General features: G+C 60.4%; 72 protein-coding genes, 5 tRNA genes and 1 pseudogene (2 of these 78 running past the window's edge). 52 read left to right on the forward strand and 26 right to left on the reverse strand.

The features are described 5' to 3' along the window. From AC3Y64_RS09620 to inhA, 3 genes are all read right to left on the reverse strand, one after another. Positions 1-785: the 5' portion of a CPBP family intramembrane glutamic endopeptidase gene (locus AC3Y64_RS09620; protein WP_489987236.1), read on the reverse strand. The gene continues 7 nt to the left of window position 1, outside the view; the window shows 785 of its 792 coding nt (coding positions 1-785); its start codon is at positions 783-785; its stop codon lies beyond the left edge, outside the window. 37 nt (positions 786-822) lie between these two features. Then, a protein-coding gene (locus AC3Y64_RS09625) for an IS3 family transposase (RefSeq protein WP_489984471.1) occupies positions 823-2,006 on the reverse strand; the annotation gives its coding sequence in 2 pieces (ribosomal slippage) (positions 823-1,742 and positions 1,742-2,006; 1,185 coding nt in all). A 269-nt stretch (positions 2,007-2,275) separates the two neighbouring features. Further along, on the reverse strand, positions 2,276-2,962 hold the full coding sequence (gene inhA, locus AC3Y64_RS09630; RefSeq protein WP_489987237.1) for an isonitrile hydratase: 687 nt from the start codon (positions 2,960-2,962) through the stop codon (positions 2,276-2,278). Positions 2,963-3,051: 89 nt separating this feature from the next. Here inhA and AC3Y64_RS09635 point away from each other — a divergent pair, with 89 nt between their 5' ends. Further along, positions 3,052-4,035 (forward strand): GlxA family transcriptional regulator, encoded by a 984-nt coding sequence (locus tag AC3Y64_RS09635; protein WP_489987238.1) that lies wholly within the window; start codon positions 3,052-3,054, stop codon positions 4,033-4,035. A 24-nt stretch (positions 4,036-4,059) separates the two neighbouring features. Here the strand turns inward: AC3Y64_RS09635 and AC3Y64_RS09640 are convergent, their stop codons facing one another. From AC3Y64_RS09640 to AC3Y64_RS09660, 5 genes are all read right to left on the reverse strand, one after another. Further along, the gene (locus tag AC3Y64_RS09640) at positions 4,060-4,578 is read right to left on the reverse strand and encodes a hypothetical protein (RefSeq protein WP_489987239.1); all 519 of its coding nucleotides are present in this window, start codon (positions 4,576-4,578) and stop codon (positions 4,060-4,062) included. A gap of 77 nt (positions 4,579-4,655) precedes the next feature. Further along, complete coding sequence (locus tag AC3Y64_RS09645; RefSeq protein WP_489987240.1) at positions 4,656-5,045, reverse strand: hypothetical protein; 390 nt, start codon at positions 5,043-5,045, stop codon at positions 4,656-4,658. Positions 5,046-5,298: 253 nt separating this feature from the next. Then, positions 5,299-7,125, reverse strand: coding sequence for a glycoside hydrolase family 15 protein (locus tag AC3Y64_RS09650; RefSeq protein ID WP_489987241.1), 1,827 nt, complete (start codon positions 7,123-7,125; stop codon positions 5,299-5,301). After that, positions 7,118-7,918 carry a glucose 1-dehydrogenase gene (locus tag AC3Y64_RS09655; RefSeq protein ID WP_489987242.1) on the reverse strand — a complete coding sequence of 267 codons (801 nt, stop codon included), beginning with the start codon at positions 7,916-7,918 and terminating at the stop codon, positions 7,118-7,120. Before AC3Y64_RS09655 ends, AC3Y64_RS09650 begins: the two co-directional genes overlap by 8 nt. 90 nt (positions 7,919-8,008) lie before the next feature. Further along, complete coding sequence (locus tag AC3Y64_RS09660) at positions 8,009-9,556, reverse strand: family 2 encapsulin nanocompartment cargo protein terpene cyclase (protein ID WP_489987243.1); 1,548 nt, start codon at positions 9,554-9,556, stop codon at positions 8,009-8,011. 331 nt (positions 9,557-9,887) lie between these two features. Between AC3Y64_RS09660 and AC3Y64_RS09665 the strand changes: the two genes are divergently transcribed. From AC3Y64_RS09665 to AC3Y64_RS09695, 7 genes are all read left to right on the forward strand, one after another. After that, positions 9,888-11,060, forward strand: a complete 1,173-nt coding sequence (locus AC3Y64_RS09665) for an MFS transporter (protein ID WP_489987244.1) — start codon at positions 9,888-9,890, stop codon at positions 11,058-11,060. Positions 11,061-11,132: 72 nt separating this feature from the next. After that, complete coding sequence (locus tag AC3Y64_RS09670) at positions 11,133-11,873, forward strand: thioesterase II family protein (RefSeq protein ID WP_489987245.1); 741 nt, start codon at positions 11,133-11,135, stop codon at positions 11,871-11,873. Between the two features lie 37 nt (positions 11,874-11,910). Further along, positions 11,911-12,894 (forward strand): TauD/TfdA family dioxygenase, encoded by a 984-nt coding sequence (locus AC3Y64_RS09675; protein WP_489987246.1) that lies wholly within the window; start codon positions 11,911-11,913, stop codon positions 12,892-12,894. A gap of 187 nt (positions 12,895-13,081) precedes the next feature. Continuing rightward, a complete protein-coding gene (locus tag AC3Y64_RS09680) occupies positions 13,082-16,483 on the forward strand; it encodes an amino acid adenylation domain-containing protein (protein WP_489987247.1) in 3,402 nt (1,133 codons plus the stop codon). Beyond that, positions 16,480-24,306 carry an amino acid adenylation domain-containing protein gene (locus AC3Y64_RS09685; RefSeq protein WP_489987248.1) on the forward strand — a complete coding sequence of 2,609 codons (7,827 nt, stop codon included), beginning with the start codon at positions 16,480-16,482 and terminating at the stop codon, positions 24,304-24,306. The genes AC3Y64_RS09680 and AC3Y64_RS09685 overlap by 4 nt, the downstream gene beginning before the upstream one ends. 13 nt (positions 24,307-24,319) lie before the next feature. Then, complete coding sequence (locus tag AC3Y64_RS09690; protein WP_489987249.1) at positions 24,320-36,640, forward strand: non-ribosomal peptide synthase/polyketide synthase; 12,321 nt, start codon at positions 24,320-24,322, stop codon at positions 36,638-36,640. A gap of 75 nt (positions 36,641-36,715) precedes the next feature. After that, positions 36,716-37,672, forward strand: a complete 957-nt coding sequence (locus AC3Y64_RS09695; protein WP_489987250.1) for an alpha/beta hydrolase — start codon at positions 36,716-36,718, stop codon at positions 37,670-37,672. Positions 37,673-38,747: 1,075 nt separating this feature from the next. Here the strand turns inward: AC3Y64_RS09695 and AC3Y64_RS09700 are convergent. The 5 genes from AC3Y64_RS09700 to pvdM all read right to left on the reverse strand — a co-directional run bounded on the left by AC3Y64_RS09700 (position 38,748) and on the right by pvdM (position 46,680). Continuing rightward, positions 38,748-41,228: a TonB-dependent siderophore receptor gene (locus AC3Y64_RS09700; RefSeq protein WP_489987251.1), complete on the reverse strand. Its 2,481-nt coding sequence runs from the start codon at positions 41,226-41,228 to the stop codon at positions 38,748-38,750. A gap of 114 nt (positions 41,229-41,342) precedes the next feature. Further along, the gene (locus AC3Y64_RS09705) at positions 41,343-42,992 is read right to left on the reverse strand and encodes a cyclic peptide export ABC transporter (protein WP_489987252.1); all 1,650 of its coding nucleotides are present in this window, start codon (positions 42,990-42,992) and stop codon (positions 41,343-41,345) included. Positions 42,993-43,101: 109 nt separating this feature from the next. Next, a complete protein-coding gene (gene pvdO, locus AC3Y64_RS09710; protein WP_489987253.1) occupies positions 43,102-43,989 on the reverse strand; it encodes a dihydropyoverdine dehydrogenase in 888 nt (295 codons plus the stop codon). Positions 43,990-44,026: 37 nt separating this feature from the next. After that, complete coding sequence (pvdN, locus tag AC3Y64_RS09715) at positions 44,027-45,313, reverse strand: pyoverdine-tailoring periplasmic protein PvdN (protein ID WP_489987254.1); 1,287 nt, start codon at positions 45,311-45,313, stop codon at positions 44,027-44,029. Beyond that, positions 45,310-46,680 carry a pyoverdine-tailoring dipeptidase-like protein PvdM gene (gene pvdM, locus AC3Y64_RS09720; protein ID WP_489987255.1) on the reverse strand — a complete coding sequence of 457 codons (1,371 nt, stop codon included), beginning with the start codon at positions 46,678-46,680 and terminating at the stop codon, positions 45,310-45,312. Before pvdM ends, pvdN begins: the two co-directional genes overlap by 4 nt. Before the next feature lie 207 nt (positions 46,681-46,887). Here pvdM and pvdP point away from each other — a divergent pair, with 207 nt between their 5' ends. After that, positions 46,888-48,513: a pyoverdine maturation tyrosinase PvdP gene (gene pvdP / locus AC3Y64_RS09725; RefSeq protein WP_489987256.1), complete on the forward strand. Its 1,626-nt coding sequence runs from the start codon at positions 46,888-46,890 to the stop codon at positions 48,511-48,513. 180 nt (positions 48,514-48,693) lie between these two features. On the opposite strand, the gene AC3Y64_RS09730 is transcribed toward pvdP, so the two are convergent. Genes AC3Y64_RS09730 through AC3Y64_RS09740 form a run of 3 tightly spaced genes read right to left on the reverse strand, consistent with a single transcriptional unit; the run spans position 48,694 to position 53,233 of the window. After that, the gene (locus tag AC3Y64_RS09730) at positions 48,694-50,088 is read right to left on the reverse strand and encodes an efflux transporter outer membrane subunit (RefSeq protein WP_489987257.1); all 1,395 of its coding nucleotides are present in this window, start codon (positions 50,086-50,088) and stop codon (positions 48,694-48,696) included. 7 nt (positions 50,089-50,095) lie between these two features. Then, positions 50,096-52,069 (reverse strand): MacB family efflux pump subunit, encoded by a 1,974-nt coding sequence (locus tag AC3Y64_RS09735; RefSeq protein ID WP_489987258.1) that lies wholly within the window; start codon positions 52,067-52,069, stop codon positions 50,096-50,098. After that, the gene (locus tag AC3Y64_RS09740; protein ID WP_489987259.1) at positions 52,070-53,233 is read right to left on the reverse strand and encodes an efflux RND transporter periplasmic adaptor subunit; all 1,164 of its coding nucleotides are present in this window, start codon (positions 53,231-53,233) and stop codon (positions 52,070-52,072) included. A gap of 321 nt (positions 53,234-53,554) precedes the next feature. Between AC3Y64_RS09740 and AC3Y64_RS09745 the strand changes: the two genes are divergently transcribed. The 19 genes from AC3Y64_RS09745 to AC3Y64_RS09835 all read left to right on the forward strand — a co-directional run bounded on the left by AC3Y64_RS09745 (position 53,555) and on the right by AC3Y64_RS09835 (position 80,567). Continuing rightward, positions 53,555-54,037, forward strand: coding sequence for a sigma-70 family RNA polymerase sigma factor (locus AC3Y64_RS09745; protein ID WP_042704912.1), 483 nt, complete (start codon positions 53,555-53,557; stop codon positions 54,035-54,037). 131 nt (positions 54,038-54,168) lie between these two features. Next, entirely contained in the window at positions 54,169-55,503 is a 1,335-nt protein-coding gene (locus AC3Y64_RS09750) for a lysine N(6)-hydroxylase/L-ornithine N(5)-oxygenase family protein (protein ID WP_489987260.1), read from the forward strand. Between the two features lie 659 nt (positions 55,504-56,162). Beyond that, positions 56,163-58,862, forward strand: coding sequence for a magnesium-translocating P-type ATPase (mgtA, locus tag AC3Y64_RS09755; protein ID WP_489987261.1), 2,700 nt, complete (start codon positions 56,163-56,165; stop codon positions 58,860-58,862). 139 nt (positions 58,863-59,001) lie between these two features. Continuing rightward, entirely contained in the window at positions 59,002-59,718 is a 717-nt protein-coding gene (locus AC3Y64_RS09760) for an MgtC/SapB family protein (RefSeq protein ID WP_489987262.1), read from the forward strand. A gap of 307 nt (positions 59,719-60,025) precedes the next feature. Then, positions 60,026-60,559, forward strand: a complete 534-nt coding sequence (locus AC3Y64_RS09765; RefSeq protein WP_489987263.1) for a fimbrial protein — start codon at positions 60,026-60,028, stop codon at positions 60,557-60,559. 147 nt (positions 60,560-60,706) lie between these two features. After that, complete coding sequence (locus AC3Y64_RS09770; protein WP_489987264.1) at positions 60,707-63,088, forward strand: fimbria/pilus outer membrane usher protein; 2,382 nt, start codon at positions 60,707-60,709, stop codon at positions 63,086-63,088. A gap of 29 nt (positions 63,089-63,117) precedes the next feature. Then, positions 63,118-63,852, forward strand: a complete 735-nt coding sequence (locus AC3Y64_RS09775) for a fimbrial biogenesis chaperone (protein WP_489987265.1) — start codon at positions 63,118-63,120, stop codon at positions 63,850-63,852. After that, positions 63,849-64,871 carry a fimbrial protein gene (locus AC3Y64_RS09780; RefSeq protein ID WP_489987266.1) on the forward strand — a complete coding sequence of 341 codons (1,023 nt, stop codon included), beginning with the start codon at positions 63,849-63,851 and terminating at the stop codon, positions 64,869-64,871. The genes AC3Y64_RS09775 and AC3Y64_RS09780 overlap by 4 nt, the downstream gene beginning before the upstream one ends. Before the next feature lie 113 nt (positions 64,872-64,984). Next, entirely contained in the window at positions 64,985-66,172 is a 1,188-nt protein-coding gene (locus AC3Y64_RS09785) for an EAL domain-containing response regulator (protein ID WP_489987267.1), read from the forward strand. A gap of 154 nt (positions 66,173-66,326) precedes the next feature. Then, a complete protein-coding gene (locus AC3Y64_RS09790) occupies positions 66,327-66,953 on the forward strand; it encodes a response regulator transcription factor (RefSeq protein WP_283437058.1) in 627 nt (208 codons plus the stop codon). Then, complete coding sequence (locus AC3Y64_RS09795) at positions 66,954-70,589, forward strand: transporter substrate-binding domain-containing protein (protein ID WP_489987268.1); 3,636 nt, start codon at positions 66,954-66,956, stop codon at positions 70,587-70,589. It begins immediately after the preceding gene. Between the two features lie 128 nt (positions 70,590-70,717). Further along, positions 70,718-71,131, forward strand: coding sequence for a DUF4398 domain-containing protein (locus AC3Y64_RS09800; RefSeq protein ID WP_489987269.1), 414 nt, complete (start codon positions 70,718-70,720; stop codon positions 71,129-71,131). A gap of 10 nt (positions 71,132-71,141) precedes the next feature. After that, the gene (locus tag AC3Y64_RS09805; RefSeq protein ID WP_489987270.1) at positions 71,142-71,915 is read left to right on the forward strand and encodes an OmpA family protein; all 774 of its coding nucleotides are present in this window, start codon (positions 71,142-71,144) and stop codon (positions 71,913-71,915) included. Positions 71,916-72,067: 152 nt separating this feature from the next. After that, positions 72,068-74,203 carry an autotransporter outer membrane beta-barrel domain-containing protein gene (locus AC3Y64_RS09810; RefSeq protein ID WP_489987271.1) on the forward strand — a complete coding sequence of 712 codons (2,136 nt, stop codon included), beginning with the start codon at positions 72,068-72,070 and terminating at the stop codon, positions 74,201-74,203. A gap of 141 nt (positions 74,204-74,344) precedes the next feature. Continuing rightward, on the forward strand, positions 74,345-74,755 hold the full coding sequence (locus AC3Y64_RS09815; RefSeq protein WP_489987272.1) for a hypothetical protein: 411 nt from the start codon (positions 74,345-74,347) through the stop codon (positions 74,753-74,755). Between the two features lie 101 nt (positions 74,756-74,856). Continuing rightward, on the forward strand, positions 74,857-76,065 hold the full coding sequence (locus AC3Y64_RS09820; protein WP_489987273.1) for an EAL domain-containing response regulator: 1,209 nt from the start codon (positions 74,857-74,859) through the stop codon (positions 76,063-76,065). 89 nt (positions 76,066-76,154) lie between these two features. Beyond that, positions 76,155-76,577 carry a chemotaxis protein CheY gene (locus AC3Y64_RS09825; RefSeq protein WP_489987274.1) on the forward strand — a complete coding sequence of 141 codons (423 nt, stop codon included), beginning with the start codon at positions 76,155-76,157 and terminating at the stop codon, positions 76,575-76,577. Positions 76,578-76,711: 134 nt separating this feature from the next. After that, entirely contained in the window at positions 76,712-77,338 is a 627-nt protein-coding gene (locus AC3Y64_RS09830; RefSeq protein WP_489987275.1) for a response regulator, read from the forward strand. A gap of 10 nt (positions 77,339-77,348) precedes the next feature. Next, positions 77,349-80,567, forward strand: coding sequence for a transporter substrate-binding domain-containing protein (locus tag AC3Y64_RS09835; RefSeq protein ID WP_489987276.1), 3,219 nt, complete (start codon positions 77,349-77,351; stop codon positions 80,565-80,567). A gap of 4 nt (positions 80,568-80,571) precedes the next feature. Here the strand turns inward: AC3Y64_RS09835 and dkgB are convergent, their stop codons facing one another. Next, positions 80,572-81,375 (reverse strand): 2,5-didehydrogluconate reductase DkgB, encoded by an 804-nt coding sequence (dkgB, locus tag AC3Y64_RS09840; protein WP_489987277.1) that lies wholly within the window; start codon positions 81,373-81,375, stop codon positions 80,572-80,574. A gap of 370 nt (positions 81,376-81,745) precedes the next feature. On the opposite strand from dkgB, the gene AC3Y64_RS09845 reads away from it, so the two are divergent. Further along, complete coding sequence (locus tag AC3Y64_RS09845; RefSeq protein WP_489987278.1) at positions 81,746-82,612, forward strand: pirin family protein; 867 nt, start codon at positions 81,746-81,748, stop codon at positions 82,610-82,612. 162 nt (positions 82,613-82,774) lie between these two features. After that, complete coding sequence (locus tag AC3Y64_RS09850; RefSeq protein WP_489987279.1) at positions 82,775-84,217, forward strand: mechanosensitive ion channel domain-containing protein; 1,443 nt, start codon at positions 82,775-82,777, stop codon at positions 84,215-84,217. A 3-nt stretch (positions 84,218-84,220) separates the two neighbouring features. On the opposite strand, the pseudogene AC3Y64_RS09855 reads toward AC3Y64_RS09850, so the two are convergent. Next, a pseudogene (locus tag AC3Y64_RS09855) lies at positions 84,221-84,346 on the reverse strand (GNAT family N-acetyltransferase); the annotation flags it as partial. Positions 84,347-84,413: 67 nt separating this feature from the next. On the opposite strand from AC3Y64_RS09855, the gene AC3Y64_RS09860 reads away from it, so the two are divergent. Both AC3Y64_RS09860 and AC3Y64_RS09865 read left to right on the forward strand, forming a co-directional pair. Beyond that, positions 84,414-85,208, forward strand: coding sequence for an exodeoxyribonuclease III (locus tag AC3Y64_RS09860; RefSeq protein WP_489987280.1), 795 nt, complete (start codon positions 84,414-84,416; stop codon positions 85,206-85,208). A 101-nt stretch (positions 85,209-85,309) separates the two neighbouring features. Continuing rightward, positions 85,310-86,137 carry an arylamine N-acetyltransferase family protein gene (locus AC3Y64_RS09865; protein ID WP_489987281.1) on the forward strand — a complete coding sequence of 276 codons (828 nt, stop codon included), beginning with the start codon at positions 85,310-85,312 and terminating at the stop codon, positions 86,135-86,137. 2 nt (positions 86,138-86,139) lie between these two features. On the opposite strand, the gene AC3Y64_RS09870 is transcribed toward AC3Y64_RS09865, so the two are convergent. Then, positions 86,140-86,463, reverse strand: coding sequence for a BrnA antitoxin family protein (locus AC3Y64_RS09870; protein WP_489987282.1), 324 nt, complete (start codon positions 86,461-86,463; stop codon positions 86,140-86,142). 292 nt (positions 86,464-86,755) lie between these two features. On the opposite strand from AC3Y64_RS09870, the gene AC3Y64_RS09875 reads away from it, so the two are divergent. After that, a complete protein-coding gene (locus AC3Y64_RS09875; protein ID WP_489987283.1) occupies positions 86,756-88,279 on the forward strand; it encodes a nucleobase:cation symporter-2 family protein in 1,524 nt (507 codons plus the stop codon). Between the two features lie 235 nt (positions 88,280-88,514). Here AC3Y64_RS09875 and AC3Y64_RS09880 read toward each other — a convergent pair. Continuing rightward, positions 88,515-88,590: transfer RNA gene (locus AC3Y64_RS09880), tRNA-Asn, on the reverse strand. A gap of 221 nt (positions 88,591-88,811) precedes the next feature. Between AC3Y64_RS09880 and AC3Y64_RS09885 the strand changes: the two genes are divergently transcribed. Next, a complete protein-coding gene (locus AC3Y64_RS09885) occupies positions 88,812-89,042 on the forward strand; it encodes a hypothetical protein (RefSeq protein ID WP_095188340.1) in 231 nt (76 codons plus the stop codon). On the opposite strand, the gene AC3Y64_RS09890 is transcribed toward AC3Y64_RS09885, so the two are convergent. Both AC3Y64_RS09890 and AC3Y64_RS09895 read right to left on the reverse strand, forming a co-directional pair. Then, positions 89,039-89,239, reverse strand: a complete 201-nt coding sequence (locus AC3Y64_RS09890; RefSeq protein WP_489987284.1) for a hypothetical protein — start codon at positions 89,237-89,239, stop codon at positions 89,039-89,041. The genes AC3Y64_RS09885 and AC3Y64_RS09890 overlap by 4 nt on opposite strands. Before the next feature lie 159 nt (positions 89,240-89,398). After that, a complete protein-coding gene (locus AC3Y64_RS09895; RefSeq protein ID WP_489987285.1) occupies positions 89,399-90,595 on the reverse strand; it encodes an amino acid aminotransferase in 1,197 nt (398 codons plus the stop codon). A 337-nt stretch (positions 90,596-90,932) separates the two neighbouring features. Here AC3Y64_RS09895 and uvrB point away from each other — a divergent pair, with 337 nt between their 5' ends. After that, positions 90,933-92,948 carry an excinuclease ABC subunit UvrB gene (uvrB, locus tag AC3Y64_RS09900; RefSeq protein WP_489987286.1) on the forward strand — a complete coding sequence of 672 codons (2,016 nt, stop codon included), beginning with the start codon at positions 90,933-90,935 and terminating at the stop codon, positions 92,946-92,948. 139 nt (positions 92,949-93,087) lie between these two features. On the opposite strand, the gene AC3Y64_RS09905 is transcribed toward uvrB, so the two are convergent. Both AC3Y64_RS09905 and AC3Y64_RS09910 read right to left on the reverse strand, forming a co-directional pair. Continuing rightward, entirely contained in the window at positions 93,088-94,638 is a 1,551-nt protein-coding gene (locus tag AC3Y64_RS09905; protein ID WP_158954619.1) for an MDR family MFS transporter, read from the reverse strand. Further along, complete coding sequence (locus tag AC3Y64_RS09910; RefSeq protein WP_489987287.1) at positions 94,628-95,677, reverse strand: HlyD family secretion protein; 1,050 nt, start codon at positions 95,675-95,677, stop codon at positions 94,628-94,630. Before AC3Y64_RS09910 ends, AC3Y64_RS09905 begins: the two co-directional genes overlap by 11 nt. 228 nt (positions 95,678-95,905) lie before the next feature. Here AC3Y64_RS09910 and gltX point away from each other — a divergent pair, with 228 nt between their 5' ends. The 10 genes from gltX (at position 95,906) to AC3Y64_RS09960 (ending at position 101,863) form a co-directional block, all read left to right on the forward strand. Next, a complete protein-coding gene (gene gltX / locus AC3Y64_RS09915; RefSeq protein WP_489987288.1) occupies positions 95,906-97,387 on the forward strand; it encodes a glutamate--tRNA ligase in 1,482 nt (493 codons plus the stop codon). 201 nt (positions 97,388-97,588) lie between these two features. After that, positions 97,589-97,664, forward strand: a tRNA-Ala gene (locus AC3Y64_RS09920). 79 nt (positions 97,665-97,743) lie between these two features. Next, positions 97,744-97,819, forward strand: a tRNA-Glu gene (locus AC3Y64_RS09925). Between the two features lie 53 nt (positions 97,820-97,872). Then, positions 97,873-97,948, forward strand: a tRNA-Ala gene (locus tag AC3Y64_RS09930). A gap of 79 nt (positions 97,949-98,027) precedes the next feature. After that, a tRNA-Glu gene (locus AC3Y64_RS09935) sits at positions 98,028-98,103 on the forward strand. 182 nt (positions 98,104-98,285) lie between these two features. Further along, on the forward strand, positions 98,286-98,825 hold the full coding sequence (locus AC3Y64_RS09940; protein WP_007913421.1) for a TetR/AcrR family transcriptional regulator: 540 nt from the start codon (positions 98,286-98,288) through the stop codon (positions 98,823-98,825). 30 nt (positions 98,826-98,855) lie between these two features. Then, complete coding sequence (locus tag AC3Y64_RS09945) at positions 98,856-99,689, forward strand: alpha/beta fold hydrolase (protein ID WP_489987289.1); 834 nt, start codon at positions 98,856-98,858, stop codon at positions 99,687-99,689. A 46-nt stretch (positions 99,690-99,735) separates the two neighbouring features. After that, entirely contained in the window at positions 99,736-100,173 is a 438-nt protein-coding gene (locus tag AC3Y64_RS09950; RefSeq protein WP_489987290.1) for an acyl-CoA thioesterase, read from the forward strand. Between the two features lie 165 nt (positions 100,174-100,338). Then, on the forward strand, positions 100,339-101,298 hold the full coding sequence (locus AC3Y64_RS09955; protein ID WP_160057139.1) for a tRNA dihydrouridine synthase: 960 nt from the start codon (positions 100,339-100,341) through the stop codon (positions 101,296-101,298). Between the two features lie 121 nt (positions 101,299-101,419). Beyond that, the gene (locus tag AC3Y64_RS09960) at positions 101,420-101,863 is read left to right on the forward strand and encodes an Hsp20 family protein (protein ID WP_064389121.1); all 444 of its coding nucleotides are present in this window, start codon (positions 101,420-101,422) and stop codon (positions 101,861-101,863) included. A gap of 46 nt (positions 101,864-101,909) precedes the next feature. Here AC3Y64_RS09960 and AC3Y64_RS09965 read toward each other — a convergent pair whose 3' ends face one another. Both AC3Y64_RS09965 and AC3Y64_RS09970 read right to left on the reverse strand, forming a co-directional pair. Continuing rightward, a complete protein-coding gene (locus AC3Y64_RS09965; RefSeq protein ID WP_489987291.1) occupies positions 101,910-105,188 on the reverse strand; it encodes a sensor domain-containing protein in 3,279 nt (1,092 codons plus the stop codon). 74 nt (positions 105,189-105,262) lie between these two features. Next, positions 105,263-106,147: a LysR family transcriptional regulator gene (locus tag AC3Y64_RS09970; RefSeq protein ID WP_489987292.1), complete on the reverse strand. Its 885-nt coding sequence runs from the start codon at positions 106,145-106,147 to the stop codon at positions 105,263-105,265. Between the two features lie 140 nt (positions 106,148-106,287). On the opposite strand from AC3Y64_RS09970, the gene leuC reads away from it, so the two are divergent. The 7 genes from leuC to AC3Y64_RS10005 form a co-directional block, all read left to right on the forward strand. Continuing rightward, positions 106,288-107,706: a 3-isopropylmalate dehydratase large subunit gene (leuC, locus tag AC3Y64_RS09975; protein WP_489987293.1), complete on the forward strand. Its 1,419-nt coding sequence runs from the start codon at positions 106,288-106,290 to the stop codon at positions 107,704-107,706. Positions 107,707-107,716: 10 nt separating this feature from the next. After that, positions 107,717-108,361, forward strand: coding sequence for a 3-isopropylmalate dehydratase small subunit (gene leuD, locus AC3Y64_RS09980; RefSeq protein WP_007913445.1), 645 nt, complete (start codon positions 107,717-107,719; stop codon positions 108,359-108,361). A 134-nt stretch (positions 108,362-108,495) separates the two neighbouring features. Next, a complete protein-coding gene (locus AC3Y64_RS09985; RefSeq protein ID WP_489987294.1) occupies positions 108,496-109,263 on the forward strand; it encodes a class I SAM-dependent methyltransferase in 768 nt (255 codons plus the stop codon). Positions 109,264-109,317: 54 nt separating this feature from the next. Beyond that, positions 109,318-110,400 (forward strand): 3-isopropylmalate dehydrogenase, encoded by a 1,083-nt coding sequence (gene leuB / locus AC3Y64_RS09990; RefSeq protein ID WP_159812952.1) that lies wholly within the window; start codon positions 109,318-109,320, stop codon positions 110,398-110,400. Between the two features lie 66 nt (positions 110,401-110,466). Continuing rightward, the gene (gene asd / locus AC3Y64_RS09995) at positions 110,467-111,579 is read left to right on the forward strand and encodes an aspartate-semialdehyde dehydrogenase (RefSeq protein ID WP_007913448.1); all 1,113 of its coding nucleotides are present in this window, start codon (positions 110,467-110,469) and stop codon (positions 111,577-111,579) included. 274 nt (positions 111,580-111,853) lie between these two features. After that, positions 111,854-112,864, forward strand: a complete 1,011-nt coding sequence (locus AC3Y64_RS10000; protein ID WP_489987295.1) for an aspartate-semialdehyde dehydrogenase — start codon at positions 111,854-111,856, stop codon at positions 112,862-112,864. Positions 112,865-113,072: 208 nt separating this feature from the next. Continuing rightward, a protein-coding gene (locus AC3Y64_RS10005) for a motility hub landmark protein FimV (protein ID WP_489987296.1) crosses the window boundary here: on the forward strand, positions 113,073-115,343 show its 5' portion. Its footprint extends 384 nt past the window's final position; 2,271 of the gene's 2,655 nt are visible here — the first part of the coding sequence; its start codon is at positions 113,073-113,075; its stop codon lies beyond the right edge, outside the window.

Genomic DNA, 115,343 nt, shown 5'->3' on the forward strand with positions numbered 1-115,343 from the left:
GCGAGCATCGGATAGGTGAACAAGCCGAAATGCAGCAGATTGAGGCCAAAATGCGTGGCGATGGCCGCGCCGAGTCCGCCAAAACGATAGGCCAGACCATAGCCGACACCCGCCAGCCCCGCCAGCAACACCCACGTCCAGCCCGCGCCGGCGTGCACCAGACCGAAGATCAGGGAAGCGAGCAGCAGGGCGAGATTGTCGCCGTAGGGCAAGTGCTGCAAACGACGACTGAGGCCGCCCTGTATATAGCCGCGAAATAGCGCTTCCTCGACCAGCGTCACCAGCAGCAGGTTGTTCAGCACCCACAGCCACGCCTGATCCGGCCATTTTGGCGCCCAGGTGATCACCCCGAGCAACAGGGCGCCGCCAAGGGCGAGGATCGCGCTCAACGTCAGGGCGAGGGCGCTGGCGTAGACCGTCAGCCGCATCGAACGCCAAGCGACGATCCACGGGCAGACCAGCAACAGCCAGAAGCCAATCAGCGGTTTGTCGAGGTTCAGGTACATCGCGAAGGGCACGGCATCGTCAGTGAACCGTTGCGGATCAATCGCCCGACCGTTGGCGAAACCCGGCAGCCAATGCAGCGCCAACGCCACAGCCAGGACGATGAACAAGCCATGACCGAGGAACCGCGCCACCGGTACTTTTTGCAGATGCACAGCAAAACCGGCGAACGCCAGCAGGCCAATGGAGATCAGCGCCAGCCAGCCGAGTTGGCCGTAGCTCAGTGCCAAGCCGTAGCCGAGGCTGAGAAGTGCCAGATAGAGCCACGGCAACGCCTTCATCGAAAGTCCCTGTGCAAATTTTGTGGAAGTGCAGTGGTCAACTAATTCCGGACACCTCGATAGGTGGTTTTGACGCCATCGCCCGCTCATAGACGGTCGGTGGCAGATATCCCAGTTTCGAGTGAAGCCGTTCGTTGTTGTAATACCCAACGATGTACTCGGTGATGTCGCGGATCGCTTCGGTATGATTGGCATAGTCACGTCGCCATACCCGCTCCATTTTCAAGCTCAGGAAGAAGCGTTCCATCACCGCATTGTCCCAGCAATTACCTTTACGGCTCATGCTCTGCTGCATGTCGTTTCTTGCCAGTAAATCTCTGTAAGTTGCACTCGCGTATTGGCTGCCACGATCCGAGTGGGCAATCAGGCCTGGCGGCGGTTGGCGCTGTGCGATGGCCAGTTGCATCGCAGTGCACACCAGCTCTGCCGGCATGTTCGGAGCCATCGACCAGCCCACGATCTTGCGTGAAAACAAGTCCAACACCACGGCCAGATACAGCCAGCCACTGCGGGTGCGGATGTAGGTGATGTCTGCCACCCAAGCCTTGTTTGGCGCCGCCGGATCAAATTTTCGGCTCAGTACATTTTCGGCAATCGGCAGATCATGATTGCTATCGGTCGTGTGCACAAACTTGCGCTTCCAAGCCGAACGTAGCCCATTGGCACGCATCAAACGGCGGATTTTATACAGTCCAACAGACAGGCCTTTGCCGCGCAAAGCGTCGCGCAAGGGCCGGCTGCCGTAGCAGCCACCACTCTCGGCAAAAGACGCCTTGAGTTGCACAACGACAGGACAACTCTGCCGGACGGGCGCATCAGCACGCTTTTGCGACTCATAGAAGCCCGAGCGACTGATGCTCAGTAACCGACAGACATGTGTCACTGAATAGGCCTTCTGTTGCAGCTGCCGAACCAGTCGATACCTTACTTCAGCTCGCGGGCAAAGAAGGCCGTAGCCTTTTTTAAGATGTCGTTATCCATCTTGAGCTGGCGATTTTCCTGTTCCAATTGCCGGATGCGCTGTTGCTCTGCCGTCAATGGCTTGCCGATTCCGGCCTGCCCCAGTTGCTCTGCCTCGTACTGTTGAACCCAGCGTCGAACGGCTGTCTCACCAATGTTCAGATCTTGGCAAACCTGCATAACGGTTAGCCCCTGATCCTTGATCATCTTCACGACTTGCAGCTTGAAGCTGTCGTCGAATGCTCTGCGTTTTTTGGTCATGAATAACTCCTCGATAGATGTATTTTCCACCTATCGGGGTGTCCGGGGAAATTAGACCACTGCAAAGGGCTTTCTACACGGGTGGGGGCGGGGGGACAAGTGGAGGGGAGGGAGGAAACGGGGGCATCACACAAACCTGTGACCAACCTCGTTACCTGTGGGAGCTGGCTTGCCAGCGATGAGGCCTGTTCAGCCGACATCTTCATCGACTGTTCTACCGCTATCGCTGGCAAGCCAGCTCCCACAGGGTTTTATGGGTGACTGAGGAATCAGCGCAGATTCAGTTTTGCCGCAGCTCGCTCGGTAATTTCCGTGCGCAGCTTTAGCGAGGGCGCTGCACGCAAACGAGCTTCATCGACAATCGCGCTCGGCGCGGTGTCCGGGTTACCCGAATCAAACGGCGGTGCCGGGGCATATTCCAATTGCAACTGGATCAGTTGCGCCGCGTCGGCACCCACCAACTCTTCAGCCAGCACCAAAGCAAAATCAATCCCCGCCGTGATCCCGCCACCGGTAAACAGGTTGCCGTCACGCACCACCCGATCCTTCACCGCAATCGCGCCCAGCGTCGGCAGCAGATCGTGATAAGCCCAATGCGTGGTCGCGCGTTTACCTTGCAGCAGACCCGCCGCACCCAACACCAGCGAACCGGTGCACACTGATGTTACATACCGCGCCTGGGCCGCCTGGCGTTTGATGAACGCCAGCGTCTGCGCATCTTCCATCAATGGCCCAACGCCACCGCCACCCGGCACGCAGATCACGTCCAGGTCCGGGCAATCCTCGAACGTCGTGGACGGTTTCAGCAGCAGGCCAGTGCTGGCGGTGACCGGCATCAGATCCTTCCAGATCAGATGCACTTGCACGCCCGGCAGCGAGGCGAGCACGTCGTAAGGCCCGGTCAGGTCGAGTTGCTGAACCTGTGGAAACAACAGAAAACCGATCTGCAGCGTCATCGTTCTTGCTCCATGAAAAGGGGTGGACGGCTTTACTGTAGGCGCGTAGGTTCTGGCGCATACGCCAATAACCCCACGAATTACGCCAAATGCCCAAAGCCATCCACGTACTCGCGTTCGCCAACATGCAAATCCTCGACGTCACCGGGCCGTTGCAGGTGTTCGCCTCGGCCAATGACCTCGCCCGCCAGCGCGGCTTGCCGATCCCTTACGCACCGAGTGTGATCGCCAGCGGTGGCGGGGCGGTGATGTCGTCGGCAGGCTTGGCGGTGTTGGCCGAGCCTTTGCCGCACGCGGCCAGCGATACGTTGATCATTGCCGGTGGCTGGGGCATTTATCCCGCTGCCGACGACGTGCCGCTGGTGGATTGGGTGCGCGACCATGCCGCGAAATGTCGGCGCGTCGCGTCAGTGTGTACGGGTGCGTTTTTGCTGGCGGCCAGTGGCTGGCTCGATGGCCGCCGCGTCGTCACCCACTGGACCCGCTGCGAACAACTGGCGCAACAGCATCCGAATCTCCGGGTCGAGGCCAATCCGATCTTCATCAATGACGGCCCGGTGTGGACCTCGGCAGGCGTTACTGCCGGTATTGATCTGGCATTGGCGATGGTTGAGGAAGATCTCGGTAGCGACATTGCGTTGGACGTCGCCCGGCACTTGGTGGTGTTCCTCAAGCGCCCGGGCGGTCAGTCGCAGTTCAGCGTGACCTTGTCGCTGCAAAATCAGGGCAATCGTTTTGATGAGTTGCACGCCTGGATCGCCGAACACCTGACCTGCGATCTGGGTATCCCGACCCTCGCCGAACAGGCCGGAATGAGCGAACGCAGTTTCGTCCGCCATTACCGCGCCGACACCGGCCAGACCCCGGCGCGGGCGATTGAGCTGATCCGGGTGGAAACGGCGCGGCGCTTGCTCAGTGATACCGGTCTGCCGGTCAAACGCATCGCCGCCAATTGCGGGTTTGGCAGTGAAGAGACGCTGCGGCGCAGTTTCCTGCGGGCGATTGGCGTCACGCCACAGGCGTATCGGGAGCGGTTTTCGGTCGGCGCTGCAATAGATTCAGCATTGCACTGAAGGTTTGCCTGAAACTGCTCTCGTTCAAATCGCGGTTTGTGAGTTGGTCGAATAGCGATATTTGAAACGATCGCCATAAATCGACTTGATCACCAACTCATAATCCACACGTTTTCGGGCGTGGGCCTGTAGAAGCAGCTTGTTCAGCGCGCAGGTCGTCGGCGCTTTCGGGTTGGCTTCGATAAGCCGTTCTTCGCTTCCCACTTGAAAAGCATCGTTCGGGCGTGGACCGCCAATCAGAAAACACATCGGGTCAAGACCGAGCGTCGTGACAGCGGAGAAAAATTTACCGTAGGGATGATCCGCTACCGCTTTTCCATCCACATACACCTCAAGACTCTCCACAAAGGCATTACCCATGCCGTTGTTGAAGGCGTAGATGCCCCATTGGTCTTTGTTGTCGTTGTTGGAGAAGTACGAGGTGATGCGCGGCTCAACTGAAACATGGTTGTGTTTGATTTGCGCCTGAGCCTGCCAAATGGTCGCACCCAGTGCCAGCAAAGCAACGGCCAGTGCGAGTTTGTCTACGTTGGTTGAAGTCACGCCATGATCCGAAAATTGATGAGTGAGGTTTCGGGGCACGAAGTCTTTCAGCGCCCGCTAAGTAAAATTTATGCTGATCAGACTTCAGCTTCCGCCACCTGATTGAAATACTTCGTCCGATCCGGGGTAAACGTCACCACCATCTTCGTCCGCGAACAGGTCAGCGAACGCTCTTCGCTCAGATCAATATCCAGATTCTCGCCACGCAAGCCTTGCCACTGCGCCAGGTATTTCAACGAGCCGTACTTTTCGTTTTTCTTCAGGCTGCGGCTCACGCCACCTTTCCAGCCGAGCACCGGCAGTTCGTCGGCGAGGCAGCGTTGGGCGAGGTCGGGGAAACGTATGGCGCGCTGGCGGCCGACTTCCCAGCATTTGATCAGGCCTTTGTCGGCGTTTTCCCAGAGTTGGGCGCGGGTCAGGCCGGTGCGAAGGGGGGAGTCGATGCTGCGCTGGATGTGCTGGGGCATTCTGGTTCCTTGAATTCGGGTTTTGTTGGACAGCTCCGCTGTGCCCGTTGGCGAGGATGGTAGGGGTGGTTGTAACTGCTGGCAACAAGGTATTTCAGGGTGTAAGTGCAAGTTGCAGGGGGAGACTTGCTGCACAAATGTTGAGCGTTTGTAAGCCATTGCCGCGCAGACGGGGCCTTCGCGCCATCAGGCGTAGGCGAGAGTCTGGTTATGCGCGGCAACTACGGAAATTTCCCACAACTTTTGATGACAATTACGGCTGCCACTCACTCTTTTCCCCACTCAAGCGCCGATCCAGAAAGCTCGCCGCGCTGATCAACGCCAGATGCGTCAGTGCTTGCGGCGTATTGCCCAAGTGCCGGCCATGGCTGTCGAACTCCTCGGCGTAGAGGCCCAGCGGATTGGCGTAGCGCAGCAATTGCTCGAATTCCAAGTGCGCTTTTTCCACTTGGCCGGCGCGGGCCAGGCATTCGACGTACCAGAACGAGCACGCGGCAAACGCGCCTTCGGTGCCGGCGAGGCCGTCGATATTGGCATCATCATTGCGATAGCGATAAACCATGCCATCGCGCACCAGATGTTTTTCAATCGCTTTAAGCGTCGACAGCCAACGTGAGTCCTTGGCGCTGACGAAGCGCACCAGCGGCATCAGCAGCATCGAGCCATCGAGCGCCGTGCCACCCTTGTACTGGACGAAATGCCCGCGCTCTTCATCCCAGAAGTTGTCCCAGATGTCGGCGTAGATCGCCTGCCGGGTCTGGTCCCATTGCGCGAACGGGGCGGGCAGCGAACGCTTGGAGGCCAAACGAATGGCCCGGTCCAGCGCCACCCAGCACATCAGCCGTGAATGCAGAAAATGATGCTGCTCACCGCGCATTTCCCAAATGCCTACGTCCTTGGTCTGCCACGTCTCACAGACTTGGTCGACGACTTCGCGCACGTGTTTCCAGCCTTCGTGGGAAATCGCGTCGCCGTATTTGTTGACCAGATACACCGCGTCCATCAGCTCGCCGAAGATGTCGAGCTGGACTTGATCGTAAGCGCCGTTGCCGATGCGCACCGGTTGCGCACCACCGTGACCGGACAGGTGGGTCAACTCGGTTTCCGGCAATTCCTGCTGTCCGTCGATGGCGTACAGAATGTTCAGCTTCATCGGCTTGCCGCAGCAATCGCTGACCCGTCCGCGCAGCCAGCCCATGTAGGCGTTGGCTTCGCCGACAAAGCCCAGGCGCATGAAGGCATACACGGTGAATGAGGCATCGCGGATCCATGTATAGCGATAGTCCCAATTGCGTCCGCCGCCAGGCGTTTCCGGCAGGCCGAAGGTGGCGGCAGCGAGAATGGCGCCGTGTTTGCGCGACGTCAGCAGTTTCAACGCAAGGGCCGAGCGGTTGACCATTTCGCGCCAGCGTCCGCGATAGATCGACTGGCCGACCCAGTCGCGCCAGAACTTCAATGTGCGTTCCATGCACAGCTGCGCGGCGCCTTCCTCGAAGCGTGGATCGTCTTCGCCGCCGAGCATGAACGCGGCGGTCTGATCCTGTTTCAAGGTAAACGAAGCCACCGCCGCCTCGGCTTCAATGTTCAAAGCCTGATCCGAGCTCAGACGCATCGAAGGCTGGCCATCGGCACTGAAAATCACCGCTTGCCGGTCCATCCGCGCGCGGGTGTCGGCGCGGGCGTAGTCATGGCGCACGGCGCAACGGACATGGAAGGTTGCCTCGCCACTGACCACGCGAACCCGGCGCATCAGTAGCGGCAAGTCGTCTTCGTTATCGGCCACGGGCAGCAGATCAGTGATTTCGACCACCGCGCGTTCGCTCAGCCAACGGGTTTGCAGGACATTGGTGTCGGGCAGATAGATTTGCTCGCGGCGGGCATCGGGCAAGTCCGGCGCCAACTGGAAAATCCCCGCTTCGGGTGTGTCCAGCAGCGAACAGAAAATCGACGGACTGTCGAATTCCGGCCAGCAGAAAAAATCGACGCTGCCGTGATCGTTGATCAATGCCGCACTGCGCATGTCGCCGATGATGCCGTGGGCATCGATCGGGCTTTGTCGTTCCAGGTGATGCTCAGCCATTGCCGCGAAACTCCGGATAGAGGCTCATGCCGCCGTCGATGAACAGGGTGGTGCCGACGATGTAGTCGGAGGCGTCGGAAGCAAGGAAAACCACTGCATTGGCGACGTCTTCGACATCGCCGATGCGGCCATAGGGAATCAGTTTGAGCAGGGCCTGTTCTGCATCGCCGGTGGTCGCCGCGGTATTGATCGGCGTGCGAATCGCCCCCGGCGCAATGCCGTTAATGCGAATGCGTTGATGGCTGACTTCCTGCGCGAGGGTCTGCATCAACTGGTCGACACCGCCCTTGGACGCTGCGTAATTGACATGCCCGGCCCAGGGAATGCGCTGGTGCACCGAACTCATGTGAATGATCTTGCCCGCCGCACGGGACACGCCTTCGCGAACGCCTTGGCGATTGAAGATGCGCAGGGCGGCACGGGCGCAGAGGAACTGGCCGGTGAGGTTGACACCGATTACTGCGTTCCAGTCGTCCAGAGTCATGTCCACAGCGGCGGCGTCTTTTTGCATGCCCGAGTTGGCCACCAGAATATCCAGCGAACCGAAGGCGTCGAGGGTTTCGGCGAACAGTCGTTCAACGTCGTCTTCCTTCGACACATCGGCACCGATGGCCAGCGCTTGGCCACCGTCGGCAATGATCTGTCGGGCCAGTGCTTCGGCAGGTTCGGCCTGACGGTTGTAGTTGACGACCACCGCCGCACCGGCAGCGGCGAGGGCTTTGGCGGCCGCGTGGCCGATGCCGGAGCTGGCGCCGGTGATCAGGGCTACTTGTCCGGTGAGGGAGATCTGCATGTCAAATCGCGCCTTGGGTCGGAGAGCGTATTCAGCTGACTGACGGGCGGCGGCGAGAGTTCATCTGCGATCATGAAAAGATCGACAGTTTCAGACCTGATAGCGGCCACTGGTGCGATGCCATTCGACATTGCCGGCCAGCCAGCTCTTGATTCCTCGCAAATAGCGTTTAAGCCGCGGCGATGCGCCCGGCAAGACGGCCAGCTCTGCGGCTTCATACAGATGCATGATTTCGTCGTGGATGGCAGCGCTTTGCGCCATTGCCTGTTGCGGTGAACATTGCTGCTCGCGCGCCAGCAGCAACGGTAAATTGAAATCACCAATCCCGGCCTGTTGTTCCTTGCGGGCCGAAAACAAGTCATTGGCAATAATCGTGGCGCTGGCGGCCAGCGTCGTGATTCGCCGCACTTCGGGTGCGCTGTAAACATTGGCGGGCAGCTCATAGCCTCCAACGATGTCGATCAACGACAGGCATGGCAAGAAACTGTTGGCTTGGCGGTGCGCCAAATACTCCCAGACGGGCGGCATCAGATGCTCGACGCGCCAATTTGCTTCTGCCGTCATGCTGACAAACATCGCGCAGATTTCATGGCGTACCCGTGCGGTTTGCGCTGGTGTGGCGAGTTCCGTGACCCTCCGCATGTAGTGACTGAGTCCGACCAATACCGGGTCACTATCGAGGACACGGTCAAGCAGGGGTTGGAAGGGGCTGGTCAGGTGCACCGGCTCCAGCGCCGCGAGAGCCACCGTCAACCGACGGCCGATCACCCGGGGATCGGAACCGGTTCTTTCGTCGTCGCAATAGTAATCGTCGAGGGCAAACAGAGCGCCCATGCATTGGGCCTGAAGCAGCAAGCGTAGAGGATCATCCGTGTCCGAATGGCAAAGCATGGCGAAGCGACCGAAGCCCATGGCGCGGACTTTGTCGAGTTGGCCCGGAAATATCCCGACCTTCTCGATCCATGGCATAAGCAGATCATCCACTGCCCCGGCCAGCGCCCCGTCGACCCGAAAAGGCGCCGGGCAGTACAGCGGCGGGACGGCCCAGGGTGATCCGGTCTTTGCACCAGAAGGGCTTGGCGTTGATCGTGCCGCTGACGCTTCGCGGACGGACTCGAACCACTGCCGGACACCCACTATTGCGAACTGCTCAAACATCCGGCGAAACCAGATCGTGAACATGTCGGGCAGGTGTTCGATCCGTTCGGCGATCTCCTCCAGCGTCAGCCACTCCCAGCTTTCGGCTTCATCAGGATTGGCCACCGGATCGGTCTGACTGATACCGGCAAACACATGATCGAATTCATGCTCGATCAGTTGATCGGACACTTGCTCGTGGTAGAGCATCGAGGCGACTTTGTGCAGCTTGCAGGACATGCCCATTTCTTCCTGCAATCGACGGTTGGCAGCGACTGCCGTCCGTTCGCCCGCGCGAGGATGCCCGCAGCAGGTGTTGGTCCATAGCCCGCCGGAATGATATTTGCCCAACGCGCGTTGCTGCATCAGTAGCCGGCCCTGCGGATCGAACAGCAGAATGGAAAACGCCCGATGGCGCAGGCCCTGGTGATGCACTTGCATCTTTGCGGCCACGCCGGTCTGGCGATCCTTGGGTGAGACGAGAATGAGCTGTTCTTCCATAGCAGGGCTCCCGAGTATGTTCGCTGCCAGATAGTGCCCATGCACGTTGCCTGTTCGTCAGGAGCGCTGCGCAGTTGAGCGACGGATCAATGAAAACTTGTGTGGCGAAAAAAGGCACCTGTCAGATCTGACAGGTGTGGCTGGTTTTCGACAAATGGTCATTGTGATTCGAGAGGTTGGCGGCAATTTCGGCTGTATCAGGCATCGGTCGTCAGCGCATGCGTCGAACCGCAGGCTGGTAGTCGCGCACCTTCACATTCCACCAACAATTGTGCGCTTTGCGCCCTGCGAGCCTTGTGGCAACTTGGCGGCCCTTGATGAGGCAGCACCCATGGCAAACCCCTACCGCGAATTATTCACAGCCCCCGGCGCGCGCAATTTTGTCCTGGCCGGGATGATCGCGCGCATGCCGATTTCGATGACCGGGATCGGCGTGATCACCATGCTTTCGCAGTTAAAGGGGGGCTACGCGCTGGCGGGAGCTGTGGCGGCGACGTTCGCGCTGGCGACGGCGTTTTGTGCGCCGCAGGTGTCGCGATTGGTCGATCGCTTTGGGCAGGGAAAAATTCTCCCGGTGTCGGCGCTGATCGGCGGCGGGTCGCTATTGATGTTGCTGCTGTGCACGCGGTTGCAGGCGCCGAACTGGACACTGTTTATCTTCGCCGCGCTGGCCGGGTGCATGCCGAGCATGTCGGCGATGGTGCGTGCCCGCTGGACCGAGATCTATCGCGGCCAGCCGCAATTGCAGACGGCCTATGCGCTGGAGTCAGTGCTGGATGAAGTGTGCTTTATCGTCGGCCCGCCCTTGTCGGTGGGGTTGTGCGTGGCGGTGTTTCCCGAGGCGGGACCGCTGGCGGCGTTGTTGGCGCTGGCGGTTGGCGTGACGGCGTTTGTGGCGCAACGCAGCACCGAACCGGCGGTGCATCCGCACTCGTCCGAAGATCAGGGCTCGATCATTGGTTCGACGGACGTTCAGCTACTGCTGGCGCTGATGATTGCCATGGGCATTATTGTCGGTGTGATCGATGTAGTCAGCGTCGCGTTTGCCCAACAACAGGGTCAGCCGGCGGCCGCCAGTATCGTGCTGTCGGTCTATGCCATCGGTTCGTGTCTGGCGGGCATCGCTTTCGGGGCGATGCGTTCGAAACTGCCATTGCCGCAGTTGTTCCTGTACGGCGGGGTGGCGACGGCGGTGACGACGTTGCCGCTGTTGCTGGCGAGCAATATCTTGGGATTGTCGATGGCGGTGTTTATCGCCGGTCTGTTCTTCGCGCCAACGTTGATCGTGGCGATGGCGCTGATCGAGCGTATCGTGCCGCCGGCCAAGTTGACTGAAGGCCTGACTTGGCTGGTGACGGGATTAAGTATTGGCGTGGCGATTGGTGCTGCCGGTTCCGGCTGGCTGGTGGATGCCTTCGGCGCACGCAGCGGCTTTTGGCTGGCGATAGCTGCCGGGGCGGTTGTCCTCGCGTCGGCCGTGCAGAGTTTCCGTCACCTGAAGTGATCGGCCATCCGACTAATTCGTGCGTCACCTCATCCGTTCTCTTTTACAGATAACCCTATTGAGGTAAACGCGGTGACAAAGCTGACACTGCTGTGCCTGCCCTATTCGGGCGCCAGCGCCATGGTCTATAGCCGCTGGCGGCGCCAACTGCCGTCGTGGCTGCACCTGCAACCGGTGGAGCTGCCCGGGCGCGGTGCCCGTTTCGACGAACCCCTGCAAATCGACATGCGTGCGCTGGCCCGGCAGTTGGCCCGCGAGCACAAGCCCGGCTTGCAGGCGCCATATGCGCTGTTCGGGCACAGCCTCGGTGCGCTGCTGGCGTGCGAGCTGGCACATGCCTTTCGTGAACTCGGTGCGCCGGAGCCGGTGGCATTGTTCGCCTCAGGCACGGCCGCGCCGACGATGCGCAGTGACTACGATCGCGGCTTTGCCGACGCGCGCAGCGATGAGGAATTGATCGATCAATTGCGCACTTTTCAGGGCACCAGCGAAGAAGTGCTGGCCAACAAAGAGCTGATGAGCCTGACCCTGCCGGTGCTGCGCGCCGACTTCATGATGTGCGGGCGTTTCACGCCGGCGCAACGGCCTTTGCTCAATTGCCCGGTGCATGTGCTGGGCGGCAAGGAAGACCGCGCGACCACCGAGCAACTGATCGGCTGGAGCAAGGAAACCCTGGGCAGTTTTTCCGTGGACATGATGACCGGTGGGCATTTCTTCATCCATGAACACGAGGCCCGGGTCATTCGCACGATCAAGACCCATCTGGAAGTCCATCACCGCCGTCATGCGCAGGCAGCGGCGCCGGCCTTTTAGCGCGGTTCACCTATCGAGTGATTACAGGAGGCCAGTCATGGCTGTTGCTGTGGAATTTTCCGTTCGGCCACTGCTGCCGCAACGGGGGCGCTTGCCGTTGTTGGTAGAAGCGTCTGATGCGGATACCGACTTGCTGGCGGTGTTCGATGAATTGAAAGCGCTGGTGGACGAACACTTACTGCGCGACGGCGGGGTGCTGTTCCGTGGCTTCCGTCTGAACGGTGCCGAACAGTTCCGTCAGTTCGCGGCCAGTTTTGGCCACCCGCTGTTGAACTATGAGTTCGGCTCGACGCCGCGCACCAACGTGACGCAAGGCGTGTACACCTCCACCGAATACCCGGCGCACCAGAGCATTCCGCTGCACAACGAGCAGGCCTACTCCCGCGACTGGCCGATGAAAATCTGGTTCTACAGCATGATCGCCGCGAAGTCCGGTGGCGAGACGCCGATTGCCGACAGTCGTGAAGTCTATCGGCGTATTCCGGCGGCGATTCGCGAGCGCTTTGTCAGCAAAGGGCTGATGTATGTGCGCAACTTCGGCAATGGTCTGGATGTGGCTTGGGAAGACGTATTCAACACTGAAGACCGCGAAGTCGTCGAGGCCTACTGCAAGGCCCACGGCATTGTCTGCGAATGGAAGGACGACGGTGAGTTGCGCACCCGTCAGACCTGTCAGGCGGTGGCGGTCCATCCGGTGACCGGTGACAACGTCTGGTTCAATCAGGCGCACCTGTTCCACATTTCCAACCTGCAAGCGGAAGTGCGTGAAAGCCTGCTCGATATCGTCGACGAAGAAGATTTGCCGCGTAACGTCTATTACGGCGATGGCTCGGCGATTGAGGACGAGGTGCTGGCGCAAATTCGCGCGGTGCTCGATGAGTGCGCGATCAGCTTCCCCTGGCAGGAGGGCGATGTGCTGATGCTCGACAACATGCTCTCGGCGCATGCGCGTTCGCCGTTCGAAGGTCCGCGTAAAGTGATTGTCGCCATGGCTGAAGGGCATTCACAGGGTCCGCTCTGAGCGATCCCCTCGCGCAATGGTAAAACTGCCGAAGCCGGTCTTGTGCCGGCTTCGGCATTTGTGCGCCTGCTGGCGTGACCGTCGAGCCGCTGTTGCGCCAGTGCGCTAAATCATTGCGTTTGTCATTCGTTCTTGTTGATACGACCGGGTCTCCTGGTCACGCCGCTGATCAGCAAGGACCCCATGCATGAATGCCGCAGACGCCCAGAAACTAGCCCGTCGCTTTATCGAACTGCCACAGGACAAACGCCGTTTGTTCCTCGCCGGCATGGCCCGTGAGGGCATCGATTTTGCGCAGCTTCCCATGACTGCCTGTGTCGGTGTCGCCGAGCGAGACGGGCTTTCGTATGCCCAGCAGCGGATGTGGTTTCTGTGGCAACTGGACCCGCACAGCGCTGCTTACAACTTGCCGATGGCGGTACGTCTTTCGGGAGACTTGCAAGCGCAGGCGCTGGAGCAGGCGTTCAGTCAGTTGGCCGCGCGGCACGAGTGCTTGCGCACGACCTTTGGTCAGGAAGGTGAGCGCGCGTTTCAGCGTGTCGCTGAACCTCAGCCATTGAAACTGGCGATCACCGATCTCAGTGCAGTGCCCGAAGCCCAACGCTGGCCGCTGGCGCAACAGCACATGATGGCTGAGGCCGGTCAGGCCTTCGATCTCGAGAACGGCCCGCTGTTCAGCCTGCGCCTGTTGCGTCTGGCCGAGCAGGAGCACGTGTTGCTGCTCACTCTGCATCACATCATCGCCGATGGTTGGTCGATGAACATTCTCATCGATGAGTTCATGCGCACCTACGACGCACTGGTGGCGGGGCGCGAGCCGTCGTTGCCGGCACTCACCGTGCACTACCGCGATTACGCGCTGTGGCAACGCAGTTGGCTGGAGGCCGGTGAGCGCGAACGTCAGCTGGATTACTGGCGTACGCAATTGGGCGACGAGCATCCGGTGCTTGAGCTGCCGACCGATCGTGCCTATCCGGCGCAATCCAGTCATCAGGGCGCCCGTCTGGAAACGGTGATCGACGCAGCGCTGCGCCAGGACCTTAAAAATCTTGCGCAACGTCAGGGCGTGACACTGTTTGTGGTGTTGCTGGCCGCGTTCAAAACGTTGTTGCACCGCTACAGCGGCCAGACTGACATTCGCGTTGGCGGGCTGATCGCCAACCGCACCCGCAGCGAAACGGAGGGGCTGATCGGCTTCTTCGTCAATACGCAGATCCTGCGCAGCGAAGTCACCGCGCAAACACGCTTTGCCGATTTGTTGCAACGTTTGCGCGAGGCTGCACTCGGCGCGCAGGTTCATCAGGATCTGCCGTTCGACGCCTTGATTGAGGCCCTGCAGCCGGCGCGCAGCCAAAGCCACAACCCCTTGTTCCAGGTGATGTTCAACCACCAGCCGCTGGTGACCGATTTGCAGCAGGTGCAGCTGGCGTCGGGTTTGCAGGTGGGTTATTTGACGCAAGAGCAATTGTCCGGCAGCGGTCGCCAGCATGCCGCCACCAGCGACCTGATGCTCGACACCCGCGAGGAGGGCGAGCAGTTGTTCGCGGCGTTCACCTACGCCACCGATATTTTTGATGCAGCGACCATCGCCGCGATGGCCGGGCATTGGCGCAACATCCTCGCGTCCGTGTGCCGTGATCCGCAGCAAGTCGTCGGTGAAGTCGAGCTGCTGGCCGAGACCGAACGCGCACAACTCATTCAAGTCACCGAGGCAGAACCGGTTTTCGCCAGTGTGCAGACCCTGTTCGAAGCGCGGGTGGCGCGCACGCCGCAGGCAGCAGCGGTGATTCTGGCGACCGAGCCGTCGCCGTCATTCACCTACGCCGAGTTGAACACCCGCAGCAATCGCCTGGCCCATCAGTTGCGCGCTCGCGGTGTCGGCCCTGATGTGCTGGTAGGTGTGGCGCTGGGGCGCTCGCTGGAACTGGCAGTGGCATTGCTGGCGGTGCTCAAGGCCGGTGGCGCTTACGTGCCGCTGGATCCGCAAACACCGGCCGAACGTTTGCGCCACGTGCTCGATGACAGCGACCTGAAACTGTTACTGACTGATCGCGAAAGCCTCGCCAGCCTGCCAGAACTGGGTGGCGTTGATTGCCTGTGCCTGGAGCAACTGGCCGAGAGTGATCGCGCCGACAATCTGTCGGTAACGGTCGAAGCGCAAAACCTCGCCTACGTGATCTACACCTCAGGCTCGACCGGCCGCCCGAAAGGCGTCGCGGTCAGTCACGGCGCGTTGAGCGAGTTCATCGCCCGCGCCATCGATTACAGCGACCTGCGCGAAGGCGACCGCGTTTTGCAATTCGCCACCAGCAGCTTCGACGGCTTCGTCGAGCAGTTTTTCCCGCCGCTGTGCCATGGCGCCGCAGTCGTCCTGCGCGATGCGCGGTTGTGGGACAGCGCGGCGTTGTATCAAGTGATTGTCGATCACGGCATCACCCTCGCCGACTTGCCTGCCGCTTATTGGTATTGGCTGGTGCAGGAATATGCCGCCAACCCACCGAGCGGTTTCGGTGCGCTGCGGCAGATTCACGTCGGCGGCGAAGCGATGGCGGTGGACGGTTTGCGTCTGTGGCAACAGGCCGGTCTGGGCCATGTGCGACTGCTAAATACCTATGGGCCGACCGAAGCCACGGTGGTGTCGACCATTCACGACTGCACGGCGCTGACGGCGGACGCCGTGTCGTGGCGCGGCATCCCGATCGGCCACGGTCTCGACGCACGTCGCCTGTACGTGCTGGACGATGATTTGAATCTGCTGCCGCAAGGCGCGGTGGGCGAGTTGTACATCGGCGGGCCGGGCCTGGCGCGTGGATATCACCGTCAGCCGATCCTCAGCGCCGAGCGCTTTATCGCTGACCCGTTCGCCGACGGCCAGCGCCTGTATCGCACCGGCGACCGCGCGCGACTGCGACCTGACGGAGCCGTGGAGTACATCGGCCGGGTCGATCATCAAGTGAAGATTCGCGGTTTCCGCATCGAGCTGGGCGAAATCGAATCGCGCCTGCAGCAATGTCCCGGCATCCGCGAGGCGGTGGTGCTGGCGGTACCCCTGAGCGGTGGCTTGCAACTGGTAGCCTACGTGGTCACCGATCCGGCCGTGCTCCAAAGCGCGGCGACGCAAGCGGCGTTCCGTCAGCAAATCCGCGCGGCGCTGCAAGCCAATCTGCCGGACTACATGGTGCCGGGCCATCTGCTGTTGCTGGCGAACCTGCCGCTGACACCGAGCGGCAAGCTCGATCGCAAGGCCTTGCCAGCGCCGGATCCGGCGCAGTTGCAGGGCGATTATCGCGCCCCGCAATCGGACGCCGAGCGGTGTCTGGCGCAGATCTGGGCGGATGTCCTGCAGGTTTCGCAGGTCGGTCTGGACGATCACTTTTTTGAATTGGGCGGCCACTCGCTGTTGGCCGCGCAAGTGATCGCCCGGGTGAAAAGTCAGCAAGGCGTGGTGCTGCCGCTGCGCAGCCTGTTCGAGAAACCGCTGCTGGCTGATCTGGCCGCCGTGCTGGCGCAACTGGCTGACGGTGCAACGAACGACGACTGGTCCGACATGGATCAGTTCATGAATGCTTTGGAAGGAGAAGAAGTATGAGCGGCACCATGGCGGAGCGCATCGCGAAAAGGTTCGTCGGTTTGCCGCTGGAGCAGCGTCGGCTGTTTCTGGCCAAGCTGCGCGAAGACGGCAAGGACTTCAGCCTGTTGCCGCTGCCGGTCAGTCGTCACGATATCGCGCCGATTCCGTTGTCGTTCGCTCAGCAGCGCCTGCTGTTTCTCTGGCAACTCGAACCGCAAAGCGCCGCCTACAACATGGCCGCCGGCCTGCGCCTGAACGGGCGTCTGGACGAAGCCTCGCTGCAGCGCTCCTTCGATCATCTGGTGGCGCGCCATGAGGTCCTGCGCACGGTGTTCCAGACTGACGGTGATCAGCCGTATCAAGTAATCCTTGAGCAGCAACCACTGGCTGTGGAACGCATTGACCTGACCGGCCTGCCACCGTCAGAGCGCGAGCAGGTATTGGCGCAACAGGTGCAGACCGTTACCGCACGGCCATTCGATTTGCGCCACGGGCCGCTGCTGCGCGCCAGTCTGTTTGCATTGGCCGACGAAGAGTTTGTATTGGTGGTGAGCATGCACCACATCGTCTCTGACGGCTGGTCGATGGACGTGATGGTCAAGGAGTTCGTCCAGTGTTATCAGGCGTTCAGCCTCGAACGCGAACCGCAATTGCCAGCGCTGACGCTGCAATACGCCGACTACGCGATCTGGCAGCGCCGCTGGCTGGAGGCAGGCGAGGGCGAGCGGCAACTCGATTACTGGCGCCAGCAACTGGGTGAAGAGCATCCGCTGCTGGAAGTGGCGCCGGACTTTGCCCGACCGCTGACGCAAAGCTTCGAAGGCCAGACCCTGAGTTTTGACTTCGGTGCGCCGCTGTCCCTGCAACTGAACGCCTTTGCCCGTAGCCAGGGCATCAGTCTGTTCATGCTGGTGCTGGCCGGATTCTCGCTGTTCCTGTCGCGGCAGGCCGGACAGCGCGATATTCGTGTTGGCGTGCCGAATGCCAACCGTGGCCGTGCTGAAGTCGAAGGGCTGATCGGCTTTTTCGTCAACACCCAAGTGCTGCGGTGCGAGGTAGATGAGCGCGGCAGTTTCGAGGATCTGCTGGCGCGGGTGCGTGAAGCCTCGTTCGGTGCGCAGGCGCATCAAGAGCTGCCGTTCGAGCAACTGGTGGACGAGTTGGTGGCCGAACGGACCCTGGGCCACAACCCGCTGTTCCAGGCCAAGTTCAACCAGAACGTCGGCATGCAGAAGCAGCGTTCGATGGCCCTGCCTGGGCTGACCGTTGCCGAGTATCCGCTGGACAAGGACGGGACCCACTTCGATCTGGCGCTGGACATCACCGATGACGGCACGCTGATTCACGGCCAGATGACTTATGCCAGTGATCTCTATCGTGCGGCGACGGTCGAGGCTTTCGTACCGGCCTTGCTCGGTCTGTTCAGCGCGTTGTTGAAAGCGCCGCAAGCGCCACTGCATAGCGTTGCACCGATCTCGCCAGCGCCACTCCCGGCCCCCGCCGAACCGGCGTTGTCGGTGTTGCAGCACTGGGATCGTGAGGTCGCCCGCCAGCCTGAAGTACTGGCCGCGCGCGACCTGAATCAGGCCTTGAGTTATCAGGTGCTGGACCAGGCGGCTAATCGTCTGGCTCAACATTTGCGCGCCCAAGGCGTGCGCGCCGGCCAGCCGGTGGCGGTGCTGATGGAGCGTTCGCTGGACTGGCTGACTTCGGTGTTGGCGATCTTCAAGGCTGGCGCGGTGTACATGCCGCTGGACGTCAAGGCCCCGGACGCACGTTTGCAGCAGATGCTCGGTGCTGCGAAAGCACGGGTTCTGTTGTGCGCCGAAGGCGATGCGCGTGTGTCCGGGCTGGCGGTCGACGGTTGTCAGGGCATCGCGTTTGCACCGCAGCAGTGGCAGTCAATGCCGGACACTTGCCCAGCAGTGACGTTGTGCGAGCAATCACCGGCGTATGTGATTCACACCTCCGGTTCCACCGGGCAACCGAAAGGCGTACTGGTCAGCCACGGCGCGCTGGGCAGTTATGTGCGCGGTGTGCTGGAGCGACTGGCGCCGACAGCGGACGCCAGCATGGCGCTGGTCTCGACCATCGCCGCAGACCTTGGTTTTACCGTGCTGTTCGGCGCTCTGTGTTCCGGGAGACTGCTGCATGTCTTGCCGGAAGAGCTGGGCTTCGATCCGGACCGGTTTGCCGAGTACATGGCCGCGCATCAAGTGGGCATGCTGAAAATCGTCCCGGGCCATCTGGCGGCGCTGTTGCAGGCCGCGCGGCCGGCCGACGTGCTGCCAGAACACGCGCTGATCGTCGGCGGTGAGGCGTGCTCGCTGGCCCTGGTCGAGCGCGTGCGTCAGCTCAAACCAGGCTGTCGCCTCATCAACCACTATGGGCCGAGTGAAACCACGGTGGGCGTGTTGGCCCATGAAGTCGGTGATCTGACGCTCACGCGCAGCGTACCGGTCGGTAGCGCGCTGGCCGGCGCTCACGTTTACGTGCTCGACGATGTGCTGAACAACGTCGCCGATCAGGTGGCTGGCGAGTTGTACATCGGGGGTGACAGCGTGGCGCTGGGCTATCTGAACCAGCCGGGGCTGACCGCCGAGCGCTTCCTCCCGGACCCATTCGGCGCGCCGGGTGCGCGGGTGTATCGCAGCGGTGACCGCGTACGCCGCAATCGTCAGCAAACGGTGGAGTTCATCGGCCGCGCCGACGATCAGGTCAAGGTGCGCGGTTATCGCGTGGAGCCGGCGGAAGTCGCGCGGGTGCTGCTGGGCCTTGAGGGTGTCAGCGAAGCGGCGGTGCTGGCGCTGGCGCTGGATGACGACCCGACCCGGCTGCAACTGGTCGCGTGGTGTGTGCCAGTGGCAGGTCGGACATTGCAAGCGCAGGCGTTGCGCGAGCAGTTGCAGGCGTGCCTGCCGGACTACATGGTGCCGGCGCAGATTGTCCTGCTCGAGCAATTGCCACTGACCGCCAATGGCAAACTCGACAAGCGTGCCTTGCCGGTGCCGGGCGTGGTCACTCAACACTTCGTCGCGCCAGTGGGTGAAGTCGAAGAAAAACTCGCGGCGATCTGGGCCGACGTGCTCAAGCTTGAGCGTGTGGGCAGCACCGATAACTTCTTTGAACTGGGCGGCGACTCGATCCTCAGCCTGCAAATCATCGCTCGGGCCAAACGCCAGGGCATCAAGCTGAGCCCTAAGCAACTGTTCGAAAAACAGACCGTCGGCCAACTGGCCGCGGTGGCCAAGCTGATCGAAGCCAAACCCGTCGCCGCTGCGGTACCGGGGGCTCGCGGACCGTTGCCATTGTTGCCGATTCAGGCACGGTTCTTCGATACCGCGATTGCCCAGCGTCAGCACTGGAACCAGTCGGTGATGTTGCAGCCGACCACGCCGCTCGACGCCGCGCATCTGCGGGCAGCACTGGCGGCGCTGATCGAACAGCACGAAGCGCTGGCCCTGAATTTCCAGGCGTCCGGCGACGTGTGGCAGGTAATGCCGCAGACCCAGCGTGATCCAGAGCTGTTGTGGGTGCGTGAGCTGGACAGTCTGGACGCTTTGCCGGCGCTCGCCGATGCAGCCCAGCGCAGTCTCGATCTGCAACAAGGGCGCCTGGTGCGGGCGCTGCTGGTGAGCCTGCCGAACGCTGAGCAACGTCTGTTGCTGGTCATTCATCACCTGGTGGTCGACGGGGTGTCGTGGCGCATTCTGCTCGAAGATCTGCAGCACGCTTACACCGCGCTGGCGGCGGGTACGTCGCTGGTGTTGCCGGGCAAAAGCAGCTCGCTGCACAGCTGGGCCGAGCAACTGCACCGTTACGGGCAAAGCGCAGCGCTGGCCGCTGAAAGCGCCTACTGGCGGCAAACCCTGGAGGCGGTCGACGCGCAATTGCCACGCGACTTCCCGCAGGACACCCAGACCCGCGAACAGGCGGCCCGCGCCAGTTCGCGTTTGAATCAGGCGCTGACCCACAAGCTGCTCAAAGTGGCGCCGGCGGCGTATCGCACGCAGATCAACGACCTGCTGCTGACGGCTCTGGCGCGGGTGTTGTGTGACTGGAGCGAACAGCCTTCGGTATTGATCCAGCTCGAAGGTCACGGCCGTGAGGACCTGTTCGACGACATCGATCTGAGCCGCACCCTGGGCTGGTTCAGCAGCCTGTTCCCGGTGCGTCTGACGCCTGAGGCGCTGCCGGGTGCGTCCCTCTGCGCAATCAAGGAGCAACTGCGTGCGGTGCCGGGCAAAGGCATCGGATTTGGTGTGCTGCGTTACCTGAGCCGATCCGCCGAGTTGCAGGCATTGCCGCAGCCGCGCGTGACCTTCAACTATCTCGGCCAGTTCGACGGCGCGTTCAACGCTGACGCCGGCGCGCTGTTCGTGCCGAGTGGTGAAAGCACCGGCGCCAACCAGGACGCGGCGGCGCCGTTGGGTAACTGGTTGAGCGTTGACGGTCAGGTCTTCGGCGGTGAGCTGGAATTGACCTGGACCTTCGGCACCGGCATGTATCGCGCAGAAACTGTCGAGGCGCTGGCCGAGGCCTATCGTCGCGAGCTTGAGCGTTTGATCGAGCATTGCTGCGACAGTGGCGAGGCGGCTGTGACGCCGTCGGACTTCAGTCTGGCGACACTGACTCAGGCACAACTCTCGGCGCTGCCGATCCCGGCTCGCGAGATCGTTGACCTCTATCCGTTGTCGCCGATGCAGCAAGGCATTCTGTTCCACAGCGTCAACGATCCGGACAGTCCGGCGTACACCAACCAACTGCGCGTCGATGTGCAACATCTCGACGCCGAGCGTTTCCGTCAGGCCTGGCAGCAAACCGTTGATGCCCACGAGATCCTGCGCACGACATTCGTCTGGCCACAGGATGCCGCCGCTGCGGTGCAAGTGGTGCGTCAGAGTGCGCAGATGCCATGGCGCGTGCAGGACTGGCGTGGTCGTGCTGACCTCGGCACAGCGCTGGATCAACTGGCCGGCGACGACCTCGCCAGCGGATTCGACCTGACCGGCGCGCCGCTGTTGCGGGTGAGCCTGGTGCGCACGGATGAGGCGACGCATCACCTGATCTACACCTGCCACCACATCCTCATGGACGGCTGGAGCACGTCGCAGTTGTTCGGCGAAGTGCTGCAACGTTATGCCGGCATGACCCCGGCGGTCGGGCAGGGGCGTTATCGTGATTACATCGAATGGCTGGGCCAGCGTGATCAGCAGGCCAGTCGGGATTTCTGGACGACAGCCCTCGCTGATCTTGATGAACCGACGCGTCTGGCCAGTGCCTTGTCGGGCGTGAAGTCAGAGGCCAGCGGTTACGCCGATCACGAACACGTATTCAGCGAGACGTTGACGACGGATCTGAACCGTTTTGCCCGCGAGCAGAAAGTCACCCTCAATACCTTGGTGCAAGCGGCGTGGCTGGTGCTGTTGCAGCGTTACACCGGTCAGGACCACGTGGCCTTCGGCGCCACGGTTGCCGGGCGTCCGACCGACTTGCCGGGCGTCGAGCAGCAGATCGGCCTGTTCATCAACACCTTGCCGGTGGTCGCGGCGCCGTCCGCCGAGATCGTTGTCAGTCAGTGGCTGCAACAGGTACAAGACGTCAATCTGGCCCTGCGCGAGCACGAACACACGCCGCTCTACGACATTCAGCGTTGGGCGGGTGCGGGCAACGGGGCGTTGTTCGACAGCATTCTGGTATTCGAAAACTACCCGATGGCCGAAGCGCTGCAACAGGGCCCGGCCACGGGACTGACGTTCTCGGCGATTCGTCGTCAGGAACAGACCAACTACCCGCTGACGCTGGTGGCGGTCACCGGGCGCGAGCTGAGCTTGGGGATCAGTTACGACCGGGCCTGTTTCGATGCAACGGCAATCAGCGGTTTGAGCGCGCAACTGCAAAGCCTGCTGACGCAGTTCCTCGCCGACGCCTCACAGCCGCTGGGTGCGTTGCAATTGCTCGCCGAACCGCAGCGTCAACAGGCTATCGCGTGGGGCAAGGCCGACGATACGGCAACGGACGCGCGCACGGTGCTGGAGCACATCGCTGCGCAGGTGCAGCGTCAGCCGCAAGCAGACGCGGTGTTGTTCGCCGAGCAACGGATCGATTATCAAAGCCTCGATGCCCGTTCCACTCGTCTGGCGCACAAGCTGCAAGCAATGGACGTCGGGCCAGAGGTGCGGGTCGGGGTGTGCATGCGGCGCACGCCGGACATGCTCGTGGCGCTGTTGGCAATTCTCAAGGCCGGTGGCGCGTATGTGCCGCTGGACCCGGACTATCCGCAGGAACGCTTGTTGCACATGCTCGACGACAGCCGCGCCGCCGTGCTGATCACCGAGCCGGCCGCTCTGGCGCTGCTGCCCGAGACGCTGAACGCACAGGTGCTGTTGGTGGAAGAGGGCGCGTTGCGCGCGTTCCCGACAACGGCACCGGTGGTGAATGTCACTGCGCAAAATCTGGCGTACGTCATCTACACCTCGGGCTCGACCGGCAAACCGAAAGGCGTGGCGATCACCCATGGCAACCTGTCGGCACTGATTCAGTGGTCGGCCGGGGTCTATCGTGAAGAGCAGTTGCGCGGCGTGCTGGCGTCGACATCGATCTGCTTCGACCTGTCGGTCTGGGAGATCTTCGTCACCCTGGCCTGCGGTGGTTGCCTGGTGCTGGCGGACAATGCGCTGGCGCTGGCCGATTTGCCGGCCCGCGAACAGGTCACGCTGATCAACACGGTGCCGTCGGCGATTGCTGCGCTGCAACGTGCTGGGCAGATTCCGCATTCGGTGGCGACCATCAATCTGGCCGGCGAACCGCTCAAGCAGAGCCTGGTCGACACGTTGTACGCGAGCACCTCGGTGCAGCAGGTCTACGACCTCTACGGGCCGTCGGAAGACACCACCTATTCAACCTTCACTCTGCGTACGCCGCAGGGGCAGGCGAACATCGGGCGACCGTTGCAGAACACCGTGGCTTATCTGCTCGACAGCCAGTTGCAAGTACTGCCGAGTGGGGTGCCCGCCGAGCTGTATCTGGGCGGTGCCGGTGTCACCAGGGGTTATCTGATGCGCGCGGCACTGACCGCCGAACGCTTCGTGCCGAACCCGTACGCCAGCAACGGCGAACGCCTGTACCGCACCGGCGACCTGGTGCGCCAGGGCAGTGACGACAACATCGAGTACATCGGCCGGGCTGACCATCAGGTGAAGATTCGCGGGTTCCGTATCGAACTCAGCGAAATCGAAGCGCGACTGCTGGAGCGGGACGAGATCCGTGAAGCCGTGGTGCTCGCTCAGGACGGTGCCGCCGGCAAACACCTGCACGCTTACGTGGTGGCAGCGCAGGCGGTGACCGATCCGGCGTCGTTGGCGGAACGCTTGCGCAATGCGCTGGCCAGTCGCTTGCCGGCGCACATGGTGCCGGGCCACTTGCACCTGATCGACGCCATCCCGCTGACCCCCAACGGCAAGCTCGATCGCAAGGCGCTGATGGCCTTGGGCGACGGCCCGACGCAGCAACACTATCAGGCGCCGCAAAGCGATTTGCAGTGGGAGGTGGCGACGATCTGGCAGGAGGTGCTGGAGATCGAGCAAGTGGGCCTCGCGGACAACTTCTTCCAGCTCGGCGGGCACTCGTTGCTGGCGACGCTGGTGGTAACGCGGATCAAGGAGCGTCTGGGCGACAAGGTGCCGCTCAAGGAGTTGTTCGAAACCGACACCCTCAAGGCGTTCTGTGCGCGAATCGAGGCCTTGCGCGTCGAAATGTCGCCCGTTCAGGATGAATTGGCTAAATCCCTGGAGGCCCTCAAACGTCTATCCCTCGATGATCTGGAAAAACTGATTTCTTGAGAGGGAAAAACGCGTGCAAGAGTTAATCGAGTCGGTAGGACAACTTTCGGCTAAGCAAAGAAAGGCTCTGGCGGTTCTGCTCAAGCAGAAAGGCGTCAACCTCTTTGACATTGCCCCGGTTTTCAAGCGCACGGCTGAAGAGCCGTTGCTGCTGTCCTACGCTCAGCAGCGCCAGTGGTTTCTCTGGCAATGGGCGCCGCACAGCGCGGCCTACAACATTCCGACGGCCCTGCGTTTGCAGGGCCCGCTGGATGTCAGCGCGCTGGAGCGCAGCGTTCAGGCGCTGATCGAACGACACGAAACCTTGCGCACGGTGTTCTCCCAGGAAACCGCGCAACCCTTGCAAGTGGTCCTGCCCGCAGGACCCTTTGCACTGGAGACTCATCAACTGAGCGCTGAGCTGGCGAACGACGCGGATGCCTCGATCCAGGCATTCGTGCAGACCCAGAGCCAGAAAACTTTCGACCTGCAGCACGGCCCGCTCTTGCGCGCAGCGCTGCTGCAAGTCTCCCCGAATGACCATGTGTTGGTGCTGACTCTGCACCACATCGTCTCCGATGGCTGGTCGCTGCAAGTGATGATCGAGGAACTGGTGCAGCTTTACGCCGGTTTCAACCTCGGTCACGACGCCGGTCTGCCGGCCTTGCCGATTCAATACGCCGACTACGCCTTGTGGCAACGGCAGTGGATGGAGGCCGGTGAGCAGGAGCGGCAACTGGCTTATTGGCAAGAGAAACTGGGCGGCGAGCAACCGGTGCTGGAACTGCCGATGGATCGCCCGCGTTCCATCGAGCAAAGCTTCGCCGGCGCCAGCCACAACCTGATTCTCGACCCGGCGCTGAGCAACGCGCTCAAGGCCTTCGCCCGGCAAGAAAACGTCACCCTGTTCGTGGTCTTGCTGGCCTCGTTCCAGGCCTTGTTGCACCGCTACAGCGGTCAGGCCGACATTCGCGTCGGCGTGCCGAATGCCAACCGTGGCCGGGTAGAGATCGAGCGGCTGATCGGCTTCTTCGTCAACACTCAAGTGCTCAAGGCCGATGTCGACGGGCAGATGCCATTTGTCGATCTGTTGCGTCAGGTCAAACAGACCGCGCAGCAAGCGCAGGCCCATCAGGACTTGCCGTTCGAACAACTGGTCGAAGCGCTGGAGCCGGGCCGCAGCCTCAGTCACAGCCCGCTGTTCCAGGTGATGTTCAACCATCAGGCCGAACGCCGCGCGAGCGTCGAAACCCGTTTGAATGGCCTGAATATCGAACCGCTGGAATGGCAGAGCCAGACCGCGCAGTTCGACCTGACCCTCAACACCACCGAACAGGCGCACGGCATCGAAGCTGTGCTCAAGTACGCCACGGATCTGTTCGACGCGGTGACCATCGAACGACTGGCACAACACTGGAACGCGTTGTTGCGGGCCATCGTCGCCGAGCCGACGCAGCGCATCGGCCAGTTGCCGATGCTTGATGCGGGGCAGCAGCAACAACTCTTGGCGCAATGGAATCCTGAGCGGGTCGAGCAACCGCTCGAACAGTGCATTCACCAAGCCATCGAAGCGCGGGCCGAACGTTATCCCGACGCGGTCGCCGTGACGTTCGCCGGGCAGCGCCTGACGTACGCCGAACTCAATCGCCGCGCCAACCAGTGGGCGCATGCGCTGATCGCGCGTGGCGTTGGCCCGGACGTGCGCGTTGGTGTTGCGGTCGAGCGTTCGCTGGACATGATTGTCGCCATTCTTGCCGTGCTCAAGGCCGGTGGCGCTTATGTGCCGCTGGATCCGGGTTATCCGGATGATCGTTTGAGCTACATGATCGAGGACAGCGGCATCGACCTGCTGCTGACCCAAGGCCATCTGCTCGCGCAACTGCCGGTGCCGCCGGGGCTGGCGTGCCTCGATCTGCATCAGGCGCCAGAACACGGCGTTGAAACCAACCCGCCATGCCTGACCACGCCGGACAGTCTGGCGTACGTCATTTACACCTCCGGTTCCACCGGTAAACCGAAGGGCGCATTGCTGCCGCACGGCAACGTCATGCGGCTGTTCAGCTCTACTGAGCACTGGTTCGATTTCGGCCCGCAGGACAGCTGGACGCTGTTCCATTCCTACGCCTTCGACTTCTCGGTCTGGGAGATTTTCGGCGCGCTGTTGTATGGCGGCAAACTGGTGGTGGTGCCGCATGACATCACCCGTTCCCCGGAAGATTTCTACACGCTGCTGTGCGATGAAAACGTCACCGTGCTGAACCAGACGCCGTCGGCGTTCAAGCCATTGATGCAGATCGCCAGCGAGTCGCCACGCAATAACTCATTGCGCTACGTCGTGTTTGGCGGTGAGGCGCTGGAAGTGCAGAGCCTGCGCCCGTGGTTCGAGCGTTTCGGCGACTGCGCGCCAACGCTGATCAACATGTACGGCATCACCGAAACCACCGTGCACGTGACTTACCGTCCGCTGTCGATGGCTGATTTGCAACAAAGCCACAGCAGCCCGATCGGCGAGCCGATTGTCGACCTGTCGTGGTACTTGCTCGACAGCGCGCTCAACCTGGTGCCGCAAGGCTGCATCGGTGAGTTGTACATCGCCGGTGCCGGTCTGGCGCGCGGCTACCTGAATCAGGCCGGCATGACCGCCACGCGATTCGTTCCCGACCCCTTCAATCCGCAGGCCGGCGAGCGCCTGTATCGCACCGGTGACCTGGCGCGGCTGCGCGGCGATGGCGTGATCGAATACATCGGGCGGATCGACCATCAGGTGAAGATCCGTGGTTTCCGTATCGAGCTGGGCGAAATCGAAGCGCAACTGCTCAAACACCCCGACGTACGTGAAGCCGTAGTGCTGGCGGTCGACGGTATCAGCGGCCAGCAACTGGCGACCTGGATTGTCGCGAACGAGGTGCTGGACGGCGAAGGGCAGGGCGCATTGCGCGATTCGATCAAGGCGCATTTGCGCGAAACCCTGCCTGATTACATGGTCCCGGTCAGTTGGGCGTTCCTTGAGCGCCTGCCGCTGACGGCCAACGGCAAACTCGACCGCAAGCAACTGCCGCACCCGGAAGTTGCGCAGGTACAGGAAGTCTATGCCGCGCCGCGCAACCAACTGGAGCAGCGTCTGGCCGAGATCTGGCAGGACGTGTTGAAGGTCGAGCGCGTCGGGCTCAATGACAATTTCTTCGAGCTGGGCGGCGACTCGATTATTTCGATTCAAGTGGTCAGCCGCGCCCGTCAGGCGGGCATTCGCTTCACCCCCAAAGACATCTTCCAGCACCAGACCGTGCAGCGTCTGGCGACCGTCGCGCAACAGAGCGACGCGGTGCAGATGCAGCAGGGCGATGTGCTCGGCGACGCGGTGCTGACGCCGATCCAGCACTACTTCTTCAACAGCGACATTCCGGCGCGGCATCACTGGAACCAGTCGATCCTGCTGACCCCGGCCACCGCACTGCAAGCGGCGCCGCTGGAGCAGGCGTTGTTGCAGCTGCAACGGCATCACGACGCCTTGCGTCTGCGTTATCGCCAAACCAACGCTGGCTGGCAACAGAGCCATGCGCCTGCGGATCAGGCGCAGGCCTTGCTGCGCACGGTCACACTGGACGACAGCGCCGCATTGCCAGCGCTTTGCCAGGAGTTACAACGCAGCCTTGATCTGCTCGATGGCCCGCTGATTCGCGCGGTGTTGGTCGACTTGCCGGACGCCAGCCAGCGTCTGTTGCTGGTCATTCATCACCTGGTGGTCGATGGCGTGTCGTGGCGGATCCTCCTCGAAGATTTGCAAAGCGCTTATCAACAACTGAGCGGCGGTCAGGCTGTGCGTCTGCCGGCCAAGACCAGTGCGTTCAAGGATTGGGGCAAGCGCCTGCAGGAGCATGCCCGCAGCGCTGAGCTGGAAAGCGAACTGGATTACTGGCGCGGGCAACTGCGCGATGTGTCGGTCGAACTGCCGCTGGATAACCCGCAAGGCCAGTTGAGCAACCGTTTTGAACGCAGCGTCGATACGCGTCTTGATGCCGAACGTACCCGCCAGTTGCTGCAACAGGCACCGGCGGTTTATCGCACCCAGGTCAACGACCTGCTGCTGACCGCGCTGGCCCGTGTGCTCTGTCAGTGGACCCACACCGACAGCGCGCTGGTGCAGCTCGAGGGGCACGGTCGCGAAGACCTGTTCGATGACGTCGACCTCAGCCGCACGGTAGGTTGGTTCACCAGCATGTTCCCGGTGCGCCTGACCCCGGACGCCAGTCTGGAAACCTCTATCAAAGGTATCAAGGAGCAACTGCGCGCGATCCCGAACAAAGGTATCGGCTATGGTTTGCTGCGTCATCTGGGCAGCGCCGAATCGCAAGCGGCGCTGAACGGTCTGGTGCAACCGAAGGTGACGTTCAACTACCTCGGCCAGTTCGACAATAACTTCGACGAAGGCGCCCTGTGGGTGCCGGCTACCGAAGACAAGGGCGCCGGTCAGGATGAGAACGCGCCGATGGCCAATTGGCTGACCATCGATGGCCGGGTTTATCAGGGGCAGTTGAGCCTGACCTGGACTTACAGCGGCGATGTCTTCGAAGAGAGCACCATCAACGCACTGGCCCGCGCTTATGAAGTGGCGCTGGGTGAGTTGATCGACCATTGCCTGAACCACCCGAGTGGCGGTTTGACGCCGTCGGATGTGCCGTTGGCCGGGTTGTCCCAGGCACATCTGGACAGCTTGCCGATGGCTGCCCAGCGCATTGAGGACATCTATCCGTTGGCGCCGATGCAACAAGGCATTTTGTTTCACAGCTTGTACGACGCCGATGCCAGTGCCTATGTCTATCAAATGCTGCTGGATATCGATGGCCTCGACGTGGCGCGTTTCCAGCAAGCCTGGCAACGTGTGGTGGATCGCCATGAAGTGTTGCGCGCCGGGTTCATCTGGGGGCGCGACGGTCTCGATGCGCCGCTGCAAGTGATCAACCGCCAGTTGACCCTGGAAATGCCGGAAGTCGACGTGCGTGGTGTGGCGGACTTGCCGGCCGTGCTTGAAGCGCGGGCGCAGGCTGCTCGCGAGCGCGGTTTCGATTTGCAAAACCCGCCGCTGCTGCGCCTGTGCCTGCTGCGCACCGCCGATGACCGCCATCGGCTGATTTTTACCTGCCATCACATTCTTATGGATGGCTGGAGCAACTCGCGGATGTTCGGCGAGGTATTGCAGGATTACGCCGGTCACCCGGTGCCGAGCGCGCAGGGTCGCTACCGTGATTTCCTGGTCTGGCTGCAAGGTCAGGACAAAGCCGCTTCACAGGATTTCTGGCGCGGACAACTGGCCGCACTGGACGAACCGACCCGACTGGCCTCGGCCTGCCATGGACGTACCGTGCCAGGGCTGGGCAAGCAGATGCATCGCCTGCATTTCGACCAGGCTTTCACTCAACGCCTGAACGGTTTCTCCCGTCAGCAGCAAGTGACCCTCAACAGCCTGGTACAAGCCGCGTGGCTGTTGGTATTGCAGCGCTATACCGGGCAGGCCACGGTGGCCTTTGGCGCCACGGTGTCCGGGCGTCCGGTGGATCTGCCGGGCATCGAACAGCAATTGGGCCTGTTCATCAACACCTTGCCGGTGATCGCCAGCCCGCCAGCCACGCTCAGCGTCGGCGACTGGGTGCGCAGCGTGCAGGACAAAAACCTGTTGCTGCGCGACTACGAGCAGACCCCATTGCAGGACATCCAGCGTCTGGCTCAGTTGAGTGGCGAAGCGTTGTTCGACACCTTGCTGGTGTTTGAAAACTATCCGGTGTCCGAAGCGCTGGAAGCCAACCCGGGCGGTTTGCGTTTCGCCGGTCTGGAACACCGCGAGCAAACCAACTACGGTCTGACCCTGATCGCCGGGGCCAGCGACGTCCTGAACCTGGACTTCAACTACCTCACCGAGCACTTTGCCGAACGTAGCGTGCTGGGTCTGGCAGGGCATCTGGAGGAAGTGCTGCGCCAGTTCATCGAGGCGCCACAACGTCGGCTCGGTGAGATCGGCCTGTTGCCACTCGCCGAACGCCAGACCCTCGCGCAATGGAACGACCATCAGGGCGCGTATCCAGTTGAACGACTGATTCCGCAGAGTTTTGAGCTTCGCGTCGCGGCGCATCCGCAAGCACTGGCGCTGAGTCATGCCGGCGCCGCCCTGAGTTATGCCGAACTCAATCAACGCGCCAACCAACTGGCCCATCATCTGCTGGCGCTGGGTGTCGGCGCGGAAATCCGCGTGGGCGTGGCGATGCCGCGTTCGGCGGAACTGGTGATCGCCCTGATGGCGGTGCTCAAGGCCGGTGGCACCTATGTGCCGCTGGACCCTGACTACCCGGCGGATCGCGTGGCCTACATGCTCGACGACAGTCAGGCGAAAGTCTTGCTGACGCAGCGGTCGCTGCTGGCGCAACTGCCGCAGACCGATGCGCAGGTGGTGCTGGTCGAAGCCGGTGGTGCCGCATTTGCCGAGCAGCCTGCGGACAATCTGGCTGCGCGGGGTGATTCCGCGAATCTGGCTTACGTGATTTACACCTCCGGTTCCACCGGCAAACCAAAAGGCGTGGCCATCGCTCACCGCAACGTGCAGGCGCTGATCCACTGGTCTGCCGAGGTCTACAGCGAAGACGATCTGCAAGGCGTATTGGCGTCAACGTCGGTGTGCTTCGACCTGTCGGTGTGGGAGATTTTCGTCACCCTCGCACGCGGCGGTTCGATCATCATGGCGCGCAATGCCCTGGAACTGCCGGACTTGCCGGAGCGCGATCAGGTGCAACTGATCAATACCGTGCCGTCGGCGATTGCCGCGCTGCAACGCACCGGGCAAATCCCGCCGGGCGTGCGCATCATCAACCTCGCCGGCGAGCCGCTGAAGCAAAGTCTGGTCGACACGCTCTACCGCGAAACAGCGGTGGCGCATGTCTACGACCTGTACGGGCCTTCGGAAGACACCACCTATTCGACCTGCACCCGCCGCGAACCCGGTGGTCAGGCGAACATCGGCCGGCCGCTGGTCAACACCACCGCGTACATGCTCGACGGTCAATTGCAGCAAGCGCCGCTGGGCGTTGCCGCCGAACTGTACCTGGCTGGCGACGGCATCACCCGTGGTTATCTGTTCCGCCCGGGGCTGACCGCCGAGCGTTTCGTGCCCAATCCATTTTCGAGCAGCGGCGAACGGATGTACCGAAGCGGCGACTTGACCCGCTTCAGCGAGGACGGCCGAATCGAATACGTCGGGCGCATCGACCATCAGGTCAAGGTGCGCGGCTTCCGCATCGAACTGGGTGAAATCGAAGCGCGTCTGCTCGCTCAGGACAGTGTGCGCGAAGGCGTGGTGCTGGCGGTGGATGGCCACAGTGGTCAGCAACTGGTCGCGTATGTCGTGCCAAGTGACAGCAGCCTCAGCTTCGAAGAACAGGACGACTTGAGCGAAGCGTTGCAGGCCGCGCTGAAGGCGCATCTACCCGAATACATGGTGCCCGCGCAGTGGCTGTTCCTTGATCAGTTGCCGCTGACACCGAACGGAAAACTCGACCGCAAAGCCTTGCCGGCACCGGACGTCAGCCAGTCGCAGCGTGAATACGTGGCGCCATCGACGCCGCTGGAGCAGCAACTGGCCGATGTCTGGCAGGACATCCTGAAGATCGAGCGGGTCGGCGTGACCGATAACTACTTTGCGCTGGGCGGCGACTCGATCATCTCGATTCAACTGGTCAGCCGTGCGCGTCAGCAGGGAATTCGCTTCACCCCCAAAGACCTGTTCCAGCAGCAGACCGTGCAGAAACTCGCCACTGTGGTTGCGCTCGAGTCGTCGACCGACGAGGCGCCGGCGGATTATCCGCTGGCCCAGATCGATCAGGCGCAGCTCGATGCGTTGCCGGTGCCGGCCGATATGATCGAGGACGTCTACCCGCTGTCGCCGATGCAGGAAGGCATGCTGTTCCACACCCTGTCGGATAACGGCAGCAGCCTTTACGTGCAACAGGTCAGCCTGCCGATCAAGGGCCTGGACGTGGAGCGCTTCCGCCAGGCGTGGGAATTCGTGATCGCCCGTCAGGCAATTCTGCGCACCAGTTTCCATTGGCAGGACGGCCTGGCCAAACCGTTGCAAGTTGTGCATCGCCATGCGCCGTTGCAAATGCAGGTGCTCGATTGGCGTGATCAGGAGACCAGCGAAGAACGGATTGCCGCGTTCGCCAGCGATGATCGCGCACTTGGTTTCAATTTGGCCGATGCGCGTTTGTTGCGGGTGACCCTGCTGCGCTTGAGCGACGATCAGTACCAGATGATCTGGACCAGCCACCACATCCTGATGGACGGCTGGAGCAGTTCGCGGCTGTTTGGCGAGGTCCTGCAGTATTACTCCAAGGGCGAAATCATCGGCGAGAACGGTCGCTATCGCGACTTCATCGCCTGGCTGCAAGCGCAGGATCAGGACGCCCAGGAATTGTTCTGGAAGGCACGTCTGGCGGCGGTCAACGAACCGACGGCACTGAGCCAGGCGATTCACCCGCGCCACAGCGCCGATGTCTCCGGTCACGATGCGATCTATTCGAACTGGGACACAGCGCAAACCGCGCGGCTGTTGCAGTTCTGCCGCGATCTGCGCATCACGCCCAACACCTTGATTCAGGGCGCGTGGCTGTTGCTGCTGCAGCGCTACACCGGGCAGCAGACGGTGACTTTTGGCGCCACGGTGTCGGGACGTCCGGAAAGTCTGGCGAATGTCGGCAACATGCTCGGTCTGTTCATCAACACTTTGCCGATCATTCAGACGCCGCAAGCCGATCAGCGTCTGGCCGACTGGCTGGGCGACGTGCAGGCCTACAACCTCGACATTCGTGATTATTCCCAGGCGCCGCTGGCCGATGTACAGCGCTGGTCCAGCCTCGGTGGTCAGGCGCTGTTCGACAGCATTGTGGTGTTCGAAAACTTCCCGATCGACGATCGCTTGCAGGAAGAAAACGACACCGACCTGACCTTCGGCAAATCCATTGGCCACGGTGTGACCAACGTACCGATGGACCTCGCGGTGATGCTCGGTGACGAGTTGTCGATCGAATACCTGTACCTGCGCAGCCACTTCAGCGCCGACGCCGTTGTCGGTATTCGCCAGACCATGGAAAACACCCTCGCCGCGATGATGGCGGCGCCGTACGAACGCCTCGGTAATTTGCAGCGTCTGAGCCCTGAACAATGGCAAGCCGCGCAGGCCTGGAGTGCTGAACCTGCGCACACGCATCAAGCGGCGCTGTTGCCGGAACTGATCAGTCGTCACGCGCAACATCAGCCCCAGGCTATTGCTCTGCAATGCGCCGGGATGAACCTGACTTACGCCGAGCTCGAGCAACGGGCCAATCGTCTGGCGCACTGCCTGATCGAGCACGGTGCCGGGCCGGAAGTGGTGATCGGCGTGGCCTTGCCGCGTTCGCTGGAAATGGTGGTGAGCTTCCTCGCCGTGCTCAAGAGCGGTGCGGCTTACGTGCCGCTGGACATCGATTACCCGCCGGAGCGTCTGGCGTACATGATTGAAGATTCGGGCATGGCGCTATTGCTGACCCAGAGCAGCCTGCGCAGCACGTTGCCGGCGCCGCAAGGCCTGCTGCGCCTGGAAATCGATGACCTCGACGAAAACCGCTACGCCGACCACGCCCCGGAATATCGGGTGCACGAGCAAGGCCTGGCGTATCTGGTCTACACCTCGGGTTCTACCGGGCGGCCGAAAGGTGTCGCCGTGACCCAAGGCCCGCTGAGCATGCACTGTCAGGCCATCGCCGAGCTGTACGAAATGGACGCCAGCAGCTGCGAGCTGCACTTCATGTCGTTTGCGTTCGACGGGGCCCATGAGCGCTGGTTGAGCACCTTGTACAGCGGCGGTCGTCTGGTGATCCGTGACGGTTGCCTGTGGACACCGGAGCAGACCTATCAGGCACTGCACGATTACGGCATCACCATTGCCTGCTTCCCGCCGGCCTATCTCAAACAACTGGCCGAGTACGCAGCGGCCAGCGGTATCGCGCCGCCACCGGTGCGCATCTATTGCTTCGGCGGTGATGCGGTGCCGGATCAGACCTTCGAGCAGGTAAAGGCAGCGCTGCGTCCGCAATACTTCACCAACGGCTACGGCCCAACCGAAACCGTGGTCACGCCGATGCTCTGGAAAGTCCCGGTCAGCCAGCATTGCGAAGCCGCATACGCGCCGATCGGCCGCGCCGTGGGGGCTCGCTCGCTGTACGTGCTGGACGAGGATCTGAACCCGCTGCCGCCAGGCTTTGCCGGTGAGCTGTACATTGGTGGTTATGGCGTCGCCAGGGGTTATCACGGGCGACCGGACCTGACCTGCGAGCGCTTCGTACCCAACCCGTTCGCGGCGGGCGAGCGCCTGTATCGCAGCGGCGATCTGGTGCGTTTGCGTACCGACGGTGTGGTCGATTACGTCGGCCGTATCGACCATCAGGTCAAAGTCCGGGGTTTCCGCATCGAACTGGGCGAAGTTGAGGCCAGTCTGCGCCAGTTACCGTCGGTTACCGACGCACTGGTAATCGCCCGCGACAATGCCTCCGGAAAGCAACTGATCGGTTATGTGGTCACCGCGACCGGCGAAGACATCGGCGATGAACTCAAGGCGGGCCTGCGCACTTCGCTGCCGGAATACATGGTGCCGGCGCAGATCGTTTGCCTCAGTGCTTTCCCGGTGACACCGAACGGCAAGCTCGATCGCAAGGCGCTGCCGGAACCTGAGTTCAAAACCGAGCAATACCTGGCTCCGCGCAACGAGCAGGAAAGCCTGCTCGCGGACATTTGGGCGCAGGTGTTGCAAGTCGAACAAGTGGGCATCAGCGATAACTTCTTCGAACTGGGCGGCGACTCGATTCTGAGTTTGCAGGTGATCTCCCGCGTCAGAAACCACCCGACGTTGCAGATGGACCTCAAGTTGCGCGACCTGATGCGTTATCAGACCATCGCCGGTATCGTCGAGCAGGACGCGGCGAAGGAGGGCGCGGCACAACCGCAGGCAGACGTCACGCACGTCGCCGCCGAGGGCTTGTTCAATCTCTTGCCGATTCAGGAGTGGTTCTTTGCCGAAGGCATGGCCGAGGCGCATCACTACAACCAGTCATTGCTGTTGAGTGCACGTCAGCCGCTGAACCTCGATGCACTGGAACAGGCACTGGGCTGGATCGAGCAACATCACGACTCGTTGCGCCTGCATTTCTCCCACGAAGGCGGGCGTTGGTTGCAGCGTTACTGCGACCTCAGTGAACAGGGTGAAGCGCTGCTATGGCGTCGCGAGGCGGACAACAGTGAGCAAGTCGAAGCCTTGGCCAACCTCGCCCAGCGCAGCTTGAAACTCGACGATGGGCCGGTCTGGCGGGTGATGCATGTCGCCTTGCCGGATGGCCAGGCGCGCCTGCTGGTGGTGATTCACCACTTGGTGGTCGACACCGTGTCGTGGCGAATTCTGCTCGACGATTTGAAAGTGGCTTACGAGGCGTGTGTGCAAGGACGGGAGCCGAAACTGCCGATTCGCACCAGCAGCTACCGCTCGTTCGCCGAGGCCTTGCAGGCACAGGCACCGGTGATTGCCGAGCAGGAACTGGCGTACTGGCTGGGGCAGCTGGATCAGCCGGGCGTCGACTTGCCGTGCGACAACCTGCGCGGCAAAAACCTCGTGCGTCAGCAGGCGCAGGCACGGCTCAAACTGTCTCGCGAGCACACTGAACAACTGCTCAAACAGGCCCCGGCGGTGTACGGCACGCAGATCAACGACCTGCTGTTGTCGGCGCTCAGCCGTACCCTGTGCCGCTGGAGTCAACAACCGTCGGCGTTGATCCTGCTCGAAGGCCATGGTCGTGAAGACTTGTTCGAGTCCATCGACCTGAGCCGCAGTCTGGGCTGGTTCACCAGCATGTTCCCGGTGCGTTTGCGTCCGGACAGCGACGACATTGGCCAGTCGATCGTCAATGTGCAGGCACAGTTGGCGGCAGTCCCGCAGAAGGGCATCGGCTATGGCGTGCTGCGTCATCTGGCTGGGGCTGAGGTGTCGCGTCAATTGGCGGAGCTGCCGCAAGCGCGAGTCACGTTCAACTACTTGGGGCAGTTCGATCAGAGTTTCGACGAGCAGGCGCTGCTGGTGCCGGCGCTGGAAGAAACCGGTGACAACTACAGTCTGAAAGCCAATCTGGGCAACTGGCTGGAAATTGTCGGCCAGGTCTATGACGGTCAGTTGGCCTTGCGCTGCATCTACAGCAGCCAGCGTTATCGCGCCGGCACCATGGACGCCTTGATGAGCGATTACCAGCGTGAGCTGGAGGCGTTGATTGAGCATTGCATGGCACGCGCGGGCTGATTGCCACACGTTCAGCCATCTCCAGGGGCGCTGCCAAGGCGCGCCCCTTTTTTTGCCGATACAAGGATTTTAGCAATGTCGTTACATCCTGATCTGGAAGCCTTTCTCGACCTGGCCCAAGACCGCCAGGACGCCGGCCTGCCGGCCATGCACCAAATGACCCCGAGCGAGGCCCGCGCGACTTTCGAACAGACCACGGTGCAACTGCGCTGGCCGGCGCCTGATGACCTGTTGGTCAGCGAAATCGACACGTCGGCGCGCGATGGTGCGCGGTTGGCACTGCGTCTGTATCGCCCCCACGCAGCGGACTCGCCGATGCCGGTGCTGGTGTATTTCCACGGCGGTGGTTTTGTCGTCGGCAGCCTCGATTCTCACGACGGTGTATGCCGCGAATTTTGCCAGCGCACGCCGTGTGCGGTGTTGTCGGTCGGGTATCGACTGGCCCCAGAGCATCGTTTTCCAACGGCACTGGAGGATGGCGAAGACGCCCTGGCATGGTTGGCGGAAAACGCCGTGAGCCTTGGCCTTGATACCTCGCGTGTGGCGTTTGGCGGCGATAGTGCCGGTGCGACCTTGGCCACGGTGCTGGCGATTCAGGCGGTGGTGCAGCCGCAAACCGTGGCCATCGCACCCAAGGCACAGTTGTTGTGCTATCCGGTGACCGATGCTTCGCGTACGCACGATTCGCGGTTGTTGTTCAGCGAGGGTTATTTGTTGGAGAACGATACGCTTGACTGGTTTTATCAGCTTTACGCGCGCAGTCCGGAAGATTATCTGGACTGGCGCTTTTCGCCGTTGCTGGCGGAGGATCTGCGGGGTGTGGCGCCGGCGATCGTGTTGTTGGCGGGCTTTGATCCGTTGTTTGATGAGGGGCAGGCTTATGCTGACAAATTGCGGGGGCAGGGGGTGAGTGTTGAGGTTGAGCCATGTCCTGGGCTGACGCATGATTTGCTGCGGATGGCTTCGGTGATGCCTGATGTACTGCGGGTGCATGAACGCCTGAGCCGGGGGTTGGCGTTGATGTTGGGGTGATTGGGTATTGGTTGGTTTTTGGGTGAATATCCGTTGCTGCGGTAACGGCGGCTTAGGGTTTCGCCCTGACGGCGACTCACTTTTTTTACAAACGCCTAAAAAAAGTAAGCAAAAAAACGCTTGCTCCTACGTGCGGCCCGCTCGCTGGGGCTCGGGGTTCCTTCGCTGCGTGATCGATCCGGGCGCAGCGCCTACGGTTTGCTTCGCTGCACCTCCTCTCGCTGTGTTTGGCTGCGCCAAACGGTCGCTGAGCTCCCACGCCCGGATCAATCCCTCCACTCAGCCTTCCGACGTCGCCTTACAGATCAAGATCAAAAGCAGGCGAGCTGACACTCGGCCTATTGAGTGGTGAATAGCACAGCGTGGTCGGCTTTGGCTTTTTGGTGGATTCGCCCCTCACCCCAGCCCTCTCCCGAGGGAGAGGGAGCCGATTTGTGGGCTTCTCAAAATCTGTGTTCGACTCGGTATTTCACTTCGACGTAGCTCTCCCAAAGATCTCAGTCAGTTCTCTTTTTTTCTTGGATGGTGAGGGGCTGATTTGTTTGCTTTTCAGAGCCTGAGTTCAGCGCGGTATCGCACGCCGGCGTAGCTCTCCCAAACACCTCAATCAGTCCCCTCTCCCTCTGGGAGAGGTTTAGGGTGAGGGGCTTTTGATTTGGCTTGTGATCTTGCTTTGGCTTCGGCTTTTGATTTTTTGCCCCATCGGCAGGCCGAGCGGAGGTGTTCATCCGGGGGTTAGGCGCGCAGCGCCGTGCGGCGTAGCCGCATACATCGAGAGGAGGTGCAGCGAAGCAAACCGTAGGCGATGCCCCCGGATGGACACCGTAGCGAGGGAACACTGAGCCTTAGCGAAGTGCCGTACGCCAGGGGCAAAGCCTTTTGCTTACTTTTCGCTGGGCCGGCATTCCGGCGTCTGGAAAAGTGAGTCGCTGTAAGAGCGAAACCGCCAGCGGCAGCACCCGAAGCAACGGATATGCCCCCAAAACCCAAGGAGCATGGTCGGCCCTAAGGCCGCCAAGACCAACAGGCCAAAAAAAAGCCCCGCCGAAGCGGGGCTCTCTCACATCACACCCAATCAGAAATCAGCCTTGACCGACATCACGAAGTTACGCGGATCACCATAGAAGTTACCGAACCCTTCGGTACCAATCGTCGAGTAGTAACGCTTGTCAAACAGGTTATTCCCGTTAAGCGCCACCGACCAGGTGTCATCGATACGGTAGCCAATGCGACCGTTCCAGACCGCATAACCGGCACCATCAATGTTGTCACCGCCCAGAGGCGAAGTCCGATAGTTGCCAGTCTGCGCGTTGACACCCGCACCGATCGTCACGCGATCCAGTGGCCCGCTCAGGCCGTAGTCACCCCAGACACGCAGCAAGTGACGCGGCACGTACGAGTTGTAGACCACGCCATCCTGAGTGGCGTCGGCATCTTCCAGCACCTTGGTCTGGGTGTAGGTGTAACCGGCCAGCAATTGCAGGTGATCGATCACTTCACCGCTGACTTCAGCTTCGAAGCCCTGCGCGCGAACCTTGCCGGAGTTGATCGAGCAGGAACTGTCTTCGCAACGCGGGTCATCTTGGGCGGCATCTTTCTGAATGGTGCGGAACAGGTTGAAGGAACTGTTCAGACGACCGTCGAACCACTCGCCCTTGATCCCCAGCTCGTAGCTCTGGCCGACCAATGGCTTGAGGGTGCTGCCATCAATGGTCTTGTAAGCGCCTTGCGGGGTGAAGATGTCGGTGTAGCTGGCGTAGGCGGTCAGGTTGTCGTTGAGGTCGAACAGCACACCGGCGAACGGCGTGACCTGGCCGGTTTCGGTGGACTTGGTGTCGACCTGGGTGCCTTCGCCACGGAAGTACTGCACCGAGTCAGTGTCGGACTTGTACCAGCTGACACGGCTGCCCAGTACCAGGGTCAGCGGATCAGCCAGTTTCAGGCGGGCGATGGAGTAGGCGCCGTATTGCTTGATGTGCATATCCACCGGGCCGCCACGGGAGGCGTTGGCCAGGTAGTAGCTTTCGTCCGGTTGCGGGATGTGGTGGTTCGGGTCGAGCACGTTCTGCCGTTGTGGCAGCGCGGCGACGGCGTAGAAGTCATCCTTGTGCGAACGGCTGGCGTTGGCGCCGATGGTCAGTTCATGTTGCTGGCCGAAGGCGTCGAATTTGCCGTCGACATAGGCATCGAAACCGTAGTCGCGCTGATCGTAGTCGTAAATGCTACCCAGCATCAGGGTGTTCGATGCGGTGGCGCCGACCGGTACCGCGCCGCTCGGGAAGGCGTATTCCATGTCCTGGGTGTTACGCGAGTAAACCCCGGCGACTTTCAGCGACCAGTCGTCGTTGAACTGGTGTTTCAGGTCGGCGAAATAGGTGGCGCGTTTGCTGCGCTGGTTGTTCCACGCGGTGTTCAGGCATGTGGAGCGCTTGAGGTGCAGGTCGGAGCCGTCGGCGTAACGCGGCAGACCGCCCCAGCATGGCGTGGCGTCGACGTCTTCCCAGGCGAAGCCCAGACCCAGGGTGGTGTCGGGGCTGAGGTCGAAGTCCAGAGCGCCGTAGTAGATCTGGTCTTTGCGACTGGCCACGTCATAGAAATATTGACGGGTCTGTTCGGTGACCACGGCGCGACCACGGATGGTGCCGGAGTCGTTCAGCGGGCCGCCGGTGTCGACCTGGCCGCGATAGTTGTCCCATGTGCCTGCCGACAGCGACAGTTGCGTGTGCGCAGTGTCCTGGCCGCGCTTGCGCACGAAGTTGACGCCACCGGCAGTGCCGCCAGCGCCTTTCATCATGCCGGCCGCGCCACGCAGTACTTCCACGCGGTCATAGATGGCCATGTCGCTGTTGAAGCTGTCGGCCTGCACGTAGCTGCTGCCGATATCCAGCGGCACGCCGTCGTACTGATACTGGCCAGTCATACGGAAGCCGCGGGAGTAGAAATACTTGCCGCCCATAGGCGAGTCATACACGGTGATGCCCGGGGTCTTCTCCATCACCTGTTCGATGGTGTTGAGATTCTGGTCATCGAGCATCTTGCGGGTCATCACGGTGACCGACTGCGGAGTCTCCTTCAGCGAGTGCACGCCTTTGCCAATGGTCACGCCACCGGTGGTGTAGGAGTTGCTGCCTTCGGTGGTGGCGCTCAGGCGGTTGGCGTTGACGTTGGTCGGTGCCAGTTCCATCGCGCTGCCGGTGGCCGGGCCGAGTACGGTCACGGTGTTGCCGTCACGCTGGTAGCGGATGCCGGTGCCATTGAGCATCGCCTTGAGCGACTCATCGTCCTGGTAGCGGCCGTTGAGCGCGCTCGAACGCAGACCTTGCAGGCTTTCCGGGCTGTAGATGATTTGCAGGCTGGTCTGCTGGCCGAGGGTTTGCAGCGCCTGGGCCAATGGCTGCGACGGGATGTTCAGGGTCCATTCCTGGGCCTGGACATACGGCGCTGCCGTGAGTGTCAGTGCCAGACCAAGGCCGGTGCCGGCCAGTCGAGTGCGTGTCGCGCCGTGCATCAGCAGGGCTCGAGTCAAAGGGCGAAGCATGAAACGGGATGCGGACATGAGGTTAAGACCTTGGCAGGTATAGTTGTTAATGGTTCTTATTCATCTCATTAAGACGAGGAAGCCGCGGCAAACCGGAAAATTATTTTTCCGGCCTGGCCGCGGCCTCGTCGATCAAGCGGTTTGCAGTTCGCTCTTGACCTTGCCGGCCTCCATGCGCACCAGTTGATCGGCGACGTCGAAGTAACGGTCATCGTGGGAGATCACGATGATGGTCTTGCCCAGACGTTTGAGGTCAGGCAACAACTCTGTGTAGAAAATACGGCGGAAGGTCGGGTCCTGATCGGCCGCCCATTCATCGAATACCAGCACCGGACGCTCTTCGAGCCAGGCATTGACCAGTGCCAGGCGCTTGCGCTGGCCGGTGGACAAATCGGTGGTGCTGAACGCGCCGTCGCGCACGCTGACCTTGTGCGCGATCTCCAGACGTTCGAGGTAGCGGGTCGCATCCTGCGGGACTTCGCGGTCGCCCTGAATCAGATCGTCGAACAGGTAATAGTCGGCAAAAATCGTGGTGAAGTTCTGCCGGTAGTCGTCGCGGTTGAGCGCGGTGATCGGCTGATCGTTGACGCGAATCTCGCCCTCGGTTGGCGCATACAAACCCAACAACAATTTGATCAGAGTGGTTTTGCCGCAACCGTTTTCACCGACGATGAACACGATGTCGCCCTGTTCGATGCGCAAGTTGACCGGCCCCAGACGGAACGGTTCGCTGCCTTCCACGGGCGGGAAGGCGTAACGCACGTTGTGCAGTTCCAGGCTGTTGACCGCACCGGGTTTCTTGCCTTGGTCTTCCAGCAGCAGATGCGGTTCCGGCGAGGAGAATTGATCACTCAGCTCGGCGATGCGGCGGAAGGCAATCTGCGCACGGCTGATGATCGGCAACGTGCTGACCAGATGCTCCAGCGGCCCCTTCATGTACAGCAGCACCAGGACGAATCCGCTCATCACCGCTTTGTCGCCGCTGGGCCAGAAGGACTGCAGGGCCAGTGCCATGCCGATGACCACGAAGAACAACATCGAGCCGAAGGACTTGGCGATGACGAAGGTGTTGATGGATTTGATCTGGGTGTCGCAGATCTTTTCGGCGGTTTTCTGAATCCCGGCGACAAACATGCGCTGGCGACGCGGGCGGTGAATGCGCAGTTCCTTGGCGCCCTCGGCAATCGCGTTGTAGTGCTTTTGCAGTTCGTCTTCGGAGTCGCGTGCGGCGTAGAAACCGCGCATGCCCTTGGCCCGGGCAATCGCCTGAATGGTTGTGCCGATCGCAATGGCCACCAGCATCATCAAGAACATCGGCCAGGAAAGCAGCGCCAGATAGCCGAGGCAGCCGAGGGTAACCGTCATGGAAATCGCCAGCGGGGCAAAGGCGAAGGCGAAGTCACTGATGGTGTCGACGTCGTGGGTCAGCACCGGGATCAATCGATGGCTGCGATAGCGTTCGATCTGGTCGATCGGCGCCGACAGGACTTTCTCCCCCAGTTCCTTGCGCAGCTTGGCAATGATGTGTTGGCCGACGTAGTTGGTGCCGATGTCGGACAGAATCGTCGTCAGCAAGGCCAGTGCGCACAGACCGGCGAAAATCATTACCACGGTCCGGGTCAGCCCGTCGTCGGAGTGCAGGGCATTGTTGATGGTTGCCAGCAGCACGGTGACGCTCAGGCCGCCGATCATGCCGAGCACGATGGACACAGAGACAATCAGGCGGAAGGGCTTGAGCAAGGCGAACAATTCGTTGATCGCCCCACGCGTAGGCTTGGTCATGGAGGATTCCTGCTTCGGTGCGGAGGGAGTGCCGGTACTTAAGGAAAACGAATGGTCACGGACTTTCTTTAAACGACCGCAGACGGGGCTGCGGTCGTGGCGGGCAGGATCAGAGGTCGCGCACTACGCGAAACCCGAGCCAGTCGCCTTTGCTGGTCGGCCAGCTGCTGTTGCGGTTACCGGAGCGCGAGAACACCGGCGCCTCGCCCCAGTCGTTGCCACGCATGACCTGACGCTCGCAGTTTTCCTGAGTCCATGGGCGACCGTCGTTGGGCACGCCGGAATAATCCTTGTGATAGCAGTCGGCGGTCCATTCGTAGACGTTACCGTGGGCGTCGTAAACGCCGAAGGCATTGGCCGGGAACGTGCCTGCAGGGGACGTGAAGTTGTAACCGTCGGCGGCGCCATAGGTGTTGGCGTGTTTGGAAATCTGGTAGTTGTTGCCTTCATCGAACGGGAAAGGGAAGGGCCCGGTGCTGCCGCCGCGTGCGGCGTACTCGCGGATCGATTCGCTTTGCAGGCGATAGGCATGACCGGTTTTTTTCGACAACCAATCGATGTAGCCCTGGGCTTCGGCGACGTTCATGCACACCGCCGGGTCGCGGGCAGTCTGTTTGAATTCCGGCTTGCCGGCAGTGCAGCGACGGCCCGGACGATCATCGAAGTCGTAAGGCTTGTTGCCGGTTTCGCGCACGTACGCGTCCCACTCGCCGACCAGCACCTGGAAACGGCTGATGGCGAACGGTTTGCTGAAGGTCACTGCGTGGCGCGGTCCTTCGTCCGGCTCGCGGCCGACTTCGTCATCCGGGGTGCCCATGGTGAAGGTGCCGGTCGGCAAAACGACCATTTCCGGGCAGTCCTTGCAATCCTTGAACACTTTGCCCGGCGCAGGTGGCATGGCCGCTTGGGCGGCGCCAGGCAGCAGAGCGGCGCACAGCACGGTCAGGGCCAGCGCGGGTAGCGCCTTGAAGGTGAAAGAGGCGTGAGGCTTTTTCATGAGTCGTCTCTGTGAAAGGAAAACTGGAGTCGAGGGATCAGGCGCGCCGTTTTTGACCGAGGATGGCCATGAACCGGTCCACTTCGGCTTCGTTGTTGAGCAGGCCGGGCGCCGTGCGAATCACCGGACCGACGTCGCGGCTGACCGCATCGCAGATCACCCGGTTTTGCATCAGGTAGGCGGCCACTTCGTCGCTGTCATGGCCCTTGCCCCGGAAAAAAGTGAAGCCGGCGGAAAACTTCGGATCGAGCGGGGTCACCAACTCGATCCCCGGCTGTTCCTGCAAGCGCTGTTTCAGGTAGCTGTTGAGCTGATGGATGCGCGCTTGAACGTCGGCCTTGCCCAGCTGCAGGTGCAACTTGAATGCTTCGTCCACCGCCCAGCGATGCTCGAAGGCGTGATAACCGCCCGGGGTCATGATGGTGGCGAAGGAGGTGGCTTCGGAGAATGTCGGCACACTCGGGCTGACGTATTTCAGCTCTTCGCTGCGGCTGCAAACGATGCCGGTGCCGCGTGGGCCGAACATCCACTTGTGGGTGCCGGCGATGAAGAAGTCGCAGTTCATCTGCGGGAAACTCAAGTCATCGACACCGAAACCGTGCACGCCGTCGACCACGTAAATCAGCTGGTCCTTGTCGTCACGTTGACGGTTGTGTTCATCGACCAGCCGCGAAATATCGCTGATCGGCAATTTCACGCCGCTGCCCGAATGGACCCAGGTCATGCCCAGTACGCGGGTTTCAGGGCGGATGTTGCGGTTGATGGTGTCGAGCACCTGATCCAGCGAAATGCTTTGCGGGGTGTCGAACAACTTGAGTTTGCGCACTCGGGTGCCATCGCGGCGGGTACGGAAATCGAGGATGTTGCGAGTGGAATAGTGCTCGTGCTCGGTGGTAAGGATTTCCTGATCCGGGCGCACCTGCACGCTGCCATAAATCATCGCCAGGCCTTCGGTGGTGCTGCCGGTTAGGGCAATCTGGCCGGGTTTGGCCTGCAGGTACTTGCCGGCCCAGACCCGCACGTTCTGCTGCAATTGTTCGTTGCTCCCCAGATCCCAATCCATCGCCAGTCCCGGATTACGGTCGAGCATGGCGCGATGGCGTTCGATGGCTTCGCGCACAGGTTTGGGATGGGAGGTGATCAGGAAGTTGGCGAAATGAATCGCCTGCGGATCCTGATCGAACAACTGACGCAATTGCGTCCATTTGTTCGCGGATGCCACCGGGGCGGTCGTCGCCATTGCCGGCGCTGTGAGGCTGGCACCAAACGGCAGAGCGGCCGCAATCACGCTGGCCTGTTTCAGAAAGGTACGGCGGTCTGTCATGGCTTGGCAGTGTCCTGACGGGAAATCAGCGCCGGTTTCGCGGCTTTCTGCGCCTGATCCCAGACGCGCATGAAGTTGCCGCCCCACAGCTTGGCGATGTCTGCTTCGGAGTAGCCGCGCTGAATCAGTTCTGCGGTGACGTTGCGGATTTCGCCAACGTTTTCCCAACCCTTGATGCCGCCACCATCGTTGAAGTCGGACGAAATGCCGACATGGTCGATACCGATCTTGCGCACGGTGTAATCGATGGCATCGCCGAGATCCTTGAGGGTCGCTTTCGGTTCTTCTTCAAGGATGCCGTAGAGGCCGCTGGCGTACTGGCCGAGTTTCTGTTCCGACCACGCAGTAATGATCGGGTCACCCGGCATCAGCGCCATGGCCAGGTTTGGCAATGGCGGCAGATCAAAGCGGGCGCGCAGGGCATTGAGTTTGTCTTGAGTGCCTTGGGTCAGCGGTTTGAGGTATTGCGAGAAGCCGACCACCTGGACTACGCCGCCGCTGTTCTTGATCAGCTGCAGTTCCTTGTCGCTGAGGTTGCGCGGAATATCCACCGCCGCCCGCGGCGCCGAGTGCGAGGCCACCAACGGTGTGCGGCTCAACTGCGCAACCTGTTCCAGGCCTTTGGTCGACATCTGCGAAACGTCGATGATCACGCCCAGATCGTTCAAACGCTGCACCGCTTGCTTGCCGATATCGGAGAGGCCGTCGAGGGCGTCCGGCGAGTCATTGAAGAATGGCAGCGGGCGCGACGAGTCCGCCCAGCTGTTGTTGCCGATGTAACTGAAGCCGAACATGCGCATGCCGCGCCCGGCCCACAGGTCCAGTTTGCTCAGGTCGTTGCCCAGCGGATAGGCGTTGAGCATGCTGATGAAAATCGCAAATTTGCCTTCGCCATGCAGGCGGCGGAAATCATCCGGGGTGTAGGCGATGCCGACCTGATTGGGGAAGTCGCGGACCATGCCGGTGATGATCTTGTAGCGCACTTCCTGCTGGTTGCGGGCTTCTTCGACGAAACCTTCGGTGGGGCGATGCGGGGCATTCGGGCCGTTCCACATTTCCGGCCAGCCGAACACCGTCAGCGCAGCGCCCGACAAGCGCCCGCGATTGGCCTTGATCAGGTCGAACTGGCCGGAGCCGTCCTTATCGGCTTCGTTGCCATGGGCGCCGAAACTCAGCGGCACGGTGATGTGGCTATCGAATGAGAGAATGCGATCCTGCAACTCGGTCGCCTGTTTCATCACTTTCACCGGGTAGCCAGGGTTGTCCCGAAACCAGTAATCCCAAGCCAGAAACCCTGCGCCGGCGCTGATCGCCAAGGCCAGCGGCAGACCGATAAAAAGAGCCTTTTTCGAACGCGGTTTTGTCATTGCCATCTCATTCAGGTTCGCCGTCGAGGTGCAGGCGCAGGGGCCTTTGCTATCTGGGAGGAACGAGTGGCCGGGCGGGTAATTTAGTCGCGGTTCGCAAAAGCGCTGACGGCGCGTAGCGATCTTTTGCCGGGGCCGTAAATTTCCCCGGCGAGCAAACGTTCTAGCTTGGATAAAGCCTGCTTCATGGCTGACACAGGTAGGGCAATGACGATCTCTCGACGCTGGTTCATGGCGGGCATGGCACTCACGGGCGCCGCGCTGCCTGCCGCTTTTTATGCACATCGTGAGCTGACCCGCGAGGAGTTTCCGGTCACCCCGGGGGAGGCCACGGTCGATCTGGCCGATACCGCCGGTCAACAGTTGGCGGACAACCTGCGCGGCGTTTGGGATATCCGTTTCAGCGGATCTGCGGCCGGGCTCGATGGCTTGCCACGCGAAGGCCTGGAACTGTTTCTCGACATTGCTCACCGGGGTCGCGGCTTGCGCGGTTATCTCGATACCGGTGCCGACCTGCGCTCTGCAGAACCTGCGCGTTACCAAGTGGTCGGCGATCTGGCGCCGGGCAACGGCGCCGAATTGTACTGGCGGCTGATGCGCACCGATGCGCCGCACGCGCCGCCGGTCTACGAATTCAAAGTCAAACTCGACGAAGTCTGGGCGGCGTTCGGCAATGCCGGCAGCGGCACATTCACCGGGCAGGTGTTGCGCCTGGATCGGCCGTTGGCGCTGCCTGAACTCGACAACCATTTCATCGCCATCAAGCGGCGCTTCCCCGAGGCGCGTGAGCGCACTGGGTTGAACCCGACATTGTTGGCGTGGCTGGTGGCGCCGGAACATCGCCTGTTCCACCAGCTCTGGCACGCCAGTCGCGACAAGTGGCACAAGCTCTCGGAGAAAAAACGCGACGCCTTGCGCGGTATCGGCTGGCAACCCGGCCCTCGTGACAAGGAGCGTGATGCTCGTGGGCCGAGCAAGGATCGTAACGGCTCTGGCATCGACTTTTTCTTCATGCACCGGCACATGCTAGGCAAGGCCCGTTCGATGCAGGATCTGCCGTCCTGGCAGGCCTTCCCGATGCCGCAGCCGGAACTGGAGCGTGACCGCCAGGGCTTCGCCCGCTACTTCGACAATCACGACGGCGACGCGCTGCCGCCCACCTGGCTGACCGAAGGTGACGACGAGTACACCAAGTGGGTCAGCGACATCAAAGCGGCCGAGACCTACCACAGCAATTTTCAGGTGTGGGAATCGCAGTACCGCGACCCGCGCTACTTGGCGAAACTCTCCCTTGGCCAGTTTGGCTCGGAAGTCGAACTGGGCCTGCACGACTGGCTGCACATGCGCTGGGCGTCAGTGGCGCGGGATCCGTCCAACGACATTCCGGTGTCGATGGCGCGGGATCAGGCAGACTTTTCGGCGCGCTGGTATGCGCCGGAAAACGACTTCCTCGGCGACCCGTTTTCCTCCCATGTGAACCCGGTGTTCTGGCGTTTCCACGGTTGGATCGATGACCGTATTGAAGACTGGTTCCGCGCTCATGAGCGTTTTCACCCCGGCGAAGTCAGCCGGCTGCAAGTCAACGGTGTGCCGTGGTTTGCGCCAGGGCGCTGGGTTGAGGTCGACGACCCTTGGCTGGGGCCGGACACCCATGGCTGCAGCACCGTGCCGGGGCTGCAAATCGGTCGCTCGGTGGAGATGGACCCGGAAACCATGAAACTGGCGTTGCGCATCACCTTTGGCGATGAAGACAACATGGCTGACCTGTTTCGCAAAGTGCCGCAGCGGCCTTGGTACGCCCGGCATTTGAAAGTGAAAGGGCGGCAACTTTAAGCGCAAAAAAAATCGCAGCCCGGAGCTGCGATTTTTTTTGCCCCGAGCATTTAATCAGTCACGACGCGATCCCCGTGCAGGAGCTGCCGAAGGCTGCGATCTTTTGATTTGACTCTTAAAAGCAAGATCAAAAGATCGCAGCCTCGTTGCACTCGACAGCTCCTACAGGAGATGTTGCTGTCAGATGACTTGCCAACCCCCACCCAACGCCTTGTACAGGGCAATGCTGGCCTGCAAGCGCGACAGCCGCAGTTGCACATTCATGTCTTGCGCCGCATACAGCGTGCGCTGGGTTTGCAGCACCGTCAGCAAGTCTTCAGCGCCGGCCTGATAACGACTTTGCGCAATGTCGAACGCGGTCTGCGCCTGACTCAGCTCTTCGCTTTGCCACTGACGTTGTTCGTCGAGGCCGCGAATGCTGCTCAGGGCTTTTTCCACGTCGGCAAAACCATTGATGATCGCCCCTCGATAGGTTTCCAGCAGTTCGTCCTGACGCGCCTTGGCCTTGTCGCGTTCGGCGCTCAGGCGACCGTTGTTGAAGATCGGCGCGGTCAAGCCAGAGGACAGGTTGTAGAACGTGGTGCGCAGCAGGTCCGCCGCCAGATCGGCGCCGGTGCCGAGGCTGGCGGTCAGGGTGATTTTCGGCAGCATGGCCGCGCGAGCCACGCTGACGTCAGCCTGAGCCGCTGCCAGTCTGGCTTCGGCGCTGGCGATATCCGGACGCCGGCTCAGTAGATCGCTCGGCACGCCACTGGCGATATTCGGCCACTGCAACTGTTCGAACGACTGTTGCGGTGAAGGCAAGGCCTGCACCGGTTGGCCGAGCAGGGCGGCGAGAGTGATCAATGCTTCGCGAGCCTGTTGCTGCACCAGCGGCAATTTGCGCTGCTGTTCGGCCACCAGGCTTTTTTGCTGGGCCAGCTCCAGTGCGGTGGCGCTGCCGGCGTCGAAGCGGGTTTGCACCAGGTTCAGGACGTTTTGCGCGTTGGCCAGATTGAGTTCGGCAATGCGCGCCTGTTCGCGCAATGCCAAGGCTTGGGTGTAGCTGCTGGCCACGCTGCTTTGCAGGGTCAGTTCGACGGTGGCACGGTCGAATTCGCTGGCCTGCACCCCGAATACGGCGCTGTCGCGGGCCGCGCGTTTACCGCCCCAGAAGTCGATTTCGTAACTGGCGCTCAATTCGGCATCGTAATAATCCAGCGAGCGATTATCCGGGCTGACGTCGAGTTGGCTGTAGCCTTTGCCGTGCAACAGTTTCTGCCGATTGGCATTGAGACCGGCCTTGATTTCCGGCAGCAGCGGGGCGCCGGCAATCGTCGCACTGGCCTGGGCTTGCCTGACGCGAGCGACGGCGGCACCGAGGTCATGGCTGCCCAGTCGCGCCTGTTCCACCAGACGATCAAGCTCGGGGCTGCCGAACTGCATCCACCATTGGCGGTTGCTCTGCACGGCGCCGGGGTGGTCAGGCGATTGCCAGGCGGCCGGTGGCTGCACGCCGCTGTCGGGGCGCGGCGCAGGGCTGTTGCAGGCCGCCAGCAACAGGCTGGCGGCAAGGATTGTCAGTGGCGCTTTCATAGATCGATCATTCACTGGTAAGGGCCGTGACCGGGTCGAGCCGGGCAGCCTTGCGGGCAGGCATGAAGCCGAAGAGGACGCCGGTGACCAGTGCGCAGGCAAAGGCGCCGATCACGGCCAGCCATTGAAATGCGATCGCTATGCCGCTGAACAACAGGACGCCGCCGACCAGCATCGCCAGGCTGATGCCGGCAATACCGCCGACCACCGAGAGCATCACCGCTTCAGTGAGAAACTGGCGCAGGATGTCACGCTGTCGGGCGCCCGTGGCCATGCGAATACCGATTTCCCGGGTGCGTTCGCGCACGGTCATGAGCATGATGTTCATCACGCCGATGCCGCCGACCAGCAACGAGATCGCAGCAATGGCGCCGAGCATCAGCGACAGTGTGCCTTGCGTGCGCGCTTCAGCCTGGATCATCGCGGCATTGTTGGTCAGTTCGAAATCCTTCTTGCCGTTGTGCCGGCGCAGCATTGCCTGTTCGATCGCCTGCTCGGCGTCTTTGACTTTGCGTGCATCCTTGGCGGCGATTACCACGTACTCCGGATTACGGCTGCCGAACAGGCGTGTGCTGGCTGCCGAGTAGGGTACGGCGATGCGATTGTCGCTGTCGGAATCGCCCGAGCTTGAGCCCTTTTCCGCCAGAACACCGAGCACCTGAAACGGTACGTTTTCGATCAGGATGTATTGGCCAATCGGGTCGGCGACATCCTTGAGCAGTTTGTCGCGCACCTTGGTGCCGATCACGGCGACGGCGGCGGCGCTGTCTTCATCGGCTTGGCTGAAGTAGCTGCCCTGGACCACCGGCCAATTGAAAATGATTGGAAAATTGGTGTCGTTTCCACCGACGTAACTGCTGTGGTCGGCATTGCCGAAACGCACGCCGGCGGTCGAACCGTTGACCGGCATGATGCGTTCAACCTGGGGCAGGGCGGCCAGCTCGGCGACGTCGTCGAGGGTGATGATGCCTGGTGGCGTGCGCGGGTTCGGGGCGGCGCCGCTGAGGTAAATAATGTTGGAACCGAAGGCGCCCATCTGTGCCATCACCTGGCGTTTGCTGCCTTCGCCCACCGCCAGCATCACCACCACCGAGGCCACACCGATGACGATCCCCAGCAGTGTCAGCGCGGTGCGAAAGCGGTTGATCCACATGACTCGCCACGCTGCTTGCACGGCGTCGACCAGCTCACCTTTCCACGCGCCGGTCTGGGTGCTGCCGGTGCTCAGGCGCTGGCGCAGATCCACGGCTTGCAAGGCGCCGGGGTTGGCGCTGCGGGGCGGGGCTGACGGGTGCTCGGCGGTGTCGCTGATGATCAGGCCATCACGAATCTCGATGATGCGTTTGGCCCGCTGCGCGACTTCGCGGTCGTGGGTGATGAGAATCACCACATGGCCCTGACCGGCGAGTTCGTCGAGCAGGGTCATGACCTCGGCGCCGCTGTGGCTGTCGAGGGCGCCGGTGGGTTCGTCGGCGAGAATGATGTGGCCTCCGTTCATCAGGGCCCGGGCAATCGATACCCGCTGCTGCTGACCGCCGGAGAGTTGATGCGGGCGGTTGCCGGTGCGGCTGCCGAGGCCGAGCCGCTCCAGCAAGGCATTGGCCCGTGCGTGGCGTTCGGCGGCCGGAGTGCCGGCATAGATGGCCGGCATCTCGACGTTTTCCTGGGCGGAGCCGGACGGAATCAGGTGATAACCCTGGAACACAAAACCGAACGCTTCGCGGCGCAGCCAGGCCAGTTCATCGGTGTCGAGTCGGGCGACGTCTTCACCGGCAAAACGGTATTCACCGCTGGTAGGGCGGTCGAGGCAGCCGAGGATATTCATCAATGTCGACTTGCCGGAGCCGGATGCGCCGACGATGGCGACGAACTCGCCAGCATGAATCGACAGGTCGATGCCGCGTAATACTTCCACCAGCGGGCTGTCATTGCCGCCGTAGGATTTGCGGATCTGCCGCAGGTCAATCAGTGGGGTTTGCATTCAACCTCCGCTGCCGTTGGCCGGCGCGCTGAGGATGTGATCGCCTTCGACCAGGCCTTCAAGCACTTGTGTGCGCAAGCGGTCGCTGATGCCGGTGCGCACGTCACGCGCCTGGACTTCGCCGTTGGCGGCGACGATCTGCGCCCGTTGCCACTGCGGGCGTGAGCCGGGTTGCAGGGCGGCGGTCGGCACGGTCAGGGTGTCTTGCGCTTGTTGCGCCACAAAAAACACCTGCGCGGTCATGTCGGTCATCAGGCTGTTGTCGGCGTTGTCGACGTCGAGCAACACGGTGTAGAGCACCACGCGTTCGCTGCCGCTGCGACCGCTGGTAGGGCTGCCACCCTGGTTCTGTTCGAGGGGGCGCGGCGGTACCGGCAGAATCTGCCGAACCGTGCTGCTCCAGCGCCGGCTGCCGCCGCTGAGGGTGGTGAAGTAGGCGGTCATGCCGGGTTTGACGTGGCCGATGTCCGCTTCGGAAACCTCGGCCCACACGGTCATTGGCGAGAGTCGGGCGATGCGCAGGATCAGCGGGGTTTGCTGTTGCGCATTGAGCGTCTGGCCTTCGCGGGCGCCGACGGCGACGACCGTGCCGCTCATCGGTGCATAAATGCGCGTGTAACCGAGCTCCGCTTCGTCACTGCGCAGGCTGGCCTGGGCCTGACGGATCTGCGCCTGGAACATGTCGATGCGTGCCTGTGTCGCGCGGACTTCGGCGCGGGCCGTCTGCACGTCTTCCTCACGAGTGGCGCCACCGGCGGCGAGCTTCTGCTGGCGCTGGTATTTCTGTTGCGCGAGGTCGTGCTGGGCGCGTTGCTCCTGCAGCTGCGCCTTGAGGTTCTCGATGGAAAACCGTCCGGCATCGAGTTTGGCCTTTTGCGTGGACGGGTCGATCTCGACCAATAACTGGCCTTCCTTGACCGTATCACCAGCCTCGACATGAATCTTCTGGATCTGCCCGGACGCTTGCGCACCGACATCCACGTAACGCCGTGGCTGCAACGTGCCCAGTGCGGTCACGCTGTTTTCGATATTGCTGCGCTTCACCTGCACCGTGGCGAGGGCGTCGCGCCCGGGCGGCAGGACTTGCCACGCGGCAACGGCGATCACGGGAATCAGACAAAGGGCGGCGAACAAGGCGCGTCGGGCGGGGCGGGGACGTTTCATGCAGGGTTCCGGCCAGTGGGTTCGGCCCGTCATTCGGCAATTACACAGGCGTGCAGGGGCGCTGAACGCTGTCGCATGGCACGACAGATACGGGGAGCTGTCCTGTAAACGATGAATGCACAAGGGAATTTAGGCGCTCAAACATCATGTAACAGGTGTTCGGGCAGGACTATTTGGTCGGGATGTGGAATCAGCTCTTTAAATCTATATGAGAATTACTATAAATTACGCGCCTCAAGTTGCCACTATCTTGCTACTGCGGGTTCCGTGGTCGAATCAGTGTGCTCAAGGACAGGAACTGCATCGATGCGGTCGGGAGTCATGTTGGAAAACTACTATCGCGAGCTGGTGTGTTTCCTGAACGCCAAGCTGGGCAACCGTCAGGTGGCCGAAGATGTGGTGCATGACGCTTATGTGCGGGTGCTGGAGCGTTCCAGCGACACGCCGATCGAACAACCGCGAGCGTTCCTTTATCGCACGGCATTGAATCTGGTCATCGACGATCATCGACGCAACGCCTTGCGCCAGGTCGAATCACTTGATGTGCTGGACAGTGAAGAGCGCTATTTCACCCCGTCGCCCCATGGCACCCTCGATCATGGTCAACGTCTGGAAATGCTCCAGCGCGCGCTGGCCGAGTTGCCGCCGCGCTGCCGTGAAAGTTTTCTGCTGCGCAAGATCGAAGGTCTGTCCCATCCGGAAATTGCCGAGCACCTCGGGATTTCCAAGGCGTTGGTGGAAAAGCACATCGTCAACGCCATGAAACATTGCCGCTTGCGGATCAAACAATGGGACGCCCATTGATCCTTCCTCGTTAAATTTCCGTTCATCGTCCTCGTTCCTACTCAACAGACGACCTGCTGACCTGATTCAGGCCGGTCAGGCCACCCAGGCTTTATCCCCGCGTTGAGGGGTTCATCCAGAGGACACTGGAAATGACACAGGCAATTGCATCGCCCATCGTTCACGACCTGATCGGCGTCGGTTTCGGCCCTTCGAACCTGGCGCTGGCCATCGCTCTGCAAGAACGCGGGCCGACCCAGGGCGAGCTGGATGTGCTGTTCCTCGACAAGCAGGCCAACTACAGCTGGCACGGCAACACCCTGTCGACGCAAAGCGAGTTGCAGATTTCCTTCCTCAAGGATCTGGTCACCCTGCGCAATCCGACCAGCCCGTATTCGTTCGTCAATTACCTGAAATACCACGGTCGTCTGGTCGACTTCATCAACCTCGGCACTTTCTATCCGTGCCGCATGGAGTACAACGACTACCTGCGCTGGGTTGCCGGACAGTTCACCGAACAGAGCCGTTACGGCGAAGAGGTACTGACCATCGAGCCGGTGCTGCACAACCATCAGGTTGAAGCATTGCGCGTCATTTCCCGTGGCAGCGATGGCCTGCAACATGTGCGCACCACCCGTTCGGTAGTGGTCAGCGCCGGCGGCACGCCGCGTATTCCGGAGGCGTTCAAAGCGCTGAAGGGCGACACCCGCGTGTTCCACCACTCTCAATACCTGTCGCAGATGGCCAAGCAACCGTGCGTGAACAACCAGCCGATGAGCATTGCGATCATCGGTGGCGGGCAGAGCGCGGCGGAAGCCTTTATCGACTTGAACGATTCGTTCCCGTCGGTGCAGGTCGACATGATCCTGCGCGGTTCGGCCTTGAAGCCGGCGGACGACAGCCCGTTCGTCAACGAAGTGTTCTCGCCGGAGTTCACCGACCTGGTGTTCCAGCAGAACAGCGCCGAGCGTGAACGTCTGGTCAACGAGTATCACAACACCAACTATTCGGTGGTCGACATCGACCTGATCGAGCGCATCTACGGCATCTTCTATCGTCAGAAGGTTTCCGGGATTGCCCGTCACGCGTTCCGCACCCTGACCACCGTCGAGAGCGCTACCGCTACCGAAAACGGTATCGAGTTGGCTGTGCGCAACAACGCCACCGGCGAAGTCACCGTGCGCAACTACGACGCTGTGGTTCTGGCCACCGGTTACGAGCGCCAGATGCACCGCAAACTGCTGGCACCACTGGAAGAATACCTGGGCGAGTTCGAGGTCGATCGCAACTACAAAGTGATCACCGATGAGCGCTGCAAGGCCGGCATCTACATGCAGGGCTTCTGCCAGGCCAGCCATGGTCTGAGCGACACGCTGCTGTCGGTGCTGCCGATTCGCGCGGACGAGATTGCCGGTTCTTTGTATGAGCATGGCAAGCATCGCGGGCATCGTTCGATGGCGGATTTGTTGTTGGCGACTGCCAGCTAATTCTGCGTTGCCTGATACACCGCCATCGCTAGCAGGGCTAGCTCCCACAGTGGATTTTTGTGGACACAATTTTGTGTTCACCGAAGAACGTCTGTGGGAGCTGTCTGCCACCCTTGAGCTTCATCTGACACAAAAATTCGGGTTCACCGAGAAACCCCTGTGGGAGCTAGCCCTGCTAGCGATGGGGCCATCAAATGCACCACAAAATCTGAATCCTGAACCCTTCCTGAACATCCCCGACATTCCCCGATGCACTTCCTTTTGCGGGTTTACTCTCCAGACATCGGGGCGTAAGCTTCGCGCGTTTTCATCAATAGCGGAGACCCACAGTGGGTACTTGTTCGAGTGACAGTTGTCGGCCGGTCTCGGTAACCGGCAGATTCTCGGCAAGATAACGCGCAGCCTTTCTCTGCCGTTGTCTCGCCGTAACAGCGAGCAGCGGCATCCCGTGCATGGCCCGTCCTGGGTCATGGCTAGACGTCCTTCTCATCGACGCTGAACAGAGCGTGATTGCGACTTCATTGTTGTGATCGCAGCCCTATCGACACGTCTGTCTTTTATGACCGGCGCGCCAAGCCTTGCCGTGCCGGTTTTTCCGGCGGACGAGGCGCGGCCGTACCTGCTTGACGGTTTCCCGGCTGACCATAGGGGCAACAGCCATGAAACTTACGCTCAAGGAATTTTTCGCAGGCTTCCTGCGGACCCGCCACATCGCCCGGCACTTCCGTCGGCTGACGTTGCTGGAATCAATCAACGACACCACGGTCAGCCGTGAAGTCCCGCCTACTTTGGCTAACACCCTGGTCGATGCCGCGCATTGCGACAGCGGTGTGTTGCTGTCGTCACTCGGTACGCATCCCGATGGCCTCACCGATTTCGAAGTCGATGCACTGCGCGCGCAATACGGTCTCAACGAAGTCGAGCACGAGCAGCCACTGCCTTGGTGGACCCACCTGTGGCACTGCTACAAAAACCCGTTCAACTTGCTGCTGACCCTGTTGGCGGTGATCTCGTGGCTGACCGAAGACCTCAAGGCCGCCGTGGTGATTTTCTCCATGGTGGTGCTGTCGACGCTGCTGCGTTTCTGGCAGGAAAGCAAATCCAACCAGGCCGCCGATGCGCTGAAAGCCATGGTCAGCAACACCGCGACGGTGATGCGCCGTGACGCGCCGCGCAGCGAATTGCCGATCAAACAACTGGTGCCGGGCGATCTGATCGTGCTCTCGGCTGGCGACATGATTCCTGCCGATTGCCGCGTGCTCAGCGCCAAGGACCTGTTCGTCAGCCAAGCAGCGATGACCGGTGAATCGATGCCGGTGGAGAAGTTTCCACGGCAGGCCGATCGCGACACGCGCAATCCGCTGGAGCTGGACAACATCCTGTTCATGGGCACCAACGTCGTGTCCGGTACGGCGGTGGCGGTGATTCTCACCACCGGCAACAGCACCTATTTCGGAGCGTTGGCCCAGCGTGTCGGCGCAACCGATCGCGCAGTCACTTCGTTCCAGCAAGGCGTCAACAAAGTCAGCTGGCTGTTGATCCGTTTCATGTTCGTGATGGCGCCGCTGGTGCTGTTCATCAACGGTTTCACCAAGGGCGACTGGACTGAAGCACTGCTGTTCGCGCTGTCGATTGCCGTCGGCCTGACCCCGGAAATGCTACCGATGATCGTCACTTCGACGCTGGCCAAAGGCGCGGTGTTTCTGTCGCGCAAAAAGGTCATCGTCAAACGTCTCGACGCGATCCAGAACTTCGGCGCCATGGATGTACTGTGCACCGACAAGACCGGCACGCTGACCCAGGACAAGATCTTCCTCGCGCGCAATGTCGACGTCTGGGGTGAAGACTCCGATGACGTGCTGGAAATGGCTTACCTCAACAGCTACTACCAGACCGGCCTGAAAAATCTGCTCGATGTCGCGGTGCTGGAACACGTGGAAGTCCACCGTGAACTGAAAGTCGGCACGGCGTTTCGCAAGGTCGATGAGATCCCGTTCGACTTCAATCGTCGGCGCATGTCGGTGGTGGTCGAAGGGCGTGGTCAGCCACATCAGTTGATCTGCAAAGGTGCGGTAGAGGAAGTGTTGGCGGTGTGCAGCCGCGTGCGTCACGGTGACGTCGATGAAGCCTTGAGCGATGAATTGCTGACCCGGATTCGTCAGGTCACCGCAGCATTCAACGCTGAAGGCTTGCGCGTGGTGGCCGTGGCCGCTCGCTCGATGGCCGAAGGTCGCGAGATTTATAGCTTGGCTGATGAGCAAGAACTGACGCTGATCGGTTATGTGGCGTTCCTCGATCCACCGAAGGAAAGCACCGCGCCGGCGCTCAAGGCCTTGGCCGAACATGGTGTGGCCGTGAAAGTACTGACCGGCGATAACGAACTGGTCACCGCGAAAATCTGCCGCGAGGTCGGTCTCGCTCAGCAGGGCTTGCTACTGGGTAACGACGTTGAACGCATGAGCGATGCCGAACTGGCCGTGGCCGTAGAGACCACCAACGTCTTCGCCAAACTGACGCCGTCGCACAAGGAACGCATCGTGCGCATCCTCAAAGGCAACGGTCACGTCGTCGGCTTCATGGGCGATGGCATCAACGACGCACCGGCCCTGCGCACGGCTGACATTGGTATTTCCGTGGAGAGCGCGGTGGACATCGCCAAAGAAGCGGCCGACATCATCCTTCTGGAAAAGAGCCTGATGGTGCTGGAGGAGGGCGTGCTCGAAGGGCGGCGCACCTTCGCCAACATGCTCAAGTACATCAAGATGACCGCCAGTTCCAACTTCGGCAACGTGTTCTCGGTGCTGGTTGCCAGTGCGTTTATTCCGTTCCTGCCGATGCTGCCGATGCACCTGCTGGTGCAGAACCTGCTCTACGACATTTCGCAGATCGCCATTCCGTTCGATAACGTCGACAAGGACATGCTGAAAAAACCACAACGCTGGCAGCCGGGCGACGTCGGGCGCTTCATGCTGTTCTTCGGCCCGATCAGTTCGATCTTCGACATCACCACGTTTGCCTTGATGTGGTACGTATTCGATGCCAACACCCCGGATCACCAGACGTTGTTCCAGTCCGGCTGGTTCGTGGTCGGGTTGCTGACCCAGACGCTGATCGTGCACATGATCCGTACGCCGAAGATACCGTTCCTGCAAAGCCGCGCAGCCATGCCGCTGCTGGTGATGACCGGGATCATCATGGCGGTCGGCATCTTCCTGCCGATGGGACCGCTGGCGCACTACTTCAAATTGCAGGCGTTGCCGTCGCTGTACTTCGTGTTCCTGCCGGTGATTTTGCTGGCGTACATGGCGCTGACCCAGGCGGTGAAAGGCTTCTACATCCGCCGGTTTGGCTGGCAATAACAGCACTGCCAACACTGTTCCCCTGTAGGAGTGAGCCTGCTCGCGATAGCAATCTGTCAGTCAATATTGCAGTGACTGACACACCGCTATCGCGAGCAGGCTCACTCCTACAAAGGTTATGTGTTTCAAGGACAAGACTATGCAAGCCATCAACAACCTCAACCTCGATTCGCTGCTCGACACCCTGGTCAGCCTCAGCGCCGCGTTCATCCTCGGCGGCCTGATCGGTTTCGAACGCCAGTACCGGCAACGCACCGCCGGCCTGCGCACCAACGTGCTGGTTGCCGTCGGCGCGGCGATTTTCGTCGACATGGCCAACCGTCTCGCCGGGGCAGAAGGCGCGGTGCGTGTGGTCGCCTACGTGGTCTCCGGCATCGGTTTTCTCGGCGCCGGGGTGATCATGCGCGAAGAGGGCAACGTGCGTGGCCTCAACACTGCCGCGACGCTGTGGACCTCCGCCGCAGTCGGCGCCTGTGCCGGGGCTGATTTGCTCGCCGAAGCGGTGCTCGGCACGCTGTTCATTCTTGCCGCGAATACCTTGCTGCGGCCGATCGTCAACAACATCAACCGCCAGCCGCTGGACGTGGTCTCGGCAGAAGTCACCAACATCGTCTACGTCATCGCCCGACGCTCACAGCAGAAAGCCGTGTTCGCCTTGCTCGAAGCCGAGCTGGAGCGCAGCAACTATCCGGCCAGCGATATCGATATGCACGCATTCGGTGCCGATGAAATCGAAATTGAAGCGACGCTGGCGACGACCTCGGTCGACGGCGATGAACTCGATGCACTGGTCGCGCGGATCTCGACCTCGGCATTGGTGGTGCAGGCGTTCTGGAGCCCTAGTACCACGGAATGATCGTTCTCGGTTGCTGAGAATTGTCCTACATGTCGACAAGAAAGAACTTACATTTTCAGCCTTGGGTCTCGATCACTATTTGTTCCGGAGCAGAGATGCCCGGCGTCCTGAATATTTGAAACAGCATGATCGACATGTCACTGATACCTGGAAAGTTCGGCAAGGAATCGCCGAAAACATGGGGGGGACCATCAGTTGCAGTAACGCTCATCCGGTTTATCGGTCAATCCGATAAGCCCTGTTCACAAGTGTTTTGGGAAGCCAGGCCGCTGGGCCGAATAATTAACTTTCCCAAGAGAAGTACACAATGAAAAAAATAGTCGCTGTGACCGCCGCCACCGTTGTAATGGGGCTCGCCTCTTTCGCTAACGCTGCAACGCCAGCTTCCGGTAACCCGGGCACCGTACGTTTTATCGGTGAAATCGTATCCGGCGCCTGCGGTATCGACGCCAGCTCTCTGGACCAGACCGTTTCCCTGGGTCAGGTGCCATCGAATCAATTCACCGCCATCGGCAGCCGTTCGACCCCGGTCAAGTTCGACATCATCCTGACCGACTGCGACACCACCACCCAGAAGAACGCGCGCTTCACCTTCAGCGGTGTGCAGGATCCAGCGGTTCCGGGCCTGTTCGCCACCACCGGTCTGGCGCAGAACGTCGGCATCCGTCTGCAGGCCAGCGCCGGCGAAATGCTCGACAACGGCACCGAGCAGGTCGCTCCGGTTGTGCTGCAAAACGGCAACAACACCGTGACGTTCGCTGCCATGTATGAAGCCACCGCTGCGACCGTCACCACCGGTGAAGCAGACAGCGTTGCCAACTTCACCGTGGCCTACAACTGATACCGCGGTATCGCAAGTTGTAAGAAAAAGGGGTGAAAGCCCCTTTTTTCTTTTCCGTCAAAGTTCTGAGAAAGGCTATTTACCGTGTACGGCCGAAAACTTTTCGTGTCTTGCGTGTTGATCTCCTGTGCGCGTTATTCAAACGCCGTGGAGTTTAATTCGGAGTTCCTGAATATCGATAAAAGCGACGATATCAGTCTCGGACAGTTTGCCCATGCCCAATACACCGTGCCTGGCCGTTATTTGCTGGATATTACCGTTAACCAGCGTTACTTCGGCTCGCGCTCGATCGAGTTCAAAGGCGGTGATAAGCCAGACGAAAGTTACGCTTGTCTGCCCGAAGATCTGGTGGCGACCTTCGGTCTCAAGCCTGCGTTGCTGGACAGCCTGCCGCGTCTGGCTGACGGTCAATGCGTGGATCTGCGCGGCATTGAAAATGCGTCGATCAAATACATGAAAAACCTTGGGCGGCTGTCGATCAGCCTGCCGCAGGCTACCTTCGAATACGACGACCCCAACTACATTCCGCCTGCCGCCTGGAGCGACGGGCTCAATGGCGCATTGCTCGACTACCGAGTGATCGCCAACAGCCGCGAAACCAATACGCCGTCCGGCGATTCGCGTTCATTACAGAGCTACGGCACGGCGGGGATCAACCTCGATGCCTGGCGCATTCGCGCGGATTATCAGGCACGCCAGGAGTCCGGTAGCCAGAGCAATGATTCCCATGGCGAAGCGTTCCAGTTGAATCGTTTGTACGCCTACCGGGCGTTGCCCTCGATTCGTTCGAAGCTGTCGGTGGGCGAGGATTATCTGAACTCCGACGTGTTCGACACCTTCGCTTTACGCGGTGCGACCCTGAGCAGCGACGACCGCATGTTACCGCCGAACCTGCGCGGTTATGCGCCGCTGATCAGTGGCGTGGCGCGTACCAACGCGACCGTCACCGTGTCCCAGCAGGGCCGTGTGTTGTACTCGACCACGGTGACGCCGGGCGCCTTCAGCATTCAGGATCTCAACAGCAGCGTGCAAGGCACCCTGGACGTGACCGTGCGCGAAGAGGACGGCACCGAGCAGACGTTCACCGTGGCCACTGCCGCCGTGCCGTTTCTGTCCCGTGAAGGTGAGTTGCGCTACAAGGTGTCCGCCGGTCAGCCGCGCTTGACCGGCAATGGCGGCACTGAGCCGGAGTTCGTTGCCTCGGAAGCAGCCTATGGTCTGCCAAGGGACTGGACGATTTACGGCGGCTTGCTGGCCGCCTCGGGTTATCAGGCGAACGCCATTGGTATCGGTAAGGATCTCGGCGTCTTCGGCGCGGTCTCCGGTGACGTCACCACCTCCCGCGCAAAGCTGCGCTGGAGCGGTGAAAGCGTGGTCGGCAATTCCTACCGGATCAACTATTCCAAGCGTTTCGATGCGATTGGCACCGACCTGCGCTTTTTGGGGTATCGCTTTTCCGACAAGACCTTCACCAATTTCTCGCAGTTTGTCGGCGATGCGGATTCCTATGCGTTGAACTCCGGCAAGCAGCGCTATTCGGTGACCGTGGCCAAGCATTTTTCCTGGTTGTCGACGAGTTTCTCCTACGACCACTCGACCTACTGGGACGCACCGGCAGCCGATCGCTTCGGCATGACCGTGGCGCGCAGTTTTTCCCTCGGCAACGTCAAGAACATCAACGTCAATGTCTCGGCCTACCAGACCCAGAACAGCCGACAGAACGACTCGCAAATCTATCTCGGCGTGACCGTGCCTCTGGGCGGCAACTCGATGCTGTCGAGCAACTTGCAGCGCTCGGATAACGGCAATTCGTCAGCCAGTGTCGGTTACAGCCACGACGACGGCGAAGGCGTGAATTATCAGCTGTATGGCGGCGTCGGCGACAACCGCTACGTCAACGCTTACGTCGGCAAACGCGCATCGAGTTACCGCGCCAATGCGTCGGTCTCCACCGATGGCAGCACTTATCGCTCGCTGACCGGCGAACTCGACAGTTCCTTGGTCGCCACCCGTTATGGCGTGTCGGCCCATGGCAACGGCACCAACGGTGATACGCGCTTATTGGTGTCCACCGACGGCGTGCCGGACGTGGCTTTCACCGGCCAAACCCGCACCAACGGCGAGGGCTACGCGGTGATGGACGGCTTGCCGTCGTTTCAGGCGTACGAAGCGCGGGTCAACGTCGAAAAGCTGCCGCTCAACACCCAAGTCTCCAACCCGATCCAGCGTCTGGCGCTGACCGAGGGTGCCATCGGCTACGTCAATTTCGCCACGGGCCAGGGCCACAACGCATTCGTGGTGTTGACCCGTGTTGATGGCAAACCGGTGCCGTTCGGCGCATCGGTGCAAGACAAAAACACCAACAAGGAAGTGGGCATCGTCGGCGAGGCGGGCGTCACTTATCTATTGGGCATCAAGGCAGGGGCTGAACTGGTAGCGCGTTGGGATGACGCCGGCCAATGCAGCCTGGCCAAACTCCCTGAGGAAGACGTGGTGACCAACGTCGCCAAGCCTGCTCAGTGTCTGTAACCGCGTCTTCCAATGAATTCGGAGTCACCATGTCTCGTTTTACTGTGTTAACCGCTCATCGTCTGTGGCTGGCCGTCGGCCTTTGTCTGCCGCTGCTGGCCAGCGCCGCCGTGGTGCCGGATCGCACCCGTCTGGTGTTCGAAGAGAGTGCGCCGTCCGTGAGTGTTACGGTCAGCAACAAGAACCCGCAGTTGCCGTTCATTGTGCAATCGTGGATCGAGAACGAGAGCGGTCAGAAGGTCACGTCACCGTTCATGGTCCTGCCGCCGTTGCAGCGTATCGAGCCGAACGAAAGCAGCGTGCTGCGCATTGTGAAATTGCCCGAGCTGGCGTTGCCGACGGATCGTGAATCGGTGTTCTATCTGAATATTCGCGAGATCCCGCCGAAGAGCCAGGCGGTCAACTCGATGCAGATTGCCTTGCAGTCGAAGATCAAGTTGTTCTATCGCCCGGCGGCGGTGAAACGCGAACGCGGCGAAGACCTCGCGCTGGGTCTGAATCTGAAAATCGATCCGGCGGCAAAACAGCTGATTGTCGATAACCCGACGCCGTTTCACATCACGGTGGTGGGCCTGCTCGCCGGTCCGGAAAAAACCAGAATGCCGATCGACACGGTGATGATCGCGCCACGCGGCAACGCGCGGTTTGCCCTCAGCAACACCTCGTTCAACACCTTGCGGGTGTCGAACATGAATGACTTCGGCGGTCAGTCCGACACGCTGTTCAACTGCGTGGCGAACGTCTGCAAGGGTGTGAAACCGTGAGGCTGCGCACGGCGCTGACCCGGCTGACGGTGGCGGCGCTGCTGATGATGGTTTCCCAATTCGCTTCGGCGATGGCCTGTAAAGCGCTGGACGGGAGCAGCAGTCTGAGCGAATACATCGGTCCGGTGTCGGTACCGGACACGGTGCCGGACGGCACGATCATCTGGCGCTCGAAAACTCATGTGGTGCCGGCTGATTGCTGGAAAGCCTTCGATATCCACTTCAGAGAGGACGATCCGATCTATTTCTATGGCAACCCGGCCGGGCTCAATGCCACGCCGTGGGGCATCGAATTTGGCCTGGTCTATCGCGGCGTGACAGCTTGGGACGGTGACTGGAGTTCCAATCCGACCCAAGGTGTGAACAGCGGTTTCATTTCCCGGGGTTGCCCGGAGGCAACCAGCGATGCCGACATGGCTGCCTGCTCGCGGGTGAGGCCAAGCATTGCGTTTCAGGTGGTGATCCGCAAGCGTGGGCTGTTGCCGTTGCAGCGGCCCTCGCAAGACACCTACGACGTCTTTCAGTTCGACGGCCTCTATGGCTTGAATGGCGGGCCGGGCAATCCGTTCGGCAACTTTCGTTTTCAACTTTCCGGCTTGCAGAACATCGTCGGCACGGCGTGCACCGTCGATGTCACAGTGACACCTGAGCCGGGGATCGTCGATTTTGGCGTGATTCAGAAAACCACCACCGGGTTCTCGCCGCCCAATCCGAGCCGACCCTTCAGCCTTGCGCTGGAAAAGAAGTGCAGCAGTGCAATCAACATCGGTGCAACGTTTGTCACCGCCAATCAGCAGGGTCTTTACAACATTCTGCCGACGGCGGGCAGCCAGTTCGGCATTCAGGTGCGCGATGCCCGCAACAACCTGGTACAGGTCAACGAACCATTCCCTTTGGCGAATTTCCCGGCGGACGTCAGCCATATCGATGTGCCGTTCACCGCCTCGATGGTAACGCTGGGTGATCCCGAGGTCGGGCCATTCGAAGCGATCATGGTGGTGCAGATCATTTATTACTGAGGCGGGCACTCCTTGGGAAAATTCCTACACGGACGCAGGATTAGTCCTTCGTTCTTTTTTGCCTTCGCGGGCGACTATCCCGTTCCCCGGGTCGATTGAGTGATGAAAGAACGATGGCCTCCCCACGAATTCTGGTGCTGGAAAATCATGATTTTGCCCGCAACGTGCTGGTCAGAATGCTGCACCAGCTGCGTGTGCATGACGTGTTGCAAGCAGCGGATGCCGAACAGGCCATGGTGCAGATCCACCTGCAAGGTGGGGTTGATATCGTGATGTGTGATTTGACGGATCGCGGCATCGATTGTCTGGAGTTCCTGCGTCTGGCCAGCCACAGCGGCATGGTGCGGGCGGTCATGCTGTGCAGCGAGTTGCCCCCGGAGATGAGTCGCACCCTGGGGCAGATGGCGTCTCTGGCAGGTTTGCAGTTGCTCGGTGTGTTGAGCCGGCCGATCCAGTTGCGCGACTTGAATCGATTTTTGCAACGCTACAGTCGCGCCCGTTCCGTGCCGAAAATGATGTCGGTGAGCAAAGAGCTGCCCAGCGAGGACGAGGTCCGTCGCGGGCTGGCGCTGGGCGAATTCCGCGCTTGGTTCCAGCCGCAGTTTCAACTGCACAGTGGCCGGGTCAGCGGCGTCGAGGCCCTGGCGCGCTGGGAGCATCCGGCTCGGGGCACTTTGTTGCCTTGTGACTTTCTCGCCGCCGTGTTGGCCTATGACCTGACCGACCAGATGTTCAAGCATTTGCTCGAGCAAGGCCTGAGCCTGCTGGGGATCCTGCGGCACCGGGGCGTCACCCTGGAACTGTCATTCAACCTGCATGCTTCGCAACTCAATGACAACGCATTGGTGGAGCACATCAAGCAGGCACTGGAACGTCATGGCCTCAAGGGTTCGGTATTGATGTTCGAAGTGGCGGAGAACGGCTTGCTCGATTGTCCCGCCGGCACTCAGGAAAATCTGCTGCGTTTGCGTCTGTTGGGTTGTGGCTTGGCGGTCGACGATTTTGGTGTGGGATTTTCCTCGCTCAAGCTGCTCTGCCAATTGCCTTTCACCCAAATCAAACTCGATGGCCGGTTTGTTCAAAACCTGGATCGCCAGCGCAACCGCGCAATGGTCGCCAGCACGCGGGTGCTGGCCCGGTCATTGGGCATGGATCTGGTCATCGAAGGCGTCAGCGGTCCCAAGGTGCTCGAACGCTTGCTGGCGTTGGAATGCGAGATCGGCCAGGGCTATTACCTGGCTCGCCCCATGAATGGGCACGATCTGCTGAAGTGGCTGGAACAACCGGAGGACTCGCGCTGATCATCGCCGATTTTGTGCAGTGATTTTCAAGAAACTTCCTACACTCCAGTGATGCTCGTGTATTTTCGACATGCGCATTGTCTGGACCGTTGTCTCATCGTTGTTCGTGGCGTTGCCGATATCGTGCACCGACGTGTGTCCTACAGGGGTTTTTATGCTTAAAGCGATCATCGTGGACGATCATCCGTTCATACGTTCTGCGGTCAAAATGCTGTTGAAACAAGAGCACTTCGACGTGGTAGCAGAGGCGGACAACGGGGCCGATGCCGTGCAACTGGCCCGCGAGCACAAGCCGGACCTGATCATTCTGGATATCGCGATGCCCAAGCTCGACGGCCTGGAGGTGATTTCGCGAATCAGTGCACTGAACCTGCATTGCAAGATCCTCGTGCTGACGTCGCAGTCGGCGCAGTTCTATTCCATGCGCTGCATGAAATCCGGGGCGGCCGGGTACATTTCCAAGACCAATGATCTGGACGAACTGGTCAAGGCGATCAAAGTGGTGATGGACGGCTATACCTTCTTCCCCAATCTGGCCAGCAGTTCGGTGCGCCGCAGTGATGCCCAGGCCACGGACCTGGAACTGATCCAGAGTCTGTCTGACCGCGAGTTGACCATCCTGCAGCAACTGGCCAAAGGTTTGAGCAACAAGGAAATCGGCGAAGCCATGCTGTTGAGCAACAAAACCGTCAGCACCTACAAGACGCGTCTGATCGAAAAACTCAACGTCAAGTCGGTGGTGTACCTCGCTGATTTTGCCAAGCGCAACAACCTGCTCTAGATGATTATTTTCGTCAGAAAGTGCCTGGCCGGCCTGCTGCTGTTCGGCTCTTTGGCCGGCATGCAGGTGATGGCTGGCCCGCCACCGGATACGTTGCAGTTGCTCGGTCGTTCGGACGTGACGGAATACGCTACCTCGCTGGATGAACCCGACTGGAGCTGGTTGCGCCGCAAAGGCACGCTGCTGCTCGGCGACAGCAGCCCCGATTACGCGCCCTTTGCAATCACCGGCAACGGTAACGATTACGAGGGCATGACGGCCGATTACGCCCGGTTGATCGGGCAATTGCTGCACGTCAATATCGAGGTTCGGCGTTATGCCTCACGCGGTGATCTGTTGGCTGCGTTGAAAAACGGCGAGATCGATATGATCGGCACCGCCAACGGTTTTGAGGCGGCGGATCGGGAACTGGCAGTCTCCTTGCCTTATGCCGACGACAATCCGAGCCTGGTGACCCGCATCGACGAGAGTCATAACCTGCCGGAAGATCTGGCGGGCAAGCGGGTCGCGATGCTCTATCACTATCTGCCGCCGGAAACGGTCAAGGCGTTTTACCCCCACGCCAACGTCCAACTGTACCCGTCGACGCTGACCGCTATCGGCGCGGTCGCGTTCGGTCAGGCGGACGTGTATCTGGGCGACCTGCTCAGCTCCAATTACCTGATCAAGAAGAACTACCTCAACAACGTCCAGCTCAGCGATTTTTCGCGCATGGAAACGCAACCCTTCAGCTTCGCCGTGACGCGCGACAACAGCCAATTGTTGCGCGTGCTCGATGCTGCGCTGAAGGTTATTCCGATTGACGAACGCATGAGCATTCGTCGTCGCTGGAGTGTGGGTGGCGTCGCCATTCCCGGGCAGCATGTATTGCATTTCAGCGTCAGGGAACAGCGTTGGCTGGATAAACATCCGCGCATCAAAGTGGCGATCAACGAGAATTTCCTGCCACTGACGTTTGTCGACGAGGCCGGCAAGTTCCGTGGCATCAGTGCCGATGTACTGGCCAAGATCAGTCTGCGCACCGGCTTGCAGTTCGATCTGCAGCGCGTGGATTCGGTCGGCGATCTGATCAAGCAGGTGAGCAGTGGCAAAGCCGATATGCTGGCGGCGTTCACCCCCAGCACTGAGCGTGAGGGAGAGCTGCGGTTCACCCGTCCGTACCTGATCAATCCGTTTGTCCTGGTCACCCGCCTCGACGGCGAGCCGAAAACCCTGGATCAGATGGCCGGCAAACGCCTGGCGCTGATTGCCGGCAACGTCCTGCGCGAATACCTCGTCGAGCAGTATCCCAATGTGCAACTGATACCTGCGCAAAACGCTATCGATGCCATGGAGATGGTGGCTCTGGGCAAGGTCGACGGCGCGATCAACTCGCTGATCAGTGCCCGCTACATGATCTCGCGTCAGTACCGCGACAGCTTGCAGGTTTCCAGCACCGTCGGCACTCAGCCTGCGCGTATCGCGCTGGCGACCAATCGCGGAGCGCTGGAGTTGTATTCGATCCTCGACAAGGCCTTGTTGAGTATCAGCCCGGAAGAAATGGACGAACTGACCAATCGTTGGCGCAGTGAAGTGGTGGTCGACGACAGTTATTGGCTGCGCAATCGCGGCATGATCATTCAAGGCTTTGTGATTGCCGGTGTGCTGTTGTTGGTGGCGCTGGGCTGGATCGCCTATCTGCGTTTGCTGATGCGCAAGCGGCGACAGGCCGAGGTCGCACTGAACGATCAGATGGAGTTCATGCGCGTGCTGATCGATGGTACGCCGCACCCTATTTATGTCCGTGACCGTCAGGGCCGGTTGGTGACGTGCAACAGCGGTTACCTGCAAGTGTTCGACACCGAGCGTGAAGCGGTGATCGGCAAGACCGTGACACAAGGGGTGTTGAGCGATCCGCTGCAGGCACAGACCTATCACGATGATTATCTGCACGTGATGGCTGAGGGGTTGCCGAGCATCCACGACCGCAGCCTCACGCTGGCGGACGGTCGACACCTGACGATCTACCACTGGATGCTGCCGTACCGCGACAGCGAGGGCACCGTCTGCGGCATGATCGCCGGCTGGATCGATGTCAGCGAACGCCAGCACCTGTTGCAGGAACTGCAAATCGCCAAAGACATCGCCGATGATGCCAACCGTGCCAAGACCACTTTCCTGGCGTCCATGAGCCACGAAATCCGTACGCCGATGAACGCCATTATCGGCATGCTCGAGCTGGCACTGAAAAAGGCCGATCAGGGCATGACGGATCGTTTCGCCATCGAGGTGGCCTCGGGCGCCGCGCGCGGTTTGCTCGATCTGATCGGCGATATTCTCGACATTGCCCGGATCGAATCCGGACGTCTGACGCTGGCGCCGCAGCGCGCCAACCTGCGTGAACTGGTTGAGTCGGTGGCGCGCATCTTCGAAGGCCTGGCACGGCAGAAACAGTTGCGTCTGCAACTCGATCTGGATGCCCTGAGCAATGTCGATGTGCTGATCGATCCTCTTCGCTTCAAGCAAGTCCTGTCGAACCTGTTGAGCAACGCGATCAAATTCACGGATGCCGGGCAGGTTCATTTGGGCGTTCAGGTCGACGCTACGAACGATGAGCGTCTGAGTTTGTGTCTGCGGGTCAACGACAGCGGTCGCGGGATCTCCCATGATGATCAGGCGCAGTTGTTCAGTCCGTTCTCCCAGGCGGGCAACCATGGCCAGTCGGCTCGCAGTGGTTCGGGCCTGGGGCTGGTGATCAGTCGCACGCTGTGCGAAATGATGGGCGGCAGCCTGAAGCTGTCCAGTGAGTTGGGGCAGGGCACGCAAATTGAAGTGCGCCTGAGTCTGCCAACCCTCGAGCCGCTCGTTGCCCTGCCGGTCGAGGAGATCGAACCGGTGCGCAGCCAGCACAGCCTGAATATTCTGGTGATCGACGACTACCCGGCCAACCGCTTGTTGCTGGCCCAGCAGTTGAACTATCTGGGCCATCGGGTGACGGACGCTGAAGATGGCGCCCACGGTTTGCGCGCATGGCGCAATCAGGTGTTTGACGTGGTCATCACCGACTGCAACATGCCGATCATGAACGGCTATGAACTGGCCCGGGCGATCCGTGATGAAGAAGCCGCGCGAGGCCTGCCGCGCAGTCTGGTGCTCGGCTTCACGGCCAATGCGCTGGCCGAGGAGAAGGATCGCTGCGCCGAAGCCGGCATGGACGATTGTCTGTTCAAACCGATCAGCCTCAAGGACTTGAATTTGCGCCTGGTTGCCATTGTTCCACAGCAACGTGCAGCGGCACCGGAGCCGCTCGCCGAGCGTGCGGACGACGATATCGATCTGGCCAGCCTCGAACAATTGACGCGTGGCGACAAAGACTCGATCAACAGTCTCTTGACCGATCTGGCCACCAGCAATGCCCAGGACATGGCCAAACTGATGCGCCTGTTCACTCAGCATGACATGCCGGGTCTCGCTGACCTCGCACACCGGGTCAAGGGCGGTGCGCGGATCATCAAGGCGCAATCGCTGATTCAGGCCTGTGAGGCGCTGGAACTCGCCAGTGCAGGGCTGGACACCCTCGTGTTGACTGAAGCGGTAGATACCCTTCAGCAGGCGATGGAGCATTTGTCCGGGCAACTGGACGCGCATCTGGCGTAACCGTTTTTTCCCACTTTCAGTCCACTCTTGCGAATTTTCCTACATTCGTCATTTACCTCTGTCGCTAACGTGCAGTGGTCTCGGTGAGAAGCCGAGCCCACTTCACTAGTTAACGTCTGGAGCTGTTGATGACCCTTCCCCGTATGTCTTCCCGTGTACGCCTGGCCGTCAGTGGACTGGCCATCGCGGCCGCCTTGAGCGCCTGTGCCAGTGCGCCGATTCCTGAGCAGCAGATCACGCTGGCCAAGGATGCGGTCAACCGTGCGGTCTCGGCAGAAGCGACGCAATATGCCCCGCTGGAAATGAAGTCGGCGCAGGACAAGATGTTCCAGATGGAACGCGCCCTGGGCGAGAAACAGTACCCGCAGGCCAAGCTGCTGGCCGAGCAGATCGAAGCCGACGCCAACCTCGCCGAGCGTAAATCCCGCGCGGTGAAATGGCAGAAACAACTGACCGATGCCCGTAGCGGTATTCAGGTGCTCAAGCAGGAAATGCTGCAAGACCCGGTCACCGGTTTCAACCCGCCAGCCAGCGCTCAATAAGGACACGCCCATGCCAAACTTCAAACTGTTGCCTGTCGCTTCATTGTTCGCGGTCATGCTCGCCGGCTGCGCCACACCACCGGAAAATCCGCAACTGCTGCAAGCGCGCGCGCAATTCAGCGCGCTGCAAAGCAAGCCTGAATCCAGTACGCTGGCGGCCATTGAAACCAAATCTGCGTTCACGGCGCTGAACGCGGCCGATCAGGTCTCGCAAAAGGATCGCAAGGCACCGCAGATCGACCAACTGGCGTATCTGGCCAGCCAGAAAATCGCCTTGGCCGAACAAACCATTGCCGGCCGTCAAGCGGAAGCCGGGCTGAAAAAAATCGATGCCGAACGCACGCAGGTGCAACTTGATGTGCGCACCCAGCAGTTGAAAGCGCTGCAAGCGATGAAGGCAAAACAGACCGATCGTGGCCAGGTCGTGACCTTTGGTGATGTGTTGTTCGACACCGGCAAGGCTGACCTGAAATACGGCAGCCAGCGGCAGTTTCAGCAATTGGCCGACTTCCTCAACGACAACCCGGAGCGCAAGGTGCGGGTCGAAGGATTCACCGATGATGTCGGCAGCGAAGGGACCAACCAGCGACTGTCCGAGCGTCGTGCCGCTTCGGTAGCCCGGGCGCTAACGAAGCTGGGTGTCGATCCCCAGCGCATCCTGACCCAGGGTTACGGCGAGGAGTATGCGGTTGCCGATAACGGTAATGCGGCCGGTCGGCAGCAGAACCGTCGGGTCGAAGTGATTGTGTCGAACGGCGCCGCAGCCGTGAACGCCCGTAACTGATTTCGAAGGCTGCCAGTCGTTCGCCTGCAATGGGCGAACGGCTATTCAAGTGTGACGAGAGCAGGAAATTTCCTACAAACAAAGGGAAATTTCCTGCTCTTTTTTTCTCCCCCGATCTCTAAATTCGCTACCTCATCACTGAGGTACGAAGCATGAAGATTGTCCCGGCAAAAACCTGTCCTGCACTGACCCTGTCACCCTTGGCTCTGGCCATCGTCATGTTGATGCCGGTGCATGCGCAAGCCTTCACTGCAACCGTCAACAATGGCGCTGTGGTCGATGGCGAAACCGTTACCGGTGGCCAGCAGAACGTTGGCGATAACGGCACCGCCAACAACACCTTGATTGAGTTGACGGGCACCCAGGCGGTGTTCCGCGATGGCGTGTCGAATGACGCGACGGTACTCGGCAGTCAACGGGTGCAGAGCGGCGTTTCCAACCGCACGGTGGTGGGCGCCACGGGGTCGCAGTTGGTCTCGACGTCCGGCATTGCCAACGACACGGTTCTCAATGGCGGTTCGCAAACCGTACAGACCGCCAACAGCTTCGCCAACCGTACGGTGATCAATCAGGGCGGGGTACAGACTGTTCAGCTAACCGCAACGGCGGTGGATACCCTGGTCAACGAGGGTGGGGTGCAGATCCTCACGGATCTGGGCACATCCCAGGGCAGTCGGATTCTCAGTGGCGGTGAGCAGCGTTTAACCACCACCACGTTCGGCGGCGCGATCGCCACGGACACGCTCATCGACGGTGGTGTGCAAAACGTCTATGGCCGCGGCACGGCCAACAACAGCACGGTCAGCAATGGCGGGCAGGTCAATCTGTATGCCGACGCTCAGGCCAACGGGTTGGTCGCCGAAACGGGCGGTACCGTCAACGTGATGGAAAATGCGGTGAAGACCGTTGACTCACTGACTCTCAACGGTGGTCGCCTGGCCTTCGCCCCGAGCAGCGATGGCACTTTCAAGACCTTCACGGTCGGTGCTCTGTCCGGCAGTGGCAGTGTGTTGATGAACAGCGACATCGCCAGTCAGCAGAATGATTTGCTGGTGGTGCAGGGCGTTGGCCAGGCCAGCGGCGATCACACGCTGATCGTCGGCGATTCTGGGCATGAGCCGATGTCGTCGGACGGCCGCTTGCTGCTGGTCGACACCAACGGTGGCGATGCGAGGTTCGGTCTCTACGGCGGACACGTTGATGCCGGTGCATTCCGTTACACCTTGCAGCAGCAGGGCGATGACTGGGTCTTGGCCAGCGCGGGTAACGTTCCGGTGGATCCCGTAACGCCTGTCGACCCGGTAACGCCAGTTGATCCCGTCAATCCGGTGGATCCGGTCGCGCCACCACGGCCAATCGACCCGTCACCTGAGCATTTGTCCAAGGGCGCCAACGCGGCCATCGCTGCACACACCGCTGGTGCCGGTTTGTGGGGCGCGCAGATGAACGCGCTGGTCAAGCGTCTAGGCGAGCTGCGCATGGGCGAGGATGACGGCGGCATCTGGACTCGCGCCATCGGCAAGCGATTCGATATCAGCGAACACTCCAGTCGTGCCTACTCGCAAGATGTCACCGGCCTGGAAATCGGTGCCGACAAGGCGTTTGCAGTAAACAACGGCAAGGTCTACGTCGGCGGCATGCTTGGCACCGCGCGTTCGGATCTGGATTTCGGTGAAGGCGCCACAGGCAATATCAAAAGCCGCATGTTCGGCCTATACGCCACTTGGCTGAACGACAACGGCGTGTATGTCGACAGCGTGTTGAAGTACAGCCGTTTTGACAACGAGATCAAGACGCCGACCAATCTCGGTCAGGCGGTGAAAGGTTCCTACAGCACCAATGGCATCGGTGCCGACATTGAAGTCGGCAAGCGCATCGATCTGAAAGAGGGCTGGTTCGTCGAGCCACAAGTGGAACTGACGGCAACCCGGACCGAAGGCGCGAGTTACACCGCCAGCAACGGCCTGCGGGTCAAATCCGATGATCTGGACTCGTTGCAGAGCCGCGTCGGTTCGCTGTTCGGGCGTAGCCTGGAACTGAGCAATGGCATGAAGGCCCAGCCGTATATCAAAGCGTCGTACGTGACCGAGCACAAAGGCAGCAGCAAGGTCCGCGTCAATGGCAACAAGTTCGATGCCGAGCTTGCGGGCAACCGTGTCGAACTCGGCTTCGGCGGCGTGTTGCAGGTGAGTGAAAAAAGCAAAATCTCGCTGGATGCCGAGTACGCCAAAGGCGAGGGTATCGAACAACCGTTCGGGGTCAGCCTCGGTTATCGCTACCTCTGGTAAATCGAGATCAGCCACGTCGGCTCATTCCGACGTGGTTGATCTCTGGAAATTGCCTCAGAGCATTCCTGGTGTCTTTTCAGATTTGTCCTACAGGTTTTGCTGGCTCTTTTGCCTAGTGTGGCGCCCATCCCACGACGAGCGGTGACCTTTTCTCTCACTGTTGAAAATATGTCCTACAAATGCTGGCGAATACTGATTGTTGACGAGCAGCCTGCGCTGCAAAACCGAATCGGCCAAACCTTCAAGGAACTGGGCTACCGAGGACTGACGCGGGTCCACTCGTTTCGTGAACTGCTGGGTTTGACCCATTATTCCTGCGAGCCCTTTGAGCTATTTGATCTGATGATCATCAACGCTGAACTGATCGTCGCTGCCGGAGTGGACCCTGTTCGGTTTTTTCAGACCAACACGCAGATTCGCCACTGCGTAATTCATGACGCTCGCCGGGGCCAGCCGCAGCCCGAGACGCTTTACGCCAGCCATCGACGTCAATTGATGCTGATCCGTAAAGCCGATCGGGACACGCTTGGCCCTTTGCTGGAGCACTTTTGATGTTTAGCCATACGCTCACCCGGCTCGACACGCTGGCTGAGGATGGCAGCCAGCGGTCGGCGCCAGCGCGATCTTTCCATTCCTTGCCCGAGCCATTCCCCATGCCCGAACTGCCTTTACGTGTCTTAGTGCTGGAAGACCATGCCTTCCAGCGTTCGGTGGCGGTCAACATGCTGCGCACCCTCGGTTGTCGCGAAGTCTTCGAGGCCAGCGACGGCGCACAGGCGCTGGCGCTGCTGCAAGCCGTTGGCACGGTCGATGTGGCCCTGTGCGATTTGCAGATGGAGGGGATGGATGGCCTGGAGTTTCTGCAGCGGGTCGGCGCCACAGGTCAGGTCAAGTCAGTGATCATCAGCAGTTCGCTTTCGGCGGACCTGCGCCGGGCGGTGCATCAAATGGTCGCGTTACTGGGCCTGGAATTGCTCGGGGATGTCGGCAAACCGTTGCATGTTCAGGTGCTGGCCGATTTGCTTGATAAAGCCGTCAATCGACCCGCCATGCCGCAACCACCTGTTGCTGCCATGAAGCTGGCCGACGAAGCCGCTGTGCGTCAGGCGCTCGCTGAGCAGCAATTGCAGGCCTGGTATCAACCCAAGTTCAACCTGCACAGCGGTGAAGTCTGTGGCGTCGAAGTGTTGTGCCGCTGGTTGCACCCGACGCAAGGGGTGATCTCGCCGGCGTTGTTCATGCCGGTACTGGAGCGCTGTGGTTTGCTCGACGAGCTGCTGTTTCTGCAACTCGAACAGGCCCTGACGGTACAGCGTCGCGCCCACGAGCAGGGCTTCCCTTTGAATGTCGCGTTCAATCTGCAGGCCGTTCAACTGGCCAGCGGTGAACTGACGTCGACATTGCGCAGCCTGCTGGCGCGCCACGCCACTTCTGGCGCGAGCCTGACCTTCGAACTGACCGAAAGCGGCCTGCTGGAGGCGCCGGCCACTAGCCTTGAAACGCTGGTTCGCCTGCGCATGATGGGTTGCCGCTTGTCGATCGATGACTTCGGTGCCGGGTTTTCCTCATTGCAGCGGCTTTGCCAATTGCCGTTCAACGAAATCAAGCTCGATGCCGATTTTATTCGCAACCTTCAACACGAGCCACGCTGCCGTGCCGCGATCAGCAGCACACTTGCGCTGGGCGAAACACTGGGCATGAGCGTGGTGATCGAGGGCATCGAAACCGACGCACAACGCCGCGAACTGCTCGCCTTGGGCTGCACACTCGGACAAGGCTATTGGTACGCGCGACCGATGCCCGGCGAGGAACTGTTGAGTTGGCTGCACCAGCGCAGCGATCGGCAAACCTCGGATGAATGAGCGGTTTTTTCGGAAACGTCCTACAGAAGCATCTTTGGGGCTTGCGTAGTCTTGCGCCATCCAGACACCTGACCACCGGGAGATTGATCATGACCAATAAAGCCCTGCGCATTCTGATCGCCGACCCACAGCATTTTCACCGGATGAAAATCGAGCGCTTGTTCAACGCACTGGATTACTACCGTGTCGCCCCGGTGCAAAACCTCGCGGAACTGTTGACCCTGGTTGACTATGGCTGCGAACCGTTCGATGCCGTGGTGATCAATGCCGAGCTGGCGTCCGGCTCGCTGGATCTGCTGGGGTTTTTCCTCGATAACCCGCAGGTTCGCCAGGTATTGATCTACAACGAACCTTCGGCACCCATGAATGCGGCTCTCGGCTTCGCTCAGGAAAACGTGCAGATCAGTCACGCCGCGTTGCCCGGCGTCCAGCTCATCCGACACCTGATGGCAGTGGTCGATGCACCTCGGTGGAAGCAGGACTCTTCCTCGCTGCGACGTGCGTATGCATAGATTTTCATCTGGCACAACTGTCAGGTCTGACAGGTGAATCGAAGCCCGTTCCGTGCAACAGTCTTTGCGCAGCCACAGCGTCAAAAATCATCGACAGCGGTGGCGTCATCGTCATGTCTTGCACTGGAGAACCCATGAAGTCAGCGCTGATCGTCGACGATCATCCGGTGGTGCGTGCCGCCGTCAGGATCGTGCTGCAAACCGAAGGCTTCAAGGATATTCATGAAGTCTCCAATGGCAGCGAGGTGGTGCCGCTGATTCGCGAGTTCAAGCCCCAATTGATCGTGCTTGACCTGCGCTTGCCAGCCCTCGACGGGCTGGATGTGCTGGCTCGAATCAAAGCCAACGACCTGGACTGCCGCGTGCTGATCTTCAGCTCGCACGATCCCTTGTTCTATCAGGAACGCTGCCTGCGCGCCGGCGCCATGGCTTATGTGACCAAAAGCAATCAACTGCAGCAATTGCACAAAGCCATTCAGGCAGTGATGTCGGGTTACACCTATTTCACTTCGCTGCCCGATAGCGTCAATACGTTGAATACCGTGCAACTCACCGAAAAGCAGATGATTGATCAGCTTTCCGATCGCGAGTTGAGCATTTTCCAGCAACTGGCCCAAGGCAAGCCCAACAAGACGATTGCCGAGGACATGCTCCTGAGCCACAAAACCATCAGTACCTATAAAACCCGGCTGATGAAAAAACTCGGGTTGAATTCAGTGGTGCACTTGCGCGGTTTCGCCAAGCGCAACCAGTTGATCTGAGTCGTCCAGCATGAGGGCGGTGTGCCGGGTCTGCCTGCTGTGGTTGAGCGTCATCGCGATCTGCCAGGCGACTGAAACGCCGCAGGTTCTCGAGGTGCTCACGCGTTCAGGTGTGGAGAACGTGCAACTGCGACTGGACGAGCAGGACCGCCAATGGCTGCGGCAGCGTCCCGTGTTGCGCGTGGGCGTTTCCGGACCGGATTATCCGCCGTTCGAAATCACCCGCAATCAGCATGAGCTGGAGGGGCTGACTGCCGATTACGCCGAGCTGCTGGGGCAATTGCTTGGCGTCAGGATCGAAGTCCAACGCTTCAGCAATCGGCAGGCCGTGATCGCGGCACTCAAGGACGGCGAGCTGGATCTGCTGGGGACGTCCAACCAATTCGAAACCGCCGACCCGGAGATTGTGCTGTCCAGGGCCTACGCCGAGGATCAGCCGATGCTGGTGACCCGCGTCGATGATCCGCAGCCAGCGGAACTCGCCGGCAAACGCATCGCCGTCGTCGAGGACTACCTGCCGCTGGCCCGCGTACAGCGGGTCTATCCCCTGGCAGATGTGCGGCGCTATCCCTCGGCGATGGACGCACTAGGCGCCGTCGCGTTCGGTGCGGATGATGTTTACCTGGGCGATTTCATCAGCGCCAATTACCTGATCAACACCAATTATCGCAATGACCTGCAACTGGCCGGGCCGGCGGGTCTGGACGCCAACCCCTTCGGTTTTGCCTTGCTGCGCCGTGATGGTCGACTCAAGCGAGTCGTCGACAAGGCGCTGGCGGCGATCCCCATGGAGCGGCGTCAACGGATCGAGCAACGCTGGAGCGTAGGTCTGGCCGACATGGCCGAACAGTCGCAGGTGCAACTCAGCGCCAGCGAGCAGGCGTGGCTTGAGCAGCATCCGCGTGTGCGGGTCGGAGTCATCGAGGATTTCGCGCCGCTGACTTTTTTTGACGCTGACGGCCGTTGCAGCGGGCTGTCTGCGCAACTGCTGAGCCTGATCAGCCAACGCAGCGGACTGACCATCGACATCGTGCGCGGGAGCTCGCTGGATCGCCAGATCGAACAGCTCAAGGCCGGCGAGATTGACGTGTTGCCCGTGGTAACCCCCAGCAGCGAGCGAGAAGCGGAACTGCATTTTACCCGTGCCTACCTGAATAACCCGTTTGTGCTGGTGGGTGCGGCCACTGGGCAGAGACCGCTTACACTTGACGATCTGCAAGGCAAACGCCTAGCGATTTATCGCGGGCACCCACTGCGCGCCTATTTGTCGGCGCACGCACCGGGCATTCGTCTGGTGGAAGTTACCAGCCCGGCCGCCGGCATGGCGCTGATCGCCAAAGGGCAGGTCGATGCGACGGTGAGTTCGTTGCTGGTGGCGCGTTATCTGATCGCTCGCCAATACCGCGAGCGTTTACGCATCTACGGGACGGTGGGCGATCAACCGGCGCGTATTGCGCTGGCAACGTCGCCACAGGCTACGGTGCTGCACTCGATACTGAACAAGGCGTTGCTCAGCGTTGCGCCTCAGCAAATGGACGAATTGGTTGAGCGCTGGAGCCATGATGTCGTCGTCGAAGACAGCTACTGGCTGCGTCATCGCCGCGAAATTCTGCTGGGATTCGCCGGCGCCGCCGGCCTGCTGGTGCTGGCGCTGGTGTGGATCGGCTTCCAGCGCCGGCAGATTCGCCAGCGTCAGCAATGGTTGCGGCAGTTGCAGCAAGCCAAGGATGTCGCCGATGACGCCAATCGAGCCAAGAGCACGTTTCTGGCGACCATGAGCCATGAAATCCGCACACCGATGAACGCGTTGATCGGCATGTTGGAACTGGCGCTGAAACGTGCCGAAGAAGGTGTGACCGATCGTCTGGCCATACAAGTGGCCTCCAATGCCGGTCAGCAATTACTCGCGTTGATCGGCGATATTCTCGACATTTCGCGGATCGAGTCGGGGCATCTTTCGCTGGCCCCGGAGCGCGCCAATCTGCGTGAGTTGGTGCTCTCGGTATGCCGGGTCTTCGAAGGCCTGGCACGGCAGAAGCGTTTGCTCTGGTCCATCAGTCTGGATGCAAACAGTGACGTCGACGTGCTGATCGACCCGACGCGTTTCAAGCAGGTGCTGTCGAATCTGCTGAGCAACGCGATCAAGTTCACCGACGCGGGCGAGGTGAGGCTGCAGTTGGTCGTGACCGCCAGCGGCGCCGAACGGCTGGCGGTCAGCGTGATCATCGAGGACAGCGGCATCGGCATCAGCGTTGAGGATCAGCAACGGTTGTTCAGCCCGTTCGTCCAGGCCGGCAACAATCCTGAAGCGACCCGCAGCGGCTCCGGACTGGGGCTGGTGATCAGTCGCAGCCTCTGCGAAATGATGGGCGGCACCCTGTGCCTCGACAGCGAACCAGATTACGGCACTCGGGTTGCGGTGCAGCTCGATTTGCCGTTACTGGAGGCGCGGGTGCCGAGCCGGGTGGTGCCAGAGGCCGCCGCTGTATCTGAACGCTCACTGAGTATTCTGGTGGTAGACGACCATCCGGTGAACCGCTTGCTGTTGTGCTGGCAACTGAGTGAACTCGGGCATCAAACGGTCGACACCGAGGATGGCGGCCAAGGCCTGGAGCGTTGGAGGGCGCAACCGTTCGACGTGGTGATCACCGATTGCAACATGCCTCGCTGCAATGGCTATGAATTGACGCGGGCAATCCGTGATGAAGAGGCCGTCAGCGATCGAACGCGCTGTTTGATTCTGGGCTTCACCGCCAATGCCCAGGCTGAGGAGCGCTTGCGCTGTTTCGAAGCCGGGATGGACGATTGCCTGTTCAAACCAATCCGCTTGAGTGATTTGCACCGGGCGCTGGAAAACGTCAGCGACGGCCAACGCGACGACGATGCGATCGACGAACCCGACCTGACGGAAATCGACCTCAGCACGCTGGAGCAGATGGCCGGAGCTGATCATGTGCTGATGGAGCGCTTGCGCAGCGAAGTGTTGAACAGTCTGCACAACGATCTGCAACGTCTTGATGACTTGAGTCACCAGGCTGATCGTAGTGACCTGCGTGATCTGGCCCACCACATCAAAGGCGGGGCGCAAATGGTCGGCGCGGCGCGGTTGGTGTCGGCGTGTGTTGACCTCGAGCGCGCTTGCCGCGCGACAGAAACGGTGGCAGTTGTCCCGGCCATCAACACGTTGCGCGAGGCCATGCAGGGCCTCGCGCAACGCCTTCAGGCTTGAGCGATCAATCCCAGGTTGGCGCAATGCCTTTCGGGCTGGTCAGGCGATGGCTGCGATCCAGTGTGGCAATCAAGGCCATATCCGCATCACTCAATGTCAGCGTGCAAGCACCGAGGTTGCTTTGCAGGTTGGCGCGCTTGGTCGACGACGGGATCACTGCGTAGCCCGATTGCATGGCCCAGGCCAGGGTCACCTGCGCCGGTGTGGCTTGCAGGCGCTCGGCGATCTGCTCGATCAATGGATCTTTCAAGACTTCGCCGTACGCCAGGGTCATGTACGACGTGATGTGAATGCCCTGACTATGGGCGAACTCGACCACTTTGCGGTTTTGCAGATACGGGTGCAGTTCGATCTGGTTGGTCGCGATGTTTTCTGCGCCAATCGCAGCAATCGCCTGCTTCATCAAGTCGATGGTGAAGTTGGAAACACCGATCTGTCGAGTCAGGCCCAGGCGCTTGGCCTCCAGCAAGGCGCCCATGAATTCTTCAACCGGCACTCGATCGTCTGGCGACGGCCAGTGGATCAGCGTGAGGTCGAGGTAGTCGGTTTGCAGTTTTTCCAGGCTCTCCTTAAGGCTCTCGATCAGGCGATCCTGAGCGAAGTTGGCCACCCAGATCTTGCTGGTGATGAACAGTTCATCGCGCGGAATGCCGCTGCTGGCGATGGCTTGGCCGACGTCGGCTTCATTCTCGTAGATCTGTGCGGTATCGATGACCCGGTAGCCAAGTTCTAGGGCGGTGCTGACCGAGTCGATGACCACTTGGCCTTGCAGACGAAACGTACCAAGACCGAAAGCGGGAACAGACATGTAGGACTCCAGGGGTTGCAGTGGGAATGGTCTGGAGTATCCGCGCCTGCATCCGTGAGAAAAACCGCTGGTGGGGCAAAGCAGTGTTGATCAAAAGTCATGAATCAGATGTTCATTTTTTGTTGTCTGGAAAGGCCCAATCGCTAGCAGGGGCTAACTGCCACAGGGAACTTGTGAACACCATAGATCCCTTGTGGGAGCTAGCCCTGCTGGCGATGAAGATTCCGCCGATTCAAGCCAATGCCGCTATGCCGGATTCATATGATTGTTCTGTGTATAGAACACTGCAGCCGATTTTTGCAGTCTAGTGCATTAATCGTCTTGGATTTATGATTAATCCATAGCGTCACTCACCCAAATGGAGACAACCATGAAGAACATCATTGGTATCTACACCAGCCCGCGCGGCCATTGGGTCGGCGATGGTTTTCCGGTTCGCACGCTGTTTTCCTACGACAACCTGGGCAAACACATCAGCCCGTTCCTGCTGCTGGATCACGCCGGCCCTGCCGATTTCTCCGCGACCACCGAACGGCGTGGCGTGGGGCAGCACCCGCACCGTGGCTTCGAAACCGTGACCATCGTGTACGACGGCGAAGTGCAGCACCGCGATTCGACCGGCAGTGGCGGCGTCATCGGCCCGGGCGATGTACAGTGGATGACCGCCGCGTCGGGGATCCTCCACGAGGAGTTTCACTCGGAAAATTTCGCCAAAACCGGCGGCAAACTGGAAATGGTGCAGCTGTGGGTCAACCTGCCGGCCAAGGACAAAATGGCCGCGCCGGGCTATCAGACCATTCTCGACAGCGACATTCCGAACATCGCGCTCAAGGACAACGCCGGCAGCCTGCGTTTGATCGCCGGTGAGTTCGATGGTCACACCGGCCCGTCGCGCACCTTCACGCCTATCGACGTGTGGGATCTACGCCTGAGCGCCGGAAAACTGTTGACGCTGGATCTGCACGAGGGGCGCAATACCGCACTGGTGGTGCTCAAAGGCTCGGTGCAGATCAACGCTGTGGAATCGGCGCGGGAAGGGCAGTTGGTGCTGTTTGAACGTGACGGTGATCAATTGACCCTTGAAGCCAGCCAGGACGCAGTGGTGCTGCTGCTCAGCGGCGAGCCGATCGACGAACCGATCGTCGGCCACGGCCCGTTCGTGATGAACACCGAGCAGGAAATCCACCAGGCGTTCGCCGACTTCCAGTCCGGCCGCTTTGGTCAGATGCACGGATAACCGCGCCGCATCACAAAACCCCATATGGGAGCGAGACTGCTCGCTCCCATATGGGGTTTTTTTCTGTTTTTGCTTGCGGGTTCATCCGGCGAAATCAATTGCTCCTACACTTGCCCCAATCTGTGCGATCTTCTCGCGATTGGCCTTCGTCGGAGTTGTTTGATGCTGTCTCTGCTGACCGAACACCCGTTGTTTTGCGCGTTGATCCTGATCCTGCTCGATCTCGGTCTGTGGCGTCTGATCAGTTCCCATGGCAGCGAGTGGAAGTTGCTGGTGCGGGTGCTGATTTTTACTTTGTTCAGTGTGTTGCTGTTCAACGAAGGCCTCAACCCGATGGAGCCCGCACCGTGGGCCGATAACGTGCCGCTGCACCTGGCGGCGACCGGGTTGCAGATCGGCTGGTGGCTGTTCGGCGCACGGACTCTGACGGTGCTGATCGGTGCGGTGATGATGCAACGGGTCGGTCACACCGGACGTTTGTTGCAGGACTTGCTCGGCGCGGTGATTTTTCTCATCGCGATCATCGCGGCGCTGGCCTACGTGCTCGATCTGCCGGTCAAAGGCGTGCTGGCGACCTCCGGGGCCCTGGCGATCATCGTTGGTCTGGCCTTGCAGAGCACGCTCAGCGACGTGTTTTCCGGGATCGTCCTCAACACCACCAAGCCCTATCAACTGGATGACTGGATTTCCATCGACGGCACCGAAGGTCGGGTCACCGACATCGACTGGCGCGCCACGCGTCTGCAAACCAGTCAGGGCAGTATGGCGGTGATTCCCAACTCGTTGGCGGCCAAGGCCAAGATCATCAACTTCAGTCGTCCAAGCAACATGTTCGGCGTCTCGGTCTGTGTGCAGGTCAGCCCTCATGCGCGCCCCAGTTCGGTGATCGATGCGCTGGAGCGGGCGATGCAGGGCTGTCGGCAATTGCTCGACACGCCTGCGCCGAGCGTCGCGCTGAAAAGCGCCGCAAGCAGCGGTGCGGAATACGAGATCAGTGGTTTTGTCGCCTCGATGGGCGAGAAGCGGGCCGTGCGCAATCAACTGTTCGATCTGGCGTTCCGACACTTGCAGGCGTCCGGGGTCAATCTGCTGTCGAGCAATGAAACCAGTGTGCCGAGCAACCTGTCGCGGCCACGGGCGTTGCTCGACAGTTCGCCGATTTTCTCGACATTGCGCCAGGAAGAGAAAGACACCTTCAGCCAGAACATGACCCTGCAAAATTTCCGCACTGGCGAGACGATCCTGGAGGCGGGGGAGGTCAGCGATCACTTGTTCATCATCGAGTCGGGCGTGGTCACAGTGACGCTGACCCGCCACGGCACGCCGTTCGAGTCAGGGCGCATGGGCCCGGGCGAAGTGATCGGCGAGGCGGGCATCCTTTCCGATTCCTCGGTGCCGGCCAAGTTTGCCGCGAAAACCTTCTGCGCCCTGTACCGCATCGAGAAGACTTACCTGAAGCCGTGCCTCGACGCTCGCCACGATATCAGCGATGCGATGAAAACCTTGCTCGATTACCGCCTGCACAAGGCGCAATCGCTGACCGAGGAAGCGCCGGTGGTGGTGGCGAAAAAAGGCTTCCTGCAATGGCTGCGCAACCGCGCCTGAGCCTTACAGGTGGCCGGCGAGTTTCTGCTCCAGGAGCAGACGCACTTGCGGCCACTCGTCGTCGATGATGCTGAAGCGCACCGAGTTGCGCTTGCGTCCGTCCGGCATGTTACGCCGCAGCCGGCCGATCCGATGCAACCGCCGCGATGATCAGGAGGTCACAAATTTCACAGCCCATGGGCAGGAGCCTCCGCCGATGAAAAACCTGCGAATCGCGACTTATAACGTCAACGGTTTACGCGCACGTTTGCCGAACCTGCTGGATTGGCTCAAGCGCGAGCAACCGGACATCGCTTGCCTGCAAGAACTCAAATCAGTCGACACGGCATTCCCCGCCGCCGAACTGGAAGCCGCCGGATACGGCGCGATCTGGCAAGGGCAGGCGGCGTGGAACGGCGTGGCGATTCTCGCCCGTGACGCGCAACCGCTGGAGAGCCGCCGCGGTCTGCCGGGCGATCCCGATGACAAGCACAGTCGGTATCTGGAAGCGGCGGTGCACGGCGTGCTGGTCGGTTGCCTCTACTTGCCCAACGGCAACCCGCAACCGGGGCCGAAATTCGATTACAAACTGGCCTGGTTCGAGCGGCTGATCAGCCACGCAAAAGATCTGCAAAGCAGCGATCACCCGGTGGTGCTGGCCGGTGATTACAACGTCGTCCCCACGGACATGGACATTTACAACACCCGATCCTGGCTCAAGGACGCGCTGCTGCAACCCGAGAGCCGAGAGTGTTACCAGCGTTTACTCGATCAAGGCTGGACCGATTCACTGCGCCATCTGTATCCCGAAGATCGCCTCTATACCTTTTGGGATTACTTCCGCCAGCACTGGCAAACCAACTCCGGTTTGCGCATCGACCATCTGTTGCTCAATCCGGCGTTGAGTCCTTATCTGCATGAGGCCGGAGTAGACGCCTGGGTGCGTAATGAGCCGCACGCCAGTGACCATGCACCGACGTGGATTCGTATTGGTTCACGCAAGAAACGCTAGCAGGCGATTGGCGAAATCAATTGTCGAAAACGCTGCCGGATCCCGTATACATGGCGACTATCAACGCAGTCACCTGCGGCCCCATGCATAAGGATCGAGCAATGAGTGAGCCACGCCTGACGAATCTGCAGCTGTACCTGCAACGTTTGGGTTTCGACACGCCGCCGGCACCGACGCTGGAGACTTTGCGTCAGTTGCAATTGCGCCACACCGGCGTATTTCCATTCGAGAATCTGGCAACGGTGACCGGGGCGCCGGTGTTGATCGATCTGCCGTCCATTGAAGACAAAGTCCTGCTCGGTGGGCGCGGCGGTTATTGCTATGAGTTGAATAACCTGTTCTTTGCCCTGTTGCTCCAACTCGGTTTCGACGCTCGGGCCATCAGCGGGCGTGTAGTGATGAATCAGCCGGAAGGCAGTTGGACGGCACGCACGCACCGCTTGAGCCTGGTGACCCTCGACGACGTGCGCTACATCACCGACGTCGGCTTTGGTGGCATGGTGCCGACCGCGCCACTGCTGCTCGACAGCGAAGCCGAGCAAGCCACCCCGCACGAACCCTATCGCCTCGAACGGCAGCCGGATGGCTACATGCTGCGCGCCAATGTCGCGGGTGAGTGGCGGGCAATGTACCTGTTCGACCTGCAGCGCCAGGAAGACATCGATTACACGATTGGCAACTGGTACGTCTCGACCCATTCGCAATCGCCGTTCGCCCAGCGGCTGATGGCCGCGCGCACGGGCGATGGCTGGCGCAAGACATTGAACAACGGCAGCTTCGCGATCCACCGCATGGGCGCGGACAGCGAACGGCGCGAAGTCACCGACGTTTCGGCGCTGATCGAGTTGTTGGCGCAGGAGTTCGAGATTCACCTGCCAGACTCGCCGCATGTAAGGCATTCCCTTGAGCGGGTGATTGCTCCGCTCTAAGCCTAAGGCTTGGCGTCAGGCTCCAGAACCCGACGGATTTCCCCGGCCGCTGCCGACAATCGTTTCTCAAGACTCTTGAGGTCGGCGGCGGTAATGCCTTTCTTTAGTTGCGCCGAGTGCTCGGCCTGTTCTTGCGGTTCGTTATCCAGCAAGGCATGGCGCAAGGTGTTGTTGATCACCGTCTGATAACCGAAACCCTCGTTTTCCGCCACGGTCCGCGCCGCGTCGATGACGGCATCGTCAAGCATGATGGTGATACGGGTTTTGCCCTTGCTTGACGCCACGGCGCCACGTTTGCCTTGGGAAAAGTCATGTTCGTCTTTCATCGGTCATGCCTGTCGTATTGAATTTCGATTGACTGCATTATGCATACTTTATATGCATAAAAAAGGCTGCGACCGCACCGTCGGTCGCCGTGAACACTTCAGCGTAGTGGGAGCAGGCGCGGACGACGGAGGGGATGTGTTGCCGGATTTGTGGGAGATGGAAGGCGCAGGCTAGAAGGTTGGGTGGCTACCTATCCATTTTGTGACTGATAAGTTGTATACAACTCTATGGACATTTGTCACGAGTATTGAATACAGTGTGCGCATAACAAAAACCAGGGAACCCCCCACCATGAAAACGCCCCATGTTTCACACCAACGGCCCGAGGACGAGAATCTCGGGGTCGGCGCGAATATGGCTTACGGCCTGCAACATGTTCTGACCATGTATGGCGGTATCGTCGCGGTGCCACTGATCATCGGTCAGGCTGCCGGGCTGTCGCCGGCGGACATTGGTTTGTTGATTGCTGCTTCATTGTTTGCGGGGGGGCTGGCGACACTGCTGCAAACCCTGGGTCTGCCGTTTTTTGGCTGTCAGTTGCCGCTGGTTCAGGGCGTGTCGTTCTCCGGTGTGGCGACCATGGTCGCGATCGTCAGCAGCGGCGGGGAGGGTGGCTTCCAGTCGGTGCTTGGCGCCGTCATCGCGGCATCGCTGATCGGCTTGCTGATCACGCCGGTGTTCTCGCGCATTACCAAGTTCTTCCCGCCATTGGTGACCGGTATCGTCATCACCACTATCGGCCTGACGCTGATGCCGGTGGCTGCACGCTGGGCGATGGGTGGCAACAGCCACGCGCCGGACTTCGGCAGCATGCAGAACATCGGTCTGGCGGCGGTTACGCTAGTGCTGGTGTTGCTGCTGAGCAAGGTTGGCAGCTCGACCATCTCGCGTCTGTCGATCCTGTTGGCCATGGTGATCGGTACGGTGCTGGCGGTGTTCCTCGGCATGGCGGATTTCTCCAACGTCACCACCGGGCCGATGTTCGGCTTCCCGACGCCGTTCCACTTCGGCATGCCGACCTTCCACTTCGCGGCGATCCTGTCGATGTGCATCGTGGTCATGGTGACCTTGGTGGAAACCTCGGCGGACATCCTGGCCGTCGGTGAAATCATCGGCACCAAGGTCGATTCGAAGCGTCTGGGCAACGGTCTGCGCGCCGACATGCTGTCGAGCATGTTTGCGCCGATCTTCGGTTCGTTCACCCAGAGCGCCTTTGCCCAGAACGTCGGGCTAGTCGCGGTGACCGGAATCAAGAGTCGTTACGTGGTGGCCACCGGCGGTGTGTTCCTGGTGATCCTCGGTCTGCTGCCGTTCATGGGGCGGGTGATTGCGGCGGTGCCGACGTCGGTACTCGGCGGCGCCGGTATCGTGCTGTTCGGCACGGTGGCAGCCAGTGGCATCCGCACGCTGTCGAAGGTTGATTACCGCAACAACGTCAACCTGATCATTGTCGCGACCTCGATCGGCTTCGGCATGATCCCGATTGCCGCGCCGAATTTCTACGATCACTTCCCAAGCTGGTTCGCGACCATTTTCCACTCGGGCATCAGCTCGTCGGCGATCATGGCGATTCTGCTCAACCTGGCGTTCAACCACTTCACGGCGGGCAACTCGGATCAGCAGTCGGTGTTTGCGGCGGCGGAAGAGCGGACTCTGCGTTATCGCGATCTGGATGCGCTGCGTGAAGGCGATTACTTCAGCGACGGCAAACTGCATGACTGCGACGGCAATGAAGTGCCGGTGATCGAGCCGGATGAGCACGACCATGGGCATGGTGCGCCGAAGGTGCAGGTGAGACCCAGCGAGCACGTCTGACGACTGTGCCTGAATAGAAAAGGGCCGACCTGTTGAACACAGGTCGGCCCTTTTTGTTTGAAGATCAAAAGATCGCAGCCTTCGGCAGCTCCTACAGGTTCAGCGTCATCCGCAAAATGGGCGGAAAATGAGACCTGTGTAGGAGCTGCCGAAGGCTGCGATCTTTTGATCTTTTGATGTTTTCGAACGCCCACAAAAAAGCCCCTGAATCTTTCGATTCAGGGGCTTTGCTATTTGGCTCCACAACCTGGACTCGAACCAGGGACCCAATGATTAACAGTCATTTGCTCTACCAACTGAGCTATTGCGGAATTGGTGCGTATGTTACTGATTCAAAAAGAGAAGTCAAGCGCGAGGTGCAAAAAACTGTGATTCGTCAGGACAGACGGTGATTTGTCAGCGATTGGCGATTACCAGAACCGCCCGAGAGGTCTACCATGGCCGCCCGGAAGTGGTCACACGCGCTGCCGGCCATTCGCCGAGAAAAGGTACGCGCCATGAAACTTTCTGCCCGCAACAACGAGGTGTTCGCATGAGCACCACGCAAATCAGCCTGCCCAAAGGGGTAGGGCCGCACGCCGAGAAACTCTTCGAGGCAATCACCCAAGCCAGCACTGCCGAGGAATTGAACCGCGCAGGCGGCAAGGCTGAAGGTTTCGTCCTCGGGCTGGAAAGTACCAAAGCGATCAAAAGCCAGGTCGCCGAATCGCTGTACGTCGTCTATGACGATGCTGCCGCTCAGCGCGCGACCGAACTGGCTTAACTGCCGAAGGTAATCGTGCCGAGCAACAGTTTGGCGTAGACCGCAGTGGCCGCCAGTTGCACCAGCCACAGTGCCAGGCCACCGAGAAACACCCCGGCTGCGACTTGCAGCACCAGGCTTTTTTCGCGTTTGGCCGAGGCGCGCGGGATGAAATCATCCAGATCGTCACGGTCGGCGCGCAGGTTGTCATTTTTCATTGGGCTTCTCACAAAATACTCGGATGTACGCATAACCTGTGGGAGCAAGCTCGCTCCCACAATTTGGATTGTGTGCAGTCTAGAGGGTATGGAGCATTTCCCGGGACAAATAAAAAACGGGAAGCCCCAAGGCTTCCCGTTTTTCATAACGCAGCGAAATCAGATGACCTGAACGATCGCATCCGTCACAGCCTTGATGTTGCTCTGGTTCAGCGCCGCCACGCAGATGCGGCCGGTGTCCAGCGCGTAGATGCCGAACTCGTTGCGCAGGCGATGCACTTGTTCAGTGGTCAGGCCCGAGTAGGAGAACATGCCGCGCTGACGACCGACGAAGCTGAAGTCGCGGCCTGGCGCTTTTTCCGCCAGCAGGTCAACCATCTGCTCACGCATGCCGCGAATACGTAGGCGCATTTCAGCCAGCTCGGCTTCCCACTGCGCACGCAGCTCCGGGCTGTTCAGCACCGCAGCGACGATGCTTGCACCGTGGGTTGGCGGGTTGGAGTAGTTGGTGCGGATCACGCGTTTGACCTGCGACAGCACGCGCGCGCTTTCTTCTTTCGATTCGCTGATGATCGACAGGGCGCCAACGCGCTCGCCGTACAGCGAGAACGACTTGGAGAACGAGCTCGATACAAAGAAAGTCAGACCGGATTCCGCGAACAGACGCACGGCTGCGGCGTCTTCGTCGATACCGTCACCAAAACCCTGGTAAGCCATGTCGAGGAACGGCACGTGACCTTTGGCGCGGACGACGTCCAGCACGTTGTTCCAGTCCGCCGGGGTCAGGTCGACGCCGGTCGGGTTGTGGCAGCAAGCGTGGAGGATAACGATCGAGCCGTTCGGCAGGGCGTTCAGGTCTTCGAGCATGCCGGTACGATTGACGTCGTGGGTGGCAGCGTCGTAGTAGCGGTAGTTCTGCACTGGGAAACCAGCGGTTTCGAAAAGCGCGCGGTGGTTTTCCCAGCTTGGGTCGCTGATCGCCACGACGGCGTTCGGCAGCAGTTGCTTGAGGAAGTCAGCACCGATTTTCAGTGCGCCGGTTCCGCCGACGGCCTGAGTGGTGATGACGCGACCGGCGCTGATCAGCGGCGAGTCATTGCCGAACAGCAACTTTTGCACAGCCTGGTCGTAGGCAGCGATGCCATCGATTGGCAGGTAACCGCGCGAAGCGTGTTGAGCGACGCGAATCGTCTCGGCTTCAATAACGGCGCGCAGAAGTGGAATTCGCCCCTCTTCGTTGCAGTAAACGCCAACGCCCAGGTTGACCTTGGTGGTCCGGGTATCGGCGTTGAATGCTTCGTTGAGGCCCAGGATTGGATCGCGGGGTGCCATTTCGACAGCGGAGAACAGGCTCATTATTACGGCGGCTCTGAATGGAGTGTGGAGGGACGTGTCGCGCTCCAGCCGAATGCACTAGAGCGGTGCACAAACGGGGAGCTAGTATAGAGGCCATCTGCGAGCCATGGCGACAGGCGATTCGGCTTTTCAGGTAAGTTTTTGCGATTATTTCTTGACCGTTAGTCGATTGACCGTGTCAGAGACTTTACCGGATGTAGGACGTTTGCCTTGAAAGGGCAGGCAATCGCCACCACATTGAGCACAATCCAGGTTTTTTCTTGCGCGACACCGGTCGTTTGCGGTCGTCCCCGTGGTGCTCCGCTTTGCGCGGAACGCCGCGATTCCAGAGGTGTATATGTCCGAATTCCAGCTCGTCACCCGCTTCGAGCCCGCCGGCGATCAACCGGAAGCCATTCGCCAATTGGTGGAGGGCATCGAAGCCGGGCTGGCGCACCAGACGCTGCTCGGTGTGACCGGCTCGGGCAAGACCTTCAGCATTGCCAACGTCATCTCGCAGATTAAGCGCCCGACGCTGGTGCTTGCGCCGAACAAAACCTTGGCTGCGCAGTTGTATGGCGAGTTCAAGGCGTTCTTCCCGAACAACGCCGTCGAATACTTCGTTTCCTACTACGACTACTACCAGCCCGAAGCGTATGTGCCGTCGTCCGACACCTTCATCGAGAAGGATGCGTCGATCAACGACCACATCGAGCAGATGCGCCTGTCCGCGACCAAAGCGTTGTTGGAGCGAAAAGACGCGATCATCGTCACCACGGTGTCGTGCATTTACGGTTTGGGTAGCCCGGAAACCTATCTGAAGATGGTCTTGCACGTCGATCGCGGCGATAAGCTCGATCAACGCGCATTGCTGCGGCGCCTGGCCGACCTGCAATACACCCGCAACGATATGGATTTTGCCCGCGCGACCTTCCGCGTGCGTGGCGATGTGATCGACATTTACCCGGCGGAATCCGATCTGGAGGCGATCCGCATCGAGCTGTTCGATGACGAGGTCGAGAGCATTTCCGCATTCGATCCGCTGACCGGCGAAGTCATCCGCAAGATGCCGCGCTTCACGTTCTACCCGAAGAGCCACTATGTGACGCCACGGGAAACCTTGCTCGACGCCATCGAACACATCAAAGTCGAATTGCAGGAGCGCCTTGAATACCTGCGCAGCAACAACAAACTGGTCGAGGCCCAGCGCCTCGAACAGCGCACGCGTTTCGACCTGGAAATGATTCTCGAGCTGGGTTACTGCAACGGCATCGAAAACTACTCGCGCTACCTGTCCGGGCGTCCGGCCGGTGCGGCGCCGCCAACGCTCTACGATTACCTGCCAGCGGATGCCTTGCTGGTGATCGACGAATCCCACGTCAGCGTGCCGCAGGTCGGCGCGATGTATAAGGGCGACCGTTCGCGTAAGGAAACCCTGGTCGAATACGGTTTCCGTTTGCCTTCCGCGCTGGATAACCGGCCAATGCGTTTTGACGAGTGGGAAGGGGTTAGCCCGCAGACCATTTTCGTTTCGGCGACGCCGGGCAATTACGAAGCCGAGCATGCCGGACGCGTGGTCGAGCAACTGGTGCGTCCTACCGGCCTGGTCGATCCGCAGATTGAAGTGCGCCCGGCGCTGACGCAGGTCGACGATCTGCTGTCGGAAATCTCCAAGCGCGTGGCGATCGAAGAGCGCGTGCTGGTCACCACGCTGACCAAGCGCATGGCCGAAGACCTCACCGATTACCTTGCCGATCACGGCGTGCGCGTGCGTTATTTGCACTCGGACATCGACACGGTTGAGCGCGTCGAAATCATCCGCGACCTGCGCCTTGGCACGTTCGATGTGCTGGTCGGCATCAACCTTCTGCGTGAAGGTCTGGACATGCCGGAAGTGTCGCTGGTGGCGATTCTCGACGCCGACAAGGAAGGTTTTCTACGTTCCGAACGCTCGCTGATCCAGACCATTGGCCGCGCGGCGCGAAATCTCAATGGCCGGGCGATTCTCTACGCCGACCGCATGACCGGTTCGATGGAGCGGGCGATTGGCGAGACCGAACGTCGTCGGGACAAGCAGATTGCCTTCAACCTGGAAAACGGCATTACCCCGAAAGGTGTATTCAAGGACGTCGCCGACATCATGGAAGGCGCCACCGTGCCGGGCTCGCGCAGCAAGAAGCGCAAAGGCATGGCCAAAGCCGCCGAAGAAAACGCCAAATACGAAGCCGAATTGCGCTCGCCGAGCGAGATCACCAAACGCATTCGCGCGCTGGAAGAGAAGATGTATCAGTTGGCGCGGGATCTGGAGTTTGAAGCGGCGGCACAGATGCGTGATGAGATTGCCAAACTGCGCGAGCGGCTTTTGGCGGTTTGATTGATGTTGCCTGGTCGGGCCTCATCGCTGGCAAGCCAGCTCCCACAGGTTTCTTTGGTGTTCACAAAATTTGTGTTCGCCATCAATCCCTGTGGGAGCTGGCTTGCCAGCGATGGGGCCAGACCAGACACAGCAAAAATCAGTGGGATTCCCCAGCCTTCAGCCCTTGCGGCAATTTCTTGGTCAACAAAATCGCCAGCATGCTGATCCCCAACGCAATCCCGACAAAATGAAACGCATCGTTGTAAGCCATGATCGCCGCCTGCTGATGGACGATCTCACTCAACTTGCCCAACGCCGCCGTGTCATTGCCAAAGCGATCCGTCATCGACGCCAGCCGCTCCGCCACCTGCGGGTTGGTCGGCACGACTGCCTCACGTAAATAATCGAAGTAAGTCTTGGTGCGCGCATCCAGCAATGTCGCGAGCAAGGCAATGCCAATCGCGCCGCCAAGGTTACGCAAAATATTGAACAGGCTCGACGCCGATCCCGCGTCCTGCGGCAGGATGTACGCCGTGGCAATCAACGAAATCGTCACCATGATCAACGGCTGCCCCAGCGCCCGCACAATCTGAATCTGATTGAACTGCGGCCCGGCAAAATCCGGGTTGAGCACGCCCGAAGAAAAACTCGCCAGCCCGAACAAACCAAAGCCGAGCGTACACAGCCACTTCGGCGAAATGATCTTCATCAACTTCGGCACCAGTGGAATCAGGAACAGCTGCGGCACGCCCATCCACATGATCACTTCGCCGATCTGCAGGGCGTTGTAGTTCTGGATCTGTGCCAGATACAGCGGCAACAAATAGATCGAGCCGTACAATCCGACACCCATGCCCAGGCTGGAAATACTCGATAAACCGAAATTGCGATTACGCAGAATGCCTAGGTTGATCAGCGGATTGGGTTTGGAAATCTGCACGATCACAAAGGTGATCAGACTCACCAGCGCAATGCTGCCCAGCGTCACGATCAGGCTCGATTCGAGCCAATCCTTGCGATGGCCTTCTTCCAGAAAAACCTGCAAGCACCCGAGGCCGATGCCCAGCGTGAGGATGCCGGTGTAGTCGGTGCTTTTCAGCAGTTCCCAGTGCGCTTCTTTCTTCTCCAGCCCGTACATCAAACCGGCGATCATGATCAGGCCCGGCGGGATGTTGATGTAGAAGATGTATTCCCATCCCCAGTTTTCCGTGAGCCAGCCGCCCAGCGTCGGGCCGATTGACGGCGCGAACGTCGCGGTCATGGCAAACATCGCCATGCCTTTGGCGCGATGGTGCTCGGGGAGTTTGATCAGGGTCAGGGTGAATGCCAGCGGGATCAGCGCTCCGCCGGTGAAGCCCTGCATGGCGCGGAAGACGATCATGCTCTCCAGGCTCCAGGCCATCGAACACAGCAACGACGAAACCAGAAAACCCAGCGACACCCATACCGCCAGGCGGCGCGCCGAGAGTAACTGCACCAGCCATGCGGTCAGCGGGATCATGATGATTTCCGCGACCAGATAGGAGGTGGAAATCCACGAACCTTCTTCCAGCGTCGCCGACAGCGCGCCCTGAATATCTTTCAGCGACGAGTTGGTGATCTGAATGTCGAGCACCGCCATAAAGGCGCCGAGCATCACGCTCATCACCGCAATCCAGTCGCGCCGGGTCGGTTCGCCGACCGGGCGGATCAGTGAATCACCGGCCATCTTCTGGGGCGTCTTTGATATTCACGGTGGCGGTGACGGACATGCCCGGGCGGATTTTGCCGTGCAGCGGGTTATCGGCTTTGAAGGTCAGTTTCACCGGGATCCGTTGCACAACTTTGGTGAAGTTGCCGGTGGCATTGTCCGGTGGCAACAGGCTGAACTGCGCGCCAGATGCGGCGAACAGGCTCTCGACCCGCGCTTCGATCGGCGTGTCACCGTAGGCATCGAAGGTCAGCTCGGCTTTTTGTCCCGGCTGCATGTGGCCGATCTGGGTTTCCTTGAAGTTGGCCTGCACCCAGATGTCTTCGTCCGGAACAATCGACAGCAGATAGGCGCCGGCCTGCACCACTTGGCCATTGCGCGCGGCGCGCTGGCCAACGAGGCCGCTGATCGGCGCGTGGATTTCGCTGCGGGTCAGGTTGAGTTCGGCTTGCGCCAGATCGGCGCGGGCATTGGCGATCTGTGCGTCGAGGCGTTTGATTTCCGCGTTCAAGGCGTTGACCTGCTGACGCTGGCCCTGTGCGTCGGCCTGCGCCTTGGCCACTTGCGAGCGGGCGATGTGAGTGTCGGCGGAAAGGGTGGTCACGCGCTCTTCGGACACGTAGCCGGGTTTGCGCAGGGTTTCGGCGCGCGACAAGTCCATCTGCGAACGGCCAAGGGTCGCTTGCGTGGTCGCCACTTGCGCATCGCTCGCGGCGATCAGGCTCGATTGCTGGGTCAGCTTGCTCTGCGCTTGCAGGCGTTCCGCTTCACGGGTGGCGAGGGCGGCATTGGCGCGGTCCACGGCGAGGCGGAAATCATTCGGTTCGAGGCGCACCAGCAGTTGGCCTTTTTCCACGTGCTGATTGTCCTGCACCAGCACTTCATCGATGCGCGCGCTCAATTGGCTCGACACACGGGTGATTTCGCCCTGGACATAGGCGTTGTCGGTGCTTTCATAAAAGCGTCCCTTGAAAAACCAATGGGCGAAGAAGCCCCCGGCGATCAGCAGGACGAGCAGCAGGAAAATAAACAGGCGACGCTTGAGTTGGGCAGGCATGGGCAAACTGTAGTCGAGGAATTGTAAGGAAAGTTATCAGCCGGCGAATCTGGCATACAGCCGATAAACGGTAAATGCCATCTGCTGATATTTGCCCATTCATCACGGCTTACGGGCGTTACAGACGCAAACTTGGCTTAAATGCCCTGCCTGCTGGAGCCGGGCAGGTGTCGCCTGTTACCATTCGCCGCTTGATTGTTTTGCTTTTCATTCTTTTCGAGACATGCCATGACCACCGTCCGCACTCGCATCGCGCCATCGCCTACCGGGGATCCCCACGTAGGTACCGCTTACATCGCATTGTTCAACTACTGCTTTGCCAAGCAGCATGGCGGTGAGTTCATCCTGCGGATCGAAGACACCGACCAGTTGCGTTCGACCCGCGAGTCCGAACAGCAGATCTTCGACGCCCTGCGCTGGTTGGGTATCGACTGGAGCGAAGGCCCGGACGTTGGCGGCCCGCACGGCCCGTATCGCCAGAGCGAACGCGGCGACATTTACCAGAAGTACTGCCAGCAACTGGTCGACATGGGCCATGCGTTCCCATGCTTCTGCACCGCTGAAGAACTCGATCAGATGCGCGCCGAGCAAATGGCACGCGGCGAAACTCCACGCTACGACGGTCGCGCGCTGCTGCTGTCGAAAGAAGAAGTCGCAGCCCGTCTGGCCGCCGGCGAACCCCACGTAATCCGCATGAAAGTACCGAGCGAAGGCGTTTGTGTGGTGCCGGACATGCTCCGTGGCGACGTCGAGATCCCGTGGGATCGCATGGACATGCAAGTGCTGATGAAGACCGACGGCCTGCCGACGTACTTCCTCGCCAACGTGGTCGACGACCATTTGATGGGCATCACCCACGTCCTGCGGGGTGAAGAGTGGCTGCCATCGGCGCCGAAACTGATTCTGCTCTACGAATATTTCGGCTGGGAGCAACCAGAGCTGTGCTACATGCCGCTGCTGCGAAACCCGGACAAGAGCAAGCTGTCCAAGCGCAAGAACCCGACGTCGGTGACGTTCTACGAGCGCATGGGCTTCATGCCGGAAGCGATGCTCAACTACCTCGGTCGCATGGGCTGGTCGATGCCGGACGAGCGCGAGAAGTTCTCGCTGCAGGAAATGGTCGACAACTTTGATCTCACGCGTGTGTCCCTTGGCGGGCCGATTTTCGACATCGAGAAGCTGTCGTGGCTCAACGGCCAGTGGCTGCGCGATCTGCCGGTGGAAGAGTTTGCCAGCCGCTTGCAGACCTGGGCGTTGAACCCGGAATACATGATGAAGATCGCGCCGCTGGTTCAGGGTCGTGTTGAAACCTTCAGCCAGGTTGCGCCGTTGGGCGGCTTCTTCTTCGCTGGTGGCGTCAATCCGGATGCCAAGCTGTTCGAATCGAAAAAGCTCTCGGGCGATCAGGTTCGTCAGTTGATGCAGTTGATTCTGTGGAAGCTGGAAAGCCTGCGTCAGTGGGAAAAGGACAACATCACGGCGACAATTCAGGCAGTGGTTGAATCCCTTGAATTGAAGCTGCGCGATGCGATGCCGCTGATGTTTGCTGCGATCACCGGGCAGGCGAGTTCGGTATCGGTGCTCGATGCCATGGAAATCATTGGCCCGGATCTGACCCGTTTCCGTCTGCGTCAGGCGATTGACCTGTTGGGCGGCGTGTCGAAGAAAGAAAACAAAGAGTGGGAAAAGCTGCTGGGCGCTATCGCCTAAGCGTTTTTGTTCTCTGGAGGAGCTGCCGAAGTCTGCGATCTTTTGATCGTGCCTTCGGCGCTTCTCCCGAATTTACGGGGGGAGGGCGGTAAGTGATTGTTATGCCGACGAAAAACTTTGAAAAATTTCAAAAATAAGTTTGACAGGCTTTCGATACGCCCTTAAGATTCGCCCCGTCCTCAGCGATGACATCAACGATGAGGGGCTATAGCTCAGCTGGGAGAGCGCCTGCATGGCATGCAGGAGGTCAACGGTTCGATCCCGTTTAGCTCCACCAATTTACACTTCAAGGCCTGGCCACACCGGACTTGAATCGATCAACACTCAGCGTTGATCAGTTGTATAGAAGGGTTTGCGTCCCCTTCGTCTAGTGGCCTAGGACACCGCCCTTTCACGGCGGTAACAGGGGTTCGAGTCCCCTAGGGGACGCCAGTTTTACAGAAGTGATGTTGCAAGATGTCACTCCGCCGCGAGGCGAAAAATCCGGGGCTTTAGCTCAGCTGGGAGAGCGCCTGCATGGCATGCAGGAGGTCAGCGGTTCGATCCCGCTAAGCTCCACCAATTTACACGTTCAAGGTCTGGCCACACCGGCCTTGAATCGATCAGCTCTCAGCACTGATCAGTTGTATAGAAGGTTTGTGTCCCCTTCGTCTAGTGGCCTAGGACACCGCCCTTTCACGGCGGTAACAGGGGTTCGAGTCCCCTAGGGGACGCCACGATTACCCGCTCTGCGGGATTTTATAAGGGTCATTCAATTATTGAATGGCCCTTTTGTTTGTCTGGCGTTTGGCCAACTCTCCTTTTTCCTTACACTGTGCTTCAGACCAGCGGTCATATTCTTGACTTGCAGATTATTATTATGCGAATAATATTCTAATCGTAATATTCGGAGGCAACGATGAACGATAAAAAAGCTCAAACCCGCGAACGCATCCTCAAGGCTGCCAGCGCCGCACTGATTCAGCGTGGCCCGGCCGATCCGAGCGTGGGCGAAGTGATGGGCGCAGCCGGCCTGACCGTCGGCGGCTTCTATGCACACTTCGAAAGCAAGGACGCCATGATGCTCGAAGCGTTCAAGCAATTGCTCGGTCGCCGCCGCGACCTGATTGCCGACATGGACGCCGAACTGACCGGAGAAGAGCGCCGCGCCCTGGTGGCTGCTTTCTACCTGTCACGCAAACATCGTGATTCCAGTGACGCGGCGTGTCCGATTCCGGCGTCTATCGGCGAATTGGGCCGGTTGCCGGAATCGTTCCGCATCGCGCTGAACGAACACCTGGAATTGATGATTGCGCAGTTGGCGTCCAGTCCCGAGGACACCGACAAAGCACTGGCCGACGTGGCCTTGATGGTGGGAGGTCTGGCACTCGCAAGAGCGCTCGGCCCGGGAGATTTGTCTGATCGATTGCTGCGCGCTGCCAAGTCGGCGGTGCGTTGACCTGAAGGCAGCAAGCCTGAGGAGAGAGCGATGAACACGTTGAAGTGGGTTCGTGGCGTTAATGGCACCTTGGGCTGGATTGCACCGAAACGGGTGGCGAGCAAGATGCGTCTGGCGTTCATGACGCCGCGCGCGCTGCCGCTGCGTGACTGGGAGCTGCCGATGCTGGCCAGCGCAGAGCGCATCACCTTGCGTTTCGGTCTTTCAGCGCTGCGCTGGGGCCAGGGTCCTGCGGTGCTGCTGATGCACGGTTGGGAAGGGCGCCCCACTCAGTTCGCCGCGCTGATCACTGCACTGGTTGACGCCGGTTACACCGTTATCGCCCTCGATGGCCCGGCACATGGCCGTTCGCCTGGGCGCGAAGCTAACGTTGTTTTATTCGCCCGCGCCATGCTCGAGGCGGCCGCCGAGTTGCCGCCCCTGCAAGCGGTGATCGGTCACTCCATGGGCGGCGCCAGCGCGATGCTCGCCGTGCAATTGGGCTTGCGCACCGAAACCCTCGTCAGCATCGCCGCGCCAGCGCGCATCCTCGGTGTACTGCGCGGATTCGCCCGCTACGTCGGCATGCCGCCCAGAGCGCGTTCAGCGTTTATTCGCCAAGTCGAGCAAGACGTCGGTATGCGCGCCGCTACCCTCGACGTCGCCCACTATCAACTGGATATGCCCGGCCTGATCGTGCATGCCGAGGACGACAACTTCGTTTCGGTCAAAGAATCGCAATTGATTCACGAATCCTGGTTCGACAGCCGCTTGCTGCGGCTTGAGGGCGGTGGTCATCAGCGCGTGCTCGCCGACCCGCGAGTGATTGATGGCGTGTTATCACTGTTGGCCGGCCGCAGCCTGCAGGCGCGCCAATCGGCGTGAGCTCCGTTACACTGCCCGGGTTGAATACATTGACCGGGAGTGGGGCATGGGTTGGGATCGGGCAACGCCGTTTACCATTGATCTGCAAGTAGGCGTCGAAGACATCGACGGGCTGGGCCACGCGAACAACGCGGTGTACGTGACCTGGCTCGAACGCTGTGCCTGGCGCCATTCGCAGCGTCTGGGGCTGGATCTGGTCGAGTATCGACGACTGGACCGGGCGATGGCGGTGGTGCGTCACGAGATCGATTATCTGGCAGCGGCCTACGAAGGCGACGAGTTGCAATTGGCGACATGGATCGTCGATTGGGATCAGCGTCTGAAGATGACCCGGCATTTCCAGCTCAAACGCCCGAGCGACAACACCACGCTGTTACGCGCGCAAACCACGTTTGTCTGCATCGAACTGTCGACGGGCAAGCCGAAGCGCATGCCGGCCGAGTTCATCGAAGGTTACGGCCCCGCAATCCAAGTCCCGGCCTGACACAATCCTTGTAGGAGCTGCCGAAGGCTGCGATCTCTTGATCTTGATTCTAAAAAACAACATCAAAAGATCGCAGCCTTCGGCGGCTCCTACAGGTGGTCGTGGGTTTAAGCCGCTCAATCCAGTAAACTGCCCCACGTTTTTTCCTCAAGTAGTGTTTTTCCCATGCAAATTGCTCTGGCGCCCATGGAGGGGTTGGTCGACGACATCCTCCGCGACGTGCTGACCCGCGTTGGCGGCATCGATTGGTGCGTGACCGAATTCATTCGGGTTAACGATCAGTTGCTCACGCCGGCCTATTTCCACAAATTCGGCCCGGAGCTGCTCAACGGTGCCCGCACCGCGTCCGGTGTGCCATTGCGCGTGCAATTGCTCGGTTCCGACCCGGTGTGCCTGGCGGAAAACGCTGCACTGGCCTGCGAACTCGGCTCCGAGGTCATCGACCTCAACTTCGGTTGCCCGGCCAAGACCGTGAACAAATCCCGTGGCGGCGCCGTGCTGCTGAAAGAGCCCGAGCTGCTCAATCAAATCGTCGAACACGTGCGCCGTGCAGTCCCTGCGCACATTCCCGTTACCGCAAAAATGCGCTTGGGTTTCGACAGTCCGGACGGTTCGCTGGTTTGCGCTACAGCATTGGCCGAAGGTGGCGCCGAGCACATCGTGGTTCACGCCCGAACCAAAATGGACGGCTACAAACCGCCTGCGCATTGGGAGTGGATTCCACGCGTACAAGACGTGGTCAAAGTCCCGGTGTTCGCCAACGGTGATATCTGGAGCGTCGAAGACTGGCGCCGCTGCCGCGAAATCAGCGGCGTTGAAGACATCATGCTCGGTCGCGGACTGGTGTCGCGCCCGGATCTGGCCAAGCAAATCGCAGCTGCGCGCGCCGGTGAAGAAGTCGTCGAAATGAGCTGGGCCGAGCTGATGCCGCTGATTCAGGATTTCTGGCTGCAAGCCAAAGCGCAAATGACCGCCCGCCAATCGCCGGGTCGTTTGAAGCAATGGCTGGCGATGCTGACGCGCAATTATCCTGAGGCTACGGAGCTGTTTACCGTGCTGCGGCGCGAGACCGAACCTGATCATGTCTCGCGTTTGCTCGGTCTGCCAGTTGCCGAAGCAGCCTGAAAAAAATCTGCAAATAATCTCTTGAAATCATTTCAGCGGTCCCTATTTAAGGGTTACGCGATGCCGAATTCGGGTCGCGGAGATAAAAAACCTTGCTGATTTTTTTCAGGAGATTTGCACCATGAGTACCGCATTTTCCCTAGCGCCACTGTTCCGTTCCTCGGTAGGTTTCGACCGTTTCAACGACCTGTTCGAAACCGCCCTGCGCAACGAGCCAGGCAGCAGCTACCCACCTTACAACGTCGAAAAGCACGGTGATGACCAGTACCGCATCGTCGTCGCCGCCGCCGGTTTCCAGGAAGAAGACCTGGAGCTGCAAGTCGAAAAGGGTGTGCTGACCATCAGTGGCGGCAAGCGTGACGCCAACGAAGGCGTGACCTTCCTGCACCAAGGCATCGCCCAGCGTGCGTTCAAGCTGTCCTTCCGTCTGGCTGATCACATCGAGATCAAGGCCGCGGATCTGAAAAACGGCCTACTGAGCATCGACCTGTTGCGAGTGATCCCGGAAGAAGCGAAAGCCAAACGCATCCCGATCAATGGGGTGGAGAAGCCGGTTCTGCAATAAGGCCGAGCAATGAAAAGGGCGCCAATGGCGCCCTTTTTTGTGCCTGTCATTCCAGCAGCACTTTCAGATCTTCCAGCGCCACCGGTCGACTGTGCAAATAACCCTGATACAAATGGCAGCCCAGCCCTTGCAGGAATGCCAGCTGCTCCGGGGTTTCCACACCTTCGGCAATCACTTCCAGCTCCAGACTGCGCGCCATGGCGACAATCGCGCGAATGATCTCGGCATCGTTCGGATCAGTCGTCGCATCACGGATAAACGACTGATCGATTTTCAGCGTGTCCACCGGCAAACGCTTGAGGTACGTCAGCGACGAATAACCAGTGCCGAAGTCGTCCATGGCGAAACTCACGCCAAGCTTTTTCAGACGGCGCATTTTGCTGATGGTGTCTTCCAGATTCTGGATGACGATGCCTTCGGTGATTTCCAGCTTGAGCAGCGAGCAGGGCAGGCCGTGGCTGGTCATGCTGTGTTCGATGCGTTCGACGAAGTCGTTCTGGCGGAATTGCCGTGGACTGATATTCACACACAAGCTGAAGTCGAGCGGGTCGACCAGTTTCAGGGCGATCAGTTGTTTGAACGCTTCGCAGGCCTCGTCGAGAATCCATGTGCCGACCTCGAGAATCAGCCCGCTGTCCTCCAGCACCTTGATGAATTCGGTGGGCGATTGCGCGCCAAGTTCCGGGTGATTCCAGCGCACCAGCGCTTCGGCGCCGATGATCCGATTGTCGCGGGCATCAATCTGCGGCTGGAAGTGCACGTTGAATTCGCCACGCGACAACGCCAGGCGCAGGTCGGTCTCCATGCGCAGCCGTTCGCTGGCCGCTTTCTGCATGGTGTTGTGGTACATCTGCGTGGTGTTGCGCCCGGAATCCTTGGCCCGGTACAGCGCGATGTCGGCGCGCTTGAGCAGGTCGGTCGGGGTCGAGCCGTGGTCGGGAATCAGCGCCACGCCGATGCTCGGCGTCACTTGCAAGCGCTGGCCGTCGAGGAACATCGGCTCAGAGAGCAATTCACGCAGGGTGTCGGCGAGATTGCGCACTTGCGCGGTGACGTCATTGCGCGAGCCTTCCAGGCCACTGAGCAGCACCACGAATTCGTCGCCACCGAGGCGCGCAACGGTGTCTTCCATGCGTACGCTGGCTTCCAGGCGCGCGGTGATGATTTTAAGCACCGTGTCGCCGACCGGGTGGCCGAGCGAATCGTTGATGTGTTTGAAGTGGTCGAGATCGAGGAACAGCAACGCGCCGCGCAGGTTGTGGCGCTTGAGCAGGGCGATCTGCTGGCTCAGGCGATCCATCAGCAGGGCGCGGTTGGGCAGGTTGGTCAGCGGGTCGTGGTAGGCCAAATGGCGAATCTGCGCTTCGGCGTTTTTCAACAGGCTTACATCCCGTGCCGTCAGTAGCAGGCACGCGGTTTCATTCAGAGTGATTGGCTCGACCGAGACTTCTACCGTAAGGATTTCGCCGCGCTTGTTGCGTCCAAGCATTTCCTGATGGTGCACGCGGCCCTTGATCTGCAGTTCGGCCAGTAGCGCCGAACGCTGTTTTTCCTCGGCCCAGATACCGACCTGATACACGGTTTTGCCCACCACTTCGTCGGCGCGATAGCCGGTGAGCCGGCAGAAACCGTCGTTGACCTCCAGGTAGCGCCCGGTGTCGCGCTCGGTAATGGTGATCGCGTCGGGGCTGGAGTGAAACGCCTTGGCGAATTTCTCTTCGCTGGCCTTGAGCGCCGCTTCCGAGCGTTGCTGCTGGGTAATGTCGCGCAGCGTGGTAACGATGCACGGCTGATCGCCGACGCTGATTTGACGGCTGGAAATCACGCAAGTCAGCGACTGTCCGTCCTTGTGCTGGACGATGATCGCGACGTTGCTCAGGCCTTGCTCGCGGATGACCCGCTCGATGCGTTGCAGGCTTTTCGCCGAGGCGTCCCACAGGCCGATTTCTTCAGCGGTGTGGCCGATCACATCGGCGGCGCTCCAGCCAAAGGTCTGGCTGAAGCTGGAGTTGATCTCGATGAACTCACCGGTTTCCTGGCGCGTGACGCAGATCGGGTCGGGGCTGACCTGAAACAGCGTGGCGAATTTTTCTTCCGAGGCGACGAGGCGCTGTTCGCGTTCGACCTGATCGGTGATGTCCAGCAGCGTGCCGGCCATGCGCAGCGGCGCGCCGTTGTCATCACGATAGAGGCGGGCGCGGCTTTCCAGGTAGCGCGAGCTGCCGTCCGCCAATTGCACGCGATAAGTCAGCTGATAATTGCCCGCCGGGCCTTCGCGCAGGCTGCGGTAGGCGTCGCGCATAGTGTCGCGTTCCTCGCCGGGTACGCCTTCGAAAAACTCTTCGAACGATTCGTGGAACGGCTTCGGCTCCAGCCCGTGCAGTTGCGCGGCCCGTGCCGAGCCGTAAAGCATGCCGCTGGGAATGTGCCAGTCCCAAGTGCCGAGTTGCGCCGAATCCAGCGCCAGATCGAGGCGTTCCTGGCTGTCCTTCAACGCATGTTCGGCGGCTTTGCGCTCAGTGGTGTCGAGGAAAGTGCTGAGCAGATAAGGCTGGCCTTCGAGCTCGACTTTCTGGGCGCTGAGAATACCGTCGTGCACCTGGCCGTTGCTGGCACGAAACTGCACTTCCATGGCGATCAGTTCGCCCTTGGTGTTGGTCTTCTTGACCAGCTCGGCGCGTTGCTCCGGGTGCACCCACAGGCCAAGTTCCAGCGTGGTGCGGCCAATAGCGCTCTGCACAGGCCAGCCGAACAGGCTTTCGAAATACTGATTGGCTTCGCTGATCAGGCCGTCTTCCTGGCGGGTCAGCAAGACCATGTTCGGACAAAGATGAAACAGTGTGGCGAAACGTTTCTCCGAGCTGCTCAGCGCCTGTTCGCGTTGACGCTGATGGGTGATTTCGCGAATCACCCCGATCATTCGGGGCCGGCCGTTTTTATCTGGCAGCAAGCTGCCGCTGATCTCCAGCCAGTGCAGGCTGCCGTCGGGCCAGCGGATACGGTGGTGCATCGCCTGTTCCAGTGGTGCGCCGGCGATTACCGCGTGGAAGGCGCGAACGGTTTTCGCGCGGTCTTCCGGTGGCAACAGGTCGAGATATTCCAGGTCTTCAGGCAACGGTTGCCGAGGATCGAAGCCGAACAGGGCCTGAGTGCCGCGAGACCAACTGATCTGCCCGCGCTCGATGTCCCAGTACCAGGCGCCGAGCCGGGCGCCGTTGAGCGCGGCGAGCAATTGCGGCGCGCTCTCCCAGCTCTGCTCGGAATGACGCGGGTCAATCGCCTGAATACGCGGCATCGGCGGAATTCGGTCAACAGATTTCGGCATTGTGGACAGGCCTTGAGCTGATGGTGGCATTAGGCACAGGGATAGCGGCTCTATAGGAGTAGCACAAGTAGGCCTTAAGTCCCTGGCAAATCGATTTGTGCATCCAGCAATGCCATGAAGGCTCTTGCCGCATTCGATAGCGTCCGTTCGGTGTGCAAGATATAGCCTAGCTGGCGACTGAGCTGTATGCCCGGCAATGCGATGCTTGCCACTTGATCGTCGAGCATGGTGCGCGGCAAAACGCTCCAGGCGAGGCCGATCGAGACCATCATCTTGATGGTTTCCAGGTAGTTGGTGCTCATGGCGATGTTCGGCGTCAGCCCCTGAGCCTCGAACAAGCGTTGGACAATATGGTGGGTAAAGGTGTTGCCGCCGGGGAAAACCGCCGGATGACCGGCAATGTCCGCCAGACTGACGGCACCGTTATGGATCAGCGAATGCTCTGGGGCGACCACAAAATCCAACGGGTCGTCCCACACTGGCGTGGCTTTGACCAATGTGTGGGGTTCCGGTGCGAGGGTGATGACCGCCAATTCGGCGCGACCATGGAGAATTTCCTCGTAGGCCACTTCGGAATCGAGAAACTGAATATCCAGCGCCACCTGTGGGTAACGGCGGGTGAATTCCCTTAACAGCGGCGGCAAACGGTGCAGGCCGATGTGGTGACTGGTGGCCAGGGTCAGGCGCCCGCTGACTTCACCGGTCAGATTGGTCAGGGCGCGGCGGGTGTCGTCGAGCACGTTGAGAATCTGATAAGCCCGAGGCAGCAGGGCGCGGCCAGCCTCGGTCAGACCGACTTCGCGGCCGAGCCGATCAAACAGACGCACCTTCAATTGCTGCTCCAGCCCGGCGATGCGTTTGCTGATGGCAGGCTGCGTCAGGTGCAGCCGTTCGCCGGCGCCGGAGAAGCTGCCGGTCTCGGCGATGGCGATAAAAGCGTTGAGGTTGGCCAGATCCATGTTCGTATTCCAGTTGGTTATCCAAAGCATAAAAAATATGAATTTGAGTTATTTAATCTAACCCCATAGGATCGGCCTCACAAGCCAAAGGGTTATTGATAAGCCCAGGGCATAGAAACAAGCTGATGAGGAACCGTCTGATGGCCGGCAAAACGCTCTACGACAAGCTCTGGGATTCGCACTTGGTCAAGCAGCGCGACGATGGCTCTGCGCTGATCTACATCGATCGTCACATCATTCACGAAGTGACCTCGCCGCAAGCCTTCGAAGGCCTGCGTCTGGCAGGGCGCAAGCCTTGGCGCATCGATGCCAACATTGCGACCCCGGACCACAACGTACCGACGACTCCAGAGCGCAAGGGCGGCATCGAAGCCATTGCCGACCAGGTCTCGCGTTTGCAGGTTCAGACCCTCGACGACAACTGCGATGAATACGGCATCGTCGAATTCAAGATGAACGACGTCCGCCAAGGCATCGTCCACGTGATCAGCCCGGAGCAGGGTGCAACCTTGCCGGGCATGACCGTGGTCTGCGGCGACTCGCACACCTCGACCCACGGCGCGTTCGGCGCTTTGGCTCACGGTATCGGCACCTCCGAGGTCGAGCACGTGCTCGCCACCCAGTGCCTGGTCGCCAAGAAAATGAAAAACATGCTGGTGCGCGTTGAAGGGCAATTGCCGTTCGGCGTGACTGCCAAGGACATCGTCCTCGCGGTGATCGGCAAGATCGGCACTGCCGGCGGTAACGGCCACGCCATCGAATTCGCTGGCAGCGCGATCCGCGACTTGTCCGTTGAAGGCCGCATGACCATCTGCAACATGTCCATCGAAGCCGGCGCCCGCGTAGGTTTGGTGGCAGCGGATCAGAAGACCGTCGACTACGTGAAGGGCCGTCCATTCGCCCCGAAAGGCGCGGAATGGGATATGGCCGTCGAAGCCTGGAAAGATCTGGTCTCTGACGCTGACGCCAAATTCGACACCGTCGTCGAACTCGACGCTGCGCAGATCAAGCCGCAAGTCAGCTGGGGCACTTCGCCGGAGATGGTTTTGGCGGTTGATCAGAACGTGCCGGATCCGGCCAAGGAAATGGATCTGGTCAAGCGCGACTCGATCGTCCGCGCCTTGAAATACATGGGTTTGACCGCTAATCAAGCGATCACCGACATTCAGCTGGATCGCGTGTTCATCGGTTCCTGCACCAACTCGCGCATCGAAGACCTGCGCGCTGCGGCGGTGATCGCCAAGGGTCGCAAAGTGGCTTTGACGATCAAGCAAGCGATCGTAGTGCCGGGCTCGGGTCTGGTGAAGGCGCAGGCTGAGGCCGAAGGTCTCGACAAGATTTTCCTCGAAGCCGGTTTCGAATGGCGTGAGCCGGGTTGCTCGATGTGCCTGGCGATGAACCCGGACCGTTTGGAATCCGGCGAGCATTGCGCCTCGACGTCCAACCGTAACTTCGAAGGCCGTCAGGGCGCTGGTGGCCGTACCCACCTCGTCAGCCCGGCCATGGCGGCGGCGGCAGCGGTGAACGGTCGTTTCATCGACGTTCGTGAATTGATTTAAGGAGCGCAGCATGAAAGCTTTTACCCAGCACACTGGACTTGTCGCGCCTTTGGATCGTGCCAACGTCGACACCGACCAGATCATTCCGAAACAATTCTTGAAGTCGATCAAACGCACCGGTTTTGGTCCGAACCTGTTCGACGAATGGCGTTATCTGGATGTCGGCCAACCGTATCAGGACAACTCCAAGCGTCCGCTGAACAAGGACTTCGTCCTCAACGCCGAGCGTTACCAAGGCGCCAGCGTGTTGCTGGCCCGCGAGAACTTCGGTTGCGGTTCCAGCCGTGAACACGCGCCGTGGGCGCTGGAAGAATACGGTTTCCGCAGCATCATCGCGCCGAGCTACGCCGACATCTTCTTCAACAACAGCTTCAAGAACGGCTTGCTGCCGATCATCTTGAGCGACGCTGAAGTCGATGAGTTGTTCAAGCAGGTCGAGGCCGAGCCGGGTTATCAGTTGCAGGTCGATCTGCAGGCGCAGACCGTGACGCGTCCGGATGGCAAGGTGTACAGCTTTGAGATCGATGCGTTCCGCAAGCATTGCCTGTTGAACGGTCTGGACGATATCGGTTTGACCTTGCAGGACGGCGATGCGATTGCGACGTTTGAGGCCAAGCATCGGGTTAGCCAGCCGTGGTTGTTTCGCGACGCATAATTTGCGTATGGCGAATGGCGCCATCGCGAGCAGGCTCACTCCTACAGGGGAGCGCATTCCAAATGTAGGAGTGAGCCTGCTCGCGATGAGGCCCCCAAAAGCACCACAAGACTCACCCTAAAAAGGAAGTCCCCATGACCAGCACCGCCCAACACACTCAGGTCGTACAAAAGCAATTCGGTGAACAGGCCGCCGCCTACCTGAGCAGCGCCGTTCACGCTCAAGGCACCGAATTCGCACTGCTACAAGCTGAGCTGGCCGGGCAGGGCCAGGCGCGGGTGCTGGACCTGGGTTGCGGCGCCGGTCACGTCAGTTTCCACGTTGCACCGCTGGTCAGGGAAGTAGTCGCCTACGACCTGTCGCAGCAAATGCTCGACGTGGTCGCTGCCGCTGCGATTGATCGCGGCATGAGCAACATTGCCACGGTCAACGGTGCCGCCGAGCGTCTGCCGTTTGCCGATGGCGAGTTCGACTTCGTGTTCAGCCGTTATTCGGCGCATCACTGGAGCGATCTCGGCGTGGCCCTGCGCGAAGTGCGCCGGGTGCTGAAGCCGGGCGGTGTCGCGGCGTTCGTGGATGTGTTGTCACCGGGCAGTCCGTTGTTCGACACTTACCTGCAAAGCGTCGAAGTGCTGCGCGACACCAGCCATGTGCGCGATTATTCTGCCGCTGAATGGCTGCGTCAGGTCAGCGAAGCCGGTTTGCATGTGCGCAGTACCACGCGGCAGCGCCTGCGTCTGGAGTACACCACCTGGGTTGAGCGCATGCGCACACCCGAAGTGATGCGTGCGGCGATCCGCCAGTTGCAGCAGTCGATGGGCAACGAAGTGCGCGAATATTTTGAGATTGATGCCGACGGCTCGTTCAGTACAGATGTGATCGTACTGATGGCTGAGCGATAAGAATTTTTCCGGGCGCGCCTGAGATGGCGCACCGACTGAAGACACGAGGAAAGCATGAGCAAGCAGATTCTGATTCTCCCAGGTGACGGTATTGGTCCGGAAATCATGGCCGAGGCGGTCAAGGTGCTGGAACTGGCCAACGACAAGTACAGCCTGGGCTTCGAGCTGAGCCATGACCTGATCGGTGGCGCCGCCATCGACAAGCACGGCGTGCCGCTGGCCGACGAAACCCTCGACCGTGCCCGCGCTGCCGATGCCGTACTGCTCGGCGCCGTCGGTGGCCCGAAATGGGACACCATCGAGCGTGACATCCGCCCTGAGCGCGGTCTGCTGAAAATCCGTGCGCAACTGGGCCTGTTCGGCAACCTGCGTCCGGCGATTCTGTACCCGCAACTGGCGGAAGCGTCGAGCCTGAAGCCGGAAATCGTTGCCGGTCTGGACATCCTCATCGTCCGTGAGCTGACCGGTGGCATCTACTTCGGCGCACCGCGCGGCACCCGCACACTGGAAAACGGCGAGCGTCAGTCCTACGACACGCTGCCGTACAGCGAAAGCGAAATCCGCCGCATCGCCCGCGTCGGTTTCGACATGGCCATGGTTCGTGGCAAGAAACTCTGCTCGGTGGACAAGGCCAACGTGCTGGCGTCCAGCCAACTGTGGCGTGAAATCGTCGAAGAAGTGGCCAAGGATTACCCTGAAGTTGAACTGAGCCACATGTACGTCGACAACGCCGCCATGCAACTGGTGCGTGCACCGAAGCAGTTCGATGTGATCGTCACCGACAACATGTTCGGCGACATCCTCTCCGACCAGGCCTCGATGCTCACCGGTTCCATCGGCATGCTGCCGTCAGCCTCGCTCGACACCAACAACAAGGGCATGTACGAGCCTTGCCACGGTTCGGCGCCGGACATCGCTGGCAAAGGCATCGCCAACCCGTTGGCGACCATTCTGTCGGTGTCGATGATGCTGCGTTACAGCTTCAATCTGCAGGATGCGGCTGATGCCATCGAAAAAGCCGTCAGTGTCGTGCTCGACCAAGGTCTGCGCACTGGCGATATTTATTCGGCCGGTTGCACCAAAGTCGGTACGCAGGAAATGGGCGACGCAGTAGTCGCCGCGCTGCGGAATCTGTAATCTCTCGGGCCCGCTGCGAAATTCAATACAAAGCAGCGGCCCACTTTTCAAGAAGGTGTAGTTGCGATGAAACGTGTAGGTCTGATCGGTTGGCGCGGGATGGTCGGTTCCGTGCTCATGCAGCGGATGCTGGAAGAGCAGGATTTCGATCTAATCGAGCCGGTGTTTTTCACCACTTCCAACGTCGGTGGCCAAGGCCCGTCTGTGGGCAAGGACATTGCTCCGCTCAAGGATGCTTACAGCATTGATGAGCTGAAGACCCTCGACGTGATTCTGACCTGCCAGGGCGGCGACTACACCAGCGAAGTGTTCCCGAAGCTGCGCGAAGCCGGCTGGCAGGGTTACTGGATCGACGCGGCCTCGAGCCTGCGCATGAACGATGACGCGGTGATCATTCTCGACCCGGTCAACCGCAAGGTCATCGACCAGCAACTCGATGCGGGCACCAAGAATTACATCGGCGGCAACTGCACCGTCAGCCTGATGCTGATGGGCCTGGGCGGTCTGTTCGAAGCCGGTCTGGTCGAGTGGATGAGCGCCATGACTTATCAGGCGGCTTCCGGTGCCGGCGCGCAGAACATGCGTGAACTGATCAAGCAAATGGGCGCCACTCACGCCGCTGTTGCCGATCAACTGGCCGACCCGGCCAGCGCGATCCTCGACATCGACCGTCGCGTTGCTGATGCCATGCGCAGCGAAGCGTACCCGACCGAAAACTTCGGCGTACCGCTGGCCGGCAGCCTGATCCCGTGGATCGACAAGGAGCTGCCAAACGGCCAGAGCCGCGAAGAGTGGAAAGCTCAGGCCGAGACCAACAAGATTCTCGGTCGCTTCAAGAGCCCGATCCCGGTCGACGGTATCTGCGTGCGCATCGGCGCCATGCGTTGCCACAGCCAGGCGCTGACCATCAAGCTGAACAAAGACGTGCCAATCGCGGATATCGAAGGTTTGATCAGCCAGCACAACCCTTGGGTCAAACTGGTGCCGAACCAGCGCGAAATCAGCATGCAGGAGCTGAGTCCGACCAAGGTCACCGGCACCCTGAATGTTCCAGTGGGCCGTCTGCGCAAGCTGAACATGGGTTCGCAGTTCGTCGGTGCCTTCACCGTCGGCGACCAACTGCTGTGGGGCGCGGCCGAACCGCTGCGTCGCATGCTGCGGATCTTGCTGGAGCGTTGATCGCCTGAAGCAATGAAAGAACCCGTGCCTTGTGAGAGGTGCGGGTTTTTTTATGCCTGGGGTTTTTCTGCAGTCTGTTCTGGCCCCATCGCTGGCAAGCCAGCTCCCACAGGGATTTGTGGAGTACATAAAATCTGTGCATCACACCGCCCACTGTGGGAGCTGGCTTGCCAGCGATGAGGCCGGTGCAGGCCCGCAAATCCCGGCAGAAATTGCCTGTGCGCCAGTCACCCGGTAAAGTGCCGCTCCCCCCGTTTCGCCAGAGGCTCGCACCATGACCCAGACCCTAGATATTGCCGTGATCGGCGCCACCGGTACTGTCGGCGAAACCCTCGTACAGATTCTCGAAGAGCGCGACTTCCCGGTCGGCAACCTGCACCTGCTGGCGAGCAGCGAGTCTGCTGGCAGCTCGGTGCTGTTCCGCAACAAGAACGTGCGCGTGCGTGAAGTCGACGAGTTCGACTTCAGTAAGGTCAAACTGGTGTTTTTCGCCGCCGGCCCGGCCATCACCCTGAGCTATGCCACGCGTGCCCATGCCGCCGGCTGCTCGCTGATTGACCTGTCCGGCGCACTGCCAGCCGATCAGGCGCCGCAAATCGTGCCGGAAGCCAACGCCGAAGTGCTCGCCGGTTTGAAGGCGCCGTTTCAAGTCAGCAGCCCAAGCCCATCGGCCACTTCGCTCGCTGTGGTACTGGCGCCGCTGCTCGATCTGATCGACCTGCAATATGTCAACGTCACCGCCAATCTCGCCGTTTCCGCCCAAGGCCGTGAAGCCGTGACCGAGTTGGCGCGGCAGACCGCCGAGCTGCTCAACATGCGTCCGCTGGAGCCAACCTTCTTCGATCGGCAGATGGCTTTCAACCTGCTGGCGCAGGTCGGCACGCCTGACGCACAGGGCCATACGCTGCTGGAAAAACGTCTGGTGCGCGAGTTGCGTCAGGTGCTCGCACAGCCTTCTTTGAAGATTTCCGCAACTTGCGTTCAAGCCCCGGTGTTTTTTGGCGATAGCTTTAGCGTGACCTTGCAGTCAAAGCGCGCTGTCGACCTGGAAAAGGTCAACGCGGCACTTGAAGATGCGCCGGGTATTGAGCTGGTCGAGGCTGGTGATTATCCGACCGCCGTGGGTGACGCGGTAGGGCAGGACGTGGTCTATGTCGGGCGCGTGCGCAGCGGAGTCGACGACCCGGCGGAACTTAATCTGTGGCTGACGTCAGATAACGTACGCAAAGGCGCGGCCCTTAACGCTGTGCAGGTGGCTGAATTGTTGATAAAAGACCTGCTGTAAAAGATACTTGGCAACAATTTGTCGACTGATTCTAGGTGAGCGCTATGCTTGCCCGGAGCGCTGGATAACGTGTCACCCTCCGGGACTTTCCGGGGCATCAAAGAAATGATCGCGCGCGACATCTGTCGTCGTCGCGCGCAATGCCTTACGGCAGCGACAATCAATATCTTCTCGCTGGCCGAGGAACGTTCAAACAAAGGATGAGGCTATGGTTCAAGTTCGCAAACTGGTGTTAGCAATAGCGGCCGCCTCGGCGCTGTCCTCCGGTATGGCGCATGCCCTCGGGCTCGGGGAGCTGACCCTGAAGTCGACCCTGAACCAGCCGCTGGTGGCTGAAATCGAGCTGCTCGACGTCAAGGATCTCACCGCTGCCGAAGTGGTGCCGAGCCTGGCTTCACCCGAAGATTTTGCCAAGGCCGGCGTTGATCGCCAGGCCTTCCTCAATGACCTGACGTTTACCCCGGTGCTCAACGCCAGCGGTAAAAGCGTACTGCGCGTCACGTCGAGCAAGTCGCTGTCCGAGCCGATGGTGAAATTCCTTGTGCAGGTGATGTGGCCGAACGGCCGTCTGCTGCGCGACTACAGCGTACTGCTCGATCCGTCGAAGTTCTCGCCGCAAACCGCTGACGCCGCCGCGCAACCGGCGCCGTCGCAGACCATCGCCGCGCCGACCACTGGCGCCACCCACTCGACGCAATACACCACCACGCCGCGCGATACCCTGTGGGAAATCGCCGCGAAGGCGCGCACCGGCGGTTCGGTGCAGCAGACCATGCTGGCCATCCAGGCGCTGAACCCGGATGCGTTCATCGGCGGCAACATCAACCGCCTGAAAACCGGTCAGGTGCTGCGCCTGCCGGATGCCGTGCAAAGCACTGCGCTGCCGCAGTCCAAGGCGATTGCCGAGGTCGCGGCGCAGAACGAAGCCTGGCGCTCGGGCCGTCGCTATGTGGCCAAGCCGGGCACCGGTCAGCAACAACTTGATGCCACCAATCGGGGGCGTGGCAACACTGGCGCGGCGCAGAACGCCCAGGACAATCTGAGTCTGGTCTCCGCCGAAAGCGCCAAGGCGCGCGGCAAGGGTCCAGCGGGTGATGCCAAAGCACTGAGCAACAAGCTCGCGGTCACTCAGGAAAGCCTCGACACGACCCGTCGTGACAACGAGGAACTGAAAAGCCGCATGACCGATCTGCAGAGCCAGTTGGACAAACTGCAAAAGCTGATCGAACTGAAGAACAACCAACTGGCGAAGTTGCAGGCTGAAGGTTCGGGCGCAGCGCCGGGCGCTAATGGCACTGTAGCGCCGGTTCCGGCAATCACTGCTGAACTGGCCGCCACCCCGCCCGCCACGCCGGCAGAGGCTGCCCCAGCTTCGCCGACGCCGGAATCCGCTATTGCTCCACCTGCCGAAACCCCTGTTGAGCCAGTGGTCGAGCCGGTTATCGAAACCAAGCCTGCCGCTGACGATGATAAGACTTTCAACGAACTGCTGACGAATCCGATCCTGTTGGGGCTGATCGGTGGCGGTGCGGTGGTTCTGCTGCTCCTGCTGTTGCTGTTGGCGCGTCGCCGCAAAGCTCAGCAGGAAGCCGAAAAGCATGTGCGCATGGCGCGTGCACTGGCCGAAGAGCAAGAGTTTTCCGCCGAGCAGGATCTGCCGGAAAGCAGCTTCGCAGGTCTGGAAACGCCGGCAGCGAGCGTCAAGCTCAATACCCCGGCGCCTGCGCCTGCTGCCGCTCCGGTAGTCGTAGCGCCAGTGGTCATGGCCGAACCGATTGCTGCGCCGCTGGTGGCGCCGGCCGCCGAGCGTTCTGATGACGTGCTGGACAAAGCCCAATCGCACATCAATGCCGGTCGCCTGAATCAGGCCGCCGCACTGCTGGAAGAGGGCGTCAGCCTGGAGCCGCAGCGCAGTGATCTGCGTTTGAAATTGATGGAAGTCTACGGTCAGCAGGGCGACCGCGATGCGTTCGTCGGCCAGGAACGTCAACTGGTAGCCAACGGCGACAACTTCGCCAAGGTTGAAGAGCTGAAAAGCCGCTTCCCGGCGATGGCTGCCGTTGTGGCTGGTGGTCTGGCGGCTGCCGCCGTAGCTGCCGAACTGGACGCGCAATACGTCAAGGATCTGCTGCTGGATGAGCCAGAAACACCTGCGCCGGCGCCTCAGGAAGACGATCTGGACAGCGCGTTTGACCTGAGCCTCGACGATCTCGACAACATCACACCGGTAGAGCCTGCGCCAGTGGTTGAGCCAGAAGCACCGGTCGAACTCGACGAATTCCCGTCTGACGATGACCTGAGCTTTGAGTCGGTGCTGCAGCAGCAGACCGACATCAAAGAGAATCTCGACGATCTGTCGGACTTCGACCTGGATCTGGACCTCGGCGCTGAGCCATCGCCGGCCACGCTGGCTGAAGATGACTTCATGCTGGATCTGGATGAGGGCGTGAAGGATCTGCCGCCAGTCGAGCCGCCGGTT

The sequence above is a fragment of the Pseudomonas sp. 4CAES_32.4 genome, from assembly GCF_058136335.1.

Coding starts and splice junctions, on each gene's coding strand:
- inhA (WP_489987237.1), bottom strand. CDS start 2,962: ATGACGCTGCAGATCGGTTTTCTGTTGTTTCCACAGGTTCAGCAACTC.
- AC3Y64_RS09635 (WP_489987238.1), top strand. CDS start 3,052: ATGCCCAAAGCCATCCACGTACTCGCGTTCGCCAACATGCAAATCCTC.
- AC3Y64_RS09645 (WP_489987240.1), bottom strand. CDS start 5,045: ATGCCCCAGCACATCCAGCGCAGCATCGACTCCCCCCTTCGCACCGGC.
- AC3Y64_RS09650 (WP_489987241.1), bottom strand. CDS start 7,125: ATGGCTGAGCATCACCTGGAACGACAAAGCCCGATCGATGCCCACGGC.
- AC3Y64_RS09655 (WP_489987242.1), bottom strand. CDS start 7,918: ATGCAGATCTCCCTCACCGGACAAGTAGCCCTGATCACCGGCGCCAGC.
- AC3Y64_RS09660 (WP_489987243.1), bottom strand. CDS start 9,556: ATGGAAGAACAGCTCATTCTCGTCTCACCCAAGGATCGCCAGACCGGC.
- AC3Y64_RS09665 (WP_489987244.1), top strand. CDS start 9,888: ATGGCAAACCCCTACCGCGAATTATTCACAGCCCCCGGCGCGCGCAAT.
- AC3Y64_RS09675 (WP_489987246.1), top strand. CDS start 11,911: ATGGCTGTTGCTGTGGAATTTTCCGTTCGGCCACTGCTGCCGCAACGG.
- AC3Y64_RS09680 (WP_489987247.1), top strand. CDS start 13,082: ATGAATGCCGCAGACGCCCAGAAACTAGCCCGTCGCTTTATCGAACTG.
- AC3Y64_RS09685 (WP_489987248.1), top strand. CDS start 16,480: ATGAGCGGCACCATGGCGGAGCGCATCGCGAAAAGGTTCGTCGGTTTG.
- AC3Y64_RS09695 (WP_489987250.1), top strand. CDS start 36,716: ATGTCGTTACATCCTGATCTGGAAGCCTTTCTCGACCTGGCCCAAGAC.
- AC3Y64_RS09700 (WP_489987251.1), bottom strand. CDS start 41,228: ATGTCCGCATCCCGTTTCATGCTTCGCCCTTTGACTCGAGCCCTGCTG.
- AC3Y64_RS09705 (WP_489987252.1), bottom strand. CDS start 42,992: ATGACCAAGCCTACGCGTGGGGCGATCAACGAATTGTTCGCCTTGCTC.
- pvdO (WP_489987253.1), bottom strand. CDS start 43,989: ATGAAAAAGCCTCACGCCTCTTTCACCTTCAAGGCGCTACCCGCGCTG.
- pvdN (WP_489987254.1), bottom strand. CDS start 45,313: ATGACAGACCGCCGTACCTTTCTGAAACAGGCCAGCGTGATTGCGGCC.
- pvdM (WP_489987255.1), bottom strand. CDS start 46,680: ATGACAAAACCGCGTTCGAAAAAGGCTCTTTTTATCGGTCTGCCGCTG.
- pvdP (WP_489987256.1), top strand. CDS start 46,888: ATGACGATCTCTCGACGCTGGTTCATGGCGGGCATGGCACTCACGGGC.
- AC3Y64_RS09730 (WP_489987257.1), bottom strand. CDS start 50,088: ATGAAAGCGCCACTGACAATCCTTGCCGCCAGCCTGTTGCTGGCGGCC.
- AC3Y64_RS09735 (WP_489987258.1), bottom strand. CDS start 52,069: ATGCAAACCCCACTGATTGACCTGCGGCAGATCCGCAAATCCTACGGC.
- AC3Y64_RS09740 (WP_489987259.1), bottom strand. CDS start 53,233: ATGAAACGTCCCCGCCCCGCCCGACGCGCCTTGTTCGCCGCCCTTTGT.
- AC3Y64_RS09745 (WP_042704912.1), top strand. CDS start 53,555: ATGTTGGAAAACTACTATCGCGAGCTGGTGTGTTTCCTGAACGCCAAG.
- AC3Y64_RS09750 (WP_489987260.1), top strand. CDS start 54,169: ATGACACAGGCAATTGCATCGCCCATCGTTCACGACCTGATCGGCGTC.
- mgtA (WP_489987261.1), top strand. CDS start 56,163: ATGAAACTTACGCTCAAGGAATTTTTCGCAGGCTTCCTGCGGACCCGC.
- AC3Y64_RS09760 (WP_489987262.1), top strand. CDS start 59,002: ATGCAAGCCATCAACAACCTCAACCTCGATTCGCTGCTCGACACCCTG.
- AC3Y64_RS09765 (WP_489987263.1), top strand. CDS start 60,026: ATGAAAAAAATAGTCGCTGTGACCGCCGCCACCGTTGTAATGGGGCTC.
- AC3Y64_RS09775 (WP_489987265.1), top strand. CDS start 63,118: ATGTCTCGTTTTACTGTGTTAACCGCTCATCGTCTGTGGCTGGCCGTC.
- AC3Y64_RS09785 (WP_489987267.1), top strand. CDS start 64,985: ATGGCCTCCCCACGAATTCTGGTGCTGGAAAATCATGATTTTGCCCGC.
- AC3Y64_RS09790 (WP_283437058.1), top strand. CDS start 66,327: ATGCTTAAAGCGATCATCGTGGACGATCATCCGTTCATACGTTCTGCG.
- AC3Y64_RS09795 (WP_489987268.1), top strand. CDS start 66,954: ATGATTATTTTCGTCAGAAAGTGCCTGGCCGGCCTGCTGCTGTTCGGC.
- AC3Y64_RS09800 (WP_489987269.1), top strand. CDS start 70,718: ATGACCCTTCCCCGTATGTCTTCCCGTGTACGCCTGGCCGTCAGTGGA.
- AC3Y64_RS09805 (WP_489987270.1), top strand. CDS start 71,142: ATGCCAAACTTCAAACTGTTGCCTGTCGCTTCATTGTTCGCGGTCATG.
- AC3Y64_RS09810 (WP_489987271.1), top strand. CDS start 72,068: ATGAAGATTGTCCCGGCAAAAACCTGTCCTGCACTGACCCTGTCACCC.
- AC3Y64_RS09820 (WP_489987273.1), top strand. CDS start 74,857: ATGCCCGAACTGCCTTTACGTGTCTTAGTGCTGGAAGACCATGCCTTC.
- AC3Y64_RS09825 (WP_489987274.1), top strand. CDS start 76,155: ATGACCAATAAAGCCCTGCGCATTCTGATCGCCGACCCACAGCATTTT.
- AC3Y64_RS09830 (WP_489987275.1), top strand. CDS start 76,712: ATGAAGTCAGCGCTGATCGTCGACGATCATCCGGTGGTGCGTGCCGCC.
- AC3Y64_RS09835 (WP_489987276.1), top strand. CDS start 77,349: ATGAGGGCGGTGTGCCGGGTCTGCCTGCTGTGGTTGAGCGTCATCGCG.
- dkgB (WP_489987277.1), bottom strand. CDS start 81,375: ATGTCTGTTCCCGCTTTCGGTCTTGGTACGTTTCGTCTGCAAGGCCAA.
- AC3Y64_RS09845 (WP_489987278.1), top strand. CDS start 81,746: ATGAAGAACATCATTGGTATCTACACCAGCCCGCGCGGCCATTGGGTC.
- AC3Y64_RS09850 (WP_489987279.1), top strand. CDS start 82,775: ATGCTGTCTCTGCTGACCGAACACCCGTTGTTTTGCGCGTTGATCCTG.
- AC3Y64_RS09860 (WP_489987280.1), top strand. CDS start 84,414: ATGAAAAACCTGCGAATCGCGACTTATAACGTCAACGGTTTACGCGCA.
- AC3Y64_RS09865 (WP_489987281.1), top strand. CDS start 85,310: ATGAGTGAGCCACGCCTGACGAATCTGCAGCTGTACCTGCAACGTTTG.
- AC3Y64_RS09870 (WP_489987282.1), bottom strand. CDS start 86,463: ATGAAAGACGAACATGACTTTTCCCAAGGCAAACGTGGCGCCGTGGCG.
- AC3Y64_RS09875 (WP_489987283.1), top strand. CDS start 86,756: ATGAAAACGCCCCATGTTTCACACCAACGGCCCGAGGACGAGAATCTC.
- AC3Y64_RS09885 (WP_095188340.1), top strand. CDS start 88,812: ATGAGCACCACGCAAATCAGCCTGCCCAAAGGGGTAGGGCCGCACGCC.
- AC3Y64_RS09890 (WP_489987284.1), bottom strand. CDS start 89,239: ATGAAAAATGACAACCTGCGCGCCGACCGTGACGATCTGGATGATTTC.
- AC3Y64_RS09895 (WP_489987285.1), bottom strand. CDS start 90,595: ATGAGCCTGTTCTCCGCTGTCGAAATGGCACCCCGCGATCCAATCCTG.
- uvrB (WP_489987286.1), top strand. CDS start 90,933: ATGTCCGAATTCCAGCTCGTCACCCGCTTCGAGCCCGCCGGCGATCAA.
- AC3Y64_RS09905 (WP_158954619.1), bottom strand. CDS start 94,638: ATGGCCGGTGATTCACTGATCCGCCCGGTCGGCGAACCGACCCGGCGC.
- AC3Y64_RS09910 (WP_489987287.1), bottom strand. CDS start 95,677: ATGCCTGCCCAACTCAAGCGTCGCCTGTTTATTTTCCTGCTGCTCGTC.
- gltX (WP_489987288.1), top strand. CDS start 95,906: ATGACCACCGTCCGCACTCGCATCGCGCCATCGCCTACCGGGGATCCC.
- AC3Y64_RS09940 (WP_007913421.1), top strand. CDS start 98,286: ATGAACGATAAAAAAGCTCAAACCCGCGAACGCATCCTCAAGGCTGCC.
- AC3Y64_RS09945 (WP_489987289.1), top strand. CDS start 98,856: ATGAACACGTTGAAGTGGGTTCGTGGCGTTAATGGCACCTTGGGCTGG.
- AC3Y64_RS09950 (WP_489987290.1), top strand. CDS start 99,736: ATGGGTTGGGATCGGGCAACGCCGTTTACCATTGATCTGCAAGTAGGC.
- AC3Y64_RS09955 (WP_160057139.1), top strand. CDS start 100,339: ATGCAAATTGCTCTGGCGCCCATGGAGGGGTTGGTCGACGACATCCTC.
- AC3Y64_RS09960 (WP_064389121.1), top strand. CDS start 101,420: ATGAGTACCGCATTTTCCCTAGCGCCACTGTTCCGTTCCTCGGTAGGT.
- AC3Y64_RS09965 (WP_489987291.1), bottom strand. CDS start 105,188: ATGCCGAAATCTGTTGACCGAATTCCGCCGATGCCGCGTATTCAGGCG.
- AC3Y64_RS09970 (WP_489987292.1), bottom strand. CDS start 106,147: ATGGATCTGGCCAACCTCAACGCTTTTATCGCCATCGCCGAGACCGGC.
- leuC (WP_489987293.1), top strand. CDS start 106,288: ATGGCCGGCAAAACGCTCTACGACAAGCTCTGGGATTCGCACTTGGTC.
- leuD (WP_007913445.1), top strand. CDS start 107,717: ATGAAAGCTTTTACCCAGCACACTGGACTTGTCGCGCCTTTGGATCGT.
- AC3Y64_RS09985 (WP_489987294.1), top strand. CDS start 108,496: ATGACCAGCACCGCCCAACACACTCAGGTCGTACAAAAGCAATTCGGT.
- leuB (WP_159812952.1), top strand. CDS start 109,318: ATGAGCAAGCAGATTCTGATTCTCCCAGGTGACGGTATTGGTCCGGAA.
- asd (WP_007913448.1), top strand. CDS start 110,467: ATGAAACGTGTAGGTCTGATCGGTTGGCGCGGGATGGTCGGTTCCGTG.
- AC3Y64_RS10000 (WP_489987295.1), top strand. CDS start 111,854: ATGACCCAGACCCTAGATATTGCCGTGATCGGCGCCACCGGTACTGTC.